The 115,343-nt window shown below is 60.7% G+C and carries 93 protein-coding genes (2 of these 93 cut by a window edge); 51 read left to right on the top strand and 42 right to left on the bottom strand.

The genetic code is table 11. The features are described from left to right. On the top strand, positions 1 to 674 hold the 3' portion of the coding sequence (locus KGA98_RS10225) for a helix-turn-helix transcriptional regulator (protein ID WP_223502259.1). Its footprint begins 205 nt before the window's first position; 674 of the gene's 879 nt are visible here — the last part of the coding sequence; the start codon falls outside the window, past its left edge; it ends in the stop codon at positions 672 to 674. A 110-nt stretch (positions 675 to 784) separates the two neighbouring features. Then, entirely contained in the window at positions 785 to 1,408 is a 624-nt protein-coding gene (locus KGA98_RS10220; RefSeq protein ID WP_411736663.1) for a DUF4157 domain-containing protein, read from the top strand. Positions 1,409 to 1,459: 51 nt separating this feature from the next. Here KGA98_RS10220 and KGA98_RS10215 read toward each other — a convergent pair whose 3' ends face one another. Further along, the gene (locus KGA98_RS10215) at positions 1,460 to 2,416 is read right to left on the bottom strand and encodes an AraC family transcriptional regulator (RefSeq protein WP_223502245.1); all 957 of its coding nucleotides are present in this window, start codon (positions 2,414 to 2,416) and stop codon (positions 1,460 to 1,462) included. A 199-nt stretch (positions 2,417 to 2,615) separates the two neighbouring features. Here KGA98_RS10215 and KGA98_RS10210 point away from each other — a divergent pair, with 199 nt between their 5' ends. Together KGA98_RS10210 and KGA98_RS10205 are read left to right on the top strand one after the other, a co-directional pair. Then, positions 2,616 to 3,569, top strand: a complete 954-nt coding sequence (locus KGA98_RS10210; protein ID WP_223502244.1) for a diiron oxygenase — start codon at positions 2,616 to 2,618, stop codon at positions 3,567 to 3,569. A 78-nt stretch (positions 3,570 to 3,647) separates the two neighbouring features. After that, the gene (locus tag KGA98_RS10205) at positions 3,648 to 4,070 is read left to right on the top strand and encodes an MAPEG family protein (RefSeq protein ID WP_057716609.1); all 423 of its coding nucleotides are present in this window, start codon (positions 3,648 to 3,650) and stop codon (positions 4,068 to 4,070) included. Positions 4,071 to 4,081: 11 nt separating this feature from the next. On the opposite strand, the gene KGA98_RS10200 is transcribed toward KGA98_RS10205, so the two are convergent. Continuing rightward, entirely contained in the window at positions 4,082 to 4,474 is a 393-nt protein-coding gene (locus tag KGA98_RS10200; protein ID WP_057714901.1) for a GFA family protein, read from the bottom strand. 333 nt (positions 4,475 to 4,807) lie between these two features. Between KGA98_RS10200 and KGA98_RS10195 the strand changes: the two genes are divergently transcribed. The 8 genes from KGA98_RS10195 to KGA98_RS10160 all read left to right on the top strand — a co-directional run bounded on the left by KGA98_RS10195 (position 4,808) and on the right by KGA98_RS10160 (position 12,581). Next, on the top strand, positions 4,808 to 5,488 hold the full coding sequence (locus KGA98_RS10195; protein ID WP_057714902.1) for a DUF3313 domain-containing protein: 681 nt from the start codon (positions 4,808 to 4,810) through the stop codon (positions 5,486 to 5,488). Positions 5,489 to 5,647: 159 nt separating this feature from the next. Beyond that, a complete protein-coding gene (locus KGA98_RS10190) occupies positions 5,648 to 6,109 on the top strand; it encodes a hypothetical protein (RefSeq protein WP_223502257.1) in 462 nt (153 codons plus the stop codon). A 622-nt stretch (positions 6,110 to 6,731) separates the two neighbouring features. Further along, positions 6,732 to 7,553 (top strand): transcriptional regulator, encoded by an 822-nt coding sequence (locus tag KGA98_RS10185; RefSeq protein ID WP_159389889.1) that lies wholly within the window; start codon positions 6,732 to 6,734, stop codon positions 7,551 to 7,553. After that, on the top strand, positions 7,550 to 8,032 hold the full coding sequence (locus KGA98_RS10180; protein ID WP_090455109.1) for a hypothetical protein: 483 nt from the start codon (positions 7,550 to 7,552) through the stop codon (positions 8,030 to 8,032). Before KGA98_RS10185 ends, KGA98_RS10180 begins: the two co-directional genes overlap by 4 nt. Before the next feature lie 646 nt (positions 8,033 to 8,678). Next, a complete protein-coding gene (locus KGA98_RS10175) occupies positions 8,679 to 9,011 on the top strand; it encodes a hypothetical protein (protein ID WP_057714906.1) in 333 nt (110 codons plus the stop codon). A gap of 127 nt (positions 9,012 to 9,138) precedes the next feature. After that, positions 9,139 to 10,152, top strand: a complete 1,014-nt coding sequence (locus tag KGA98_RS10170; RefSeq protein ID WP_223502243.1) for a helix-turn-helix domain-containing protein — start codon at positions 9,139 to 9,141, stop codon at positions 10,150 to 10,152. Positions 10,153 to 10,414: 262 nt separating this feature from the next. Then, entirely contained in the window at positions 10,415 to 12,010 is a 1,596-nt protein-coding gene (locus tag KGA98_RS10165) for an EAL domain-containing protein (RefSeq protein ID WP_223502242.1), read from the top strand. Between the two features lie 70 nt (positions 12,011 to 12,080). Continuing rightward, on the top strand, positions 12,081 to 12,581 hold the full coding sequence (locus KGA98_RS10160) for an outer membrane beta-barrel protein (RefSeq protein ID WP_057714909.1): 501 nt from the start codon (positions 12,081 to 12,083) through the stop codon (positions 12,579 to 12,581). Positions 12,582 to 12,667: 86 nt separating this feature from the next. Here the strand turns inward: KGA98_RS10160 and KGA98_RS10155 are convergent, their stop codons facing one another. The 22 genes from KGA98_RS10155 to KGA98_RS10050 all read right to left on the bottom strand — a co-directional run bounded on the left by KGA98_RS10155 (position 12,668) and on the right by KGA98_RS10050 (position 39,932). Further along, complete coding sequence (locus KGA98_RS10155) at positions 12,668 to 14,284, bottom strand: mechanosensitive ion channel family protein (RefSeq protein ID WP_223502241.1); 1,617 nt, start codon at positions 14,282 to 14,284, stop codon at positions 12,668 to 12,670. Positions 14,285 to 14,572: 288 nt separating this feature from the next. After that, a complete protein-coding gene (locus tag KGA98_RS10150) occupies positions 14,573 to 15,028 on the bottom strand; it encodes a YMGG-like glycine zipper-containing protein (RefSeq protein WP_223502240.1) in 456 nt (151 codons plus the stop codon). Positions 15,029 to 15,302: 274 nt separating this feature from the next. Further along, complete coding sequence (locus KGA98_RS10145) at positions 15,303 to 15,665, bottom strand: DUF6124 family protein (RefSeq protein WP_223502239.1); 363 nt, start codon at positions 15,663 to 15,665, stop codon at positions 15,303 to 15,305. A gap of 491 nt (positions 15,666 to 16,156) precedes the next feature. Further along, positions 16,157 to 16,867 (bottom strand): NAD(P)H-dependent oxidoreductase, encoded by a 711-nt coding sequence (locus tag KGA98_RS10140; protein ID WP_057714912.1) that lies wholly within the window; start codon positions 16,865 to 16,867, stop codon positions 16,157 to 16,159. Positions 16,868 to 16,876: 9 nt separating this feature from the next. Then, positions 16,877 to 18,523, bottom strand: coding sequence for an ABC transporter ATP-binding protein (locus KGA98_RS10135; protein ID WP_102669585.1), 1,647 nt, complete (start codon positions 18,521 to 18,523; stop codon positions 16,877 to 16,879). A gap of 2 nt (positions 18,524 to 18,525) precedes the next feature. Then, on the bottom strand, positions 18,526 to 19,353 hold the full coding sequence (locus KGA98_RS10130) for an ABC transporter permease (RefSeq protein ID WP_057714914.1): 828 nt from the start codon (positions 19,351 to 19,353) through the stop codon (positions 18,526 to 18,528). Positions 19,354 to 19,356: 3 nt separating this feature from the next. After that, positions 19,357 to 20,316 (bottom strand): ABC transporter permease, encoded by a 960-nt coding sequence (locus KGA98_RS10125; RefSeq protein ID WP_057714915.1) that lies wholly within the window; start codon positions 20,314 to 20,316, stop codon positions 19,357 to 19,359. Positions 20,317 to 20,485: 169 nt separating this feature from the next. After that, positions 20,486 to 22,087, bottom strand: a complete 1,602-nt coding sequence (locus tag KGA98_RS10120) for an ABC transporter substrate-binding protein (RefSeq protein WP_057714916.1) — start codon at positions 22,085 to 22,087, stop codon at positions 20,486 to 20,488. A gap of 99 nt (positions 22,088 to 22,186) precedes the next feature. Then, positions 22,187 to 23,602 (bottom strand): aldehyde dehydrogenase family protein, encoded by a 1,416-nt coding sequence (locus KGA98_RS10115; RefSeq protein ID WP_223502238.1) that lies wholly within the window; start codon positions 23,600 to 23,602, stop codon positions 22,187 to 22,189. Beyond that, positions 23,595 to 24,785: a pyridoxal phosphate-dependent aminotransferase gene (locus KGA98_RS10110; RefSeq protein WP_057714918.1), complete on the bottom strand. Its 1,191-nt coding sequence runs from the start codon at positions 24,783 to 24,785 to the stop codon at positions 23,595 to 23,597. Before KGA98_RS10110 ends, KGA98_RS10115 begins: the two co-directional genes overlap by 8 nt. 24 nt (positions 24,786 to 24,809) lie before the next feature. Beyond that, the gene (locus KGA98_RS10105; RefSeq protein ID WP_223502237.1) at positions 24,810 to 26,417 is read right to left on the bottom strand and encodes a 5-guanidino-2-oxopentanoate decarboxylase; all 1,608 of its coding nucleotides are present in this window, start codon (positions 26,415 to 26,417) and stop codon (positions 24,810 to 24,812) included. 10 nt (positions 26,418 to 26,427) lie between these two features. Continuing rightward, complete coding sequence (locus tag KGA98_RS10100; protein ID WP_223502236.1) at positions 26,428 to 28,527, bottom strand: acetate--CoA ligase family protein; 2,100 nt, start codon at positions 28,525 to 28,527, stop codon at positions 26,428 to 26,430. Between the two features lie 18 nt (positions 28,528 to 28,545). Beyond that, complete coding sequence (locus tag KGA98_RS10095) at positions 28,546 to 29,706, bottom strand: acyl-CoA dehydrogenase family protein (RefSeq protein ID WP_007974349.1); 1,161 nt, start codon at positions 29,704 to 29,706, stop codon at positions 28,546 to 28,548. A 40-nt stretch (positions 29,707 to 29,746) separates the two neighbouring features. Continuing rightward, positions 29,747 to 30,538 (bottom strand): enoyl-CoA hydratase/isomerase family protein, encoded by a 792-nt coding sequence (locus tag KGA98_RS10090; RefSeq protein ID WP_150813208.1) that lies wholly within the window; start codon positions 30,536 to 30,538, stop codon positions 29,747 to 29,749. A 371-nt stretch (positions 30,539 to 30,909) separates the two neighbouring features. Next, the gene (locus KGA98_RS10085) at positions 30,910 to 31,407 is read right to left on the bottom strand and encodes a hypothetical protein (protein WP_223502235.1); all 498 of its coding nucleotides are present in this window, start codon (positions 31,405 to 31,407) and stop codon (positions 30,910 to 30,912) included. 248 nt (positions 31,408 to 31,655) lie between these two features. Beyond that, positions 31,656 to 33,080: an amino acid permease gene (locus tag KGA98_RS10080; RefSeq protein WP_223502234.1), complete on the bottom strand. Its 1,425-nt coding sequence runs from the start codon at positions 33,078 to 33,080 to the stop codon at positions 31,656 to 31,658. Between the two features lie 208 nt (positions 33,081 to 33,288). Next, positions 33,289 to 35,544 carry an ATP-binding protein gene (locus KGA98_RS10075; protein ID WP_223502233.1) on the bottom strand — a complete coding sequence of 752 codons (2,256 nt, stop codon included), beginning with the start codon at positions 35,542 to 35,544 and terminating at the stop codon, positions 33,289 to 33,291. Then, the gene (locus KGA98_RS10070; RefSeq protein WP_223502232.1) at positions 35,541 to 36,314 is read right to left on the bottom strand and encodes a substrate-binding periplasmic protein; all 774 of its coding nucleotides are present in this window, start codon (positions 36,312 to 36,314) and stop codon (positions 35,541 to 35,543) included. Before KGA98_RS10070 ends, KGA98_RS10075 begins: the two co-directional genes overlap by 4 nt. A 5-nt stretch (positions 36,315 to 36,319) precedes the next feature. Next, the gene (locus KGA98_RS10065) at positions 36,320 to 37,036 is read right to left on the bottom strand and encodes a response regulator (RefSeq protein WP_057714926.1); all 717 of its coding nucleotides are present in this window, start codon (positions 37,034 to 37,036) and stop codon (positions 36,320 to 36,322) included. A gap of 92 nt (positions 37,037 to 37,128) precedes the next feature. Beyond that, positions 37,129 to 37,776, bottom strand: a complete 648-nt coding sequence (locus KGA98_RS10060) for a TetR family transcriptional regulator C-terminal domain-containing protein (protein ID WP_090455090.1) — start codon at positions 37,774 to 37,776, stop codon at positions 37,129 to 37,131. Between the two features lie 242 nt (positions 37,777 to 38,018). Beyond that, the gene (locus tag KGA98_RS10055; RefSeq protein WP_223502231.1) at positions 38,019 to 38,807 is read right to left on the bottom strand and encodes a class II aldolase/adducin family protein; all 789 of its coding nucleotides are present in this window, start codon (positions 38,805 to 38,807) and stop codon (positions 38,019 to 38,021) included. A gap of 75 nt (positions 38,808 to 38,882) precedes the next feature. Continuing rightward, positions 38,883 to 39,932 carry an ABC transporter substrate-binding protein gene (locus KGA98_RS10050; protein ID WP_057714928.1) on the bottom strand — a complete coding sequence of 350 codons (1,050 nt, stop codon included), beginning with the start codon at positions 39,930 to 39,932 and terminating at the stop codon, positions 38,883 to 38,885. A gap of 315 nt (positions 39,933 to 40,247) precedes the next feature. On the opposite strand from KGA98_RS10050, the gene KGA98_RS10045 reads away from it, so the two are divergent. Both KGA98_RS10045 and KGA98_RS10040 read left to right on the top strand, forming a co-directional pair. Beyond that, positions 40,248 to 42,209 (top strand): FAD-dependent oxidoreductase, encoded by a 1,962-nt coding sequence (locus KGA98_RS10045; RefSeq protein WP_223502230.1) that lies wholly within the window; start codon positions 40,248 to 40,250, stop codon positions 42,207 to 42,209. Between the two features lie 179 nt (positions 42,210 to 42,388). After that, the gene (locus KGA98_RS10040; RefSeq protein WP_057714930.1) at positions 42,389 to 42,985 is read left to right on the top strand and encodes a cupin domain-containing protein; all 597 of its coding nucleotides are present in this window, start codon (positions 42,389 to 42,391) and stop codon (positions 42,983 to 42,985) included. Here KGA98_RS10040 and KGA98_RS10035 read toward each other — a convergent pair. After that, positions 42,982 to 43,914: a helix-turn-helix domain-containing protein gene (locus KGA98_RS10035; protein ID WP_057714931.1), complete on the bottom strand. Its 933-nt coding sequence runs from the start codon at positions 43,912 to 43,914 to the stop codon at positions 42,982 to 42,984. The genes KGA98_RS10040 and KGA98_RS10035 overlap by 4 nt on opposite strands. Positions 43,915 to 44,076: 162 nt before the next feature. Here KGA98_RS10035 and KGA98_RS10030 point away from each other — a divergent pair, with 162 nt between their 5' ends. The 10 genes from KGA98_RS10030 (at position 44,077) to KGA98_RS09985 (ending at position 55,680) form a co-directional block, all read left to right on the top strand. Continuing rightward, positions 44,077 to 45,435 carry a glutamine synthetase family protein gene (locus KGA98_RS10030; protein ID WP_150813217.1) on the top strand — a complete coding sequence of 453 codons (1,359 nt, stop codon included), beginning with the start codon at positions 44,077 to 44,079 and terminating at the stop codon, positions 45,433 to 45,435. A gap of 78 nt (positions 45,436 to 45,513) precedes the next feature. Beyond that, positions 45,514 to 46,602: a polyamine ABC transporter substrate-binding protein gene (locus KGA98_RS10025; protein WP_057714933.1), complete on the top strand. Its 1,089-nt coding sequence runs from the start codon at positions 45,514 to 45,516 to the stop codon at positions 46,600 to 46,602. Next, positions 46,599 to 47,900, top strand: coding sequence for an NAD(P)/FAD-dependent oxidoreductase (locus KGA98_RS10020; protein ID WP_223502229.1), 1,302 nt, complete (start codon positions 46,599 to 46,601; stop codon positions 47,898 to 47,900). The genes KGA98_RS10025 and KGA98_RS10020 overlap by 4 nt, the downstream gene beginning before the upstream one ends. Positions 47,901 to 48,139: 239 nt before the next feature. Continuing rightward, a complete protein-coding gene (locus KGA98_RS10015) occupies positions 48,140 to 48,736 on the top strand; it encodes a paraquat-inducible protein A (RefSeq protein WP_057714935.1) in 597 nt (198 codons plus the stop codon). Beyond that, on the top strand, positions 48,733 to 49,389 hold the full coding sequence (locus KGA98_RS10010) for a paraquat-inducible protein A (RefSeq protein WP_090455084.1): 657 nt from the start codon (positions 48,733 to 48,735) through the stop codon (positions 49,387 to 49,389). The genes KGA98_RS10015 and KGA98_RS10010 overlap by 4 nt, the downstream gene beginning before the upstream one ends. Continuing rightward, on the top strand, positions 49,370 to 51,046 hold the full coding sequence (locus KGA98_RS10005; protein ID WP_223502228.1) for an intermembrane transport protein PqiB: 1,677 nt from the start codon (positions 49,370 to 49,372) through the stop codon (positions 51,044 to 51,046). The genes KGA98_RS10010 and KGA98_RS10005 overlap by 20 nt, the downstream gene beginning before the upstream one ends. A 17-nt stretch (positions 51,047 to 51,063) precedes the next feature. Next, positions 51,064 to 51,621: a membrane integrity-associated transporter subunit PqiC gene (locus KGA98_RS10000; protein ID WP_090455082.1), complete on the top strand. Its 558-nt coding sequence runs from the start codon at positions 51,064 to 51,066 to the stop codon at positions 51,619 to 51,621. 376 nt (positions 51,622 to 51,997) lie between these two features. Next, entirely contained in the window at positions 51,998 to 53,011 is a 1,014-nt protein-coding gene (locus tag KGA98_RS09995) for an iron ABC transporter substrate-binding protein (protein WP_057714939.1), read from the top strand. A 3-nt stretch (positions 53,012 to 53,014) separates the two neighbouring features. After that, positions 53,015 to 54,613: an ABC transporter permease gene (locus KGA98_RS09990; protein WP_223502227.1), complete on the top strand. Its 1,599-nt coding sequence runs from the start codon at positions 53,015 to 53,017 to the stop codon at positions 54,611 to 54,613. Continuing rightward, positions 54,610 to 55,680 carry an ABC transporter ATP-binding protein gene (locus KGA98_RS09985; RefSeq protein WP_057714941.1) on the top strand — a complete coding sequence of 357 codons (1,071 nt, stop codon included), beginning with the start codon at positions 54,610 to 54,612 and terminating at the stop codon, positions 55,678 to 55,680. Before KGA98_RS09990 ends, KGA98_RS09985 begins: the two co-directional genes overlap by 4 nt. Before the next feature lie 4 nt (positions 55,681 to 55,684). Here KGA98_RS09985 and xerC read toward each other — a convergent pair whose 3' ends face one another. Next, positions 55,685 to 56,623, bottom strand: coding sequence for a tyrosine recombinase XerC (gene xerC, locus KGA98_RS09980; protein ID WP_057714942.1), 939 nt, complete (start codon positions 56,621 to 56,623; stop codon positions 55,685 to 55,687). A gap of 328 nt (positions 56,624 to 56,951) precedes the next feature. On the opposite strand from xerC, the gene KGA98_RS09975 reads away from it, so the two are divergent. The 6 genes from KGA98_RS09975 to KGA98_RS09950 all read left to right on the top strand — a co-directional run bounded on the left by KGA98_RS09975 (position 56,952) and on the right by KGA98_RS09950 (position 62,822). Continuing rightward, positions 56,952 to 57,107: a hypothetical protein gene (locus tag KGA98_RS09975; protein ID WP_223502226.1), complete on the top strand. Its 156-nt coding sequence runs from the start codon at positions 56,952 to 56,954 to the stop codon at positions 57,105 to 57,107. Next, positions 57,085 to 58,464, top strand: coding sequence for a UDP-glucose dehydrogenase family protein (locus KGA98_RS09970; RefSeq protein WP_223502225.1), 1,380 nt, complete (start codon positions 57,085 to 57,087; stop codon positions 58,462 to 58,464). Before KGA98_RS09975 ends, KGA98_RS09970 begins: the two co-directional genes overlap by 23 nt. 215 nt (positions 58,465 to 58,679) lie before the next feature. Further along, positions 58,680 to 59,858: an MFS transporter gene (locus tag KGA98_RS09965; protein WP_223502224.1), complete on the top strand. Its 1,179-nt coding sequence runs from the start codon at positions 58,680 to 58,682 to the stop codon at positions 59,856 to 59,858. 158 nt (positions 59,859 to 60,016) lie between these two features. Further along, positions 60,017 to 60,724 carry an HPP family protein gene (locus KGA98_RS09960; protein WP_057714944.1) on the top strand — a complete coding sequence of 236 codons (708 nt, stop codon included), beginning with the start codon at positions 60,017 to 60,019 and terminating at the stop codon, positions 60,722 to 60,724. Between the two features lie 97 nt (positions 60,725 to 60,821). Next, the gene (locus tag KGA98_RS09955; protein WP_150813227.1) at positions 60,822 to 62,294 is read left to right on the top strand and encodes a nucleobase:cation symporter-2 family protein; all 1,473 of its coding nucleotides are present in this window, start codon (positions 60,822 to 60,824) and stop codon (positions 62,292 to 62,294) included. A 57-nt stretch (positions 62,295 to 62,351) separates the two neighbouring features. Next, positions 62,352 to 62,822, top strand: a complete 471-nt coding sequence (locus KGA98_RS09950) for an LEA type 2 family protein (RefSeq protein WP_223502223.1) — start codon at positions 62,352 to 62,354, stop codon at positions 62,820 to 62,822. Positions 62,823 to 62,857: 35 nt separating this feature from the next. Here KGA98_RS09950 and KGA98_RS09945 read toward each other — a convergent pair whose 3' ends face one another. Both KGA98_RS09945 and pssA read right to left on the bottom strand, forming a co-directional pair. Then, a complete protein-coding gene (locus KGA98_RS09945; protein WP_223502256.1) occupies positions 62,858 to 63,874 on the bottom strand; it encodes an AraC family transcriptional regulator in 1,017 nt (338 codons plus the stop codon). A gap of 183 nt (positions 63,875 to 64,057) precedes the next feature. Then, on the bottom strand, positions 64,058 to 65,401 hold the full coding sequence (gene pssA, locus KGA98_RS09940) for a CDP-diacylglycerol--serine O-phosphatidyltransferase (RefSeq protein ID WP_090455075.1): 1,344 nt from the start codon (positions 65,399 to 65,401) through the stop codon (positions 64,058 to 64,060). 217 nt (positions 65,402 to 65,618) lie between these two features. Between pssA and KGA98_RS09935 the strand changes: the two genes are divergently transcribed. The 3 genes from KGA98_RS09935 to KGA98_RS09925 all read left to right on the top strand — a co-directional run bounded on the left by KGA98_RS09935 (position 65,619) and on the right by KGA98_RS09925 (position 67,684). Beyond that, on the top strand, positions 65,619 to 66,182 hold the full coding sequence (locus KGA98_RS09935; protein ID WP_223502222.1) for a TetR/AcrR family transcriptional regulator: 564 nt from the start codon (positions 65,619 to 65,621) through the stop codon (positions 66,180 to 66,182). Positions 66,183 to 66,237: 55 nt separating this feature from the next. Continuing rightward, the gene (locus tag KGA98_RS09930) at positions 66,238 to 66,714 is read left to right on the top strand and encodes a DUF1348 family protein (RefSeq protein WP_020799197.1); all 477 of its coding nucleotides are present in this window, start codon (positions 66,238 to 66,240) and stop codon (positions 66,712 to 66,714) included. 190 nt (positions 66,715 to 66,904) lie between these two features. Continuing rightward, positions 66,905 to 67,684 carry a TSUP family transporter gene (locus tag KGA98_RS09925; RefSeq protein WP_057714950.1) on the top strand — a complete coding sequence of 260 codons (780 nt, stop codon included), beginning with the start codon at positions 66,905 to 66,907 and terminating at the stop codon, positions 67,682 to 67,684. Here KGA98_RS09925 and nudC read toward each other — a convergent pair. Beyond that, positions 67,652 to 68,482, bottom strand: a complete 831-nt coding sequence (gene nudC / locus KGA98_RS09920) for an NAD(+) diphosphatase (RefSeq protein WP_057714951.1) — start codon at positions 68,480 to 68,482, stop codon at positions 67,652 to 67,654. The genes KGA98_RS09925 and nudC overlap by 33 nt on opposite strands. Before the next feature lie 6 nt (positions 68,483 to 68,488). Beyond that, on the bottom strand, positions 68,489 to 69,301 hold the full coding sequence (locus KGA98_RS09915; RefSeq protein ID WP_223502221.1) for a crotonase/enoyl-CoA hydratase family protein: 813 nt from the start codon (positions 69,299 to 69,301) through the stop codon (positions 68,489 to 68,491). A gap of 560 nt (positions 69,302 to 69,861) precedes the next feature. On the opposite strand from KGA98_RS09915, the gene glgA reads away from it, so the two are divergent. The 8 genes from glgA to KGA98_RS09875 all read left to right on the top strand — a co-directional run bounded on the left by glgA (position 69,862) and on the right by KGA98_RS09875 (position 82,685). Beyond that, on the top strand, positions 69,862 to 71,445 hold the full coding sequence (glgA, locus tag KGA98_RS09910) for a glycogen synthase GlgA (RefSeq protein WP_223502220.1): 1,584 nt from the start codon (positions 69,862 to 69,864) through the stop codon (positions 71,443 to 71,445). A 12-nt stretch (positions 71,446 to 71,457) separates the two neighbouring features. Next, positions 71,458 to 73,254 (top strand): malto-oligosyltrehalose trehalohydrolase, encoded by a 1,797-nt coding sequence (gene treZ / locus KGA98_RS09905; RefSeq protein ID WP_223502219.1) that lies wholly within the window; start codon positions 71,458 to 71,460, stop codon positions 73,252 to 73,254. Beyond that, a complete protein-coding gene (gene malQ / locus KGA98_RS09900; protein ID WP_223502218.1) occupies positions 73,251 to 75,329 on the top strand; it encodes a 4-alpha-glucanotransferase in 2,079 nt (692 codons plus the stop codon). Before treZ ends, malQ begins: the two co-directional genes overlap by 4 nt. Beyond that, entirely contained in the window at positions 75,326 to 78,121 is a 2,796-nt protein-coding gene (locus KGA98_RS09895; protein ID WP_223502217.1) for a malto-oligosyltrehalose synthase, read from the top strand. The genes malQ and KGA98_RS09895 overlap by 4 nt, the downstream gene beginning before the upstream one ends. A 21-nt stretch (positions 78,122 to 78,142) precedes the next feature. Further along, a complete protein-coding gene (locus KGA98_RS09890; protein WP_223502216.1) occupies positions 78,143 to 78,460 on the top strand; it encodes a DUF2934 domain-containing protein in 318 nt (105 codons plus the stop codon). A gap of 193 nt (positions 78,461 to 78,653) precedes the next feature. Further along, positions 78,654 to 80,816 carry a glycogen debranching protein GlgX gene (gene glgX / locus KGA98_RS09885; RefSeq protein ID WP_223502215.1) on the top strand — a complete coding sequence of 721 codons (2,163 nt, stop codon included), beginning with the start codon at positions 78,654 to 78,656 and terminating at the stop codon, positions 80,814 to 80,816. Positions 80,817 to 81,029: 213 nt separating this feature from the next. Further along, on the top strand, positions 81,030 to 81,788 hold the full coding sequence (locus KGA98_RS09880; protein WP_150813236.1) for a PIG-L deacetylase family protein: 759 nt from the start codon (positions 81,030 to 81,032) through the stop codon (positions 81,786 to 81,788). Between the two features lie 96 nt (positions 81,789 to 81,884). Further along, entirely contained in the window at positions 81,885 to 82,685 is an 801-nt protein-coding gene (locus KGA98_RS09875; RefSeq protein WP_223502214.1) for an endonuclease/exonuclease/phosphatase family protein, read from the top strand. Between the two features lie 159 nt (positions 82,686 to 82,844). On the opposite strand, the gene glgB is transcribed toward KGA98_RS09875, so the two are convergent. The 3 genes from glgB to KGA98_RS09860 all read right to left on the bottom strand — a co-directional run bounded on the left by glgB (position 82,845) and on the right by KGA98_RS09860 (position 90,582). After that, on the bottom strand, positions 82,845 to 85,076 hold the full coding sequence (gene glgB, locus KGA98_RS09870; protein WP_223502213.1) for a 1,4-alpha-glucan branching protein GlgB: 2,232 nt from the start codon (positions 85,074 to 85,076) through the stop codon (positions 82,845 to 82,847). A gap of 2 nt (positions 85,077 to 85,078) precedes the next feature. Then, positions 85,079 to 88,420 (bottom strand): maltose alpha-D-glucosyltransferase, encoded by a 3,342-nt coding sequence (gene treS / locus KGA98_RS09865; RefSeq protein ID WP_223502212.1) that lies wholly within the window; start codon positions 88,418 to 88,420, stop codon positions 85,079 to 85,081. A 167-nt stretch (positions 88,421 to 88,587) separates the two neighbouring features. Beyond that, on the bottom strand, positions 88,588 to 90,582 hold the full coding sequence (locus tag KGA98_RS09860; RefSeq protein WP_223502211.1) for an alpha-1,4-glucan--maltose-1-phosphate maltosyltransferase: 1,995 nt from the start codon (positions 90,580 to 90,582) through the stop codon (positions 88,588 to 88,590). 215 nt (positions 90,583 to 90,797) lie between these two features. Between KGA98_RS09860 and KGA98_RS09855 the strand changes: the two genes are divergently transcribed. Further along, entirely contained in the window at positions 90,798 to 90,965 is a 168-nt protein-coding gene (locus tag KGA98_RS09855; RefSeq protein WP_198530240.1) for a hypothetical protein, read from the top strand. A 37-nt stretch (positions 90,966 to 91,002) separates the two neighbouring features. On the opposite strand, the gene KGA98_RS09850 is transcribed toward KGA98_RS09855, so the two are convergent. After that, positions 91,003 to 91,500, bottom strand: coding sequence for an MgtC/SapB family protein (locus KGA98_RS09850; protein ID WP_057714964.1), 498 nt, complete (start codon positions 91,498 to 91,500; stop codon positions 91,003 to 91,005). A gap of 121 nt (positions 91,501 to 91,621) precedes the next feature. Between KGA98_RS09850 and KGA98_RS09845 the strand changes: the two genes are divergently transcribed. The 3 genes from KGA98_RS09845 (at position 91,622) to mapR (ending at position 94,983) form a co-directional block, all read left to right on the top strand. Continuing rightward, positions 91,622 to 91,855, top strand: coding sequence for a DUF3203 family protein (locus KGA98_RS09845; protein WP_057714965.1), 234 nt, complete (start codon positions 91,622 to 91,624; stop codon positions 91,853 to 91,855). 195 nt (positions 91,856 to 92,050) lie between these two features. Continuing rightward, a complete protein-coding gene (gene ccoG / locus KGA98_RS09840) occupies positions 92,051 to 93,463 on the top strand; it encodes a cytochrome c oxidase accessory protein CcoG (RefSeq protein WP_223502210.1) in 1,413 nt (470 codons plus the stop codon). Between the two features lie 110 nt (positions 93,464 to 93,573). Continuing rightward, on the top strand, positions 93,574 to 94,983 hold the full coding sequence (mapR, locus tag KGA98_RS09835) for a GntR family transcriptional regulator MpaR (RefSeq protein ID WP_223502209.1): 1,410 nt from the start codon (positions 93,574 to 93,576) through the stop codon (positions 94,981 to 94,983). A gap of 149 nt (positions 94,984 to 95,132) precedes the next feature. Here the strand turns inward: mapR and KGA98_RS09825 are convergent, their stop codons facing one another. The 8 genes from KGA98_RS09825 to KGA98_RS09785 all read right to left on the bottom strand — a co-directional run bounded on the left by KGA98_RS09825 (position 95,133) and on the right by KGA98_RS09785 (position 108,903). Beyond that, positions 95,133 to 95,879, bottom strand: coding sequence for an SDR family oxidoreductase (locus tag KGA98_RS09825; RefSeq protein ID WP_057714967.1), 747 nt, complete (start codon positions 95,877 to 95,879; stop codon positions 95,133 to 95,135). Between the two features lie 85 nt (positions 95,880 to 95,964). Continuing rightward, a complete protein-coding gene (locus tag KGA98_RS09820; protein WP_223502208.1) occupies positions 95,965 to 98,082 on the bottom strand; it encodes a putative bifunctional diguanylate cyclase/phosphodiesterase in 2,118 nt (705 codons plus the stop codon). A gap of 290 nt (positions 98,083 to 98,372) precedes the next feature. Then, complete coding sequence (locus KGA98_RS09815) at positions 98,373 to 99,854, bottom strand: efflux transporter outer membrane subunit (protein WP_223502207.1); 1,482 nt, start codon at positions 99,852 to 99,854, stop codon at positions 98,373 to 98,375. Next, complete coding sequence (locus KGA98_RS09810; RefSeq protein WP_223502206.1) at positions 99,851 to 102,958, bottom strand: efflux RND transporter permease subunit; 3,108 nt, start codon at positions 102,956 to 102,958, stop codon at positions 99,851 to 99,853. Before KGA98_RS09810 ends, KGA98_RS09815 begins: the two co-directional genes overlap by 4 nt. 148 nt (positions 102,959 to 103,106) lie before the next feature. Beyond that, positions 103,107 to 106,202, bottom strand: a complete 3,096-nt coding sequence (locus tag KGA98_RS09800; protein ID WP_223502205.1) for an MdtB/MuxB family multidrug efflux RND transporter permease subunit — start codon at positions 106,200 to 106,202, stop codon at positions 103,107 to 103,109. Then, a complete protein-coding gene (locus KGA98_RS09795; RefSeq protein WP_090455059.1) occupies positions 106,199 to 107,515 on the bottom strand; it encodes an MdtA/MuxA family multidrug efflux RND transporter periplasmic adaptor subunit in 1,317 nt (438 codons plus the stop codon). The genes KGA98_RS09800 and KGA98_RS09795 overlap by 4 nt, the downstream gene beginning before the upstream one ends. Positions 107,516 to 107,692: 177 nt before the next feature. After that, on the bottom strand, positions 107,693 to 108,193 hold the full coding sequence (gene tpx / locus KGA98_RS09790; RefSeq protein WP_223502204.1) for a thiol peroxidase: 501 nt from the start codon (positions 108,191 to 108,193) through the stop codon (positions 107,693 to 107,695). 266 nt (positions 108,194 to 108,459) lie between these two features. Beyond that, positions 108,460 to 108,903 carry an SRPBCC family protein gene (locus KGA98_RS09785; RefSeq protein WP_150813813.1) on the bottom strand — a complete coding sequence of 148 codons (444 nt, stop codon included), beginning with the start codon at positions 108,901 to 108,903 and terminating at the stop codon, positions 108,460 to 108,462. A 176-nt stretch (positions 108,904 to 109,079) separates the two neighbouring features. Between KGA98_RS09785 and KGA98_RS09780 the strand changes: the two genes are divergently transcribed. The 6 genes from KGA98_RS09780 to KGA98_RS09755 all read left to right on the top strand — a co-directional run. Further along, positions 109,080 to 109,505 (top strand): YciI family protein, encoded by a 426-nt coding sequence (locus KGA98_RS09780; RefSeq protein WP_057714975.1) that lies wholly within the window; start codon positions 109,080 to 109,082, stop codon positions 109,503 to 109,505. 364 nt (positions 109,506 to 109,869) lie between these two features. After that, positions 109,870 to 110,661 (top strand): hypothetical protein, encoded by a 792-nt coding sequence (locus KGA98_RS09775; protein ID WP_223502203.1) that lies wholly within the window; start codon positions 109,870 to 109,872, stop codon positions 110,659 to 110,661. Between the two features lie 13 nt (positions 110,662 to 110,674). Beyond that, positions 110,675 to 112,126, top strand: coding sequence for a DUF1254 domain-containing protein (locus KGA98_RS09770; RefSeq protein ID WP_223502202.1), 1,452 nt, complete (start codon positions 110,675 to 110,677; stop codon positions 112,124 to 112,126). A gap of 27 nt (positions 112,127 to 112,153) precedes the next feature. Further along, positions 112,154 to 113,557 carry a DUF1254 domain-containing protein gene (locus tag KGA98_RS09765; protein ID WP_223502201.1) on the top strand — a complete coding sequence of 468 codons (1,404 nt, stop codon included), beginning with the start codon at positions 112,154 to 112,156 and terminating at the stop codon, positions 113,555 to 113,557. A gap of 12 nt (positions 113,558 to 113,569) precedes the next feature. After that, complete coding sequence (locus KGA98_RS09760) at positions 113,570 to 114,517, top strand: transporter (protein WP_090455053.1); 948 nt, start codon at positions 113,570 to 113,572, stop codon at positions 114,515 to 114,517. 8 nt (positions 114,518 to 114,525) lie between these two features. Beyond that, positions 114,526 to 115,343, top strand: the 5' portion of a protein-coding gene (locus KGA98_RS09755; RefSeq protein ID WP_090455052.1) for an AAA family ATPase. The gene runs 163 nt beyond the window's last position; the window shows 818 of its 981 coding nt (coding positions 1-818); its start codon is at positions 114,526 to 114,528; its stop codon lies off the right edge, out of view.

Here is a 115,343-nt window from a genome sequence, read left to right as displayed (position 1 = left end):
TCGATGCCGTGCCCAACGGCCTGGCGTTCGTCCCCGCCGGGTGTGACGTGTTGTCCGAATCCCCCCAGGGCGGCGAATACTTGCGGGTGATTCGCACCGATGGCATGGCGTTGATGGGGGATCGTGCCTTCAACAATCGCATCGACCGGCAAGCCACCGCTCTCGCGTGGCGTATGCGTGCGGCGCTGTTGCTGTCCTCTGTGGAGGACGATTGGGAGGCCTGGGCACTGGCATTGTCCGAACGGGCGACGGGTAGCGAAGCGGTGTCGACAACACCCCATGGCTCGATAACCGGCAGCCGGATGCGCTTGCTCGATGAGTTCATTGATGCAGGCCTCGAAGACCCGTTGAGCGTAGCGGCAATGGCGGGCCTGCTTGGATTGTCCGAAGGGTATTTCATGCGGGCCTTCAAAAACGCCACCGGCAAAAGCCCGCACAGCTACCTGATCGACCGACGCCTCGCCAAGGCCCGTGCCCTGATGCGCGATTCGACCGCCACCCTGACGGAAATCGCCTACGCCTGCGGTTTCAATTCCCAGGCGCACATGGCGACCACCTTCAAGCAACGCCTTGGAGTGAGTCCGGCGCAGCTGCGTCAGTCTTTGGGGTTAGAGCAGATTGACAGCGAAGCCCACGCCAAAGCTGACCTGCTCGGCGTGGCCAAAAGAAACTGAGGAACCCAGGGAATCGAACGGTGTCGCAGCGGTCCAACACGCGGCAGCACAATGGGCGCGAGACGCCCAACGTATTGCCTGCCGACCGCCTTTGCCCATGGGAGGACCCATTGCCAGCTATTTTTTTGCGTCAAGTTTTCCGGTTAACGATCGTGCTCTTTTGCGCTGGCACCTCGTCCTCGGTTTTCGCCTGCCCGGCCGGGCAGTATCAGGTCTGCATGGTCGCTTGTTTTTGTGCTCCAGGTTCCGAAGAGGAAGCTGGAACGATCTTCGACGACATGAACCAGATGGCGGCCTCTGGATTGCAGAACTGGATTGTGCAATCGCGCAACACCGCGGCAACCGGCGATATCCAGCCAATCCCGCTGAATATCCGGGCCCAGCTCGAACCCTACTATGACATTCAAGTGCTCGATTCGGTTCGCTACAAGGTAGGCGATGATGTGGAGCTGAACGCCGCACACACCATGCTGCAGAATCCTGATGTACGTGCGGTCACCCTTATCGACATCATCGTCTTTCGAAATCCCGAAGATGCACTTAACGATGTCGCGCTGTGGGCGCATGAGTTGAAGCACGTGCAGCAGTACCAGCAATGGGGCGATCGCGAGTTCGCCACTCGTTATACCCGTGATTACGAAGCCGTCGAGGCGCCTGCCTACGAGATTCAAGCCCAGGTAGCCAGAGCGCTACGAACCAGCCAGGCTCGGGCAGAATCGCCTCGATATCCTTGAGCAAGGGTCAAGCCTGGTCAGGTAACCATGAAGAGGTGGCACCGCCCGTTCTCATGCGGATTGTCTGCGCCAGGTGCCGGGGGATGTGCCGAATTGGCGTTTGAATGCGCGACTGAACGCGGCTTCGGAGTCGTAGCCAACGGCAAAGCCGATTTGCGCCACATTGCCGCGACCTTCGCGCAACTGTTTAGCCGCCACGTGCATGCGCCACAGCGTCAGGTATTGCATCGGTGGCTGTCCGACCAATGCCGTGAAGCGCTCGGCGAACACCGAGCGCGACATGCCCACCTCAAGCGCCAGGGCTTCTGCCGTCCAGCCTTCGGTTGGACGGGCATGCAATAGCGCCAGTGCGCGCCCGATGTGCGGATCCCGCAACCCCGCCAGCCACCCACGCCGCTCAGCGGGAAGGCTGGCGACATACTGGCCGACGGCTTCGACGAATAGCAGCTCCGATAGCTTGGCGATGACCGTTGTCGAGCCGACGCGGCCCGCCGCGATTTCACTGACAGCAAAACGAAAGGAGCTTTCGATCCAGGTGCCCGAAGCCGTCGCACGCAAATCCAGTTTCAATAAGGAAGGCAACGACGAAAGCAACGGACTGAAGGGTGTTTCTGAACCGAGGAACCCGCACAGCAACTGCGTGGCCTCGCCGCCCCCGCCGTACTTGATCCGTGATATGCCGCCGACTTCTGGCGGCTGGATGACTTCTCTGGCTGGCATGGGCGCAATGCTCAGGTCGCTGCCAAAAGAATGTGCGTCGTTGCGAGGAAGCAAAACGAGTTCGCCTGCCCCTACCTCGATGGCGGCACCACCGTCGATTTGAATTTGCATGCGCCCCGCGGCGACAAAGTGCGACGCAATAATGTGTCGAGGTGCCGCCAGGAACGGCTTGCAATCATCCGCCGAGATTCTGCCGTTGATGCACCAGGGCGCAGTGAGCTCCGCCTCGAGGAAGACCCCTCCAGACAGCCGAATCACACGCAACACATCAGAAAGCGCATCCAACACTTGACCGCCCTCCTTTCCGGAGTCCGGAGCAGGTTTTCAGGCGCACCGGTCATTCACCGCCTGAACTGCGACGCCTAGATTAGCACCAACGCGGAATCAGCGATCGAAACTGTCCCCAGAGGCTTCACCCAGGGTCATTGGCTCCGACGTCAACCGAAATTGCCCCATTCCAACGCCACCAGGGCAGCAGGAGATCCATATGAACAGCGTCGTTACCCTACCCGGCTCAGCGTCAGGCAACACCGCCCGTTATGCGCAAATGGTCAGGTCATCGAAAAAGTCCGAATGGCAGATCGATCGCGATCTGTTCCAGGACCGCAGTTTCGACTACTCGCGCAAATTCCTTCCCGACGGACTGTCGCGGGTCGACCGCCTGACCTTTCTCGATGCGGACCAGGCGCGCCTGCTCAGTCAGATCCAGGGCCGGACCTATGCGTACATCTTTGGCCTGGTCGAGCGTTTTATCAGTGCCAAGATGCTCGATCAGGGGCGGGCCCATGTATTTGACAATCAACTGGCCCTTGAAGCGCTGGTGCGTTTTTCCAACGACGAGATCAAGCACCAGGAGTTGTTCCGGCGCATGGAGACGATGATGAGTTCGAAATTGCCAGCGGGATATCGTCAGGTTGCCGATCCAAACGAGGTGGCGCGCGCGGTACTGGCGGCCAGTACCTGGGCGGTGCTGGCACTGACCTGTCACATCGAGCTGTTTGTTCAGGCGCACTACGTGCAAAGCATCGCCCCGCGCGAGGAACTGTGCCCGTTGTTCAAGGATGTCTTCAAATTCCACTGGAAGGATGAAAGCCGGCACGTCGTACTCGATGAGCTGGAATGGCAGGACGAGCACGCGAAACTCTCGTCGGCCGAGCACGACCAGGCAGTGAATGACCTGATTGCGCTGGTAGCGGCCGTCGACGCGATCCTGCAGGCACAATCGGCAGCCGATGCCGACTACTTCATCAGTCATGCTTCACGATCGTTCAGTGTCGATGAGACCGCGCAAATCAAGGCCTGCGTACTGAGCGCCTACCGCTGGCAATACATTATCTCGGGCGTACGGCATCCACACTTCGGTCGACTGCTGACGCAGATGACAACGCCGGCACAGATGTCCAGGATTCAGACCGCTCTGGCCCCCATCATGAGCAATTGACCGACAGCGCGCGACTGACTGCTCGTCGGTCGCGCTGCGGGACGACGTGCTGATAATGAACCATCGAGGATGGCGGCCATGACGATACCGATGTGGATGCTGCTTGGGTTTGCGACCTGGACCTTGCTGCTATTGATGGCAACCGTCGGGGTTTATCGCTGGGTCGCAATCCTGTTCTCGAGTGTTCCGATCGCCTCTTTCCGAAGCGATCGGCTCGAAGGCGAAGATTGGTATCGCCGCGGGACAAGGGCCCACGCCAACTGTGTGGAAAACCTGCCTGTGTTTGGCGTCATCGTGTTCGTGATTACAGCCCTTGATGTCAACGGCGCCGCAGTGAACTACTTGTCCACACTCGTCCTGATCGCTCGCGTGTGCCAGTCATTGGTTCACGTCTCCCATGAGCAAACCAATGCGTTCGTGGCAGTTCGGTTTGCCTTCTTTAGCGTTCAGTTGGTGTGTTTTCTCGCGCTCATTGTCATAGCCGCTTGTTATGGCATATGAACAGGTGCCCGCTAATCCTCAAATCGCCCCGTGCCGTCTCGATCGCGCTCGTAGTGTCGGGTGAGTGCAAACGCCGGCAACCAGGCCTCGCGCCGCACAGTCCAGCTCTCGTAGGTTGGCGTCAACTGGTCAGGGGCATCCAGAGATCCAAGGTTCACCTCGACTTCGTCTGCGCTGCGTGAGAACACCGACGAACCGCACTGCGGACAGAAGTGCCGCCCGGCGTAGTCACGCGTTTCGCCCTCGATTGTCACGGCATCCTGATGAAATATCGCGGACGCGTGGAACAGCGCCCCATGGTGCTTGCGGCAGTCGAGACAGTGACAAACACCAACCCGGAACGGGCGCCCCGACGCGACAAGACGCACTTTGCCGCACAAACAACCGCCGGTGAATCGGTCCATGCGGTGCCTCCTTCAGGCCGTCCGAAACGGCGTATCAGCGTGAAAACAGGAACGTCACGGCGGTGCCAAAACCGGCGCTGCAAAGGGTTAGCGTAGGCAACTGTGATCGATGTGCAATTTGTCCTGACCGTGTGTTTAACAGTTTTTGAGAGTTATTGATTCGGATTATCCCGCCGCTACGGGCAGCATTCGGCCCGCATTGACCGGCGTGCAAGCACCTGCTTTGCGTAACCGACTGGCAAATACCAGTGCCTGAAAACAAGGCGCCCGGACCATTGCCCGGGGCCAGGTCGGAACCCGAATGACAACTTTCATCACTTGAGAACCAAACATATGGGCATGTCGAATAAATGGATTGCGGGTATTGCTTTGAGCTGTGTATTTCAGGTCGGCTGTGTCTCGCAAGTCGCGCAGCAAGAGCAATACTCGGGCTTCCTGGGCAATTACCAGGGCCTGGAGGAGCAAACTACGCCGAGTGAGCAGAAAGTATTGCGCTGGGTATCGCCAGGGTTCGATCCACGCGCGTATTCCACAGTGGTGTTCAGGCAGATGGAACTGTATCCATCGCCGCAGCCGACCGCGCGCGTCAGCCTGAAAACCCTGCAAGACCTGCAATTGATGGCCAGCAACAGCGTCAAGACCGCCTTTGCCCGCCGCTATGCGATCGTCCCTTATCCACAGTTGGCGCCAACCAATTCACGGTCGCTGATCCTGCAGGCGGCGATCACTCACGTCAGCGCCAACAACGAAGGCATGCACTGGTATGAAGTCGTACCAATCGGGGCCATTGTCGGGGCGACACAAGCAGCCACCGGGCACCGGGACCAGACCGCCGAGATGTACATCGAAGCCAACCTGATCGACGCCAAAACCGGTTTGCCGGTAGCGAAGATCGTGCGCAAGGTGTTCGGCGAGACCATCAAGAATGCCAAGCAGCCGATTGTTGCCAATGACTTCAAGGTTGCACTCAAAGGCATGTCAGACGATATGCAGGCCCTGCTCCTCAAGCATTGACGTTCAAGCAAACCCCATCGCAAGCGTGAAAGTGCCTGCCGTCCACCGGCATTGGATGGCATCGCGAGCAGACCGGCATGGGGTTTCAACGTGGCGCCACGCCGCGTTTTCCCTCTGACAAACCGTTAGCCGTGCCGACGCCTGACGCGAGACTCGATGATGAAAATTCTGGCCCATACCCTGGCGATCCTGATGCTGTTGATGAGCACCAGCGCCCTGGCGGCAACCGTGATTCCCCTCAAAGGTCAGACCTCCCAGACCATCCAGCAGGACACCAGTGCCTGCCAATCCCAAGCCAACGCGCAGCATCCGGTACAAAGCACCGTGCCCTCCGGTGGTCGGGCCAAGGGCGCCGCAACCGCTGCGGTAGCCGGTGCGACGGCGGCGGAAGTTCGGGGCCGCCAACATGAAATCGTCTATGACCAGATCGACGACGATACCCGCCAAGACTATCGCCAGAACCACGCACGCAGTGCCGCGGCTGCCGGCGTCGTCGTGGGGGGCGCCAGGCAACGCCAGGCGCGCCGGGAGAATCTGAGTGAGAGCGAACAAAGCATCACCGCCAACAACTCCGTCTACAGCAGCTGCCTGCAACAACGTGGCTACGATGTTTTGCCTTGATCGATGACGACAACGGCGTGAAGAACCAAAAAAAGCCCCGGGCCCTTCATGAAAGGACTCGGGGCAAAGTCGTAGAACGAGAGGTGAGGATCGTTGACGCCGCGACAAACAAACCGTGAACACGCAACGTTCCTCGAGATCCATTTAAATCGGTAACGTCCCTGGTTAAAAGCTAATAAGAATCAAAAATAATCTTTCACAAGCCAAGCGCACAAGAACACCATCATTGATTTGTATCCTGATAGTTCAGGCTGATACAGAAACCTGGCGCAACAGCGAGGTTAGTTCATTGAGGTGTGGCCGCGCGCGCCCCCTCCTGCCCGAGCTTGCAGTTTTCGGATAGCGCAGTTAATCCATTCCAAGCATTATTCATGGTGTCCAAATCGAAAACCATGGGTCATCCAGCAATGCTTTTCCTTTGTATGATTGAACGGATACCTCTGACAGACAGGGCTGTTTGCCGAACTGCACGCCTCTGAAACGAGCCAATCCAGCATCGTAAATGCAACACACAGTGCACCTTCCGCTGGGCCCTCATCTTCGTTCACTTCCCAGACCAGAATGTACCGAGCCAAATCCGGCCCCTATACTCAGGCCAGCACCGCCTGAACGGAAGATTTCTATGAGTTACACCTTCAAGTTGAAAAATGGCGCCGTCGCGGTGTTCGACCCGGACAGCGCCATGCTTTCCATTACAACACCCCATGGAGATGTACAGAATTCCACGCTAGGTAGAGCTGAGTCGCGCCTGTTGGACCTGCTGCTCATGGAGCCAGGTGTCACTAAAAGCCGCGATGAAATCATCGAATACACCTGGAATGACCGCGTGGTTGCCTCCGGCAGTTTGAATCAAACGGTTTTCTCACTACGCAATATTCTCAATGACAGCCGGGATCACGAGATCTTGATGACTGTTCCTCGACGAGGATATTGCTTCAACCGGCAATGTGTCGTCGATGCACAAGCAGATGTACCGGCACCCCGGGAGGAAACAACGCAGCCCCCCGCCCCCATCGCTGAGCAACTACCGCCGGCTGGTAGTGATGGGCTGCTTGCACCCTCAGGTAAAACCAATGAATCCGCGCGCATTACAAAAGCCCAGCTGATCGCTTATATCGTTACGCTGGCAGTCGTTGCCTTTACTGTTTTTCAATTCGACTTCGACGCGCCAAAAATTGAAATTTCCAGTGCCGACAAGAATGGACTGGTCATACACGCCGTGGGCAGTGATCTTGCCGAGGCGCAAGCGCTGATGGAGTTGTCCGCCAAACAAACCGAACAGCTGCCACCAAACCTGAAGGGCCAGGTCTGGATCAACCTGTATAAAGCCAACTATTCCGTTTCGTGCATCCGCCAGGATCTAAGCACTGCAAATCTACAATTGAACAGCAGCGAAAGGGACCTCGCCTTGATGATTCGTCAATGTCTGGAAGTCACTTTATGAAATTTGAAATTTCGCAAGCCGTTCACTGGCCTCTTATAGGCTTGATCAATGCACTGTGCATTTTCTCTTTCGTTTACTCACCTTCGCACTACATGGAAAACATCAGTTACCAGACAAAATCCCGACAATGGCTGGAAGATCTTAACCAACTCAACACCGAAGAGTACCTCACTATCGGGCATGGCAGGCTCACGGGGACCACGCTGGAAAGCCTGAATGGGAAAATCCGCAACGCGACCATCTCAGCGAACATAATCGGAGAAAGCAATAAACACGTCGAGATCAAAGTCAGCAACATCAAGCTCAGCCAGGACAATGAACTTTTTGCCATTGAAAAGACCCCTGACTTGTTCTTTAGACGTCAATACGTCTTGCAAGAAGGCGCCATTCTGAACTACGAGTTGATCCCGACCCAGGATAAAAACGCGGTGTGTTTTTACATCCATGAACTTGGCCGTTTGCGCTGCATGAACCATTAATCGGCCTCCCGAACGGGCTCGACACCCGTCTGGCAAAGGTTCACATCAAAGAATTTTCAAACAAAAATAATACTTATTGATTTGAATCAAACGTCTCCCCCGCCAAAAATCCCTCCTCGATAATCCTTGGAATCGAGCCCGCTTGATTCTCGTCCGGGACAATGCCCTACAGGGGGAATCAAGTGAACGCCATGCATTTCCTGCGAGCCCATAAATCGATGACTTTCAGATTCCTGGGGGTCTTGTTTCTGTCTGCCATTCCACTTTATTCGTTGGCGCACGACGAGCACTCCGTCGAAAGCACGACCATTGAATATTATGAAGTTGAAACAAGCCCGGATGACACCCAGAAACTATCGCATCTGAAGATTCACAGTGAGAATGAGTATCATGCAGACGAGCAGAGCAGTGATTCTACTCTCCCCGCCCCACCACAAAGTGACACAGGCATGAGCTACGCCAGTTCGCTCATACTTCTATGAGGGGCGGGCAAACGCTGACTGGCCTCTTCTGACGACCTGACAAATATGAGTTATTGACTTTGGCAGGCACCATCGAAGTGAGATTATTTGCAGCCCAAGTCGTGGCAGAGATGCAGCTGACATTCTGCGCTGCCTGAATAAACTGTTAATAAGGAATCGCCTCGATGCTACTGAAAAACTTCGTCACCGTGTCGTTTGGTTTATTGCTTTCTCTCAAGGCCATGGCCGACGACAAGGGTGTCTACAGTGCCAAATTGACGAGTGTCGAAACCAACAAAAAGGCCCCAACTACTGTGAAAACTGGCTATCAGGTAAAAAACGGTTATCGTATTGACGACTTTTACGCCTTTACAGCAGCAGCCATTGACCCGATGAAACCCCAATCGCAGATCTTCAGTTCGAAAATCGATCCGCGCAACGTTCAACACATGGACGACTCACCGTTGGACAGCAAGTACGCATTTTCGGCGGAACTGGAACTGATCCGGGGACTCTGAAAACCCGTTCAAAGCCAATGACAATGGGGTCGATTTCACCGACAGCGAGAACGCCCAATCGCGCATCTTCTCCATGACTGCCCGTCAGGCTTGACCCTTATCATTTAACAGATGAGCCTTCAATTTCATGAGTATCGCACCGCCCGACGAGATCTTTCATTTGTCCTCTGCCTTGCCGAGCCAACTGAATAGAACAATAGGCAAATGGGAAATGAGCCTTATTCCGACCGAGCATGAAGCGCGCATTCGGCAACACAAACTCTTTCACAGTCCGCAACTGCAGTGCAGTCGCCTTGAGTTCGACTCATCCGTGACGCTGGTCAGTTCTGTCCCTGCCGGATTCGTGACATTCGCCATCTCCCAGGCACCGATTGGCCGACCCGTCGTAAACAATCAAAAACTACGGCCTGACGAAGTCATCGTACTGCACAGTGATGAATCGGTGCATTACATCTGCGAACCGAATGAAACACTTTTCACCATCACCACGACACTGGAAAACTATGAGCGGTGCCGCCAACATCACTCTGTCATAGATATCCTTGCAAACAGAACACAACACCGCTTCCAGGCTGAAAACTTTCAATTCATACAATCGGCCATTCAAGCCATCAGCGCGTGCTGTGTCGACATCAACGACGCTGCTTCAGCACAGCGCAGCGAAACAGAGGGTTCGGCGATTGAAAGTGCGGTACTCGCTTCTCTGTTGCAATCGTTGACGCCGGCTGGCCGCTTCATCCGCAAAGTCCCGACAAGAAGAAAGGTGGCGATACAAGCCATACAGTACATCCATGAAAACACAAAAAAAACGCTCACTATAAAATCGCTGGTAAGGCAACTGGAAACCACCACTCGCACTTTGCATTTTGGTTTTATTGAAACGTTCGGGATATCGCCAATCGCTTATATCAGAAACTTGAGGCTCGCAAGCGCCCGTCGCGATCTGATCAATAAAACGTGGCCTACCGTCACAGAAACCGCGATGTTTTGGAATTTTCACCATCTGGGCCGGTTTTCCAAGGCCTATCAACTGGCTTACGGAGAGACGCCGTCGGAAACCGCCAAGCGCAACTCGGCCAGGCCAAGGAACACGACCTCATCTGTTTACAACCAGGTCGTCGGGGATAGAAATTATCGTTAACAGGCGTTTATCAAAGCCCCGAAAATGATGATTAATGATTTCCCTTGATTAACCACAAGTTTCCACAATTGCTTATTTGCCTACTCAAGGAGATAAGCATGCAACATCGAATAAACACACTGCCACTCAAGCAGAAAATCGCACTGTGTCTTACCGTCTATGCCAGCGGCATCTTGTTGGCTTGGGTAATTGACTGGTACTGAAGTCGCTTAATCCGCGACTACAGAAAACACAGTGAAATAATGATACCTCGGGGTTTTCGATGGTTGCCGCATATAAAGCGTTACTTGGAAGGCACGCAGTCACTGTATGTCTGATTGCTGCAGCAGGTTGGGCCGCATGGTTCTGTGCTGGAGGGCTGGCGGATCAATTCGTTGCACGGAAGTTGAATAACGTTTATGCCGATCTGCGTGCTGCTCAAGTGGAGCCCAATGCACAGATCGACAAAGTACTGGAAACCCTCGGCGATCTCGATCGCTCGGGTCAGGAATGCTCCGTAGAGCAATACTCACAACTGGCTGACCTGGTCAAGAACCTGCGATTTGTTGATCAAGCAGCAATCCAGTTGCCCAATGGCAAGATCTGTTCCTCCTACGGACAAGCACCTCCCTCGATACTGGTCGATAACGACAAGCGCAAGTTTTCCGTTGGAAAGCGAACCTACTGGGTGGATGCTGGCCACACGGCTTCTGCGGACTCCGATTTTATCATTGTGTCGGAACAGTCAACCTACGTCTGGGCAAACAAGAAGCTCCTGCTCGACAACTTGAAGTTTCCCAAGGACCTGCAACTGGACCTCATCGGCCCCGGCGGCGCAGTGCCCATTGCCTCTACGGGCCACAAACCGCTGACGGTGCAGAAACCGTTCCACCTGGAAGAACTGGTTACCTCGGCAGACAAGGTCCTCATCGCCTTTGCGGGCAACCGAAATGAACTGATCTCTGTCATTTCTCTTCCGTTGAGCTACCTGACGAGTCTCAAATTCAAATTATTCATTGGCCTTGTGTGCTTGTTCGCAGCGCTGTTTTTGCTCGCATGGTGTGCCCAACGGCATTACACCTCTACCGCCGTACGGCTTCGCAATGCCCTGAAAGCCAACAGGCTGGATGTTCACTACCAGCCTATCGTCAACCTGACGACGGGCTATCTGGTGGGCGCTGAATCACTTTCTCGCTGGAACGACAACGGCACCCAAGTGCCTGCGGATGTTTTCATTACGGTGGCGGAAAAATCCGACTTGATCCGCATACTTACACGTTCGGTGATTCGACAGGTGGCGGAGGATTACAGCACCTACCTTTGGGCGTGCAAGGACTTCTACATTACGGTCAATCTTTGCGCCCAGGATATCCAGGACCCAAGTTTTCCAGACTATGTGGCCAGCGTGCTGGCAACCTACAACATGCCAGTGTCCGCCATGGCTTTTGAAATCACCGAAAGGACCCTGATCGATCAGAAGCCTGCCGCCCTGCAATTGCGACGGCTTCGTGCGTGCGGACATCGCATTGCCGTGGACGACTTCGGTATCGGCTATTCCAACCTCTCGCTCCTCGATTCAGTGCCTTTCGACATTCTGAAATTAGATCGCTCATTCATCGCCGACGACAAGATCGCGGCCAAGGATGCCTTGTGGCGCCACATTGCCCAGTTGGCCAGGTCGCTGAGACTCAAGGTCGTGGCCGAAGGTGTCGAGACTCAGGAGCAACTGCCGCATCTGGTCTCGGAGGGGGTTTTGTTGGCGCAAGGCTGGTTGTTCTCCAAAGCGCTGCCAATTCAAGCATTGGCAAGACGCTACTTTCAATGTCCGGAAAACATCCCGCCTTACGACTCAAAAATATCAATCAATGATTTTTATTAACCCTTCATGGCCCCTCAAATGCTCGCCGAACCCTAACACCAGACAAACCTGAACAAGGACTCCACCACCCATGCTACTTCGAAACCTTGGCTTCGCTTCACTGCTATCGCTGCTGTCTTTTCAGGCGCTCGCTGATGACAAAGGTTTATATCTTGGAGCTGGCGTAAGCAGCATACAGACCGACGAATCCAGATTGGACGACGACGACACCAGCTACAAGGTTTATGCCGGGTATCGCGTCAATAGCTACCTGGCGTTCGAGGGGGCCTACGTCGACCTGGGTCAATTCAAGGACAAGAATGTCGATTTCGATGGTAAATCGGCTCAGGCTGCCGCCCATGTCGGCTTTCCGCTGGGCGATCGGTTGCGGGTATTCGGCAGTGTCGGTGCTCACGCCTGGGACGCCGACGGCAATGCCACCGACGACGATACCGGGGTTGACCTGACCTACGGCGTCGGCGTCGAGTTCGATGTCTTTCGCAACATCGGCCTGCGCGCTGAATACGAAGTTCTGGAGGTCGGAGAGATCGACCTGAATCAGACGACTGCATCCGCCTATATGCTTTTCTGACACCGCTACAACTGAGCGGCCTCCCCCGGGTCGCTCATCGCACTCTGCACAATGTTCGTCCTCGCCCTACCTACCCCACCCTGCCATTACTTCAACGTCTCCTTCGATTCCTGCGCAGGTGCCATGTACCACTTGTCCCTGGGCACCCATTTCTCCTGTGGCGGATCGCCCAGATAGTGCGGCGACATGATCTGCACACCGTACTCGTTGAACACGTCCTGGATGTTGGCGTGCAGCATGCTCAGCAGCACGGCGCGCGGTCGAGGCTGGCTGGGTATGGCCTGGGCCACCAGCCGGTATTCCGGGTAGAAGTCCGACAATGCCGTCTGGAACACCTGCGGCGGTGGGGTTTCGAGGACGCCGGGCGTGCGTCTGGCGGCTTCCAGCAACATCCCTTCGACCTGCCGCCAGGGGGTGTCATAGCCAATGGTGACTACGGTGTCGACCACATAACCGGGGCCTTGTACGACCCGTGAGTAGTTCTTGGTGACCGTGCCGGTGATCATCGAGTTGGGCAGGGTCAGCACTTCGCCCAGGCCGGTACGAATGCTCGTGGTGAACATGCCCAGCTCAGTGACCGTCCCTTCGTGTTCGCCAATGCGCACGAACTCACCGGGACGCAGGGTTCGGGTGTACGTCAGGATCAATCCGGCCGCCGCCTGCCCGACGACGCTGGAAGCACCCAGGGAGATCATCAGGCCGACCAGCACCGACAAGCCTTTGAACGCATCGGTACCGGCACCCGGCAAGTAGGGATAAGCCATGGCCAGGGCAAACAACCAGATCGCCAGCGAAGTCAGGCGCTGAGTCGGTTTCAGGGTTTCGTGGTTCAGCCAGTTGAAGGTGCCGGGCGTGGCCATGCGCCGCAGTATCCGGCGAGAGAACGCTGTCGCGCCGCGGGCAATGAAAAAGATCGCCAGCGCCACGCCGAGCCCGGGGATGGCCCCTAGAATCCCTTGCAGCAAATAGTCGGCGACTTCCAGCAGATAGTTGTTAAGGCTTTCACCCCAAGGCCGGGTATAGGGAAACCGCGACAGGACAAACCCCAACCACTCGTAAGAGAGCAGCAGCACGATGACCCAGCGCAGCAATTCCAGTACGCGGCTGACCAATGGATAGAGGAAGTTGGCGTCGATCAGCGGAACCTTTCCGACTTTCAGCGCCTGGGTGTGCCGATGCATCAGTTCAGGCAGTTTCTGCAGCACTCTGCGCCGCAGGTACGACATGCCGAACAGCAGCGCGATGTAAATGCCGGTGGCCAGCAACGCGGCGACGACGGAACGCAGGATCAACTGCAGGCTACGGGCTTCCCGGGTTTCAGCCACGACCTGGCGCAGCCTGTCGGCCGCGGCTTCGGCGGCCAGTTGCACCGAGTCGAATTCGGTCTCGTCGAAATCCTTGGGCGAAACGATAAAAGCACGGCGAGACCCCAGCAGCACCATGTAGCTTTTCATGATCGGGTCGAGGGTGACTTTGAGGTCGTCGGCGTCATCCAGCGCCTCACCGATCACCGCTTTCGCCCGTTTGACCCGAGAGGCCGGGGCTTCACCGAGGATGGTCGCGCGAAACACCATGATGCTGCGGTTGGCCACTTTCAATTCAACGGGAGCATCGACCACTTTCGGGGCGTCTTCAGCCCACAGTTGCACCGACCAAAACATCCCGAAAACAGTAAACAATACAGTGAGCAGCCTGCTCCGCATGTGTCAGATCCTTACGTCACGAAATTCAAATCCAGAGTACGTATCGCAGCGTAGTTCACCGATGAACGGTTGTCAGATTGGAGCTACAGACCGTTTCCTTATCCGTCTGTTTTCTTGAAACAGCGAGCTCAAGCCCCGGACATTGTGCTCTTGACCGAATTTTCGAAACACTGAAGATCCCTGTGGGAGCGAGCCTGCTCGCGATAGCGGTGGGTCAGACACAGGGATGTTGAATGTACCGCCGCCATCGCGAGCAAGCTCGCTCCCACAGTGTGTTCCATACCTGATTCAAGGATTGACCTGATAACCCTTGCCCTGCAAACAGCTGGTGTAGGCCGTCGTGGTGTTCGCCTGGGTGGTTTTCGATTGCTCCCGGCGTTCCTGGCGCTGACGTGAAGCACCGACCACGGCGCCGGCCGCCGCCGTCTCCTTGGCGCGGTTCTGGCGATAGTCCTGTTTCCTGTCATCGTCGACACGATCATAAGCTTCGTCATGCTGATTGCCGCGCACCTGGGCCCCGACCGCGCCGGCGGCGGCCCCGGCAGCAGCACCCTTGATCCTCCCGCCGGAAGGCGTGGTAGCCGTCGAGGCGCTCTGGCTGGCGGCGATGCTGTTGCATTCGTTGATGTCGGCCTGGGTTTGTTGCGAACTTTGCCCTTTCATCGGCACCACCGATTGCGCCCAACCCGGGGCACTCAAAATCGACAATGCGATACACAGGCTGACCGGTGAAAATCGTTTCATGATGACCTCCGACAGGCTTGCCACAACGGGCAAGCCTTTGGGTCGACTGGCGGGCGGCAAGCGGCGCCATGCGTCGCCTGCCGATCGGGTGGAGTAACTGAAAAGTGTAGTTCAACGGCCCCGCACAGAAGGACTTCCGAACAAGCGGTGGACGTTGTGCAGGAGCGAGCCTGCTCACGATGGCGGTGTATCAGGCACATAAATGTCGAATGTACGGCCGATATCGCGAGCAGGCTCGCTCCTGCAGGTCTATTGGTGATCTGCGGATGTGCGGTTACTCAGCCGGATCGAGCCGATCCAGCGCCCGATTCACTGCCAATTCTCCGAGCATGATCACTTGCGCAATGCCCAGCAGCGCATTGCGGCTGGTTCCTTGCAGATGATCCACCAGGTCGTTGGCCATGACATGGGCCGATGCCAGCGATTCGCAGGCATGCACCAACAGGGTTTCGGTACCGAGTTCGGGATCGACGATGAACATGCTGCCGGGTTTACGCGGCGTGGCCATGATGCCGGGGCCGGGGTTGAGGTAATGATCGAGGGCAGGCTCGGCGGCTTCGTGGAGTTTTTGGGAGTCGAGGGTTTCATACGGGGATGTCGGATCGGTGTCCGGGGGATTGGGTGTGACTTTGAACATGGATGTAACTCCTGGATGTAGATGAGGAGCCATCAACCTTCGCTACCAAACGAGGGGTGGTGGCCATACGCAGGTTGGTAGACCGGCCCAGGAACCCGGCGCATCCGAAGACGCCCTACGCATGACCACCATTAAGCAGAGACAAAATACTCTGCAAAGCATGGTGCTCTGCGCCTGGATAACCGGGCTACCAAACCCGATCGCTGTTGTTTTCCAGCGACCGGCAAACGATAGAACCCGGCTCCAAGACGCACAAGCCGGCGGATTCTGGCGTAGCTGTAGGCAATGACGCAAGCCGTCGTAGCTTGCTGGAAGTAACGCTGACAGCCGTTAAACAGATCCGGAACAGCAGGCTGCAGAATACCTGGCACACACCAAAAACCTGTGGGAGCGAGCTTGCTCGCGATGGCGGTGGCTCAGTCAACATAGATGTTGAAGCTGATGTCCTCATCGCGAGCAAGCTCGCTCCCACAGGGGGTATGTGGTGTTGGTCAGGCATTGGTTGTCAGCGGATAGAGCTTGTCATCAAACTCCGCCAACTTCGGAAACACCAGCGGCTGATCATCGCTCAAATGCTGCAGTCGCTGCCCGTAATCCACCAGAAACTGCTGGCGCGCCTCGTCACTGATGTACGGCACATGCCAGGCCACGAACGGCTCCAGCACATCAAAACCAACATAAGCCAGGGTGCCACGCAGGATCGGCCGCAGCATGTCCTCCAGCGGACCGTGAATCGCACCTTCGCCGAACATGTGTTCACGCCCGCCCAGGGTCACGGTCACCAGCGCTTTCTTGCCGGCCAGACCGCCCTGATCGTAGAAACGCTTGCCGCCATAGCAGATGCCCGACACCAGCACCCGGTCGATCCAGCCCTTGAGCATGGCCGGGGTGGAGAACCAGAAGATCGGGAAGTTGAGGATCAGCAAGTCGGCCCACAGCAGTTTGTCCAGCTCAGCCTGGATGTCCGCCGCCAGCGACTGGCTTTTCACGCCCAGGCGTTGTTCCAGGGCATAGACCAGGTATTCGGGGTTTTCCCGATTCGAGAAGTCCGCGTCGCTGGCCACCGGGTTCCAGTTCATTTTGTACAGGTCGCTGACCTGCACTTCGTGGCCCTGGGCTTCAAGCGTGGCGACCGCCTGGTCCCGCAGGGCGGCGGTGAAGGATTGCGGCTCCGGGTGAGCGTGGACGATCAGTACTTTCATGGTGGTTCCTTAGACTTGTTCCAGCGTATCGGTTGAAGGTGTGGAAGCGCGCGTGGCCAGCAACCGGTCGAGCCAGTCGGGGTCCATTTGCGGTTCGGAAGAAAACAGCAGCCCGGTGTAGTCCTGGTGCGGCGGGGTGAAGATCTGGCTGCGCGAGCCGTGGTCCACCACCCTGCCCCGTTGCATCACCAATACCTCATCGGCGATCGCCCGCACAGTAGCAACATCGTGGGTGATGAACAGATAGCCGACACCCAGTTGCTGCTGGATGCGGTTGAGCAATTTCAGTACGCCTTCAGCCACCAATTGGTCGAGGGCCGAGGTCACTTCATCGCAGATGATCAGTTGCGGTTCGGCCGCCAGGGCCCTGGCGATGCAGATGCGTTGCTTCTGCCCGCCGGACAGCTCCCGGGGCTGACGATCCATGAAGGTCGCGGGGTCGAGCTCGATCATCTCCAGCAGTTCGGCAACCCGGGCGCGCATGGCTTTACCCTTGAGGCCCAGATAAAACGTCAGCGGCCGGCCGATAATGTCGACGATGCGCTGGCGCGGATTCAGCGCGGTGTCGGGGATCTGGTAGATCATCTGGATGCGCCGCAGTTGCTCCTTGCTGCGTTGGCGAAAGTCCGCCGGCAAGGGTTCACCGTCGTACAGCACCTGGCCGTAGGTCGGTGGCAGCAAACCGGTGATCAACCGCGCGGTGGAGCTTTTGCCACTGCCAGACTCGCCGATCACCGCCAGGGTCTGACCACGGTAGAGCTTGAGGGAAACGTCGTGCAGCACCGGTTGCTGGCCATAACTGGCGCAACTGTTGCGCAGTTCCAACAGCGGTTGTTCCTGCTGCGGACAGGCCTTGGGTTCGGTGCGAAAACTGCGCACCGCCCACAACGACTTGGTGTAGTCCTCCTGCGGGTCACCGAGCATCTGCCGGGTTTCGGCCTCTTCCACCAGCTTGCCGTGACGCAGCACCATGATGCGGTCGGCCATCTGCGCCACCACCGCCAGGTCGTGGCTGATGTAGATCGCCGCGCTGCCATAGGTCGCGACCGCATCGCGGATGGCTGCCAGCACCTCGATCTGGGTGGTGACGTCCAGCGCGGTGGTCGGTTCGTCGAAGATGATCAGGTCCGGATGACAGGCCATCGCCATGGCGGTCATGACCCGCTGCAACTGGCCGCCGGAGACCTGATGCGGATAGCGCTGGCCGATGGTTTCGGGATTGGGCAAGCGCAGTACCCGGTACAACTCCACCGCCTCGCGCATGGCCTGCTCGCGGCTCATGCCGCCGTTTTTCACAGCGGTTTCGACGTGCTGGTCAATCAGGCGATGGGCCGGGTTGAACGAGGCTGCCGCGCTCTGTGCCACATAGGCAATACGCAGCCCCCGCAGTTTACGCAGGGCTTCAGGCTTGGCGTTGAGCAAGTCGATACCGTCGAAGTGCACCGAGCCACCGGTGATCCGGCAGCCGTCGCGGGTGTAGCCCATGGCCGACAGGCCGAGGGTCGACTTGCCCGCGCCGGACTCGCCGATCAGCCCCAGCACCTCGCCCCGTTGCAGGGTCAGGTCGATGCCCTTGATCAGCGGATGCCAGGCATCTTCGTAATGGCCTTCGATGTGCAGGTTGCGGATTTCCAGCAGAGGTTTTGAGGTCGTCATGTTCAGCATTCCTTGAGGCCGCTGGATTTGTGCAGCATCCAGTCGACGACGAAATTGACGCTGACTGTGATCAAGGCCACGGCCAGGGCGGGCAGCAACGGGCTGATGTCGCCAAAGGTGATCAGCACCGCGTTGTCGCGCACCATGCTGCCCCAGTCGGCGGTGGGCGGCTGGATGCCCAGGCCGAGGAACGACAGCGCACTGATGAACAGGAACACGAAGCAGAAACGCAGGCCGAACTCGGCAATCAGCGGTGCCGCCGCGTTCGGCAACACCTCGCGGGTCACCAGCCACCACAGGCCTTCACCGCGCAGGCGTGCGGCTTCGACGAAATCCTGCACCACCACGTTCATCGCCACAGCACGAGACAGCCGAAACACCCGGGTCGCATCCAGCAGCGCAATCACCAGCACCAGCGACGTCGCCGTGGTGCCGACCACGCTGAGGATCAGCAAGGCAAAGATCAGTTGCGGAATGGCCATCAGGATGTCCACCACCCGGGACAACCCCTGATCGACCCAACCACCCTTGATCGCCGCGATCAGGCCGCTCAAGCCGCCGAGCAGAAACGCCAGGACGGTGGTGAGGAAGGCAATGCCCAGGGTGTTGCGCGCGCCATAGACCAGGCGGCTGAACATGTCGCGCCCCAGGTTATCGGTGCCCAACAGGAACTGCCCGCCCCAGGGGGCGAAGCCCTCGCCCACCACCTGGGTTTCGCCGAACGGTGCCAATACCGGCGCGAACACCGCCACCAGCACGTACAGCAGGATCATCAACAAACCGAACTTGGCGCTCAGGGGCGCCTGCCACACTTGTTTTAACAGGCTCATGGTCTACCCCTTCGGATGCATCAGGCGTGGGTTGCTGGCAATCGACAGCACATCGGCACTGGTGTTGAGCAGGATGTAGGTCGCGGCGAAGATCAGGCTGCAGGCCTGCACCACCGGGATGTCACGCTTGGCCACCGAGTCCACCAGCAACTGGCCGAGCCCCGGATAGACAAACACCACTTCGACCACCACCACGCCAACCACCAGGTACGCGAGGTTCAGCGCCACCACGTTGACGATGGGGGCCAGGGCATTGGGCAAGGCGTGACGGAAGATGATCCGCGACTGGCTGATGCCCTTGAGCCGGGCCATTTCGATGTAGGGGCTGGCCAGCAGGTTGATCAAGGATGCGCGGGTCATGCGCATCATCTGCGCGATGACCACCAGGCTCAGGGTCGCCACCGGCAACACCGAACGCTCCAGTACCGTGCCCAATGAGGCGTCCGGCGCGAGGTTGGAAATGCTCGGGAACCAGTTGAGCTTCACCGCGAACACCAGGATCAGGATGTAGGCGACGAAAAACTCGGGGAACGACACCGCGCTCAGCGCCGAGGTGTTGAGCAAACGGTCGAACCAGCTGTTGCGGTACAACGCCGCGAGCATCCCCAGCAGCAAAGCCAGCGGCACCGACACCAGCGCTGCCAGCAATGCGAGGCTGAAGGTGTTGCCCAAACGCGTACCCACCAGTTCGGCGATCGGCCGCTGGTTGGCCAGCGACACACCGAGATCACCGTGCAGCAACTGCCAGATCCAGTGGCCAAAGCGGGACAATGGCGGCAGGTCCAACCCCAGTTGCGCGCGGTAGGCGGCCACGGTTTCCGGGGTGGCCGACTGGCCCAGCATGGCCTGGGCGATATCGCCCGGGAGCATGCCGACGGCCAGGAAAATGATCACTGAGACGGCGAACAGCGAGAGCAGGCCTAGCGCCAGACGCTGCCCCAACAGCTTGAAAATACTTCTCATCGTGCAGTTCCTTGAATTGGGCACGTCTTTGAAGACTGCGATTTCCCCTGTGGGAGCGGGCTTGCTCGCGAAGAGGTTCCGTCAGCTGACATATGTGGCGACTGACACACCGCTTTCGCGAGCAAGCCCGCTCCCACAGTTGATCGTCATTGTTTGATCGATCCCGGCATCACGCCTGCCACCACCGCTCGATCACCCGCAGGCCATCCAGCTCGCCATAGGGCGCGGTCTGTGCGCCGTGAGCAACCTTGTTCGAGCGCGCCGCCACGGAACTGGCGAACAACGGCACGATCGCCCCGCCCTCGTCCCGGCACAGCGCCTGCATTTCGTTGTACATCTCGCGGCGCAGCGGGTCGTTCATTTCGCCGCGAGCGGCGTTGAGCAGTTGATTGAAGCGCGGGTTGTCCCAGTGGGTTTCGTTCCACGCCGCGCCCTTGGCGTAACCGATGCTGAACATGCGGTCGGCGGTCAGGCTGCTGTACCAGAACGAAGTGGTGAACGGTTGCTTCATCCACACGTTGGAGAAGAAGCCGTCCGCCGGTTCGCGCACCACGTCGATGTCGATCCCGGCGGCGCGAGCCTGTTCCTTGAACAGCACCGAAGCATCCACGGCGCCGGTATAGGCAGCGTCAGAGGCTTGCAGGCGAACCTTGAGCGAATCCAGACCGGCCTTTTTCAGGTAGAAGCGCGACTTGTCCGGGTCGTAGGTGCGCTGCTCCAGCGCAGTGTTGATGAAGCGGCTGCCAGGCTGGATCGGATGGTCGTTGCCCACCAGGCCATAGCCATGCAGCACCGAAGCCAGCAGGGTTTCGCGGTTGATCGCGTGCTTCATCGCCAGGCGCACGTCGTTGTTCTGGAACACCTGGCTGTCGGTGAGCATAGGGAAGGTGTAGTGCTGGGCGCCCTTGGTTTCTTCGATGACCAGGTTCGGGTTGCGCTTGAGCAGCGCGACGGTTTTCAGGTCGACCTTGTTGATCACATCCACTTGCCCGGTGACCAGCGCGTTGACCCGCGCCGCGCCGTCGGCGATTGCGATCAATTCGGCACTGGCGAAGTGTGCCCGGCCCGGTTTCCAGTAATCGGGGCTGCGTTCCAGGGTCATGCGCACGCCCGGCTCGAAGTCCTTGAGGCGATAGCCACCGGTGCCGGCGCCGGCCTGCCAGTCCGCCGCGCCATCCTTGCTCGGCATGATCGCCAGGTGGTAATCGGCGACCACATACGAGAAGTCGGCGTTGCCCGAGTGCAGTTCGAACACCACGCTGTCGCTGCCGTTGGCGCTGACCTTGGCCACGTCACCCAGCACGGTCTTGGCCGCCGAGGTGGATTTCTCGCCGAGGTGGTGCTGGATCGAAGCGACCACGTCGTCGGCGGTCAGGGTCTTGCCGTTGTGGAAGGTCACGCCCTGACGGATTTTGAAGGTCCAGATGCGCGCGTCCGGGGTCGAGGTCCAGCTTTGCGCCAGTTCGGGGATCGCGGTGCCGTCGACGGCAATTTCGGTCAGGGTGTTATAGACCGCCGAGAAGCCGACGAAGGTGAAGGTGTCGGACCAGGAGCCAGGGTCCCTGGAGTCGGTGGTGCTGCCACCGGCCAGGCCCAGACGCAGAACACCGCCGGGTTTTGGCGTGGCCTCCCCGGCAAAGGCGCCAAACGGCAGGCCCATGGAGAACGCCCCGGCCACCGCCGCGGCAGCGGCGCTGTACTTGAGGAAGTCTCTACGCGGAAAACTGAATTCATGGTTCGCTTGAGTAATCTTGTTTTTGTTATCGCTCATTGCATTGCCCCTGATCAAAAAGCTAATGAATTACCGGTTCAAAACCACGCAAGACACCGGGCCATGGCCCGGTGCATACAACGTTTGAATCGCCAACCGTCACACCTGGATCGCCTTCACTTCGACGAACTCGTTCAGCCCCTCCTCACCCCATTCGCGACCGTTACCCGACTGTTTGTAGCCACCGAACGGCGCCTGATAATTGAATGCAGCACCGTTGAGGAAGCACTGACCGGCGCGCAGCTGACGCCCCAGTTGCAAGGCACGCTCGGCACTGCCGGCCCAGACGCCGCTGGACAGGCCGAACGGCGAGTCGTTGGCGATCTGGATCGCTTGCGCCTCATCGGCGTAGGGAATCAGGCACAGCACCGGGCCGAAGATTTCTTCCTGGGCAATGCGCATGCGGTTGTCGACATCGGCGAACAGCGTCGGGCTGACATAGAAGCCGCGCTCGAACGTCGATGGCGTGTCACCGCCGCACAGCAACCGTGCGCCTTCCTGTTGGCCGACCTTGATGTAATCGAGCACGGTGCGTTTTTGCCCGGCCGAACACATCGGGCCGAGGAAGCTTTGCGGGTCGAGGGGATCGCCCATGCGCAGGCTCAACGTTTCCGCCAGCGCCAGTTCGACGGCCTCGGCGTAACGGCTGGCCGGCAGCAGCATGCGGGTCAGCGCGGTGCAGGTCTGGCCGGAGTTGATCATCACGTCCTGCACGCCGTAGCGCACCGCCGCTGCCAGGTCGGCATCCTCGGCGATCAGCAACGGCGACTTGCCGCCCAGTTCCAGGCACACGCGTTTGACTGAAGGTGCCGCTGCTTGCGCGACCCGCACCCCGGCGCCGGTGGAGCCGGTAAACGACACCATGTCCACGTCCGGGTGTTTGGCCAGCGCTTCACCGACTTTCGAGCCCGGCCCGCTGACCAGGTTGAACACCCCGGCAGGCAGGCCGATGTCCTCGATCATCTGCGCCAGCAGGAAGGCATGCAGCGGGGTTTCCTGACTCGGCTTGACCACCACCGTGCAACCGGCGGCCAGTGCCGGGGCCAGTTTGCCGATCAACTGGTGCAGCGGGTAATTCCACGGATTGATGAACGCGCAGACACCCACGGCCTCGCGGATCACCAGCGAGTTGCCGACTTCGCGCACCTCGTCCATGAGATGCGCCAGTTCGACGTACTGCTCAAGGCCCGTGATCGGCCCGTCGACCTGCACCGAGCGGCACCATTGCACCGGCATGCCCAGTTCCGTAGTGATGACCGCGGCCATCTCATCGGCACGATTGCGCAGTTGATCGGCCAGTGCACGGATATAACCGGCACGCACGCTGGACGGCGTGCGCGACCATGAAGCGAAGGCCCGGCGAGCCGACGCCACGGCGTTTTCAACATCGAGTTCATCACCCAGCGGAACGCTGCCGCAGGCTTCCTCGGTGGCCGGGTTGATCACCTCGGCGATGCCCCGCCCCGACGGGGTTTGCCAGCGGCCATCAATGAACAGTGTCTTGTGATTAAGCATGAACCTGGGCCTCCATCAATTCCTGGGCACAACGGGCAATGCGCTGGCAGGCATCGCGCAGCGGTTCGGCACCGACCACCAGACCGAGGCGAATGTGCCCCGCCGCGCTCGGACCAAAGGCCTCGCCCGCCAGGACCGACACGCCGTGGCGATCCAGCAACCGGTCGGCAAACGCCTGGGCGCTGAGCCCGGTCTGGCGGATATCGAGCATCACGAACATCCCGCCATCGGGTTTCAACGCCCGCACGCCGGGGCAATCGGCCAGGCTGTCGCACACCAGATCGCGACGCTGGCGATAGGCTTCGCGCATGGCTTCGAGTTCCGGCAGGTTGCTTTCCAGGGCCACCACGGCGGCGTCCTGAATGAAATCCGGCGAGCCGTAGAGCATGCACAGGGCGAGGTTTTCCAGGTGCGCGGCCAAAGACGGCGGCGCCACCACCCAGCCGACGCGCCATCCGGTCATGGCGTGGGATTTCGACAGGCTGTTGAGGGTCGCAGTGCGCTCGGCCATGCCCGGCAGGCTCGCCGGGCTGACGTGTTCGCCTTCGAACAGCAGTTCGCTGTAGACCTCATCGGAAATCAGCCACAGGTCGTGGGCGATGCACAACTCAGCCAAGGCGGCCCAGGTGCTGCGCGGCAGGCTCGCGCCCGACGGGTTGTGCGGGCTGTTCAGTGCCAGCGCCCGGGTGCGCGGAGTGATGCGCGCGGCGACATCTTCGGGCAACACGCGAAAGCCGTTTTCCGAGCGTACGGGCACCGGCACCACCACGGCACCGCAAGCACCGAATACCGCTTCGTAGGTGACGTACATGGGCTCGGCGACGATCACTTCGTCACCCGGATTGAGTACGCATTGGGCCACGCTGAACAGCGCACATTGCGCCCCGGCCAGTACGGTGACCTGATCGGCCGAAACGCTTTGGCCGCTGCGTTGTTGATGACGCCTGGCAATGGCCTCGCGCAGGGCACGCTTGCCGCGCACCTCGGCATAGTGCGTGTTGCCGTTTAGCAGGCTGTCGATCGCACCCTGCACGATGGGCTGTGGCGTGTCGAAATCCGGATCGCCCACGGACAACAGCAGAATGTCTTCACCTTGCTCGCGCAGTGCCAGGGCGCGGTAGTGAATGTCCCACGCGGCGGCGCCGTCACCGGCGATACGTTGAGTCAGATCGGAAAAGCGCATGGCTTCATCCCCTTAAAATGCAGATCAATGCGCACAGGCATGCTTGAGTTCGATCAGGGTCACGCCGTTGCGCTTGAAGCCATGGCGCAAGTCGGTCTGCAACTCGGCGAGGCTTTGCGGCTGGGTCACGGTGCAGCCGAACGCACGCGCTAGGGCGGCGAAATCCGGGTTGCGCGGCAATACGCCGATGGGCTCGATGTCCAGGCCGAGCATGTCGTCGCGGATCTGCCCCAGCGCATCGTTGTTCCACAGCAGCACCACCAGCGGGCTGTCAAGTTCTTCCACGGCGGTGGCCAGTTCCTGGGCGGTGTAGAGGAAACCACCGTCGCCCACCAGCACCAGCCCAGGCCGCTGCGGCGCACCGAATTTGGCGCCGATCCCGGCCGGCAGGCCATATCCCAAGGTGCCGTAGCCGGTCGGGTGCAACCAACTGCGAATGGCGAGGCTGTCGAAGGCATAGTTACCGGTGTAGGCCAGTTGGGTCATGTCGGTGCTGATGAAAGCGTTGTCCGGCAGCTCCGCCGCAATGCGATCCAGGATCGACTGATGAATCGATTGCAAGGGGCCATGGCTGGCCTTGACCGCTTTACGCAGTGCGGCGACCGAGGCAATCGCAGCGCTGGCCTCGCGCACGTCGGTTGGCAGGCGCTCAAGCAAGCCACTGAGGGTTTGTTGCGCATCGCCATGCAACGCCACCGCGCAGGGGTAGAAGTCGTTGAATTTGCGTGGGTCGATGTCCACCCGCAGCAGTTCGCCATTGAGTGGCAGGCGTTCGCGCCAGAAGTCGGTGTCGGCCATTTCGGTGCCGACCGCCAGCACCACGTCGGCCTCGGCGATCAGGTTCCAGCCCGGCTCCACACACAGGGATGAGCCGGCGTTGAGCGGCGCGTCCGGCGGCAGCAGGCCTTTACCGGCGACGCTGGTGAACAGTGGCGCGGCCAGTCGGGTGCTGACTTCTTGCAGCTCAGAGGTGGCATTCAAGGCGCCACCACCGGCAATGATCATTGGTCGCTTGGCAGCGTTGAGTTTGGCCACGGCCTGATCAATTGCGGTGGTCGACGCCGGGCCACGACCCGGACGACGCACCACCTCATTGCTCCAGTCACGGGCAATCGGCGCCGACAACACGTCCAGCGGCACCGAGATGTGCACCGGGCGCGGGCGCTCGCTGTCGAACACCGCGTAGGCACGGGCGATCAGTTCCGGCAGGTCTTCGGCAGTCAGTGCCACGGCCGAGAACGCAGTGATCGGCGCGGTCATTGCGCGCTGGTCCTGGCACTCGTGCAGACTGCCCCAACCCTTGCCCAGGCTGGCGCTGTGGTTGACGCTGGAAATCACCAGCATCGGAATCGAGTCGGCGTAGGCCTGGCCGATGCCGGTGGCGGCGTTGGTCACGCCGGGGCCGGTGATGACAAAGCACACACCGGGTTTGCCGCTGACCCGGGCGTAGCCGTCGGCCATGAAACTGGCGCCCTGCTCATGACGAGTCAGCACATGGCGGATGCCGCTGCCGGGCAAGCCGCGATACAGCTCCAGGGTGTGTACGCCGGGAATGCCGAACACGGTATCGACGCCGTAGTTGGCCAACAGGCGCACCAGGGCCTGGCCACCGGTCAATGTTTTGCTTTGCATGTTCATGTCCTCACTCGTGGCCGAGGCGAATCAACGCATCGACCGCAGTCGTGCCTTGGGCACCGACCAACAATGGGTTCACATCGAGTTCCAGCAACTGCGCGGCGTTTTCGCAGGCGTAATCGGCCACGGCGCGAATCGCGGCCACCAAGGCGTCCAGGTCAGCAGACTCGCGACCACGGAAACCTTGCAGTAGCGGTGCGCTGCGCAGACTGAGCAAGGCATTGCGGATCGCGCCGTCGGTGGTCGGCAGCAACAGACTGCGACTGTCCTTGAGCAACTCCACCAGAATGCCGCCGGCACCGATCACCAGGGCGAGGCCGAAATCGTTTTCGCGCTTGATGCCGACAATCAGCTCAGCCAGTGGCGGCTTGGCCATGGGTTCGAGCAACAGCTGATCGAACACGACGCCCGGGGCGTAAGCGGTAATGCTGGTGCGCATCTTCTCCAGTGCAGCGCTCAATGCCGCGCCATCCTTGAGGTTCAGCGCCACGGCACCGGCCTCGGTCTTGTGTGGCAGTTGAGCGCTGACCGCTTTGAGTACCAGCGGATAGCCCAGGGTTTCTGCGTCCTTCAGGGCCTTGTCCGGCGTGCTCAATACGCCGTTGGGCGTCGGCAGGCCAAAGGCTTTTAACGCCTGTTTGGAATCCCATTCATTGAGCAAGCGTCCCTCGCCTTCCAGCGCCTGCGGGCACAACGGCACCAGCGCCGATTCCCCCAGCGCCAGCAAGGCATGGCGATTGCGCTGATAACCGGCGATGCGGCCCCACGCGGCCAACCCGTCTTCAACGCCCTGCAAGGCTGCGACGCCTTGGGCGTGCAGACGTTCACGGGCATGGGCCGGCAGCAATTCAGGGAAGGCCGAGGTGACAAAGCCGGTCTTGCCGTGACGTTGCAGTGCCGCGCAGTACAACTCCAGCAGCAGGTCGCATTCCTTGCGCTCGCCGGTGAACTCCGACGGATAGTCGAGCACCAGCATCGCCGCGTCGGCTTCGGTGCGCAGCGCGCTGTCGAGCATACGGTTCAAGGCTTCGCCGTCGCCCCAGATCGCCGTGGTGAAATCCAGCGGGTTGACCAGGTTGGCATAGGTCGGCAGCACTTGCGCGAGTTCGCCGACCTGCCCTTGATCGAGTTTCGGCAGGCCCAGGCCGTTGCGTTCGGCGTAGTCGGCAATCAGCCCGGCGTCGCCACCGGAACAGGCCAGCGCAATCAGGCTGTTGCCCGCCGGCAGATTGCCGCAGGCCGCGGCTTTGAGGGTTTCGACAAAACTCACCGGGCCGCTGACGCGAATCACCCCGAGACGGTCGAACAACGCGTCATACAGCGCATCGGAGCCGGACAGCGAACTGGTGTGACTCAAGGCCAGTTCGGCACCGATCTGCGACACGCCGGTTTTCAGGGCGATGATCGGAATGCCCTTCTCCAGTGCCTTGTGCGCAGCGCGGGCAAAACCCGGCACATTCTTCAGGCCTTCCAGATGCAGGCCGATGGCGGTGACCCGAGGTTCATCGAGCAACACGTCCATCAGTTCAGCCACGCCCAGTTGCGCCTGATTGCCCACCGAGGCCATGTAGGCCACCGGCAGCGAGCGGTCGCTCATGGACAGGTTGTAGGCGAAGTTGCCGCTCTGGGTCAGCACCGCCACGCCCTTCTCGACTGCCTTGCCGCCGTGGGCCACCGGCCACAGAGCGGAGCTGTGCAGGTAGTCGAGCAGGCCGTAGCAGTTGGGGCCGAGCAAGGCCATGTCGCCAGCGGCCTTGAGCAGTTGCTGTTGCAGGGCCTGGCCTTCGGCACCGGTCTCGGCGAAGCCGGAGGCGTAGCAGATCGCGCCGCCTGCGCCGATGGCGGCCAGTTCGGCCACGCAAGTCAGGGTCAACTCACGGTTGGTCGCAATAAATACCGCGTCCGGGCCGCAAGGCAGCTCGGCAACGCTGCGCACGCAAGGAACGCCTTCGAGGCTGTCGTGCTGCGGATTGACCAGCCACATTTGCCCTTGGTAGCCACCCTCGGCACAGCGCTTGAGGGCGCGGGCCATGCTGCGGCCGCCGACGAACGCCACGTGTTGCGGCGCGAGCATGCGTTTGAGGTTGTCACGAATGGTTTGGGACATGGGAGTTCTCCGGGCCGATCAGCGCAGCAGCGGCCGCAGCAGCTCGCGGGAAATGATGTGGCGCTGGATTTCCGAAGTGCCTTCCCAGATCCGTTCGATCCGCGCGTTACGCCAGATGCGCTCCACCGGACCTTCGTCCATCAGACCCATGCCGCCGAAGATCTGCACCGCTTCGTCGGCGGTACGGCCGAGCACTTCACTGGCGAACAGCTTGGCCATGCCGGCCTCGCCATCGGTCATGGTGCCCTGGTCCATTTTCCAGGCGGTGTGCAGGGTCAGCAGTTCCGCGGCGCGGATTTGCGTGGCCATGTCCGCCAGCTTGAAAGACACGCCTTGATAGGTGCCGATCGGCTGGCCGAATTGCTTGCGGTCCGCCGCCCATTGCAAGGACACGTCCAGTGCGCGCTGGGCCTGACCGACACAGTTGGCCGCGACCATCACGCGCCCGGCGGTCAGCCAGGCGTTGGCCACGTCCCAACCCTTGCCGACTTCGCCCAGCACTTTGCTGGCCGGCACGCGGCAGTCGTCGAAGAACATTTCGAAGGTGTGATAACCACGGTTGCTCACGCACTTCGGCCCACGGCGGATGGTCATGCCCGGGGTGTTGCGGTCGACCAGGAACGAAGTCACGGCGTTGCGCTTCTTGCCGTTGTGTTCGTAGGTGTCGGTGACGGCGAAGACAATGGCGAAATCGGCGTGGCCGGCGTGGCTGATGAAGTGCTTGCTGCCGTTGAGAATGAAGTCGTCGCCTTCACGCACGGCGCGGGTCTTGATCGCATTGGCATCGGAGCCGGCACCCGGTTCGGTCAAGGCGAAGCAGTCGATTTTTTCGCCCTGGATACACGGCAACAGGTAGTCGTTGATCTGCTCACCGGTGCAAGCCATGAGGATTTTCGACGGCCGTGCGACAAACACGTGCAGCGCCCAGGACACCTTGGACAGCTCGCGCTCGATCAGCGCCTGGGACAGGTAGTCCAGGCCACCGCCACCCACTTCTTCGGGCATGTTGAACGCATAGAAACCGGCGGCAATCGCCTTGCCGCGAATCTGCGCTGCCAGTTCCGGGGAAACCTCGTCGGCGCGGTCGACTTGCTCTTCATAGGGCAGCAGTTCCTTCTCGACGAAGCTGCGTACCGAGTCCACCAACATTTCTTGTTCTTGGGTCAGTTGGAAATTCATGGTGCTACCTGTTGTTCGTGTTCTGGGAGATGGAGAGGAATCAACGACCGATGAAGCGTGCCGGGCGTTTTTCCATGGCGGCACGCAGGGCTTCGTTGCCGTCTTCGCTGCGACCGCACAACAGGCCGGCGGCCAGTTCGGCTTGCAGTTGTTCGGCCAGGCTGCGTTCGGCGCCTTCACGCATGAGTTTCTTCGTCTGGGCGAAGGCAAAGGTCGGGCCAGCGGCCAGGCGTGCGGCCAGTTCGCTGGTGACCGTCAGCAATTGATCGTCGGCACAGACATCGCCGACCAGACCGGCGTCGAGGGCACGGTCGGCGCCCCACAATTCGTCCAGAAACAGCAGACGCTTGGCCTGTTCGCTGCCGATCAGGCGCGGCAAGTGCCAACTGGCGCCGGCGTCCGGCGAGTACGCCATGCTGGTGTAGCCGGCTTTGAAGCGTGCCGATTGCCCGGCGATGCGCAGGTCGCAGCACAGGGTCAGGTCCATCCCGGCGCCGACGGCGGTGCCGTTGATGGCGGCGATGGTCGGTTTTTCCAGGCTGTGCAGGCGGGTCATCAGGGCGTGGGCGGTTTCGGTCCAGCCGTAGGTTTCCAACGCACCCCGGGCTTCGGCATCGGCCCATTCATCAAGGTCCGCGCCAGCGCAGAAGCTGCGGCCGCTACCGGTGAGCACCACCACGCGCACCGCTGGATCGGCGTTGAAACCGTCGAGCAAGCCGTGCAGGTTTTTCAGCGTCGGAATGTCCAGCGCATTGCGCTGGGCAGTGCGATTGAGGGTGATCCAGGCAACGCCTGCTTCGACCTGGCTGAGCAGCGACGATTGAGTGGTCATGGGAATCCTCGAATTATTGTGTTTGGTCTGAGGTGATGCGACTTGAGGCCATACTAAACGAGTGTTCAGTAAGGCGGCAATCGGCGGAGAAATGGGCTGTAACAAGCTCAATAGATACTTAAACTATTGTTTTTATTGAATTATTTTTTGGTTGGCGAGCGTGGGACGTTGGTGCTGTTACAACTTCGAACAACTGGCGACAGGAGGCAGGTCGCACATTTACCGAACGCCGCAAACCCCTGTGGGAGCGAGCTTGCTCGCGATGACGGCGTCAAATTCAACATCACAGTTGACTGACTTACCGCTATCGCGAGCAAGCTCGCTCCCACAGAAGATGCAACCGGGTTTGAGGGTGATGTTGTCGGAACTCACTACGGAGCTGTTTTAACAACCGATTTATTCGAAAGATCCACTGTGTACTTCACATTGTCGAGGTAGATGGGTCCCAGCGTTTTTGGATTCGATACAGGCGCTAGCGCAATAGACAATTGCACTTCAGTGACACTGGGTCGCATATCGCCGATGTATTCAAATGCTGTGCTGGTTCCGGATAACGTGAAGGGTATGAGCGATATGATTGGCATCGGTTGGGAAGGCTCGAATCCGGAGAGCGTGCAATACAAGATGGTGGTAGCGTCTTCATCACCGGGTTCAGGCACGGAAACGTCAAGGGACAGCTTGAATTTCGGCCGCCTGATTGAGAAGCGCGCTGTTTCGAGCAATACCGACTTTCCTTTACCCAGAGTGACTCTGGCTCTGTAGCCACTTCCATCCCTCACGACTTTCGCTGTTCCGTCATTTTCGCTCACCGTCCAATGCTCGAAGTTTCCGGTTGTAAAGTCACCGTTCCTGATCCGATTGCTGTCCATTGGGTGCTCCTTCCTGGTTGATTTTAATCTCGCACGGCAGACCGACGAATTCCGCATCATTAGGCTGTGGAGTTCCGATGCAATCTACTGTCAGATCTGACAGTCGCGACCAGCGGCTAATCGCTTGAAACAACTGTGGGAGCGAGCTTGCTCGCGATAGCGGTAGACCAGTCAACAGTGATGTTGGACCTGATGCCGCCATCGCGAGCAAGCTCGCTCCCACAGGGGGAAGTGGTTATCTGGAGGTGTTATGCAGTCGGCAAGCTCGGCGCCAATACCCCCTGACGCTTGCGATGGATCAGGAAGTACGCGCCATAGCACAGCGCAATGAATCCAAAGCCCCAATACAGCGACGGACGCTGGGTTTCATCCAGGGCCAGGAACACGAACAGAGAGCAGCACAATGTGATGCACATCAGCGGCAGCACCGGGAACCACGGCGCGCGGTATTTCAGGTCGCTGAGTTTGCCGCCGTCACGCAAATACGCCTTGCGGAACTTGTACTGCGCCAGCGCGATGACAATCCAGGTCACGGTGCCGGACATGCCGCTCACCGCCATCAGCACCATGAACAAGGTGTCGGCGGCGACGAAGCTGGTCATCAGCGACACCAGTGCGAAGCACAGGGTGATGCTCAAGGCGCGCAGCGGCACGCCACGCTTGCTCAAGGGCGACAGGCTTTTGGGCGCCATGCCGGTTTTCGACATAGCCCACAGGATGCGCGTCGAGGCATACAGGCCGGAGTTGCCCACCGACAGGATCGCGGTAAGGATCACGAAGTTCATCAGGTCGGCCGCATAGGGAATGCCGACCATGTCGAACACCTGCACGAACGGGCTTCCCATCAGGCCCGCCTGCTGCCACGGCACGATGGCCGACAGCACGATGATCGCCAGCACATAGAAGATCAGCACGCGAAACACCACGTTGCGCACGGCGCGGGGAATGCTTTTTTCCGGCTGATCGGTTTCACCGGCAGCCACGCCCATGATCTCGCAACCCTGGAACGCGTAGACCACGGTCATCATCACTGCGAACACGGCTGACAGGCCGTTGGGGAACAACGAATCGCCGATCAGGTTGGTCGCCATCGGCGCCGGTGCGCCGCTGCTCAGGGGCATCACGCCGAAGATCACCAGCACACCGACCACGATGAAACCGAGAATCGCCGCGACCTTGATCCCCGAAAACCAGTATTCGGCTTCACCAAAGGCGCGGGTCGCCATGGCATTGATACCGAACAGCACCACCACGAACAGCGCCGACCAGTACCAGATTGGCACCTCCGGGAACCAACGGGTCATCAGCATGCCGGCGGCGGTGAACTCCAGACCCACGGTGGTGGCCCAGCTCATCCAGTACACCCAGCCGATCATGAACCCGGTGGCCGGGCCAATGTATTTTGTGGCGTGGGTCTGGAACGAACCGGACACCGGCATCTGCACCGACAGTTCACCCAGGCAGACCATCACCAGGTACATCAGGAAACCCGCGACCAGGTAAGCCAGGATCGCCCCCACCGGGCCGCCCTGGTTGATGGTCACGCCAGAGCCCATGAACAACCCGGTGCCGATGACGCCGCCCAGGGACAGCATGAAGATGTGCCGGCTCTTGAGGGCCCGGGTCAGCTGGATGCCTTTATGATCAGTGCTGCGATCAGTGTTTTCGTTCATGTCGGCACCTCAGCAGTCAGAGAGGTGCGCAGCGCGCGACAGGACGTCACGGCGCAGGGAGGGATCAGCTTTACGGCAATTCATTATTATTATCTCCAATAAGCTTCGAAGACCGCGCTGCGGCGGTTGCGTCGATTATTGGAAAGCCATGTAAGTTCGCGTTGACCGTAAAGATCGAAGTTGTACAAAGTCGTAACAAACTTGTACGTCAGCTCTGCAACAGGCCTTCGAGGGTATCGAGCGAGTGCTGCAATTGCTCATCGAGCGTGAGGCTCATGCGGCGGATCGCCGATTCATCGTTTGCCAGCGCCAAGGTCTCCAGCGCTCTTAACGTGCTGGCCAAGCCCCGAAAACCCAGGGAATCGCAGCTACCTGCCAGGCGGTGAGCCAGTTGCGCGACCTCTGTGCAGTCATCGGCGGCCATGGCTTCATTCAGCGCGTCGCGGTGCTGCAGGATCGAGTCACGCAGAACCGTCAGCAGACCCTGAACCTTTTGCACACCGAGCAGGCTGCGATGGGTCTGTAACAGCGGCCAGTCCATTGCGTCATCGCTGAGCAGCGATTCGACCACAGGCACATGCCCTTCCAGCACCTGGCGCAGGTTTTCCAGCTTCAAGGGCTTGGCCAGGACACCGTCCATGCCGGCCTCCAGATAACCGCGCACCAGTGCCGGTTGCACGCTGGCGGTCAGGGCGAAAATGCGGGTATGGCGGTTCGGCCCGTCGCTGTGGCGGATCTGGCGGCATAACTCGACACCACTAATGCCCGGCAGATGCACGTCCAGCAGTATCAGGTCGAACACCTGCGCCGCGCAGTGTTGCAGCGCCTGATCCGCTTCTTCGGCGAGCCACACCCGGTGGCCGTCCCGTTGCAGCAAGCCCTTGACCACTTCGCGGTTGAGCGCCACGTCTTCGACCACCAGGATGTTCAGTGCCGGCCCCGCCGCCCGAACCGGCGGGGCCTCAGCCACGCCGCTGGCCGGCTGCAAGGACAACTCGAACCAGAAGCAACTGCCGCGCCCCTCTTCACTGTCCACGCCGATACAGCCCCCCATCTGCTCCACCAGGTGTTTGCAGATCGCCAACCCCAACCCCGTGCCCCCAAAACGTTGCGCGACTTCTTCACTGGCCTGGGTGAAGCGCTCGAAAATCTTTTCCTGCATCTGCGGGGCAATGCCGATGCCGTCATCCGTGACACAAACCCGCAACCGTTGCCCCAACAGTTCTCCGGTTTCGCTGAGCAGCGCCACCTCGACGCTGACTTCGCCGCCTTCGGTGAACTTGATCGCGTTGGCCAGCAGGTTGCTCAGCACTTGGCGCAGGAACTGCTCGGCGCCGTGGTGATGCTCGGCAATCCGCTGATCGACGCGGCAACTGAGGATTGTGTCGTTGTTCAGCGCTCGCGGTTCCAACAGAGTCAGTACCTCGTCGAGCAACTGGCGCAGCGAGAAATCCACCGGTTCGGGATGGCTCACGCCCTCCTCCAGCTTGGCGAAATACAGCACTTCGTTGAGGATTGTCAGCAAGCCTTCGCCGGCCTTGTGCAAGGCATCCAGGCGTTTGCCGTCCTGGGCATCCAGCCGAGCACCGCGCAGCAATTCGGCCATGCCGAGAATGCCATTGAGGGGTGTGCGCAGTTCGTGGCTCATGGTCGCCAGGAACCGCGACTTGGCAAGGTTGGCCGCTTCCGCTTCGTCCTTGGCGCGCATCAGGCTGGCGGTACGGCGCTCGACCATTTTCAGCAGCTCGTCACGGTTGTCCTGCAAGGCCAGCCGATCGGTTTCCCGGCGCTCGATGTCCCGCAGGATCGCCCGGCGCATGTCGTCCAGCGCATGGGCCACGGTGTCGATTTCGTCACTGCCGCGGCGCTTGTCCAGGTGCAAGGGTTCCTGCCATTCACCGGCGGCGATACGCCGGGCAAACTCGGCCATGACTTTCAGGTGTCGGGTCACCAGTCGATAAAACAAGCCCGACAGGGCAACGGCCAGACCGCAGAGAAACACCGCCATCCACAACAGGCTGGTCAAACCGGTGGCGTAGAGTCGCTGGTACACCGCCCCCAGATCGGTGCTGACTTCCAGTTCACCCAAGTTGCGCAAAGGGCCGGACGGCGGCTGATAGTCCAGGGCAAAGCGTTCGATGCGCAGCGGTCCCGCAGGGGCCGGATTGCCCTGTACCAGGTCGAAGTCGGCGCTGGTCAAGTGCACCCGCGCGACGTCGGAGAAGTCCACCAGCCCGCGCAACTGCACATTCAACTGCTCCTGGTTCAAGTCCCAGAGGCTGCGTTCCAGGCTGGCCAGGTACCCGGCGCGGATCAGTTCCATGCGCGAATCGATGTCGCGCATTTCCCGTCGATACTCGATGTACAGTTGCACACTGCTGGCCAGCACGGTGAAGCACAGGCTGAACAACAGAATGAACAGCAACAGGCGTCGCAACAGTCCACCGGGACGGGCGCGAATCATTGCGCATCCGCCGGCAGGTTGATCATGTCGCGGTAGGTCACTTCGCTTTCGTTGAGCCAGCGCTCGATGTCACCGGCATCGACCATGCGCTGCAACTGCGCATTGATCTCGGGCATGCGAGTGGCCAAGGGCGAGCGCCGCGACACGGCAACCCGCAGGTAGTCCACGCTCAACGCCTTGGGCAAGGCGACGATGTCCTGGCCGCCGGGCAGGTTTTCCACGTACAGCTGGCCGGTGCGCCGCTCCTGGGTGATGAAGTCGATGCGCCCGCGAATCAGCTTGCCGAAGTTCTGGTGGCTGTCGGAAACCCATTCGATATTGTTGTTGCGCGCGACCATGCGATCGAACTCCACGCCGTAGCTCTCACCGAACAACAGGCCACCGCGGTAACGGGCCAGGTCGTCCAGTTGTTCGAATTTCACCGGATGCTGGCGGTTGACGAACAACGCCACTTCTTCACGCAATACCGGCACCGTCGAGAACAGCATGCTCTGCTCCCGTTGCGCGGTGCTGTAGGCCAGCACCACATCGACCCGGCCTTCGGCGGCGTCCAGCAGGCAGCGTTTCCAGTTGCCCAGCACGACCATCTCGACTTCATACCCCAGTTGACCGAACAAGTGCTTCACCACGCTGGGCGCCAGGCCGCGCACCTGCTTGCCATCACTCCAGGAGATCGGCGGGTACACCGGGTAATCGCAGTAACGCACCTTGTCCGCCGCGACGGCATGGCCGGCCACCAGTATCGCCAGCAGGCAAAGCCATCGCGCCATCAGCTTCAGGCCGCCACGCTGGCGGTGAACAGGTAACCGGCACCGTGAATGGTGATGATCAACTGGGGTTCGGCCGGATCGTCATGCAACTTGCGGCGCAGGCGCCCGACCAACACGTCGATGGAGCGGTCGTTGGGCACCCATTCGCGGTTGCGGATCTGGTCCATCAATTGATCGCGGCTGAGGGTGTGGCCGCTGTTGCGCAGAAACACGCTGAGCAACTGGTATTCGCCGTGGGTCAGCAGGGTTTCACTGCCGGACGGATCGATCAGGCGACGGCGGTCGGTGTCCAGCGCCCAGTCGGCAAACTGCTTGACCGGTTTGGCCGCCGCGATGGCGGGCGCAGGCGTTTGCGCATGACGTACCCGGCGAATCAGGTTTTTCGCCCGGGACACCAGCTCCCTTGGATTGAGGGGTTTGATCACGTAGTCATCGGCGCCGCATTCGAGGCCGACGATGCGGTCGATTTCATCGTTGCGCCCGGTGATCAGGATGATCCCGACCTCCGAACGTACTCGCAACTCGCGGGTCAGGGTCAGGCCGTCCTTGCCCGGCAGGCGGATGTCGAGCATCACCAGGTCGACGGTCTGGCTAGCGAGGAAGGTTTCCGCCAGTTCCGCCGTGGCGGCGCAATGGACGTCGTAACCTTCCTGGGACAGGTAGGCGTGTAGCAGATCGCGAATCAGCGGATCGTCATCGACGATCAATACCCGAGGAGTCATCGCTTGGTGTCCGGCATAGGCCCGAGGGCCAGTTTCTTATTAGAGTGTTTTCCTGCGTCGGCGCCAGAGAGTATCGATTGCTGAACGACTGATCAACAGTCGCTCGTCTGCACGCAGAAGCGCTGTCGTCCGCCGGCCTGCAAACCATCGACCCAGGCCTCGCAAATCTGGATGCCCTGCTCCGGGGTGAAGGTGCCGGGGTTCAGCCCGGACTCCAGCCACAAGCCGTCGAGCAAGGCGCTGAGGCTGATGGCGGCGAGGTCGGCGTCGAAGCTTTCCCAGCCCTCCTCCTGGGCCAGCTCCGCCAGCACCTTGCGCAGGATGCCGCGATACTCGCCATAGGAATGATCGTGGGCCTGGTTGATGGCCTCGGCGGTTTTCACTGCGCCCCAGAACGCCAGCCACGCATCGATCAGTTGCGGATCGAGCAGCTCGGCGGAGAACGATCCGCGGAAAAACGCCGACAAGCGTTCCCGGGCATTCGGCGCGGCTTGCTCCATGGCGTCACGCAGCAAGGTCATGACCCGCCCGGTGATCGCCATGTAAGCCTCGGCCACCAGTTCGTCCTTGCCGGAATAGTGATGGCTGATCAGCCCCACCGAGACCCCGGCCTCGGCGGAAATCTTGCGGATCGACGCGCCCTGGAAGCCATGACGCTTGAGGCACACCAGCGTCGCCTCGATCAGGTTGGCTTTGCGCAACTCCGGTTCCATGCGGGAAAAACGGGCTTCCTGATTCATGGGCGACACGCTCCTTGGTTCAATCGTTTAGGCCCGCGCGGGTTAGCGGCGGGCTGAACGAATGTACAGCAAGAGCGAGCTATTTCTCCAGTCAGTTGCCACTCTGCTAGAACGTGGCGCCTGCTTCGCGAGCAAGCCCGCTCCCACAGGGTTTTGTGTTGGTCACAGATTTTGCGTACACCCACCCCTGTGGGAGCGGGCTTGCTCGCGAAGGGGCCAGCTCAAACAACACAGAACCCGGATCAGTCGCGGTAACCCGGCGCCACTCGATCCAGCATTCTCAACAACGCCGCCCAGGCCAGTTGCATGGCATCCGGATCAGCCAGCTGACCCTCCTCCAACGGCCGCCCCGGATCATTGAACTGCCGCTCGGTATGCGCGCAGACCTCGTCAGACGGCAGTACAACTTCACCGGCGGCCTGGGCGGCCAACTGGATTTCACAGGCCTTTTCCAGGTAGTACATGCGCAGGAACGCCTGGCTCACCGTCTCACCGACGGTCAGCAAACCATGGTTGCGCAGCATCAGTACCGATTTGTCGCCCAGGTCCGCCACCAGCCTTTTTTGCTCGCTCAAATCCAGCGCCACGCCCTCATAGTCGTGGTAGGCAACACGGCCGTAGAACTCCATGGAAATCTGGTTCACCGGCAACAGCCCGCACTTCAACGCCGCCACCGCGCAACCGGATTTGGTGTGGGTGTGCAGCACGCATTGCGCATCTTCGCGGGCGCCATGAATAGCGCTGTGGATCACGAAGCCAGCCGGATTGACCGGGTACGGCGACGGTTCCACAGCGTGGCCATCAAGGTCGATCTTCACCAGGTTGGACGCGGTGATCTCATCGAACATCAGCCCGTAAGGGTTGATCAGAAAGTGATGCTCCGGCCCCGGAATGCGCACCGAGATGTGGGTGAAGATCAAATCGGTCATGCGAAAGTGCGCAATCAAGCGGTAACAGGCCGCCAGTTCCTCACGCAGGCGCTGCTCGGTGGCGCTGCGTTCGGGTGCCAGGTGGGTGGCGATGTTGTTCATTCTTGTGGTTCTCCAGGCTGATCGGCTGGGGCCGACAGTAAGGCTGGACGCTTGGACACGTCCAGCCATCGGCAGTTATTTACTGGCCCAGGCGTTGAAGCGCTCTTCGAGCTCCTCGCCATGATCGACCCAGAAACCGACGTTCATCGACAGTGCGCCCTTGAGGTTCTGCGGCGCGGTGGGCACCCATTGCGCCAGTTTGTCGTCCAGCCGTGCGGCGGCCTGGGTGTTGGTCGGGCCGTAGGGGATCTGTTGCACGTAGTTGACCTGGGCGTCCGGTTGATTGGCAAAGGCAATGAATCGCTTGGCCTGATCCACATGTTTGGACCCTTTGATGATCGCCCAGTAATCCATGCCGTACAGGCTGCCGGGCCAGACCAGACCAAGGTGGCTGCCTTTCTGCGCGGCGTCGGCGATGCGCCCGCTGTAGGTCGAGGTCATTACCACATCGCCGGCGGTCAGCCATTGCGGCGGTTGCGCGCCCGCCTCCCACCACTGGATGTAAGGCTTGAGTTCAGTGAGTTTGGCGAATGCCCGGTCCACACCCTGCGGGGTGCTGAGTACCTTGTAGACGTCTTCGGTCTTGACCCCGTCCGCCAGCAAGGCGAATTCCAGGTTGTACACCGCGCGTTTGCGCAGCCCACGCTTGCCGGGGGTTTTCTTCACGTCCCAAAAGTCTGCCCACGAGGTCGGCGCCTGGGCCAGTTTGTCGGTGTCGTAGGCAATGGCCACGCTCCACACCAGCGCAGCGGAGCCGCATTCCTGTGCCGCTTCGGGGATCAACTGGTCGGCATGGCCCAGACGGGTCCAGTCCAGGCGCTCGTACATGCCTTCCTCGCAACCGCGCATCAGGTCCGGGCCTTCGATTTGCACTACGTCCCAGTCGACGTTGCCGGTATCGACCATCACTTTGATTTTGGCCATTTCGCCGTTGTATTCGCTCTGGATCACTTTGCTTTGATCCACGGCGGCGAAGGGTTGAAAGAACGCCACGTCCTGGGCTTTTTGTCCGGCTCCGCCGTATCCGACCACCACCATGTCCGATGCTGCCTGAGCGCTGCCCAGGCCCATGGCCACGGACAACACCAAGGGATAAAAACCGTGCTTGAGCGTGTGCGATTTCATCAGTGGTTCCTCTTGCAGGTGCCACGGGACCCAAGGCCCGCGCAGCCCTTTTTTATTGTTGTGAGGTTTGGCCTTGGAGCGGGCTCGAGACGAAACTACTGCAAGGCATAGTAAAAAAACAAGTTGATTTTTTACTGAAGGTAAATTTCTATAGATAAAAATAACAACACCGAAAACCTTATGCCTCTGTAGGAGCGAGCTTGCTCGCGATGGACCTGAGGGCGACGCGTTCATCCAGACAACACGCGTTATCGTTAACGTCCATCGCGAGCAAGCTCGCTCCTACGGAGGTAGCCTGCCAGGAGTACCCGCCACATGACGACCTCTGCACCCGCCTTCGCGCACCTGTTCGAACCCCTGGAGATCCGTGGCAAGCGCCTGAAGAATCGCATCATGTCCAGCGGACACGACACCTCGATGCCCACAGACAACCTGGTCAATGAACAATTGATCGCCTATCACCGGGCGCGTGCCGAAGGCGGAGCCGGGCTGATCGTGCTGCAAGTGGCCGGGGTGCATGACAGTGCGCGCTACACCTCCCACGTGCTGATGGCCACCGACGATGCGTGCATCGAGGGCTACCGCAAACTGGCGCAAACCTGCCATGCCCACGGCACCCTGGTGTTGTCCCAGGTGTTCCATCCGGGGCGGGAGATCATGGAGTCCAGCGATGGCCTGCTGGCGGTGGCCTACTCCGCCTCGTCGGTGCCCAACGAACGTTTCCGGGTGATGCCCCGCGCGCTGGACCAGGCAATGATCGACGAGATCGTCGCCGGTTATGCCGCTGCCGCCCGCCGCCTGCATCAGGCAGGCATTGATGGCGTCGAGGTCGTGGCCAGCCACGGTTACCTGCCGGCACAGTTCATCAATCCGCGGGTCAACCGGCGTACCGATGGCTACAACGGTGAGCTGGACCAGCGCTTGCGTTTTCTACGCGAGGTCATCGCCGCCGTGCGCGCGGCGACCGACCAGCAGTTCATCATCGGCCTGCGCATTTCCGCCGACGAGCGCGACCCGGAAGGCCTGACCGAGGACGAATCCCTGGCCGCCGTGCAGTCACTGCAAGCGCAGCTCGATTACGTGCATATCGTCGCCGGCACCTCGGCTTCCCTTGGCGGCGCGGTACATATCGTGCCGCCCATGGCGATCGAAGCCGCGTACCTGGCCAGGGAAGCCGGAACGTTCAAGGCCAGTTTGAACATTCCGTTGTTCGTCACCGGGCGCATCAACCAACCCCAGGAAGCCGAACTGATTCTGGCTCGTGGCCAGGCCGATGTGTGCGGCATGACCCGGGCACTGATCTGCGATCCGCAAATGCCCAACAAGACCGACACCGGCCGCGTCGAAGACGTGCGGGCGTGCATTGCCTGCAATCAGGCGTGCATCGGCCACTTCCACAAGGGCTTGCCGATTTCCTGTATCCAGCACCCGGAAACCGGACGCGAACTGATCTTCGGCGAACGGCGACAAGCGCCACAACGCAAACGCATCATGATCGCCGGCGGTGGCCCGGCCGGGATGAAAGCCGCCGCCGTCGCGGCCCAGCGCGGGCATGAGGTGACGTTGTACGAAGCCAATTCGCAACTGGGCGGTCAGGTGTTGCTCGCGCAATTGCTGCCACGGCGCAGCGAATTCGGCGGTGCCAGCACCAACCTGCAGCGGGAAATGGAACTGGCCGGCGTGCGCGTAGTGCGCAATACCCGAGTCGACCGGGCACTGGTGGAGCAGGAAAAACCGGACATGGTGATCGTCGCTACCGGTGCCGAGCCCTACTGGCCGCCCTTCGAGCGCGGTGGTGAGTTGCAGGTGGTGGACGCCTGGCAGGTATTGCGCGATGAAGTACGGATCGGCCGTTCGGTGGTGGTGGTCGACTGGCGCTGCGACTGGATCGGCCCCGGCATCGCCGAACGCCTGGTTCGCGCCGGGCACCAGGTACAACTGGCGGTCAACGGCACCCATTGCGGGGAAAACCTGCCGCTGTACGTGCGCGATCAACTGGCCGGCGAGCTGCATAAACTGGGCGTGCCGATCACGCCATATGCGCGGTTGTATGGCTGCGATGACAACACGGTTTACCTGCAACACACCGCCAGTGGCGAACCGATGCTGATGGAGAACATCGACACGCTGGTACTGTGCCAGGGGCATCAGCCGGTCGATACCCTGGGTGCGGAGTTGCAAGGGCTGGTGGAGTTTCGCCGGATCGGTGACTGCCTGGCGCCGCGCACCGCCGAAGAAGCAATTTATGAAGGTCTTAAAGTCGCGTGGGAGCTTTAAGGCTGTTTATACTCCGGGGCTTAGACGGCTAACACCAACCCTGTAGGAGCGAGCTCTGCTCGCGATGAACCCGAGAACACCGCTGGGTGTCAGGCTTCCAGCGTTATCGTTGGCGACCATCGCGAGCAGAGCTCGCTCCTACGGGGATTTGCGCCACTCCTCCCGGTTCGGATTTGACCATGAGCAACAGCAGCACCACACAGCCCGCACCCGGCAGCGCCGAACCGCATTTTCTCGGCACGCGCATTCGCGGCCTGCGCAAGCGTCGGGGCATGACCCTGACGGAACTGGCGCAACAGAGCGAACTCACCGCTGGCTACATCAGCCAGCTGGAACGCAACCTCGCCTACCCGTCGATTCCGGCGCTGTTCAACATTGCCCGCAGCCTCGGCGTCACCATCCAGTGGTTCTTCGCCAGTGAAGCGGTCACCGCGCCCGAAGACGATGGCATCGTGGTGCGCAAGAACAGCCGCCTGAACGTGCATTACGAAGACGGCATCGTCGACCAGTTGCTGACACCGCAAGCCAACCGCCAACTGGAAATGCTCCACTCGCGTTTCCCGCCCGGCACCTACAGCCAGCAAAGCTACAGCCACGACGGTGAAGAAGCCGGCTACTTGCTCTCGGGGAGTTTCGAGTTGTGGGTGGGCGAGCGCCATTTCCAGCTCAATGAAGGCGACAGCTTCAGCTTTTCCAGCCAGGAACCGCACCGCTATGGCAACCCTGGCGATGTCGATGCGGTGGTGATCTGGGTGATTACACCGCCGACGTTCTAACGTCGGCCGCGACCAGGGGACGGCGTGACACTCGCACGCTTGAGGGTGTCGCTCGGCAATTCCTTGAACAGCGCACGATAGCTGCTGGAAAACCGCCCCAGATGCCAGAACGACCAACGCATCGCCACTTCAGCCACAGTGGTTTGCGTCGGCGTGCGACTCAGCAATTCGCGGTGGGCACTGTTGAGTCGGCGCAGGCGCAGCCACTGGGTCGGCGACATGCCGGTGTAGGTCTTGAACGCATGCTGCAACTGACGCAGTGAAAACCCCGCGATCTGGGACAATTCCAGCAGATTGAGATGTTCTTCCGGGGTGTCCGCGGCCCATTCCCCTACCCGTTTCATGATCGAGCGCTCCCCGGCACGACGCTGCAAGGCGCCCTGGTCGAGGCCGACACACGCGTTGTCGAGGATGAACAGGCAATCTTCCAGCAGTTGCTGGGTCAGCGCTTCGCGGCTCGGTGGATCGAAGGTCTGCGACAGCCGCGTCAAGGTTCCGCTGAGCCAACGGCAAAACAGCGCGTTCTGCTGGGCGTTGAGCGGTGCCATGAACAACCCTTCAAGCCTGGCGATGTCCAGGCTGTGGCGCTTTACAAACTCCGGCCCGAACACCACGGCGATTTCCTGGTAGTTCTCCGGGGTGATCCAGATGTTGCGGCTTTCGCCATTCAACACGTACAGCGCGTTGTCACCGCGATCGAAACAAAACGATAACGAACCCTGGGGCGCGCTGAAATTCTGCTCGACCCGGGTGTTCATCGACTCTTCGTAAATCTCCACGCCCTGCAGATCCAGATAACGCACCCTACCCGCGAAGTGCCCCGGCGACATCTGCTGGTATTGCTGCACCCAGCCCGGCGTGGCGCGGATTTGCTCGGCGACATCGGCGGTGTTGAACGCTTGGACCTGTAGGGAACTGGAACCTGTCATGGGGTGACCTTACGCACTCTTTTGGTGCGTTTTGTGCTGCTTAAAGTGGATAGATGGAACCGCAAGGCTCGCACAAGATAGTCGTCAACGCGCTACAGGGGAAGTGTCCGGCGGATGAAACCGGTCTCTCCTGGCGTTAATAAAACCAATAACGAGGTCTTTATGAATGTCCCTTTCGATCAGCTGTTCACTTGGCTGAAAGATCACAAGATTACCGAAGTCGAGTGCGTCGTCAGCGATCTGACCGGCATTGCACGCGGCAAAATTGCACCGACCAACAAGTTCCTGCATGAGCGAGGCATGCGCCTGCCGGAAAGTGTCCTTCTGCAAACGGTAACCGGGGACTTTGTCGACGACGACATCTACTACGACCTGCTCGACCCGGCCGATATCGACATGGTCTGCAAGCCGGACGCCGACGCCGTCTACGTGGTGCCATGGGCCATCGAGCCGACCGCCATCGTGATCCACGACACCTTCGACAAGTTCGGCAACCCGATCGAACTGTCGCCGCGCAATGTGCTGAAGAAAGTCCTGCAGTTGTACACCGATAAAGGCTGGCGGCCGATTGTCGCGCCGGAAATGGAGTTCTACCTGACCCAGCGCTGCGAAGACCCGGACCTGCCGCTCAAGGCGCCGATGGGCCGTTCGGGCCGCGCCGAAAGCGGTCGTCAGTCGTTCTCCATCGACGCGGCCAACGAATTCGACCCGCTGTTCGAAGACGTCTACGACTGGTGCGAACTGCAAGGCCTGGACCTCGACACGCTGATCCACGAAGACGGCCCGGCGCAGATGGAAATCAACTTCCGTCATGGCAACGCCCTGGACCTGGCCGACCAGATCACCGTGTTCAAGCGCACCATGCGTGAAGCGGCGCTCAAGCACAACGTGGCGGCGACCTTCATGGCCAAACCGGTCGGCGACGAGCCTGGCAGCGCCATGCACCTTCACCAGAGCGTGGTGGACATTGCCACCGGCCAGCCGATCTTCGCCGATGCCGATGGCAACATGAGCGAGCTGTTCCTGCATCACATTGGCGGCCTGCAGAAGTACATCCCGAAAGTGCTGCCGATGTTCGCGCCGAACGTCAACTCGTTCCGCCGCTTCCTGCCGGACACCTCGGCACCGGTGAACGTCGAGTGGGGCGAAGAAAACCGCACCGTCGGCCTGCGCGTGCCGACCTCCAGCCCCGACGCCATGCGTGTCGAGAACCGTCTGCCGGGCGCTGACGCCAACCCGTACCTGGCCATCGCCGCCAGCCTGCTGTGTGGTTACCTGGGCATGGTCGAACGCATCGAGCCAAGCGCTGCGGTACAGGGCCGCGCCTATGAGCGCCGCAACCTGCGCCTGCCGATCACCATCGAGGACGCCCTGACCCAGATGGAAGAGTGCGACACCATTGGCCGTTACCTGGGCAGCAAGTTCGTGCGGGGCTATGTCGCGGTCAAACGCGCCGAGCACGAGAACTTCAAACGGGTGATCAGCTCCTGGGAGCGTGAGTTCCTGATGCTCAGCGTCTAAAAACCTCGCTCCCACAGGAGGCACGTGAATACCAAGCAAATCACCTGAAGAATCCAATAATTCCAAGAAGGTATCGATATGCGTCTATTGAAATCCATGGTCCCGGCCGCACTCGCGGTCTTGTTCAGCGCCGTTGCCCAGGCTCAGCCACAGGTCAGCGTCTACAACTGGACCGACTACATCGGCGAAACCACCCTCGCCGACTTCCAGGCCAAGACCGGGATCAAGGTGATCTACGACGTATTCGATTCCAACGAAACCCTGGAAGGCAAACTGCTTGCCGGTCGTACCGGGTATGACGTGGTGGTGCCGTCCAACCACTTCCTGGCCCGCCAGGTGAAGGCCGGCGCGTTCCTCAAGCTCGATCGCGAGCAACTGCCGAATTTCAAGAACCTCGACCCGAAATTGCTGGCGCTGCTGGAGAAAAACGATCCGGGCAACGCGCACTCGGTGCCGTACCTGTGGGGCACCAACGGCATCGGCTATAACGTCGACAAGGTCAAGGCCGTGCTGGGCATCGACAAGATCGACTCCTGGGCCGTGCTGTTCGAACCGGAGAACATCAAGAAGCTCAGCGCCTGCGGCGTGTCGATGATGGACTCGGCGGACGAAGTGTTCCCGGCGATGCTCAACTACATGGGCATGGACCCGCGCAGCGAAAACCCCGAGGACTTCAAGAAGGCCGAAGCCAAGCTGCTGCAGATCCGCCCCTACATCACCTACTTCCACTCCTCCAAGTACGTCTCGGACCTGGCCAACGGCGATATCTGCGTAGCGTTCGGATACTCGGGTGATGTGTTCCAGGCCGCCAACCGCGCCAAGGAAGCCGGCAACGGCGTGAACATCGCCTACGCCATTCCCAAGGAAGGCGCCAACCTGTGGTTCGACCTGCTGGCCATCCCCGCCGACGCCAGCAACCCGAAGGAAGCTCATGCCTTCATCAACTACCTGCTGGACCCGCAAGTGATTGCCAAGGTCAGTGAGTCGGTCGGCTACGCCAACCCGAACCCGGCCGCCAAGCAGTACATGGACCCTGAGCTGGTCAGCAACCCCGAGGTTTATCCGTCCCAGGAAGTCCTCGACAAACTCTACATCTCCACCACGCCGCCGCAGTCGATCATGCGCCTGATGACCCGTTCGTGGAGCAAAGTGAAGTCCAACAAATGAATCAGTACACCAAGGAACACACCCACTCCTATTACGCAGCGTCCGCCAAGGGCATGAGGCAGCACCCCGCGCTGGCCTCGGACCTGGTGGCCGATGTCTGCGTGGTCGGCGCGGGCTTCACCGGCATCAACACCGCCATCGAGCTGGCCCAGCGTGGGCTCTCGGTGGTCCTGCTGGAGGCCCGACGGATCGGCTGGGGCGCCAGCGGGCGCAACGGCGGCCAGTTGATTCGTGGTATCGGCCATGACGTCAGCGGTTTCGCCAAGCACATCGGCGCCGATGGCGTGCAATACCTGGAACACGCCGGGAACGAGTCGGTGCAAGTCGTGGCCAATCGCATCCGCGAGCGCGGCATCGATTGCGACCTGAGCTGGGGCTTCTGCGAACTGGCCAATACCCCGGCCCAGTTCAAGGCGCTCAAGGCCGAGCAGGTGCAACTGATTGAATCCGGCTACGCCTTTGAAACCCGACTGGTGGCGCCAGAACAAATCCGTGAACAGGTGGTGAACTCCGGTGTGTACGCCGGCGGCCTGGTGGACATGGGCTCGGGGCATTTGCATCCGCTGAACCTGGTCCTTGGCGAAGCGCAAGTCGCCGAGTCCCTTGGGGTGCGGATTTTCGAGCAGAGCCCGGTGCTCGAGTTAATCCATGGCAGCACGGTGCAAGTGCGCTGCGCCGGTGGCACTGTGAGTGCAGGCACGTTGGTGCTTGCTTGCAATGCCCATCTGGAAGAGCTCGAACCGAAGCTCAGCGGCAAAGTACTCCCGGCAGGCAGCTACATCATCGCCACCGAACCCTTGTCGCAAGAGGCCGCTGCAAAACTGATCCCGCACAATGTTGCGCTGTGCGACCAGAAGGTCGGCCTGGATTACTACCGGCTCTCGGCTGACCGGCGCTTGTTGTTCGGTGGTGCCTGCCATTACTCCGGGCGCGATCCTTCGGACATCAGCGCCTACATGCGCCCGCAGATGCTCAAGGTGTTCCCGCAACTGGCCGATGTGCGCATCGACTATCAGTGGGGCGGCAAGATCGGCATCTCGGCCAACCGCTTCCCCCAGGTCGGGCGCCTGAGCCAGCACCCGAACGTGTTCTACGCCCAGGGCTACTCAGGCCATGGCCTGAACGTGACCCACTGGTGCGCGAAGTTGTTGGGCGAAGCGATCCATGCCGGCCACAGCAAAGGCTTCGACGTGTTCAGCGCCGTGCCGCACATGACCTTCCCCGGCGGACGCGCACTGCGTTCCCCCTTGCTGGCCCTTGGCATGTTCTGGTATCGGATGCGGGAAATGCTGGGCTGACGTCGTCCTGCCGGGCGCCTGCTAACCACTGTGGGAGCGAGCTTGCTCGCGATAGCGACCTGAAATCCAATGATTGGGTTGTCTGGCACACCGCTATCGCGAGCAAGCTCGCTCCCACACTGTTTTACGTATTCCCTCTTCTACCATCCCCTTGTTTCGACTTTCGATTTGCTCAATTGCGAGTCACTTCTATATTGAGGGAGTGCTCTGAACTTCCTGCCTTCTGTCGAGCTTGACCCATGGCAACTACTGATCAGCTGATCATCTGCGAGCACTGCGACAGCGTGTACCAAAAAGTAACGCTCGCCAAACATCAAAAAACCCTGTGTACACGCTGCGGCGGCGTGCTTCAGCGCTATAACGGCCTCACTGTGGAGCAGCGTCTTGCGTTGACCTTCACCGCGTTGATGCTCTGGATATTCGCCAATTTCTATCCGGTAATGAGCATCAACCTCAAAGGCGTGAAGAACAGCGCAACGCTCTGGGACTCGGTGCTGGCCCTGAGCCTGGGGCCTATCACCTTCATCGCCATGGTGGCGGCAATCGCCATGATCATCGCGCCGATTTTCCAGTTGCTGCTGCTGATCTGGGTGCTGGGCTTCGCACTCGGCGGGCGACGCTCGCCCGGATTCAAATTCTGCATGCGCTGGCTGGAAACCCTGAGGCCCTGGAGCATGCTCGAAGTCTGCCTGCTGGGCGCCATGGTCGCGGTGATCAAGCTCGCCGGACTGCTCGATGTGCTGCCCGGCATAGGGTTGTTTGCCCTGGCGGCGCTGAGCCTGATGATGATCCGCATCGCCGGGCGCGACATCCGCGAACTATGGGACATTGTATGAGCACGCCTCCTTACGCCGACGAGCTCAACCTGTGCCTGTGCCACACCTGCGGCCTGGCCTGCGACATGACTTGCGAGCCCCACGAATGCGAGCGTTGCGGTGCACCGCTGCACCGGCGCAAAGCCAATTCTCTGGCCCGCACCTGGGCCTACATGATCGCGGCCCTGGTGTTCTACATCCCGGCCAACCTGTTGCCGGTGATGAACACCGAGATGGTCGGCAACGGCGCCGACAGCACGATCATGAGCGGCGTGCTGGAGTTCTGGGAAGCCGGGGCCTGGGATATCGCCCTGATCATATTCATTGCCAGTATCGCGGTACCGGGAATCAAGTTCGTCGCCATCACATTGCTGCTGGTCACCGTGCAACGCGACAGCGAGTGGGCACGCAAGGAGCGGTCGACGCTGTACCGCTTCGTCGAAGTCATCGGTTACTGGTCGATGCTCGATGTGATCGTGGTCGCCCTGGTGGCCTCGCTGGTGAAATTCCAGGCCCTGGCCGACATCGAACCGCGCCCGGGCATTCTGTTCTTTGGTCTGGTAGTGGTGTTCACCATGCTTTCGGCAATGAGTTTCGATCCCCGCATGATCTGGGATAAAGAACGGGAAAACCCACACAATGAGGAGGTCACTGATGAAGTCACAAGCCACTGACGGGCCACAAGCCCCCGGGCAGGCGCCGATCAAGACCCGCCGTTTCAGCGTTTCGCTGGTCTGGATCGTCCCGATCGTCGCGGTGCTGGTGGGTATTTCGCTGGTGGTCCACAGCATTTTGCAGCAGGGCCCGACCATCGTTGTCACGTTCAAGACCGGTAACGGCCTGACCGCGAACAAGACCGAGGTCAAATACCGCAATGTCGTGATTGGTCATGTCTCCGATGTGGAGCTCAGCAGTGACCAGAAAAGCGTCAACGCCACCATCAAACTGGAAAAGCAGGCCGAAAGCTTTACCCGCGAAGATTCGCAGTTCTGGGTCGTGCGGCCGCGCATTGGCGCGGGCGGTGTGTCGGGGATCGATACGCTGCTGTCGGGCGATTACATCGGGGCCGATATCGGCCAGGCCAACGGCCGGGCAAAAAACTTCATCGGACTGGAGAATCCGCCTCCCATCACCTACGGCGAACCGGGCAAGCGTTTTACTCTGTTCACCCAGGACCTGGGGTCGCTGGACATCGGCTCTCCGGTCTACTACCGCAAGATCCCCGTGGGCCAGGTGGTGGCCTACGCGCTGGACCCGGATGGCAAGGGCGTGAACATTGAACTGTTCATCCATGCACCCAATGACAAGTACGTCACCGAAAACACCCGTTTCTGGAACGCAAGCGGCATTGACGTGAACGTCGGCGCCAATGGCTTTGCGGTCAAGACCGAGTCGCTGTCTTCCTTGCTGGTGGGCGGCATAGCCTTCCGCGCGCCCGACTACAGCCCCAACGACAAGCCGGCTGCCGCAGAGTACGCCTACGAATTGTTCGAGGACCAACAAACCGCCCTGGCCCCGCCGAACGGCAAGCCGCAATACCTGGCCATGCGCTTCGACCAGGCACTGCGCGGGCTCAAGGTCGATGCCCCGGTGGAGTTCCTCGGTGTGGAAATCGGCAAGGTAGTGGCGGTCAATCTGGATTACGACGAGAAAAAGCGCTCCTTTCCGGTCAACGTCGGTATCGTGATCTACCCGCAGCGCCTGGGCCAGGCCCATGTCAAAATGCTCAAGGCGCTCAATCATGACCCTGATAACGAAGCCGCTGGCGTACGCTTGATCGGTACCTTTATCGAAAACGGCCTGCGTGCCCAGGCCCGCACCGGCAACTTCCTGACCGGCCAGTTGTACATTGCCCTGGACTTCTACCCCAAGACCGACAAGGTCGCCTTCGATGTAAACGCACGCCCGGTCATGATTCCGACCATTCCCGGCAGCCTCGAGCAATTGCAGGAAAAACTCGAATCCATGGTCGACAAGATCAACAAACTGCCGATCGAGCGTATTGCCGGCAATCTCGATGGCAATCTCGTCGAACTGCGCAAAGGCATGATGCAATTCAACGGAAAGATCTTGCCTGGCGTGCAAACCACTTTGTCGGATGTCAGCAAGACGCTGGAAACGGCCAATTCGACCCTGCAGTCGGCCAGTTCGACCTTGGCCGAGGATTCGCCGCAACGGGAAAAACTGGGGCTAACCCTGGATGAACTGGGACGCACGTCGAGATCCTTGCGTGATCTTTCGGATTACCTGGGACGGCATCCGGAATCGCTGCTTCGCGGCCGTCCGAATAATGCCGCCCCCATGGATCTGCAAGGGCCACCGCGCAATTGAACACAGGAGCAACACCCATGGCTTTACCGCTGAAGTTCACCCTGGTCACCGCGATGTTGCTGCTCGCCGCCTGCCGCAGTGACCCGATTCAATTCCATACCCTGACCCCGGCCCAGGAGGGCAATCACTCAAGGACCACCGTCGGCGTGATCCAGATCGAGTCGATCAGCGTGCCGCCCCAGGTCGATCGTGCGCAGATCGTCATTCGCGAGGGCAACAGTGGCCTGGCGATCCTGGAAACCCAATGGTGGGGCGCGACCCTGGTGGACGAACTGCGCAGTGCGTTGGTCGATCAACTGAGCAACAGTCCTGTACAAGGCCGACACTCGGTGCGGGTCGATGTGCAGCGTTTCGACTCGGTGCCCGGCCAGTACGCCTTGATGGACGTGGAATGGCGCCTGCGCAGCGCCAGCACCGGCGACACGGCACGGTTGATTTGCCGCAGCACCCTGCAAACGCCCTCGGGTGCGAGCATCGATGACCTGGTGCTTGCCCAGCAAAACAACGTCAAACGCCTGGCCGCGCTGATCAGCCAGGCTGCCGTCAGACCACAGGCAACCTGCCCTGCGCCCTGAATGTATTCATCCCCAGGATTAACGGCGACAAGTTCGCCGTTAATCCGTCCTTCCTGTTTCCTGCTGTCATTCCCCGCGACAGGCGGCCCGCAGCAACTGGCAACGTCAAATACGCCGAGGCACACGACAAAAAGGCAGCCGGGGCAGCGTCATATTCTGATCGGCGGCATCGTTTGATCGACGAGTCGAAACACAGGGGGCACAGTGCTGCTAATCTGAATGAAAATTACATGTATTAACGGTTTTTTTGACGTTATTTTCTCATTTGGATCTCTACATTTCCCGCACTTCAAAAACATGCAAATGATTCGCATTGGTTAACTGGCGTTTCAATTCCCATGACTTTCAAAAAAATGTACCAGGAGCAGTCCACAGAATGATTCCAAAAATCCCTTCGTTCTTGAAAAAGGCCCTGCTGGCCACCGCTTTGCTGAGCGCTGGCCAGGCCTATGCTGCCGACTCCGTCGGCATCGTGGTGTACAACGCGCAACACGCAGGCCTGACCAAGGCCTGGGTCGAGGGTTTTACCCAGGAGACCGGTATTCCCGTCACCTTGCGCAACGGCGATGACACCGAAATGGGCAACCAGATCGTGCAGGAAGGCGCGGCTTCGCCAGCGGACGTATTCCTGACCGAGAACTCCCCGGCCATGGTCCTGGTCGACAATGCCGGGCTGTTTGCGCCTGTCGATAAGGCCACGCTGGAGCAGATTGACTCCGCCTACCGTCCGGCCCACGGCAAATGGGTAGGCATCGCCGCGCGCTCCACGGTGTTCGTCTACAACCCGAGCAAACTGCCAGAAGCCGACCTGCCGAAATCGATCATGGACCTGGCTTCACCGAGCTGGAAGGGTCGCTGGGGTGCATCGCCCGGTGGTGCTGACTTCCAGGCCATCGTCGCTGCCATCCTCCAACAAAAGGGTGAAGCCGCCACGCTGGATTGGCTCAAGGCGATGAAAACCAACTATGCCAACTACCGTGGCAACAGCTCGGTACTCAAGGCCGTGAATGCCGGGCAGATCGACAGCGGCGTGATTTACCACTATTACAGCCTGGTGGATCAGTCCAAGACCGGCGAAAACAGCAAGAACACCGCCCTGCACTATTTCAGGCACAAAGACCCGGGCGCTTTTGTTAGCATCTCCGGCGGCGGCGTCCTCGCTTCCAGTAAACACCAGGACCAAGCCCAGGCGTTCCTCAAGTACATTACCGGCAAGGATGGCCAGGCCGTACTGAAGAACGGCAAGTCGTTTGAATACGCCGTGGGCAAAGGCGCTGAATCCAACCCTAAACTGGTGCCTCTGAATCAACTCGATGCGCCGACTGTCGATGCGTCAAAACTCGACAGTAAAAAAGCCGTGGAGCTGATGACACAGGCCGGACTGCTCTAATTGATGCCAGAAACCCTGCCTGCGGAGGTCGCTGAGGCGACACCCGCACATTTGCGTCGACGCTCCCGCGGAGTCTTTGCGGGACGTGGCGGTGTATGGGTGATCGGTTTGTCGGTGCTGGTTTCATTACTGGCACTGCTACCGATCGCCTACGTTATTGGTGTGTCCCTGCAAACCGGCTGGTCAACCGTTGTGGCCCTGGTGTTCCGCCCTCGGGTCGGTGAACTGCTGGTCAACACCGTGCTGCTGGTGCTGCTGACGATTCCCTTGTGCGTCGCGCTGGGGGTGACGCTGGCGTGGCTCACGGAACGCACGAATCTGCCGGGGCGGCGCTGGTGGTCGTTGCTGGCCACCGCGCCGCTGGCAGTGCCTGCGTTCGTTCACAGCTACGCCTGGGTCAGCCTGGTGCCTCCGATTCACGGCTTGTTTGCCGGTGTCCTGGTCTCGGTCATCGCCTACTTCCCGTTCCTGTATTTGCCGGTAGCGGCCACTTTGCGCCGGCTCGATCCGGCCATCGAAGACGTCGCCGAGTCCATGGGGCTCAAACCCTGGAAAGTGTTTTTCCGCGTTGTGTTGCCGCAATTGCGCCTGGCGATCTGCGGCGGCGCCTTGCTGGTCGGCCTGCACCTGCTGGCCGAATATGGCCTGTACGCCATGATCCGCTTCGACACCTTTACCACCGCGATCTTCGATCAGTTCAAATCGACCTTCAACGGCGCAGCGGCGCACATGCTGGCCAGTGTGCTGGCGCTGTGTTGCCTGGCGATGTTGACGGCCGAATCCGCCGCCCGGGGTTCGGCGCGTTACGCCCGCGTCGGTTCGGGAAGCGCCCGGGAGCAACGGGTCGTACGCCTGAAACCGGTATCCACCCTGCTCTCGCTGACGCTGCAGATCGCGACCTGTGCCCTGGCCCTTGGCGTGCCCTTGATCACCCTGGGCAAGTGGCTCATCGCCGGAGGCGTGGAAGTCTGGGACATGGCCGAATTGTTGCCAGCACTGGAGCAAACCCTGCTGCTGGGCATCGGGGGCGCGGCGCTGACCACCTGCGCGGCGATCCCGATTGCCTGGCTGTCGATCCGCTACCCCGGTCGACTGCAGCGGGTGCTGGAAAGCTGCAACTACATCACCAGTTCCTTGCCCGGCATTATCGTGGCGCTGGCACTGGTGACCGTCACGATCCACTTTGCCCGGCCGATATACCAGACCACCTTCACCGTGCTGCTGGCGTACCTGTTGATGTTCTTGCCCCGTGCCCTGGTGAGTCTGCGCGCGGGCATTGCCCAGGCCCCGGTGGAACTGGAAAACATTGCCCGCAGCCTTGGCCGCTCGCCAGCCCGGGCACTGTGGCTGATCACCTTGCGCCTGGCTGCCCCGGGGGCGGCCGCCGGCGCGGCGCTGGTGTTCCTGGCGATCACCAACGAATTGACCGCCACACTGCTGCTGGCCCCGAACGGCACGCGCACCCTGGCGACCGGGTTCTGGGCCTTGACCAGCGAAATCGATTACGCAGCCGCCGCGCCCTACGCCTTATTGATGGTTGTGCTGTCGCTTCCGTTGACCGGACTTCTTTATCACCAATCGAAAAAAACGGCTGGCCGATGAACACTCTTGAATTGAATGCCCTCTACAAGTCCTATGGCGCCCATTGCGCCCTGGACAACGTCAGCCTCTCGGTGCCCAGCGGCAGTCGCACGGTCATCGTAGGCCCCTCCGGCTCGGGCAAGACCACGTTGCTGCGGATGATTGCCGGTTTCGAGTTCCCCGATTCCGGACGCCTGTCGCTCAATGGCCAGACCCTGGTCGACGGCACCCACGAAGTGCCGGCCCATCAACGCCTGATCGGCTACGTGCCACAGGACGGCGCACTGTTCCCGCACATGACCGTGGCAGCGAACATCGGCTTCGGCCTGGCGACCAAGGGCACTGAAAAACAGCAGCGCGTTGCCGAACTGATGGACAGCGTTGCGCTGGACGCGAAGATGGCCGAGCGCTGGCCCCATGAATTGTCCGGTGGCCAGCAACAGCGCGTGGCACTGGCCCGAGCCTTGGCGCAACAGCCACGACTGATGCTGCTGGACGAGCCGTTCTCGGCGCTCGATACCGGATTGCGCGCCGCCATGCGCAAGATGGTTGCACGGCTGCTGGAGGACGCGGGCGTCACCACCATTCTGGTCACCCATGACCAGAGCGAAGCCCTTTCGTTCGCCGACCAGTTGGCGGTGATGCGTCATGGCCGACTGGTCCAGTCAGGGCATCCGCTGGACCTTTACCGCTATCCCGAAGACGAGCAAACCGCGCTGTTCCTGGGGGATGCCGTGGTGATGCCCGCGCGCATCGAGGCCGGTTGGGCCCATTGCGACCTGGGCCGGATCCCCGTCAACAACCACCGCAACAACAGTTCGGCGCAGATCATGCTGCGCCCCGAACAACTGCAACTGGCCAGCATCCTCCCCAGCGACCCGGAAGCCAGCGGTTGCCGGGCCGTGGTCACCGATCGGGATTTCAGCGGCAACACCTGCACGCTGACGGTGGAACTGCAGCCATTGACTCGCAACGCACAGTCGGGCCGATCACTGCTGGTGCGCAGTTCAGGCATGTATGCACCACCCGCCGGCAGCTCGGTTCAAGTCTCGACCATCGGCCATGCCCATGTACTGAGCGAGGTGTGATCGTTCACAGATCGAATCGATCCACCGCTCGACGCCGCTCGTTGTCATCGCGCACATCGTAGTTGGCCGTGGTCTGGATATTGCTGTGGTGCGCCAGCTTCTGCGCAATCGACAAGTCATGCTCTTCGATCACCCGGGTGATGAATGAACGCCGGAAGTCGTGGGGCATGATTTTCACCCCGACCTGCGCGCCCCGTTGCCGGGCGATGTAGTAAATCGCGTGTTTGGTGATGCGTTCACGAGTGATGTGGCTGCCACGGCGGATGCGGTTGAACAGGAACGGGTCGTCCGACTCGCCGTCCTTGAGCATCGAACGGCGCAGCTCGAGCCAGGCTTCAAGCTTGGCGAAGGCCCAGGCCGGTGCGTACTTGATCAACTGCTTGTTGCCCTTGGCCGTCACCCGCAGGCTGCGCTCGGTGAAGTCGACCTGGTTCAGCTCCAGGTTCACCGATTCGGATTTGCGCATCCCGGAACCGTACAAAATCCCGATGATCGCGGCATCCCGCAGGCCTTGCGGCCGCGGATCGGCAGCGCAGACCGCCATCAGTTCCTGGATCAGCGTACGCCTGAGATTGCGCCCCTGGGACAACCGTGTACCGGCCATGCCCTTCACCGTACGCATCTTCAACAGATGCTCCTGAGAGATCAGGCTCATGCGCCACGCTTCGTTCATCACCCCGCGCACCGCGTTGACATAGAGCGAAGACGTGTTCGGCGCATAGCCGTCCGAACGCAAGGTGGCCACCAACGCAATGACGTCCTCTGGCTGCAGATTGTGCCAGGGAATTTCCTCGATATCGTGGTCTTCGAAGCCCAGGCGGTCGGCGGCATCCTGCAGCACATAACGCATGGTCAGTTGGCTGGACGGCGCCAGTCGCGCCAGATACAGGGTCAGTGGATTGGTGAGGGGTGTGCGTGAATCAGATACAGGTAAGTCAATCAAACGAAACGGCCTTGAATTAAAACAGTTAAGTGAAACAACTAATAAGTAAAAAAACAATGATGTAAAGGCTATTTACGTTTACAGCCCCGGGGTTGCCCAAGAGTCAGGCATTTCTCCCTTTTTCCCGACACGGTATCGGCGACGAGGAAATCGCTGCCGTAGAGCATGCCGCTGTTCTTCAGGCCTTGCGCCCGTTGCACTACTGGGCAGCGTCGGCATTGTCCTGACGGTTGAAACGGCCGGATGTGGCTTTTTTCAACACGATAGACAAATTGAAATATGACCTTGCCTATCCTGAGTCGATTTTGATTATTCCTCAGGCGGCACCATGAGCCTGTTATTGCTGCTGGTCGCCTGTCTGCTGACCCGCCTGGAAAAGCCTTGGCGTGGCATTGCTCTTCCTCGGCGTCATAACCATCAATATCCCGACCTGCTCGTGCGCCTGAATCAAGGAGTGACCCATGAAAATCAGTGTATTTGGTAGCGGATATGTCGGCCTGGTGCAGGCAGCGGTATTGGCGGAAGTCGGCCACGACGTGGTCTGCATGGACGTTGACGAGAGTAAAGTCGAACTGCTCCAACAGGGCCATGTGAGCATATTCGAACCCGGGCTGGCCAGCCTGGTACGCGAAGGCCTTGACGCCAGGCGGTTGCAGTTCACCAGCGACGAAAAATTCGCCGTCCAGCACGGGCAGGTGCTGTTCATCGCGGTTGGCACTCCGTCACGGGACGACGGCTCGGCGGACTTGCGCTACGTGATGTCGGTGGGCGACGCCGTGGCCCGTCATCGCGAGCAACCGGCGATCCTGGTGGAGAAATCCACCGTCCCGGTCGGCACCGGCGATGCCTTGCGTGCACACATCGACAAATGCCTGATCAGCGTCGGGCGCGTATTGCAGTTCGATATCGTCTCCAATCCGGAGTTCTTGAAAGAAGGTTCGGCCGTGGCCGACTGCCGACGCCCTGACCGTATCGTCATCGGCTGTGAACGCGAAGAAGTGCGTGAGGTGATGCGTGATCTGTACTCGCCCTTCAACCGCAATCATGAGCGCATCATGTTCATGGACCTGCGCAGCGCCGAGCTGACCAAGTACGCCGCCAACTGCATGCTGGCGACCAAGATCAGCTTCATCAACCAGATCGCAGAACTGGCCGAACACCTGGGTGCCGACATCGAATCGATACGCCTGGGCATCGGCGCCGACTCCCGCATCGGCTACCACTTCATCTACCCCGGTTGCGGCTACGGTGGCTCATGTTTCCCCAAGGACATGCGCGCCCTGATCCACAGCGCTGAGCAGGCCCATTGCTCCAGTGACCTGCTGCAAGCGGTGGAAGCCATCAACGAGCGGCAGAAATACAAGCTGTTCGAGCGCATCAACGCGTTCTACAAGGGCGACTTGCGTGGCAGGACCTTTGCTTTGTGGGGCCTGGCATTCAAGCCAAACACCGACGACATGCGCGATGCGCCGAGCCGGGTGTTGCTCGAATCCTTGTGGGCCGCCGGAGCGAATGTCCGTGCGTTCGATCCGGAAGCCATGCAGGAAACCCAGAAGCTGTATCCCGATGAATCGAAGCTGATGCTCATGGGTACACCCGAGTCGGTCTTGTCCGGTGCCGATGCACTGATCATCTGCACCGAATGGCAACAGTTCAAGGCGCCGGACTTTCAACTGATCCGGCAGCGGCTCAACGCACCGCTGATCTTCGATGGCCGCAACCTTTACGACACAGACCGTCTGGCACGCATCGGTTTCACCTACTTCCCGATCGGTCGGGGCGAGTCGAGCAAATTGCCGATTCCGTACCAGCAATGGTTTGCCGAGTCAGTGGTCGCCTGAACACCACGTTCCCTCACATCCGCCAACAGTCTCCCGCGCTGGGTCTGCACGGCCGTCGGTGCATTGCCGCCAGCGCTGGGCGGACGGTTCGACAAGAATGATTTTGTACTACTGCACCTCAAGCAAATCCCGTAGCAACGACCGCGTGTCTGACTGCTAGAGTAGCGCTCACGATCGGGCTGATGCCGGCCCGATCGAATAAGGATATTCGCGCCGTGACCAGCTACTCCCCCCTCATCCGCCGCCTGTTGATCTGCTCGCTGACCATCGTCGTCAGCCGCGCCATCACCAGCCCTTTGCTCACGCTGTTCGTCAGCGACAAGCTGGGCCTCAACCAGCAGGACGTTGGCTTGCTGCTCGGCATTGCGGTGTTCGTCGCCACCCTGCTCTCCCTGTATGGCGGCTACATCATCGATCGCTTCGAAAAGCGCCGGTTGCTGATTCTCTCGATGGCGTCCAGCGCTGTCGGCCTGGTGCTGCTGACCTTTGCTGAAAACCTCTACCTGACGACCATCACCCTGATCGTCACCGAAACCGCTTCATCGCTGTTCCTCATCGGTTCGAAAGCGATCCTCAGCGACAACCTCCCGGTGGGTCAACGCGCCAAGGCGTTTTCCCTGAGCTATACGCTGACCAACATTGGCTACGCTGTCGGGCCGATGCTCGGCGTGCTGATTGCCGGGGCCTTTGCCAGTGCCCCCTTCCTGATCGCTGCGGCCATCGCTTTTTTCAGTATTTTCCTGATGACCGGGATCGCGAAGGACCCGGCGCGCTCGCCTGTCGGCGGCCAGGGGCAGAGTTTCCTCAAAACCCTGATCACCCTGAAAAACGACCGCACCCTGATCCTGTTCACCGCCGGTTGCCTGCTCAGCACCGTGGTGCACGGGCGATTTACCTTTTACCTGTCGCAGTACCTGCTGGTGACCAGCAATCCCCAACACACCATGGAAATCATGGCCGCCCTGCTCGCCTGCAACGCCATCAGTGTGATCTTGCTGCAATACCAGATCGGGCGTTTTCTCAAGCGCGAGCAACTGCGCCAATGGATCATGGCCGGCACCGGCCTGTTCATCCTCGGGCTGATCGGTTTCAGCCTGGCGGACAGCCTGGTGAGCTGGTGCGTGGCGATGTTCATCTTCACCCTCGGTGAAATCATCATTTACCCGGCCGAGTTTCTCTTCGTCGACACCCTGGCGCCGGAAGAACTGCGGGGCAGCTACTACGGCGCGCAAAACCTTGCTGCCCTTGGCGGTGCGTTGAGCCCGGTGATTTGCGGCTTCATGCTGATGCACACCCCGGCGCCGACGATGTTTTATGCCTTGAGTGCACTCGCGGCCCTGGGCGGCTTGCTGTGCTACACAAGCGGTCGACGGAGCAAATTACAGCAAAATTAATGCACTGAAAGCTCATTAATATGAATTTGTCAGTAGCAGGATAGGACGGCACACTGTGCGCGTTCCTCCCCCAACAGTTGGAATAACTTCAAGGGCTTTCTGGGTTCCCCAGCCAAGCCCTTTTTTTTGCCTGGATTTTCTGCCGGAGTCTTCTCGAAATGCTTGCTCGCTGGTTGCCCGCTGCCATCAACACCCGCCCCACCGAATGGAGCCGCGCCGCCATCGGCATGGCCCTGGGGACACTGATGAGCGTGTGGCTCTGTAGCCAGGTGTTCGGCATTGAGGTGGCCCAGCACCTGATCGGCCCGCTGGGGGCGTCGGCGGTGCTGTTGTTTGCCGTGTCTTCGGGCGCGCTCGCCCAGCCCTGGTCGATTCTCGGTGGTTACTTGAGCGCCGGTGTGATTGCCCTGCTGGTGGCCCATGTGTTGGGCCGGACCCTGGGTAGCGCTTGCCTGGCGGCGGGCATGGCGTTGATCCTGATGTGCTGGCTGCGGTGCCTGCATCCACCGGCCGGTGCGTTGGCCCTGACCCTGGTGCTGGCCGATCCGGCAACCATTGCCATGGACTGGAAAGCCATTGGGCCGGTGATGCTCAGCGCCGCGACGATGCTGCTGTGCGCCCTGGCCTACAACAACCTGACCCGCGTTCGTTACCCCAAGAGCGCCAGCGAGCCCGCGGCCAGGATTCCTGCCGATCACCCGCCGGTCGACCGTCAGGCCATCACCGCCGAAGACCTGAAACTGGCGTTGGCCGACATGGAAGCGTTCTATGACGTGACCCCCGAAGACCTCGAACAGCTGATCCAGGCCAGCGAACTGCACGCCAAACGCCGCAGCGTTGGCGAAGTGCTCGCCCCACGACTGTAAGTCGCTGTTCTGGAGGTTCTTTTGCCGTGGCCGGGCGGTTCTGGCATCCTGCGCCTCCATTTTCTGACCCGGCCCGCCTTCTGGCACGCAAACCACCATGACCGCCTCCGAAAAAGCCCCCGCTCCACGCCACAGCGACCTGATCTACGGCCTCGATGACCGTCCGCATCTGACCGCCACCGTCTTCGCCGCCCTGCAACACGTGCTGGCAAGTTTCGTCGGCATCATCACCCCGACGCTGATCATGGGCAGCGCCCTGGGCCTGCAAAGTGAAATTCCTTACTTGATCAGCATGGCGCTGTTCGTCTCCGGCCTGGGCACCTTCGTGCAGGCGCGGCGCTTCGGCCCGGTGGGCTCTGGCCTGTTGTGCCTGCAAGGCACCAGTTTCTCGTTCATCAGTGTGATTCTCAGCGCCGGCTTCATGGTCAAGGCTCGTGGTGGCGGTACCGATGAGATTCTCTCGACCATTTTCGGCGTGTGCTTTTTTGCCGCGTTCATCGAGGTGGTGTTGAGCCAGTTCATTGGCAAATTGCGCATGCTGATCACCCCGGTGGTGACCGGCACCATCATCACGCTGATGGGCTTGTCGCTGATCAAGGTGGCGATGACCGACATCGCCGGCGGCTTCGGCGCCCCGGACCTGGGGGCGGCCAGTCACCTGGCCCTGGCGGCGCTGGTGCTGGGAACCATCGTAGTGTTGAACCGGGTGGATGTGCCGTTTCTGCGCCTGGGGGCGATTGTCATCGGCCTGACCCTGGGCTACGGGGTGGCATGGCTCATGGGCCAGGTGGATTTCAACAGCCTGCCCGAAGTGCCGCTGATGAGCGTACCGGTGCCGTTCAAATACGGGTTCTCCTTCGATTGGGTGGCGTTCATTCCGGTGGCGGTGATTTTCCTCGTGTCGCCGCTGGAGGCCGCCGGTGACCTTACGGCCAACTCGATGATCTCCCGGCAACCGGTCAAAGGCCCGGTGTACATTCGCCGGATCAAGTCCGGCCTGCTCGCCGATGGCCTCAACTCGGCCATGGCCGCGGTGTTCAACAGCATGCCGATGGTGACCTTCGCCCAGAACAACGGAGTGATCCAGCTCACCGGCGTGGCCAGCCGCTACGTGGCGTTTTTCATTGCCGGATTGCTGGTGGTGCTTGGCCTGTTCCCGATGATCGGCGCGGTACTGCAACTGATGCCGAAACCGGTGCTCGGTGGCGCGGAACTGGTGATGTTCGGCACCGTCGCCGTGGCCGGGATCAAGATTCTCGCCGAGGCCGGCCTGCATCGGCGCAACATGCTGATCGTGGCGATTTCCATCGGCATGGGCCTGGGCGTGGCCGCCGTGCCGGAAGTCTTGCGTGAACTGCCCAAGGCCCTGCACAACATTTTCGAATCGCCCATCACCGTCGGCGCGCTGTGCGCTATCGTTCTTAATATCTTCCTGCCCGAGGAGTTCATCGAGCTGGAGGAGGACGAATTCGATCCGGAAGCCTCCGTGCTTCAGGTGATGCAGAACCCCGATGTGACCGCCAGGGATGAACCCGCAAAGGCTGCGGTGGTTGCACAGTCGAACCACTAGTCGGGCTCAAGGGCTGAGCCGCTGGCGGTTCAGCCTTTTTCAGATGAGAGCACGTCCATGCGCAGCCTCCACGCGGTCCTGATTTCCCTCCTGCTCTGCCTGAGCGCCTGTTCCTCGCTGCCCAATCGAGACCCGTTGAAAATCAACGTCGTGGGTGTCGAACCCCTGCAAGGCGAAGGCATGGAAGTGCGCTTTGCCGTGAGAATCCGCGTGCAGAACCCCAATGACTACACCCTCACCTACAGCGGCGTTGCCCTGGACCTGGACATCAACGGCCAGCCCTTCGCCTCTGGCGTCACCGATGAGCGGGGTACGATCGGGCGCTTTTCCGACACCATCGTCAGCGTGCCGGTCAGCGTTTCGGCGTTTTCGGTGATCCGCCAGACCTATGGCATCAGCCAGATGAAAACCCTCAACAACATGCCTTATGTCCTGCGCGGCAAGCTCTCGGGTGGGGTGTTCAACACGAAGCGTTTCGTGGACAGTGGCACGCTCAATCTGCCTGGACCGACCACTGGCAGCCGTTAAGCGCCTTGGATGAAATGGCTGTTGCGCCGCGGAATTCACTCGGTGTCATTGAGAATCAGGCTGCGGTAATGCCCCGGATTTGACCCCGACCATTTGCGAAACGCCTTGTAGAACGAGCTGACGTCAGCGAACCCGAGCCGCATGGCGATTTCGCTGAAGCTGATCGTGGGTTCCGCCAGCCAGACAATCGCCAACTCCTTGCGCACGCCGTCCTTGAGGCCTTGATAGGTTTGCCCTTCTTCGGCCAGTCGGCGGCGCAAGGTTGAAGCCGATATGCACAGGCGTTGCGCCAGGGCTTCGGTTTCCGGCCAGTGTTCGGCCGGCAGGTGGCGCAGGTCGTGTTTGATGCGGCTGGCCAGACTCTGCGGATCGCGGTACTTCACCAGAATGTTCGCCGGCGCACGGGCGAGGAATCGCTCGAGTTCTTCAGGGCTGCGCTTGATGGACAGGTCCAGGCAATCGGCGGAGAAAATCATCCGGGTGCGTGGGCGGTCGAAGCGCAGGTTCTCGGAAAACATCACCTGATAGTCATCGCAGAAATCCGGCCTGGAACAGCGCAGCTCGATGGCAAGGATCGGAATCCGCCGTCCTGCCAGCCAGCAGGCAACGCCGTGCACGATCATCCAGTAAGTGAAATAAGTGAAGGCCCGGCGCGGGTCCTTGTCATCCTCCAGCAGGACGATTTCCGCCAGGCTTTGCTGACGCACCAACTGCGCCGGCAAGTATTCGAGGATCAACGACAGAAACGCCAGGCCGCTGGCCACTCCCGCCGCCACGTTGGGCTGGAGCATGGCGCTGCGACACAGGAACGCAAAGCTGCCGGATTTGAGTTTGCGTGGGTCCATGCCAAAGAACTCATCATCCCCGCGCCGTGCCAGCAACCGCCACAGGCGCGCATAAGCCGTGGCCGGAACGCGGGCGTCGGTGCTGCCCAACAGTTGCGGGTCGATGCCGACCTTGATCAACACCTCATCCGTGGCGATTCCTGGCGCGCAGCTTTGCAACAGTGCTTCACGCACCAGTTGAATGGAGATGGTGTCTTTTTCCGACATGGATCGCGGCAAGCCCTGTTCTTGTTCGAGTGGGGGGCATCTTAGCTGAAACAGTATCCCTGTTGATTGATCCACCGCTATCGCGAGCAAGCTCGCTCCCACACTGGATCTGCATTGTTCACAAATGCTGTGAACACCCGGATTCCTGTGGGAGCGAGCTTGCTCGCGATGGCTTTTCTGAATTCACAGAATGCGGTAGAGCAACCGTTCGATCCGCACACGACTCACGCGCTTGAGGAACTTGGCCACGCCCGCCGGGTATTCGGCCAGGGTTTCCAGGTTTTGGAAGTGCTCGATTCGCCGGGTGTGCTGGAAGATCTCCGCCAGCTCTTTGCCACGCGGTTCCAGCAGTTCGCCATGGGGATCATCGAGCAACAAGGCGTTTTCCAGATCGAGTCGAAACGCCCGCGGGTTGAGGTTGTTGCCGGTCAGCAAGGTATAGCGCCGGTCGATCCACATGCCCTTGAGGTGGTAGGTGTTGTCACCGTCACGCCACAGGTGCAGGTTCAACTGCCCGCTGTCGATGTTGCGCTGATGACGCTTGGCAAACCGGCGCAAGCTGATTTCGTACAGGTACGGCAGCGCCGAAATGACCCGGAACGGTTCGCTCGGCGGAATGTAGAAGTCGTTGGCCGTCTTGTCGCCGACCACGATGTCGATCTTCACCCCGCGGGCCAGCGCGCGGTTGATCTCGCGGATGATCGCCAGCGGCAGGTTGAAGTACGGTGTGCAAATGGTCAGTTGCTGCTGGGCGCTGGCGATCAGTTCGCAGATCACCCGGTTCAGCGGATTGTTCTTGCCGACGCCAAGCAGCGGGCTGACGGACAAACCGGTCCTGTCGGTGGTGCCCTGCGTGGTGTCGTACGCCGCGTGCTTGAGGCGGCTGCGCAGGTCACCGATGTCATTGCGCAGGCTGCGGGTGGTCGGCAGGTTTGGCAGGTCGAGGCGGTGCACCGCTTTGGAAGCCACCAGGCCGTGCTGCACCAGGTGCTGCATCGAATCGGCCAGTTCACGATTGTGCAGCAGGTGATAGCGGTCGTAGCGGTACTTGTCGAACTTGTGCAGATACACATTGTTCAGGCTCGCACCGCTGTAGATCACGCAGTCATCGATCACGAAGCCTTTAAGGTGCAACACACCGAACAGTTCGCGGGTTTGTACCGGGACGCCGTAGATCGGCACTTCGCTGGCATGGGTGCGGGTCATTTCCTGATACCAGGCGGAGTTGCCCGGTTGCTTGCCGGCACCGATCAGGCCGCGCTGGGCGCGCAGCCAGTCGACGACCACCACCACGTCCAGTTCCGGACGCGCCAGTTTGGCGGCGTGCAAGGCATCGAGAATTTCCTGGCCGGCTTCATCCTGTTGCAGGTACAGCGCAACGATGTAGATGCGCCGGGTCGCGCTGGCGATTTTCTCCAGCAGGCAACGACGGAATTCGGCAGCGCCGCAAAGGACGCCAACGGCATCGGCCGTCAGCGGAAAACTGCGCAACTTGGGCAGCAGGGAGCGTTTGAAAAGCGACGGCATAGGGCTCGCAATGGGTCGAATCCGAAGAACCCATGAGCTTACACCATGCAAAGGTTCGGGTCTTGTTACCGTCTGTAATGCCCCCTTCGCGGGCAAGCTCGCTCCCACTGGCTGAATGCATTCCCATGTGGGAGCGAGCCTGCTCGCGAAGACCATTTATCAGGCACTAGAAAAATATCGATTGACCATGGAGAACGATCGTTCTACTGTTTGCAACATGAACGATATCACTAGCAACGACACACGCGACATCATTCTGGATGTCACCGAAAAGTTGATCTACAAAAGTGGCATAGCCGCCACTGGCATGGATCTTCTGGTGAAAACCGCCGGCGTCTCCAGAAAAAGCATCTACCGCTACTTCGCCAACAAGGACGAACTGGTGGTGGCCGCCCTGCAACGCCGGGACCAGCGCTGGATGCACTGGTACAGAGGCGCAGTCGACCAGGCACAAACCCCGGCCGAGCGACTGCTCAACCTGTTTACCGTACTCAAATCGTGGTTCGCCTCCGACGGTTTCCGCGGCTGCGCGTTCATCAACACCAGTGGCGAAACCGGCGACCCGCAAGACCCGGTGCGCCTGCTCGCCAAAGAGCATAAACAAAAGCTGCTCGACTACGTGTGCGAGCTGTGTACCGAACATGGCGCCGAGGATCCGCAGTTGCTGGCCAAACAGCTGCTGATCCTGATCGACGGTGCCATTACCGTGGCGCTTGTCATGGGTGATCACAGTGCCGCCGATAATGCGCAATGCATGGCGCGAAAGTTATTGGACCTGTAGCAACCTGATCAAGCTCGACTGTTGTTTTAACTTTAACTTGATACGGAGACTTTAAATGTCTAATGCCGAAGTTCGTCCGCCATTACCCCCTTTCACCCGTGAATCGGCCATTGAAAAAGTTCGCCTGGCCGAAGACGGCTGGAACTCCCGGGACCCGGAGCGGGTGTCCCTGGCCTATACCCTGGACACTAAGTGGCGCAATCGCGCCGAGTTCGCCTATAACCGCGAAGAAGCCAAAGGCTTCCTGACCCGCAAGTGGGCCAAGGAGCTTGATTATCGGTTGATCAAGGAGCTGTGGGCGTTCACCGACAACCGAATTGCCGTGCGTTATGCCTATGAATGGCATGACGACTCGGGCAACTGGTTCCGCTCCTACGGCAACGAAAACTGGGAGTTCAACGAGGACGGCCTGATGGCCCGCCGCTTCGCCTGCATCAACGACATGCCGATCAAGGAAAGCGAGCGCAAGTTCCACTGGCCGCTGGGTCGTCGACCTGACGATCATCCGAGTTTGTCGGATCTGGGCTTGTAATTCAGCTTCACGCTAAACCCTGTGGGAGCGAGCTTGCTCGCGATAGCGGTTGTACATTCAGCAGATCTGTTGCCTGTCACACCGCCATCGCGAGCAAGCTCGCTCCCACATTGGTTTTGTGTTGTACAGATGAGTAAGATGCTGCCCTTCCCCGCAGCCTCTTTCTGCACCCGCCGAATAAGCCGATCCCATGCCTTTCGAACTCAGCGTTGACCTCTCCACCCTGGCCATCCTGGCCTTAGTCGCTTTTGTTGCCGGTTTCATCGACGCCATCGCCGGTGGCGGTGGGCTGTTGACCACCCCGGCCTTGTTGACCGCCGGCCTGCCGCCGCATCTGGTGCTGGGCACCAACAAACTCAGCTCGACCTTCGGCTCGGCCATCGCCAGCTTCACCTTCTACCGCCGCAAGCTGTTCCACCCCGCGCAATGGATTCATGCCATCGTCGGCACCCTGGTCGGAGCGCTGACCGGTGCCGTGGTCGCGCATTACCTGCCGGCGGAATGGCTGAACAAGATGCTGCCGGTGATCGTCTTCGCTTGCGGTGTCTATCTATTGTTTGGCGGCACGCCAAAAGCGCCACTGGACAGCGAGGCACCGATCAAGAAAAAGTGGCAGTCGACCCAAGGCTTCAGCCTCGGCTTCTATGACGGTGTGGCGGGTCCCGGCACGGGCGCGTTCTGGACCGTGAGCAGCCTGCTGCTCTACCCCATCGATCTGGTGAAAGCCAGCGGTGTGGCACGCAGCATGAACTTCGTCAGCAACGCGGCGGCGCTGTCGATCTTCATCTTTTCCGGTCAGGTGGACTGGATCATCGGCCTGTGCATGGGCTTGTCGTTGATGGTCGGCGCCTTCTTCGGCGCCCGCACCGCCATCAGCGGCGGCGCGAAATTCATTCGTCCGGTGTTCATCACCGTGGTGCTGGGCCTGACCGTGCGCCTAGCCTGGCAGCACTGGTTCAGCGTGGCCTAAGCGCCGCGCCACGTATACGTCGATCAGGTAACGGGCAATCGAGCGTGACGCCGGCAACGGCGGCAGCTCGTGCACGTTGAACCACTGGGCGTCCTCGATCTCGTCTTCCTGACAGACGATCTCGCCACCGGCATATTCGGCGTGAAAGCCGAGCATCATCGAGTGCGGGAACGGCCAGCACTGGCTGCCCATGTACTGGATGTTCCTGACCTCGATGCTCACCTCTTCGCGAACTTCGCGAATCAGGCAGTCCTCGGCCGATTCGCCCGGCTCGGCAAACCCGGCCAGGGTGCTGTAGACACCGCTGACAAAACGCGGTGAACGCGCCAACAGCACTTCATCGCCTCGGGTCACCAGTACGATCATGCTCGGCGAAATCCGTGGGTAGCTGCGCAGATCGCACGGCTGACAATACATCGCCCGTTCGCGTGGCACCTGGGTCATGGCCTGACCGCAGTTACCGCAATAGCGGTGTTCACGGGCCCAGGTGCCGATCTGTGCGGCGTAACCGAGCACCTTGTAGAGCGTGTGATCGCCTTCGAGCATGAACGCCCGCAGGCCTTTCCAGTTGCAACCCGACACTTCGCTGTGACTGCGCAACTCCAGCAGATAGACCGGCTCGCCATCGAGATGACCGATGCCATGCTCGGCAAGAATCGACAGGTCCTGGCGCTTGAGCCATTCGCGAGCGAACAGTGCGCCGTTGTCATCGAACAGAAAGCCTTCGGGGCTGCGCGCGATGGCCCAGCCGCCGGGTTGATCGGTGTCCAGTACTGCGGTGGTCCAGCGAGGAATCATGGTTAATCAATCCAGAAATTCGGGTTTCTGTTTGCTCATATGGGCGGCCATGGCCACGCGCAGATCGGTGGATTGCAGCATGGCGGCGTTCCAGGTGGCGATGTATTCGAGGCCGTCATCGATGCGATGGTCGCGCATGTAGCTGATCATTTCCTTGGTGCCGGTGACGGCGATCGGCGACTTGCTGGCGATTGCGTAGGCAATGCCCATGACGCCGTCGAGCAGGCTGGCGTTGTCGCTGTAGACGCGATTGACCAAGCCCATGTCTCGCGCTTCGTCGGCACCGAAGGTGCGACCAGTGTAAGCCAGTTCGCGCAGCATGCCGTCACCGATGATCCGCGGCAAGCGTTGCAGCGTGCCAACGTCGGCGGCCATGCCGATGTCGATTTCCTTGATCGAAAACTGTGCGTCCTCGGCGGCATAACGCATGTCGCACGCGGCAATCAGGTCGATGGCGCCCCCCAGGCAGTAACCCTGAATGGCCGAAAGCACCGGTTTGCGGCAGTTATCGACTGCATTGAACGACGCTTGCAGGGTGAGGATCTTGCGCCGCAACAGGCGCGCATTGCGTCCGACGTCCTTGCCCAGCTCATTGGCCACACCGGCCAGCATCATCAGGTCGATACCCGAGGAGAAATGCTTGCCTGCCCCGCTGAGGACCACCACGCGCACTTCATCGGTGTCGTCGATCCACTGGAAGATCTCGACGATCTCGCTCCAGAACGCCGCGTTCATCGAGTTGATCTTCTCCGGGCGGTTGATCTGTACGTGGGCGATTTTATCGACCAGCTCGACGTTGAACGCGCTGTATTGAGACATGCCAATGATCCTTTTGCGGGCAAAAAATGAGGCCCGAACTATAACAAGGCATCAAGGTGGGCAGTAAGGCAGCGGTTCGGCCAAATGCGGGACTCAAACCGGCGCACCAGAACAGTGCACTCCTGATAAATCACGTCGCTCATTTATGTGACTGCCCTGTGAATTTTTGAGGCCAAAACGCAAAAAAACCTGCACTTCGTCGGGGCGTTTGCACCTCTATCAGGCACGTTCGTACCGCTACAAACCGATTGTCGAACAATTTTGCCATCTGGCCTTTACCGCTCTAAGTTCTGGCCTAGACTCATTTTCTTGAGGCGAAACCGGTCGGTCACAAAGTGGAAAAATAGTCGAAACTTTTTCCAATCCCGATCGGTCCTCTGACAAGAAGGTGCGTTGCGACTGGTGCAATCCTTGCAATGGCTCATTCACCCCTTTTGCTTCGACGCATTGGGCAGCGCTTGCTCACTGATGCGTAGCGCGATTGCGCCCGGCCACAGCAATTGGCCATGAAACACCGTTTGCCAGACCTAAGAATTAGATCAACAACACGGGAGATTCATATGATCAGTACGGCTTTGGAAATACAGGGAGAGCGTGCTCATCAGGTCGGCGAATCGAGCGCCGTAACTGCCGCAAACACCCAACCCGTCGGCGTTCCTGGCACCAGGACGCTGACTCCGGCAGCCAACCAGAATCCCAACCGTAAAAAAGTGTTGTTCGTCACCTCGGAAATTGCCGACCTGGTGAAGACCGGTGGCCTGGGCGACGTTTCTGCAGCGCTGCCACGGGCCATGGCCCATCTGCACGATGTGCGGGTACTGATCCCGGGTTACCCGCAGGTGCTGAACAGCGAAAATCCGATCCATATCATTGGCGAGCTTGGCGGTCATGCTGCGCTGCCACCGTGCAAGATCGGGCGCATGGACATGCCCGACGGTCTGGTCATTTACGTACTGATTTGCCCCGAACTCTACGAGCGCGAAGGTTCGCCCTACGGCGCCAACAACGGCCGCGACTGGCCGGACAACCATATCCGTTTCGCCCGTCTGGGCCTGGCGGCGGCCGATATTGCCGCCAACCTCGCGCAGATCCATTGGTGCCCGGATCTGGTGCACGCCCACGACTGGCCGGCCGGCCTGGCCCCGGCCTACATGCACTGGCGTGGGCAGCGCACGCCGACGCTGTTCACCATTCACAACCTGGCCTATCAAGGTGTGACCAGCCTGGGCTCGTGCCCCGAACTGGGCATACCCCATCACGCGCTGCAACAGGAAGGCATGGAGTTCTACGGCAAGATGTCGTTCCTCAAGGCCGGCATGGCCTATTCGAGCCACATCACCACCGTCAGCGCGACCTACGCCCAGGAAATCACCACCCCGGATTTCGGCTGCGGCCTGGACGGTTTCCTCGCCGCCAAGACCCAGCAAGGCCTGCTCAGCGGCATTCCCAACGGCATCGATGAAAGCTGGGATGCGGCGACCGATCCGCACCTGTTCTGCCCGTTCAACATCGGCGACTGGGATGGCAAGGCCGTGAACGCCGCCCATGTCCGCGAGCTGTTCGGTCTGGAAGATTCCGAAGGGCCGCTGTTCGCCGTGGTTTCACGCCTGGTCTACCAGAAAGGCCTGGACCTGACCGAAGCGGTGTCCGAGTACATCGTCAAATCCGGCGGCCAGATCGCGATCATCGGCCGTGGCGAGCCGGAAGAGGAACAGTCGATGCGCCAGCTTGCCCTGCGCTTCCCCGGGCAGATCGGCGTACGCATCGGCTTCAACGAAACCGACGCCCGGCGCATGTTCGCCGGCAGCGACTTCCTGCTGATGCCTTCGCGTTACGAGCCATGCGGCCTGAGCCAGATGTACGCCCAGCGCTTCGGTTCGTTGCCGGTGGCGCGCAACACCGGTGGCCTGGCCGACACCATCGAAAACGGCGTGACCGGTTTCCTGTTCGATGAATCCACGGTGCAGAGCTACCAGGAAGCCCTGAGCCGCGCGTTCAAGGTGTTCGCCTTTCCCGACCTGCTGCACGCCATGCGCTGCCGGGCCATGGCGGCGCCGTTCAACTGGTGCAAGGCGGTCGAACCCTACGCCGAGCTCTACGAACAGCTTGTGGCTAAGGCATTGGGGAAATCGCACAAACAGTAAGAGGCTTTCAAGATGCCGTTACGGACCCTTGAGACCTGGCCCCACGGCGCAATCATGCTGGACGCAGAGCACACGCGATTCGCGTTGTGGGCGCCAGATGCGTTCTACGTCAGTGTCGAACTGGAAAATGGACAGTCCTTGCCGTTGCTGCCCCAGGCCGACGGCTGGTTCGTGAGCAACATCCGATGCGCGGCGGGCACGCGTTACCGCTACAGCATCGACGGCGAACTGGAAGTGCCCGACCCGGCCTCCCGCGCTCAGGCCGGCGATATCGACCGGCACAGCGTGGTGGTCGATCCGCTGGTCTATGCCTGGCAACACAGTGCCTGGCTGGGACGGCCATGGAACGAAGCGGTGATCTACGAACTGCATGTCGGTGCGCTCGGCGGCTTCAGCGCCGTCGAGCAGCATTTGGCGCGGCTGGTCGAACTGGGTGTCACCGCGATCGAACTGATGCCCGTCGCGCAGTTTCCCGGTGAGCGCAATTGGGGTTATGACGGCGTCCTGCCCTACGCGCCCCAGGCGTCATACGGCTCCCCCGAGCAGCTCAAGCACTTGATCGACACCGCCCACGGCCACGGCCTGGCGGTGATTCTCGACGTGGTCTACAACCACTTCGGCCCGGATGGCAATTACCTGCATCGTTATGCCAAGGGCTTTTTTCGCGAAGACAAACACACGCCGTGGGGCGCGGCCATCGACTTTCGCCGTCGCGAAGTACGGGACTTCTTCATCGAAAACGCCTTGATGTGGCTGCTGGAATACCGTTTCGACGGTTTGCGCCTGGACGCGGTGCACGCCATCGAAGACCCGGACTTCCTCCAGGAACTGGCACGACGGGTGCGCCAGCAGACCGGGCCGGCGCGGCATGTATGGCTGATGGTGGAGAACGAACACAACCAGGCCAGCCTGCTCGAACAGGGTTACGACGCGCAGTGGAACGATGACGGCCACAACGCCCTGCATGTATTGCTGACCGGGGAAACCGACGCCTATTACGCCGATTACGCGCAAAACCCCACCGAACAACTGGCGCGCTGCCTGAGCCAGGGTTTCGTGTTCCAGGGCCATCTCAACCGCCATGGTGTGGCGCGGGGTGAACCCAGCGGGCATCTGCCGCCCAGTGCATTCATTCTGTTTTTGCAGAACCATGACCAGATCGGCAACCGGGCCTTCGGCGAGCGCCTGCATCAACTCGCCCACCCGCAAGCGCTGCGGGCCGCCACGGTGCTGCTGCTGTTGTCGCCGATGATTCCGCTGCTGTTCATGGGCGACGAATTTGCGGTCGAGCAACCCTTCCTGTTTTTCACCAGCCATCATGGTGAATTGGCCAAGCAGGTTCGCGACGGCCGGCGCAGCGAGTTCGCGGCGCTCACCGCCTTTGCCGACCCGATCCTGCGCGAACACATTCCGGACCCGAATGATCCGCAGACGTTTGCAGCGTCCCGCCCGGTCCTGCCATCGACCGGCCATTGCGAGATGCACGACCTGTATTGCCGCCTGTTGCAGATCCGTCACCGGCACATCATCCCGCGCCTGCCGGGCGCCCAGGCACTGGGAACCGATGTGCTGGGCGAAGGCGCGGTCAGTGCATCCTGGCGCTTGGGCGATGGCAGCCAGCTGCGCATTGACCTGAACCTCAGCGCCAGGCCTGTAGTCCATACCTCACAGACCGATGCCATGCGCTTGTTCGAATACCCGCCACAGAACCCCGACCTGCCGGCTACAAACACTCTTGCCCCGTATTGCGCGCTCGTCAGCCTCGCCGCCGCAGTCCCCTTTGCTACCTCGTTTGGAGAGCGTCCATGAGTGATGCGCAACTGGAAATCCTGGCCAGCCGTGCCGGCCTCGCCGTCGACTGGATCGACGCCAACGGCCGCCCGCAAAAAGTCGCGCCGTCCGTGTTGCGCAACGTGCTGGCCGGCCTGGGCCACCCGGCCGGCAGTGCCCAGGAAATCGACGCCAGCCTGCTGGAACTGCAAGAGGCGCAACAGACCCATCACTTGCCGCCATTGATCACCGCCGATGCGGGGATGGGCCTGGACCTGGCGCGTTTTTTCGAGCCCGGGACCCCATGCGAAATCCACCTGGAGGACGGTTCGCGGCTCAACCTGAAACTGGACGACAACGCGGTTCTGCCGGGGCTGGTACCGGTCGGCTATCAACAGATCAGCATGGACGGACAAAACTTCACCCTGGCCGTGGCCCCTGCCCGTTGCTACAGCGTGGCCGATGCCGTGGACAACCCGATCCCCCGAGCCTGGGGCCTGAGCGTGCAGTTGTATGGACTGCGCCGCCCCGGCGACGGCGGGTTTGGTGACACCCAGGCGTTGGAGGACCTCGCCCGGGTAGCCGGCGAGCGTGGAGCCGAGGCGCTGGCGATCAGCCCGCTGCATGCGATGTTTGCCAGTGACACCCAACGCTACAGCCCGTATTCGCCGTCCAGCCGTTTGTTTCTCAACAGCCTTTACTGCGCCCCCGGCACCATTCTCGGCGAACGCGCGCTGCGTACCGCCATCGATGCAACCGGGCTGGCCATTGAACTCAAGGCGCTGGAAGAGCGTCCGCTGATTGACTGGCCGGCCGCCGCCGAAGCCAAGCATCGGCTGTTGCAGTCGCTGTACGAAGGTTTCGTCCAGGGTGAACACCCCTTGCACGAAGACTTCAGCAGCTTTCGTCACGCCGCTGGCGAAGCGCTGGAAAACCACTGCCGCTTCGAAGCCATCCAGGAGGCACGCGCCGCCCGGGGTGAACACCTCGACTGGCGGCAGTGGCCCGAACCCTGGCGCAACCCGCGCAGCGCCGAACTGGCGGCATTCGCCGAAGAGAATGCCGGGCGCATCGGCTTCTTCGCCTTCTGCCAGTGGCTGATCACGCGCTGCCTGGAGCGCGCGCAAACCGCCGCCCGCGCCAGCGGCATGAGTATCGGACTGATCGCCGACCTGGCCGTTGGCGCCGATGGCGGCGGGAGCCAGGCCTGGAGCCGTCAGGACGAACTGCTCGCGTCCCTCACCGTCGGCGCGCCACCGGATATTCTCAACCGCACCGGCCAGGGCTGGGGGATTTCCGCGTTCTCCCCTGAAGGCCTGGTGCGCAATGGTTTCCGGGCCTTCATCGAAATGTTGCGGGCCAACTTCGCCCACTGCGGCGGTTTGCGCATCGATCACGTCATGGGCTTGCAGCGTTTGTGGGTCATCCCCAACGGATCGCCGCCGGCCGACGGCGCTTACCTGTATTACCCCGTGGACGATCTGCTGCGTTTGCTGACCCTGGAATCCCATCGTCACCAGGCCATCGTCCTCGGCGAAGACCTCGGCACCGTGCCGGACGGCCTGCGGGAAAAACTCATCGCCCGTTCGATGCTGGGCATGCGGGTATTGCTGTTCGAACAGGACAACACGCACTTCAAGCCGATCCTCGACTGGCCGGACAACGCCCTGGCCACCACCAGCACCCATGACCTGCCGACCCTCAACGGCTGGTGGCATGGTCGCGATATCGACTGGAATGCCCGGCTCGGCATGGTCGATGCCAGCGGTGAAATCGAATGGCGCCAGCACCGCGAACGCGAGCGCGAAGGCCTGCGCCGGGCGTTGAGCCAGGACCCGCAGAACTTTCGCGAAGAGTCCCACGAAACCGACCAGGTGCTCGATGCCAGCGTGCGCTTCCTCGGTCATACCCGGGCACCCTTGGTGCTGCTGCCCCTGGAAGATGCCCTTGGCGTCGAACAGCAAGCCAACCTGCCCGGCACCACCGACACCCACCCCAACTGGTCGCGGCGCTTGCCCGGATACAGCGAAGCCCTGCTCGACGGAGCGGATGCCGCACGACGCCTGGAATTGCTCGCCTGCGCGCGGCTCCAGGCGGCCGAGCGTGATCGATGACCCAGGTGCCGACCCGACCACTGCGCGCCACCTTGCGCCTGCAATTTCACAAAGGCTTCACGCTCGAAGACGCGGTGCCACTAGTGCCGTATTTCGCCCGCCTCGGCATCAGCCATGTCTACGCCTCCCCGCTATTGCGCGCCCGCGCCGGGTCGATGCATGGCTACGACGTGGTGGATCCGACCAGGGTCAATCCGGAACTGGGCGGTGAGGCGGCGCTGAACAGTCTGGTCAGTGCTCTGCATGGGCACAACATGGGGTTGATCCTCGACGTTGTCTCCAACCATATGGCGGTCGGCGGCAACGATAATCCCTGGTGGCTGGATTTGCTGGAGTGGGGACGCCTGAGTCCTTACGGAGAGTTTTTCGATATCCAGTGGCACTCATCCGACCCGTTGATGGAAGGCCAGTTGCTCCTGCCGTTTCTGGGCAGCGACTACGGCGTCGCGTTGCAGGACGGCACCCTGCCCCTGCGATTCGATGCCTGGCACGGCACCTTCCATGTCGAGCACTACGAACACCGTTTCCCCATTTGCCCCAGCGATTACGGGGAGCTGCTCAGGACCGATGCACCGCTCGATACGCAACAGGCCGAACAACTTAAAAACCTGGCCGATCGCTTCAGCACCCTGAGCTACCAGACCGACGCCCACAGCCTGGCCCTGCCATTGAAAGCAGAACTTCGCGATCTGGTCAGCGATCCGGCCATTGCCCAAGCCATTGAGCAGCACCTGAACAACTACGCCTCACTGACCGGCGAAGGCTTCCAGCGCCTGCACAACCTGCTGGAACGCCAGAGCTATCGCCTTGCCAGCTGGCGCACCGCCGCCGATGACATCAACTGGCGGCGCTTCTTCGATATCAATGAGTTGGGCGGACTGCGCGTCGAGCGTCCCGCCGTGTTCGAAGCCACCCACGCGAAGATCTTCCAACTGGTGGCTCAAGGGCTGATCGACGGGTTGCGCATCGACCACATCGACGGCCTCGCCGACCCGCGGGGCTACTGCCGAAAACTGCGCCGCCGGGTCGACAGCCTGTCAGCGGGCCGCCACCTGCCCATCTATGTGGAAAAGATCCTCGGCGAAGGGGAAACCCTGCATCGCGACTGGTCGGTGGACGGCACCACCGGCTACGAATTCATGAACCAGTTGTCACTGTTGCAACAGGATCCACAGGGCGCGCAGACACTGGCCGAACTCTGGCATCGTCACAGCGAGCGGCCCGCCGACTTCTGCCAGGAAGCACAACTGGCCCGTCAACAAGTCCTCGGTGGTTCCCTGGCCGGAGATTTCGAAAGCGTCGCCCAGGCCCTGCTGCAAGTGGCCCGGGACAACCTCATGACCCGCGACCTGACCCTCGGCGCCATTCGCCGGGCCTTGCAGGCGCTGATCGTGCATTTCCCGGTGTACCGCACCTACATAGGCCCCCTTGGCCGTTCAGCCCGGGACGAGGCGTTTTTCCGCCAGGCCATGGACGGTGCCCGCCAAACCCTGGGCGAAGCGGACTGGCCGGTGCTCGACTGCCTGGCCGGCTGGCTCGGCGGTGAACCCTGGCGTTCGCGCCCGGCCGGGCGTGAACGCAAGCGTCTGAAGCACGCCTGCGTACGTTTCCAGCAACTGACCTCGCCGGCGGCGGCGAAATCGGTGGAAGACACCGCGCTCTATCGATCGGCCGTCCTGCTCTCGCGCAATGACGTTGGCTTCAACACCGAACAGTTCAGCGCACCGGCCGCCGACTTTCATCAGGCCTGCATCGAGCGCCTCGACACCTTCCCGGACAATCTGCTGGCCAGCGCCACCCACGACCACAAGCGCGGCGAAGATTCACGGGCGCGGCTGGCGGTACTGAGCGAGCGCAGCGCCTGGTACGTCGACCAGATCGGCCTGTGGCGCGCCCTCGCCCGGCCCTTGCGCAACGACGATCAAATGCCATCGTCGGGCGATGAAATGATTCTGTACCAGACGATTCTCGGCAGTTGGCCGCTGGAGTTGGGGATCGATCATCCGCCGTCCCTCGAGGACTACGCAAAACGTATCTGGCAGTGGCAACGCAAGGCCCTGCGTGAAGCCAAACTGCAAAGCAGCTGGAGCGCGCCCAATGACCCTTACGAGCAAGCGACAGAGGACTTCATCCAGCGCCTGTTGCTCAGCCCCGAAGGTGAGCTGTTGCGTACGGCCCTGGCCAAGGCTGCCCGTTCGATTGCCGCCCCCGGCGCACTCAATGGTTTGGCGCAAACCTTGCTGCGCATGACCGTGCCCGGCGTGCCGGATTTGTATCAGGGCAACGATTTCTGGGACTTCAGCCTGGTCGACCCGGACAACCGTCGTCCCGTGGATTACGCCAGCCGCCAGCAGGCGTTGCAGCAAGCGGTGGACCTGCCGGACTTGTTGCAGAACTGGCGTGACGGGCGCATCAAGCAAACCTTGATTGCGCGCACCCTGAGCCTGCGCGCCGAGCATGCCGAGCTGTTTCGGCGTGGCACCTACCAGGCCCTGGAAGTGGTGGGCAGCGAGGCCCATCGAGTGCTGGGATTTGTCCGTGAACGGGAGGGGAAACGCGCCATTGTGATTGTGCCGATACGTTGTGCCGATCTGCTGGAAAACGGTGCCGAACCACAGGTCCACGCGCCGCGGTGGGGCGAAACCCGGGTCAGACTGCCGTTCACCGTCCCTGACGAACATCTGCAGGGACTTTTTTCCGGCATCACAGTCACAAAACACAGGGAGCTGTTGATCAGCGCCGCGCTGGGGGATTTCCCGGTCAATCTCATTATTCAAACTACCTACACTTGAGTTCAGTTCAGGAGCATTGCGATGAGTACCGACGAAAAACGCATCCGCGAATTTGCCTATCAGATCTGGGAATCCGAAGGAAAACCCGAAGGCCAGGAAGCCCGCCACTGGGAGATGGCGTGCAAACTGGCGGACGCCGAAGCCCTGGCCCCGAAAAAACCGGCCAAGGCTGCCCCGAAAACCCCGGTCAGCAAAACGGCCAATGGCAAGGCTGGCGATGCCAAGGTCGCCGCGCCAAAAACCAAGGCCAAACCGGCAGCGGCTTCAAAAGTGATCCCGCCGGGGGAAAAGGCCGTCGAGAAAAAGCCCCGGGCTGCGCGAAAACCGCCAGCGGTTTGAGACTGTCCTGACAGGGCTTGTGAAGAGTCACCATGAATGTTGAGCCTTATGGCCTCATCGCGAGCAGGCTCGCTCCCACATGGGATCTGTGTCGTTCAGAAATTTGTGGCCCGTTCCCGATAAATGTGGGAGCGAGCCTGCTCGCGATGGCGGCGTGCCAGCCACCATAGGTTTTGAGTTTGCAGGAGTACCTATGACCAGTCCGAAGAAAGCCGCCGCGCCAGCCCCTCGTGCCGAAACCACACGAACCCGCGAAGGCCTGCCCTTTCCGCTGGGTGCCACCTGGGATGGACTGGGAGTCAACTTCGCCCTGTTTTCCGCCCACGCCACCAAGGTTGAACTGTGCCTGTTCGACGACGCCGGCGAAGTGGAACTCGAACGCATCGAACTGCCCGAATACACCGACGAGATTTACCACGGCTACCTGCCCGACGCCCATCCGGGGTTGGTTTATGGCTATCGCGTCTACGGTCCGTACGACCCGGCCAACGGCCATCGCTTCAACCCCAACAAACTGCTGATCGACCCCTACGCCAAACAACTGGTGGGCAAGTTGAAATGGTCCGAAGCGCTGTTCGGCTACACCATCGGCCACCCCGACGCCGACCTCAGCTTCGATGAGCGGGACAGCGCGCCCTTCGTGCCCAAATGCAAGGTCATCGACCCGGCGCACACCTGGGGCCACGATCATCGTGTCAGCGTGCCGTGGGACAGGACGATCATCTATGAAACCCATGTGCGCGGCTTCAGCATGCGTCACCCTGCCGTCCCCGAAAATCTGCGCGGCACCTTTGCCGGGTTGATGGTCGATGAAGTGGTCGAGCACATCCGCAAACTCGGTGTGTCGACCGTGGAGCTGCTGCCGATCCATGCGTTCGTCAACGACCAGCATTTGCTGCACAAGGGCATGACCAATTATTGGGGCTACAACAGCATTGCGTTCTTCGCCCCCGACCCGCGGTACCTGGCCAGTGGCAAGATTGCCGAATTCAAGGAAATGGTCGCGCACCTGCACGAAGCCAATCTGGAGGTGATCCTCGACGTGGTCTACAACCACACCGCCGAGGGCAACGAACAAGGCCCGACCCTGTCCATGCGCGGCATCGACAATGCGTCCTACTACCGCCTGATGCCCGAGGACAAACGCTTCTATATCAACGATTCCGGCACCGGCAACACCCTGGACCTGAGCCACCCGTGCGTGCTGCAAATGGTCACCGACTCCCTGCGCTACTGGGCCACGGAAATGCACGTCGACGGCTTTCGCTTCGACCTCGCAACCATCCTTGGGCGCTATCACGACGGTTTCGACGAACGCCACAGTTTCCTGGTGGCCTGCCGCCAGGACCCGGTACTGCGCCAGGTCAAACTGATCGCCGAGTCATGGGACTGCGGCCCCGGCGGTTATCAGGTCGGCAATTTTCCGCCGGGCTGGGTCGAGTGGAACGACAAGTTCCGCGACACCGTGCGCGCCTTCTGGAAAGGCGACGACGGGCAACTGGCGGACTTTGCCAACCGCCTGACCGCTTCGGGCGAAATGTTCAACCAACGTGGTCGGCGGCCTTACTCATCGGTCAATTTCGTCACCGCCCACGACGGTTTCACCCTCAACGACCTGGTGTCCTACAACGACAAACACAACGAAGCCAACGACGAAAACAATCAAGACGGCAGCAACAACAACCTGTCCTGGAACCACGGCGTCGAAGGCCCCTCCGACGATCCCGAGATCAACGCGCTGCGCCATCGGCAGATGCGCAATTTCTTCGCCACCCTGCTGCTGGCCCAAGGCACGCCGATGCTGGTGTCCGGCGACGAGTTCGCCCGCACCCAGGACGGCAACAACAATGCGTACTGCCAGGACAGCGAGACCGGCTGGGTCAACTGGGACCTCAGCGACGACGGCAAGGCCCTGCTCAAGTTCGTCAAACGCCTGATCAAATTGCGCCTGACCTACCCGGTCCTGCGGCGCGGGCGTTTCCTGGTGGGCAATTACAACGAGGACATCGGCGTCAAGGACGTGACCTGGCTGGCGCCGGACGGTACGGAAATGACCACCGAGCATTGGCACGATGCGCACAATCGATGCCTGGGCATGCTGCTCGATGGCCGCGCCCAGGAAACCGGCATTCGCCGCAAAGGCGTCGACGCGACATTGATGCTGGTGGTCAACGCACATCACGACATCGTCAATTTCCGGCTGCCTGAAGTGCCTGACGGCGGTTTCTGGACATGCATGATCGACACCAACCAACCGTCGATCCGCGGCCAGGAGCGCTTTGAGTTTGGCCACGAGTACTCGGTCACCGGCCGTTCGTTGCTGCTGTTCGAATTGCAGCATGAGGAAGAAGAGTAAAAGAGACGCCAGGTTTTCATAGCCGTAACACCGCAGGGCGGAAATATCATTGCGGATAACTTCACGACGCGACGAATAGCGTTACATGAGCAATACTCGATTCGCGGCAATCCAGGGTTTGGCTTGTCGCGCCGCTATCCACCAGCCATCAAGGGTCTGCCGGGCTTGTCCCATGCACGACTGAAGGCGACGCAGAACAAGGACGTATCCACCATGAAACCCGTTTCCCTGAGCGAAGTCAGCCTGCCCTCACAGATCTGGAACAGCGCTCCGCAACTGGACAGCATTCCGGTCATCAACACCCAATCCCTGGTACCCACCGGCGCACGCGCGGTGCTCATTGCCCCGCACCCCGGCGATGAAGTCGTGACCTGCGGCGGCCTGCTGCAATTGCTCAGTAACCTGGGCCACCCGCTGCAATTGATCTCGATCACCGACGGCAGCGCCAGCCATCCGGGGTCACAGCAGTGGTCGGAAAAACGCCTCAGCGTATTTCGTCCCCAGGAAAGCGTGGAAGCCATACGTCGACTCGGGTTGCCGATGCACAGCCTGAAGTGGATTCGTGGCGGGTTTACCGATAACGCGCTGGCGGAACAGGAAGATCAGATCGCCCGATTCATCACGCGCTACCTGCGCCCAGGTGATGTGGTGTTCAGCACCTGGCGCCAGGACGGCAATGTCGACCACGACACTGTTGGCCGCGCGAGCGCCAGGGCGGCGGCCAATATCGGGGCCACCTACAACGACGTACCGTTCTGGGCCTGGCACTGGCCGGCACGGGACCGGGAGCTGATTCCCTGGCACCGTGCCCGCAAGGTGCGCCTCGATACCTGGACCGTCGCCCGCAAGAGTCACGCCACCCACGCCTACGCCAGCCAACTGGACGGCGAACCGGCCATCGGCCTCGCGCCGTTGCTGCCCAGGCCGCTGCTGGAGCGTATCCGTTTGCCTTATGAAATTGTATTGGTATGAAATCTTCGATTATCGGTTCGGCGCAGCCCATCGGACTGAACTGCCTGTCGTTGCGTCAGTCGCATACATAAGCAACCCCGAGTCAGAGGAGTGTAAGTGGCCAGTCATTCAAAACCGCAAGCAGCCGAATCGACACCCTTGGACAGGCCTGCGGCGATTCATCGGCTTCGCGTGCTGACGGTCAACACCCATAAGGGTTTTACCGCACTCAACCGGCGCTTCATCCTTCCTGAATTGCGTGAAGCGGTGCGCAGTACGTCGGCAGACCTGGTGTTCCTGCAAGAAGTCGTCGGTGAGCACGACCGCCACTCCTCCCGCTACAACGATTGGCCACAAACCTCGCAATATGAATTCCTCGCCGACAGCATGTGGAGCGACTTCGCCTATGGGCGTAATGCCGTCTATCCCGACGGTCACCATGGCAATGCCCTGCTGTCGAAATATCCGATCCGCGAGTATCGAAACCTGGATGTTTCCATTACCGGCCCGGAACGCCGTGGCTTGCTGCACTGCGTGCTGGACGTGCCGGGGCATCGCGAAGTGCATGCGATCTGCGTTCACCTCAGCCTGCTGGAAAGCCATCGTCAGCTGCAATTGCAGTTGCTCTGTCAGCTCCTCGAGTCCCTGCCGGATGATGCGCCGGTGATCATTGCCGGCGACTTCAACGACTGGCAGATGCAGGGCAATGCCACCCTTGCCCGCCGCGACTACTTGCACGAAGCGTTCGAACGCCACCTGGGTCGTCCTGCCAAAACCTACCCCGCGCGGTTTCCCTTGCTGCGCCTGGACCGCGTCTACCTGCGCAACGCCAGCAGCCATGAGCCGCAAATACTGGGAAACAAGCCGTGGACGCACCTTTCAGACCATTTGCCGTTGGCGGTGGAAGTGCATCTCTGAATCACGGCCATTCATTGCCAGGTGTCGGCGTCGATAGCACCGGCCCCTTCGCGAGCAAGTCGAATCGTCGCACCGCCGCTCCCACACTGGATTGATGCCGTACTCAAAACCAGTGTGGGAGCGGGCTTGCTCGCGAATAGCAGCACCGCCGACCTCGGATCAGCCCTGCGGCCTTAACATCAACACCGCCAACGGCGGCAAATTCAGCACCAACGACAACGCCTGGCCATGGCTCGGCGTTTCCTCGGCAACCGCCCCGCCACTGTTGCCGTAGTTGGAACCGGCATAGATGGACGAGTCGCTGTTGAGCACCTCGTTCCACTGCCCGGCAAACGGCACCCCGACGCGATAAGCCTCGCGTGGCACGGGCGTAAAGTTGGCCACCACCAGCACTGGTTCGCCGTCCTTGCTCCAGCGCAACCACGCATAAACGCTGTTGATCGCGTCATCGCCGATCAGCCATTGGAAACCCTGCGGCACGTCGTCCTGCTCATGCAGCGCCGGCTCTTCGCGGTACAAGCGGTTGAGGTCGGCCACCAGCTTCTGCACCCCCTGGTGCTCGGGGTATTGCAACAGGTACCAGTCCAGTTGCTGGTCATGGTTCCACTCGCGCCACTGGCCGAACTCGCAGCCCATGAACAGCAGTTTCTTGCCCGGATGCGCCCACATGAAACTCAGGTAGGCCCGCAGGTTGGCGAATTTCTGCCAGCGGTCGCCGGGCATCTTGTCGATCAGCGAGTGTTTGCCGTGCACCACTTCATCGTGGGAGATCGGCAGGATGAAGCGCTCGGACCACGCATACACCAGGCCGAAACTCAGTTCGTTGTGGTGATGGGCGCGGTACACCGGGTCCTGCTGGATGTAATGCAGCGAGTCGTGCATCCAGCCCATGTTCCATTTGTAGGCAAAGCCCAGGCCGCCCTGTTGCGTGCCCTGGCTTACACCGGGCCATGCGGTGGATTCCTCGGCGATCACCAGCGCACCGGGCGCTTCGAGGGCCACCACGTCATTGAGGTGACGCAGGAAGTCGATGGCTTCCAGGTTCTCCCGCCCGCCATGGCGGTTGGGCACCCACTCGCCGGCCTTGCGCGAGTAGTCGCGGTAGAGCATCGAGGCCACTGCATCGACCCGCAGGCCGTCGACGTGGAAATGCTTGAGCCAGTGCAGCGCCGACGCCAGCATGTAACCATGCACTTCGGTGCGACCCAGGTTGTAGATCAGGGTGTCCCAGTCCTGATGGAAACCTTCCTGCGGGTTGCCGTACTCGTACAGCGCCGTGCCGTCGAACTGGGCCAGGCCGTGGGTATCGGTGGGGAAATGCGCCGGCACCCAATCGAGAATCACCCCGAGTTCGGCCTGGTGGCAGGCGTTGATGAACGCGGCGAACTCGTCCGGTGTGCCATACCGCGCACTCGGCGCGAATTGCGACAACAACTGATAACCCCACGAGCCGCCGAACGGGTGCTCCATGATCGGCATCAGTTCGATGTGGGTGAAACCGAGGTCTTTGACATAGGGAATCAGCCGCTCGGTCAACTCGGGCCAGGTGTACTGGCGGGCCACTTCGCCCAGATCGTCCAGCTCGCATTGCCACGAGCCGGCGTGCAATTCGTAGATCGACAACGGCGCCGTCACCTGCTGGCGGTCACCACGGGCCATCATCCAGTCTTGATCCTGCCAGTCGATGTTCAAGGGTGAAGCGACTTTCGAGGCGGTGTCCGGTGGCAGGCTGGTGGCCAACGCCACGGGATCGGCCTTCAACGGCAGGATGCCGTGGGCGCCGAGAATCTCGTATTTGTAGGTGTCCCCGGCTTGCAGGCGCGGGATGAACAATTCCCAGACGCCTGTGGGGTGACGCAGGCGCATCGGGTGCCGGCGCCCGTCCCAGACGTTGAAATCACCGACCACCGACACCCGCCGGGCATTTGGCGCCCACACGGCGAAACGCACGCCGTCGATGCCGTCTACGGTTTTCAGTTGCGCGCCCAGGCACCCGCTGAGGTCGCGGTGATTGCCTTCGGCAAACAGATACAAATCCATTTCACCCAACAACGGACCGAAGCTGTAAGGATCTTCTGCCGTTTGCTCGCCGCCGGCCCAACGGGTGCGCAGCAGATACGCTTGCGCACGTTCGAAATGCCCGACAAACAATCCCGGCGTCTCTGTGGCTTCCAGTTGGCCGAGCTCTTGTCCGGTATCCCTGGCCAGCACCTGCACACTCAAGGCACCCGGCAGATACGCGCGAATGAATTGCCCGCCAGCGCCATCAGCGTGGGGGCCAAGAATCGCAAAAGGATCGATATGCTCGGCGCGCACCAATGCGTCGATATCCCGCGCCCTGGGCAGCAGCGCTTCTTTGTGATGACCCTGTTCCTTGTTCGAGACACTCATGACTACTCTCCACCACGATCGGAAAAGGGTTTAAGCCCACTCAATAATCCATATAAACCGTGCAACGGCACGGGCAACCAGGCAGGGCGATTTTCCGCCTCATAAGCCACTTCATACGCCGCCTTCTCCAGACCGAACAACGCCAGCGCGGCATCCTCGCCTTCGGGATCTTGCCATGCATGGGCAAGACTAGCTGCCGCCAGCCGATAAGCGTCGACAAATGCTTGCCGCGCCTCGCTCAAGTAGCGATCGGTGACCCGCAAGCGCGCGGCATCGGCCGCTGCGGTGTTATCGACGCTCTGCACGTTGATCGCCATCGCCGCCGCATAGTCGAAGGACCGCAGCACGCCGCTGACATCCTTGTACGGGCTGTGTTTGCCCCGTCGTTCATGCAATGGCCGGGCCGGTTCGCCTTCGAAGTCGATCAGGTAGGCATCGCCCTTGATCACCAGCACCTGCCCCAGGTGCAGGTCGCCGTGCACACGAATGCGCAAGCCGCCCGCGGTCTTTTTGCCCAACGCCTGTACATGGCCGAGGATGGCTTTCTTGTTGTCCAGTAAACGGCCGACCAGGGTCTGGTCCGCCGGGTCAAGTTGATTTTTATGCTGCTTGAGCAAGTTCAGCGCGCGCTCGATTTGCGCCGCGACATCCTTGGCCGAGGCCAGCGCTTCCTTCTGCGTAGTGACCTGGGGCAAGAAGTCCGGGTTGGCACTCGGCGCCGCCAGCACCTGGTGCATTTCCCCCAGACGCTGACCAAGCATAGCGGCGAAATCTTTCAGTTCGCCGAGCGCGTTGTAATGCTGTTCCTGCTCGGACACGGCGTCGGCCAGTTCATCACGAAGCGCCCGTTCGAGGTTGTTCTGGGTCCATTCCCAGGCGTCGCCCTGATTGCTCAGGTAGCCTTGGGCGATCATCAGCAAATTATCTTCACCCGCCCCGTCCCGGCGCACCACGGCCCCCAGCAATGGTGAAATGTTGCTGAACCCGGCTTGCGTCAGGTACGCGCTCATTTCCAGCTCAGGGTGCACGCCGCAGGCGACCTTGCGGATCAGCTTCAGCACCAGGCTGTTGCCGATCACCACCGAGCTGTTGGACTGTTCGGCGGACAGGTAACGCACCGGCGACTCGGCATTGAGGCCGAGTTTTTCCAGTTCGGCGGTGGACTCGAAGCGAATGTCGCCATCGCTGGAGGCCAATACGGTGCCGGCCTGAATGCCCTGCAATACGGCATGCACAAAGGTGTCCAGGCTGAAGGCATCGGTGATCAGGCCGACCTGGCGCCCACGCCGTACCCGCGACAATGCCAATTGCTGCGGCAAGGGAGTACCGACCTGATCTTCCGAGATAAAACCGAACGGCAACTGGTAGCGGCTGCTCTGGCCACCGCTGGTGACATTGATCTCGCTGAACAGCACCGGGTGCTGCGGATCGCCGAATCGCACGCCATAGGCCAGTTCGACCTGTTCGATGGTGGCGTCCTTACCTGCGAACCAGCGGCGGTTCTGCAACCAGTTGGGCAGGATGCCTTGCACCAGCGTGGTGCGTGACGGCGCTTCGAGCAGTTCCTCCATGCGTTTTTTCAGTACCAGCGTGGTGAAGTCCGGCAGGCTCTGTGCAGGCTCCACGTGCCAGCTCGGCATCTGGTTTTCCGCGGCGAGGCCGAACCAGTAGAAGCCGTAAGGCGCCAGCGTCAGGAGGAAGTTCAGCTGGCCGATGGGGGGGAATGCGTTACCCCCGAGCATCTCCACCGGCACCATGCCGACGTAGGCCGACAGATCGAGCTCGGCGGCCTGGGCGCTGCGCGACACGTTGGCCACGCACAGGATGATTTCGTGCTTACCGTCCGCCCCGGTGTATTCACGGGTGTAGGCCAGAATCCGCCGGTTGCTCGGCGACAGCATCTTCAACGTACCACGCCCGAAGGCCTTGGATTGCTTGCGCACGGCGAGCATGCGCCGGGTCCAGTTCAATAGCGAATGCGGGTCGCCAGCCTGGGTTTCGACGTTGACCGACAGGTAGCCGTACTGCGGGTCCATGATCGGCGGCAGCACCAGACTCGCCGGGTCGGCTCGGGAGAAACCGCCGTTGCGGTCGATGGACCATTGCATGGGCGTGCGCACACCGTCGCGGTCGCCGAGGTAGATGTTGTCGCCCATGCCGATCTCATCGCCGTAATACAAGGTCGGCGTACCGGGCATGGACAGCAGCAGGCTGTTGAGCAGCTCGACCCGACGGCGGTCGCGTTCCATCAGCGGCGCCAGACGCCGGCGAATTCCCAGGTTGATCCGCGCCCGGCGGTCGGCGGCATAGTAATTCCACAGGTAATCGCGTTCCTTGTCGGTGACCATCTCCAGGGTCAGCTCATCGTGGTTGCGCAGGAAGATCGCCCATTGGCAGTTGGCGGGTATATCCGGGGTCTGGCGCAGAATGTCGGTAATCGGGAAACGATCTTCCTGGGCCAGCGCCATATACATGCGCGGCATCAACGGGAAGTGAAAGGCCATGTGGCATTCATCGCCGTTCAGGCCTTTCTTGTCGGTGTCGCCGAAGTACAGCTGAGTATCCTCCGGCCACTGATTGGCCTCGGCCAGCAACATGCGGTCGGGGTAGTTGGCGTCGATTTCCGCGCGGATCTTTTTCAGGACGTCGTGGGTTTCCGGCAAGTTCTCATTGTTGGTGCCGTCGCGCTCGATCAGGTAGGGAATCGCGTCCAGGCGCAAGCCGTCGATGCCCATGTCGAGCCAGTAACGCATCACCGACAGCACCGCTTTCATGACTTGCGGATTATCGAAGTTCAGGTCCGGTTGATGGGAGTAAAAACGGTGCCAGAAGTATTGGCCGGCGACCGGGTCCCAGGTCCAGTTGGACTTCTCTGTATCGAGAAAAATGATGCGGGTGCCATCGTATTTTTGATCGTCATCGGACCACACGTAGAAGTCCCGCGCCGCCGATCCGGGTTTGGCCTTGCGCGCTCGCTGGAACCACGGGTGCTGGTCGGAGGTGTGGTTGATGACCAGTTCGGTGATCACCCGCAGGCCGCGTTTGTGCGCCTCGGCAATGAAACGCCTGGCATCGGCCATGGTGCCGTAGTCGCTGTGTACGCCCCGGTATTCGGCGATGTCGTAGCCGTCATCGCGCCGTGGCGAGGGATAGAACGGCAACAGCCAGATGGTGTTGACGCCCAGGTCGGCGATGTAATCGAGCTTGGCGATGAGGCCGGGAAAGTCGCCAATCCCGTCGTTGTTGGAGTCGAAGTACGATTTGACGTGGACTTGATAGATCACCGCGTCCTTGTACCAGAGCGGGTCCTTGATGAACGTGGCTGCCTTGGGTTTCTTCGCCATGTGCAACTCCTGGTGAATTCGAAAGTTCCGCCGGGCTGGTCACTCGAGTCAAACGCAATGAGGTCTACGTGGGAGCGAGCTTGCTCGCGATGACAATTGAATATTCAATAAAGAGGTTGCCCACAAAATTGCTATCGCGAGCAAGCTCGCTCCCACAGGTTTTGCGTTTAAACAGTTATCCTCCAAATCCCGAACGGCTGGTAAGCCGGGTCGATCCGCATGAACTGCTGCTTGCCGTGCCAGGTCCAGCGATGACCATTCATCAAATCTTCGCCCTGGGTGCTGGCGTAGTCAGGCAAGCCCATGTCCCACAACGGCAACTCGAAGTTCGCTTCCTGCACGTTGTGCGGATCGAGACTGACCGCCACCAGAATGAAATTGCCCCCATCGGCGCTGCGCTTGCCGAAGTACAGGATGTTGTCGTTCCAGGCGTTGTAGACCTTCAGGCCCAGATGCGTGTGCAACGCCGGGTTCTGCCGTCGGATGCGGTTGAGCTGGGCGATCTCGGCAATGATGTTGCCCGGCGCGTTGAAGTCCCGCGGGCGGATCTCATACTTCTCGGAATCGAGGTATTCCTCCTTACCCGGTACCGGAGCCGACTCGCACAACTCGAAACCCGAATACATGCCCCACAGGCCCGAGCCCATGGTCGCCAGCACGGCGCGAATGAGAAACCCGGGACGCCCGGATTCGTGGAGGAACGCCGGGTTGATGTCCGGTGTATTGACGAAGAAATTCGGCCGGTAGCATTCTCGCCACGGCGACTCGTTGAGTTCGGTGAAGTAGGTCGCCAGTTCGGCCTTGGTGTTGCGCCAGGTGAAATAGGTGTAGCTCTGGGAGTAACCGACCTTGCCCAGGCGCGCCATCATTGCCGGGGTGGTAAAGGCTTCGGCGAGGAAGATCACCTCGGGGTACAGCGCCCGTACATCGGCGATCAGCCATTGCCAGAACGGCAACGGCTTGGTGTGCGGATTATCGACGCGAAAGATCTTCACGCCCTCCTCGACCCAGCCCACCACGATGTCGCGCAATTCCACCCACAGGCTCGGAATCGCCTCGGGGGCATAGAAGTCGACGTTGACGATGTCCTGGTATTTCTTCGGTGGGTTCTCGGCATATTTGATCGTACCGTCCGGCCGCCAGTTGAACCAGCCGGGGTGTTGCTTGAGCCACGGATGGTCCTGGGAACACTGGATGGCAAAATCCAGGGCGATTTCCAGGCCATGGGCCGCGGCGGCCGCCACCAGTCGGCGGAAGTCTTCGCGGGTACCCAATTGCGAGTGAATCGCCTCGTGCCCGCCTTCTTCGCCACCAATCGCATAGGGGCTGCCCGGATCATCGGGACCCGCCGTCAGCGAGTTGTTCGGGCCTTTGCGGTAGCTGCGCCCGATCGGGTGGATCGGCGGGAAATACAGCACATCGAAACCCATGTCCTGGATCATCGCCAGCCGCGTATGCACGTCATTGAAGGTGCCATGGCGCCTCGGGCTGTCGGTGATCGAGCGCGGGAACAATTCATACCAACTGGCGAACTGCGCCAGTTCGCGCTCGACATCCACCGGGTACTCCGGGCTCAGGCTCAGGTAGGCGCGATGATTGACGCGGGCCATGAGGTCGGCGCTACGCGGGTGCAAAAACAGTGCGACCTGCTCGGTTTCGAGCAGTCCTGACAGTTCATGGTGCAAGGCCGCCAGTTGCTCGCTGAGTAGCCCTTCGCTACGTTCGGCGGCCTGCTGGACATGAATCCGCCCTTCCTGCAATTCCAGACTGACGGGCACTGCCGCCGCATGCTTCTTTTCCAGCTCATGGCAAAAACTGGCGAACTGATCGATCCAGGCTTCGATACAGAACAGATAACGGCCCTGGCTGTCGACCCGGAACTGCCCTTGCCAGCCGTTATTGCCCAGGTCTTTCATGGCTGCGCTTTGCCAGGCGTCCTCGTCCTCGGCCCGCCAGCGCACGCGCACCGCCAGTTTGTCATGCCCGTCGGCGAAGACCTTGGCCGTCACCACCACGTCCTGCCCCACCACGGCCTTGACGGCGAATTGTCCGCCTTCAAGGATCGGCATGATGTTTTCAATGACGATACGCGGCAGCAACAACGCCTGCGACAGCGGCATGTGCGGGTTGTAGCTCAACTCAGTCGGTTTTTCAGCCGTCATCGAGCCTCTCTCCTTACGCCCCATGGACGCGCTTGTGTCTGGTCGCCACCCCGCCGGGCAATCCGCCCCGGGATGCACTCACTTAGGTTCCGAGCGACAGCCGCCGGGAAAGTTTCATCGGCAATTCCCGGAATCAAGTCCTTCGCGCCGCGGTCAACCCATCAGTCCACCTACTTAAGCACGACTCACGCCATGTGCCACCGGAGGCTTGAACAATGAACAATCCATTCCCGGCTGAAACCCCCGATCCCAACATCGACAACCCGGTGATCCCACCCAGCGATCCGCAACCGGTGCCCGAACAGGATCCGCCCGGCACGAACCCGCCACCAAGGGAAGATCCGCCAACGACGATGCCGCCGGTGATTGTGCCCCCTGAATGACGACAGTTGATCGCTCCCATACTGCCGGGGAACGATCTCATTGGTGATCCTTGTCGATCAGTTTCACAATCCCCGGCATCACACTGAACACTCCCAGCGCCAACAACGTACTGAACACCGCCGTCGCCTCCCGGCCCAGCCCGGCCGCGACGCCGATGGCGGCGGTCATCCACAGGCCGGCGGCGGTGGTCAGGCCCTTGACGTGCCCCTCATCGCCGTCGCGATTTTTCAGGATAGTGCCAGCCCCCAGGAAGCCGATCCCGGCAATCACGCCCTGCACCACCCGGCTCATGGCATCGGCCTGTGAGCCGGACATCTGCGGCACCAACACGAACAACGCCGCCCCCATCGCCACCAGCATGTGGGTGCGCACGCCGGCGGCCTTGCCCTGGTGTTCACGCTCGAACCCGAGAATTCCGCCCAGCACCGCGGCCATCAACAGGCGCACGGTCACTCGCGTCAATTGCGAGGCATCGCCGATGTCGGCGAACTCGCCTTGCAGCGTCACCCAGACTTCGTGCCACCAAGTGTTCATGGGATTGTCCTTGTGAGGGGCCATGGACGGTGGACCGCAGCGACCATTAATCAGTTGCACAGAACGATGACCGGCGGTTGCGGCCTGAAACTTTAGTTTCCACTGAAAAAAGGATCCCGTCATGACCGTACGCATCGAGAACCAGACCTGCTTTTTCACCACTGAAAATGGCGAACTCATTCGTCTGTGTCCCGACGTCACCATCATCACCGACGGTGCCATGGCCATGTCGGCAGTGGACATCGAAGGCGAGCGCATCTACATCACGGAAGCCGAGGCCGACGCCTTGACCGTCGCAGGCGCGGTGGATGGACGCCGGCACCTGAAAGCTACCGACAGTGGTTCGGTGATTTGACCGGGTTTGATCCGCACTTGCCGCCGCTGTTTTGCAAAGCCCCATGGACCCCGCAGCGTCGGCTGCTTCAAGTTGTCGCAGTCCGTGCAAACATGGCCATCTGATCCGCTTTTTAATGCAATACCTGAGTCTGTTATGCAAACAGATCGCCGCTCATAGTGCTCATGCCTGATGGAGGCTGATGAGCGAATGACCATGAGCGAAAGAATCCCCGTCCGAACCGTAGAAACATTCGAGCCTTCGCGCCCCAAGATGAAGGCCAAATCCAGCGACAACCTGATCCACACCCGCAGCTTCACCGGGCTATACCGCAACCTGCGCATCAGCGGCGCCGGTTTTCTGTTTGTGCTGTTTTTCGGCACCGTGTGGCTGAACTGGGGCGGCCGCCAGGCGGTGCTCTGGGATCTTTCGCAAAGCAAGTTCCATATCTTCGGCGCGACCTTCTGGCCACAGGATTTCATCCTGCTCTCGGCGTTGTTGATCATTGCCGCGTTCGGCCTGTTTGCGATCACCGTGTTCGCGGGCCGGGTCTGGTGCGGCTACACCTGCCCACAAAGTTCATGGACCTGGATCTTCATGTGGTGCGAGAAGATCACCGAAGGCGAACGCAACCAGCGGATCAAGTTGCAAGCCGCGCCGTGGGGCCTGAACAAGCTGATGCGCCGCGCGGCCAAGCACACCTTGTGGCTGGCCATCAGCCTGCTGACCGGCCTGACCTTCGTCGGCTACTTCACGCCGATCCGGCCGTTGGCCGAAGAGCTGCTGACCTTCCAGATGAGTGGCGTCAGCCTGTTCTGGGTGCTGTTTTTCACCGGCGCCACGTACATCAATGCCGGTTGGCTGCGTGAAGCGGTGTGCATGCACATGTGTCCCTACGCGCGGTTCCAGAGCGTGATGTTCGACAAGGACACCCTGACCATTTCCTACGACGTGGCCCGTGGCGAGAGTCGTGGCCCACGCAAGCGCGAAGTCAAACCGGCCGAGGTCGGGCTGGGTGATTGCATCGATTGCCAGCTGTGCGTACAGGTCTGCCCCACCGGCATCGATATCCGCGACGGCTTGCAGATGGAATGCATCGGTTGTGCGGCGTGCATCGACGCCTGTGACTCGATCATGGACAAAATGGGCTACGCCCCAGGGTTGATCAGCTACACCTCCGAGCATCAGTTGCAGGGTGGCAAGACACACCTGCTGCGCCCACGTCTTATCGGCTACACCGCCGTGCTGCTAGTGATGATCGCAGCCCTGGTGATGGCACTGGTGGAACGACCGATGGTGTCCCTTGATGTCAGCAAGGACCGGGGCCTGTTCCGCGAGAACAGCCAGGGGCAGATCGAAAACATCTACAGTCTGAAGGTGATCAACAAAACCCAGCAGCGTCAGGACTATCAATTGAGCCTGGTGGATGCCGATGATTTCCAGTTGCAGGGCAGGACCGAATTCAGCCTGGCGCCGGGCGAGATTGTCGATGTGCCGGTGTCGGTGGCGATGCTCACGGAGCGTCCGGCCAGCAGTTCACAGAGCATCGGCTTCAAGGTGGTCGACAGCGATGAGCCTGGCGTCTACAGCGTGGCGAAGAGCCGGTTTGTGGCGCCAATGAATCGCTGAGCCTTTAAGATGCTGACCTTGGTGAAGTGCAGTCTTGTTTTGGCAATGCAATCCACTGTGGCGAGGGGGCTTGCCACAATTAATCGAACCGACTCCATTGCGGGACACCGATGAAACGCTACGAAAAATTCGCCGACGACATCGCAGAACTGATCCGCTCCGGCGTCCTGGGTCCCGGTCAGCGGGTGCCGTCGGTGCGCTACGCCAGCCAGACCTACGGGGTCAGCCCGTCGACGGTGTTCCAGGCCTATTACCTGCTGGAGCGTCGCGGCCTGATCCGCGCTCGGCCGCGCTCCGGCTATTTCGTCAACGCCCACGCACCCCGGCCGTTTTCCGAGCCGGTGATCAGCAATGAGGTCAACGAGTCGACGGAAGTCGACGTCAGCGAACTGGTGTTTTCGGTGCTCGACTCGATCAAGGACCCGAACACCGTGCCCTTCGGCTCGGCGTTCCCCAGCCCGACGCTGTTTCCCCTGCAACGTTTGTCCCGCTCCCTGGCCAGCGCCAGCCGCGACATGGATCCGCGCATGGTGGTCACCGACATGTCGCCGGGCAACCCGCAACTGCGCCGGCAAATCGCCCTGCGCTACATGGTCGGCGGGCTGATGTTGCCGATGGAGGAACTGCTGATCACCAACGGCGCCCTCGAAGCCCTGAACCTTTGCCTGCAAGCGGTGACCGAACCCGGCGATCTGGTGGCCATCGAAGCCCCGGCGTTCTACGCCTGTCTGCAAGTACTCGAACGCCTGAAACTCAAGGCCGTGGAAATTCCCGTGCACCCGCGCGATGGCATCGACCTCGGCGTGCTCGAGCAAACCCTGGAGCGGCATCCGATCAAGGCCTGCTGGTGCATGACCAGTTTCCAGAACCCCATGGGCGCGACCCTGCCCGAGGCCAAGAAACAGCAGCTTGTGGAATTGTTGCGGCGCCACCAGGTGCCGCTGATCGAAGACGATGTCTACGCCGAACTCTATTACGGCCAGCAAGCACCGAAACCAGCCAAGGCCTTTGATACCGAAGGCCTGGTGATGCACTGTGGTTCATTCGCCAAGAGCCTGGCCCCTGGCTACCGCATCGGCTGGGTGGCTGCCGGGCGTTACGCACAGAAAATCGAACGGCTGAAACTCATGACTTCGCTGTGCGCCTCGATGCCGGCCCAGGCGGCAATCGCCGATTACCTGCAACACGGCGGCTACGACCGGCACCTGCGTAAATTGCGCCACGCCCTGGAAGACCAGCAAAGCGCCATGCTCGCCGCCATCGCCCGCTATTTCCCGACGCAGACGCGGGTCAGCCAACCGGCCGGCGGGTACTTTCTGTGGCTGGAATTACCACAGCAGATGGATTCGTTGAAATTGTTCCAGATGGCATTGGCGCAAGGCATCAGCATTGCACCGGGGCCGATCTTTTCACCGACCCAGCGCTTCAGGAATTGTATTCGGTTGAATTACGGCAGCCCGTGGACCGAGGACTCGGAGAAGGCGATGGAGACGTTGGGGCGGATTGTGCGGTCGTTCTGATAAGCAGGTGTCGCCAGGTCTATTGCCTTCGCGAGCAAGCCCACTCCCACAAGGAATCTCCGGTGTTCACAGACTTTGCGTACACCACGGAACCCTGTGGGAGCGGGCTTGCCCGCGAAGAGGCCAGCACTGACAACGCAAACCTCAGATCAACGCCCACCACCAAGATCAACAAAAGTCCCCGTCGCATAAGAAGCCTTGTCCGACAACAACCAGACAATCGCCTCCGCCACTTCATCCGGCCGGCCGCCCCGCGCCATCGGAATCGCCGATTCCAGCTTGCTGACCCGATCCGGATCGCCGCTCAAGGCATGGAAATCGGTATAGATATAACCCGGACGCACGGCGTTGACCCGAATCCCCTCACCCGCCACTTCCTTGGACAGGCCGATGGTGAAGGTGTCCAGCGCGCCTTTGGACGCTGCGTAATCCACGTACTCGTTGGGCGATCCCAAACGCGAGGCGACCGACGATACGTTGACGATGCTGCCACCCTGCCCGCCGTGCCTGGGCGACATGCGCAGGATCGCGTGCTTGGCACAGAGCATCGGCGCCAGGACGTTGGTTTTCATGATTTTGAGAATGCGGAACTCGGACATTTCGTCGACCCGGGACTTCTGCCCGACGGTGCCGGCGTTGTTCACCAGCGCGGTAACCCGCCCCAGCTCACTGTCCACCCGATTGAACAGCGCGATCACTTCGTCTTCGATGCTGACGTCGGCCCGTACCGCAATGGCTTGCGCACCGAGGGCGCGGACTTGCTCCAGCACGCCGAATGCAGACTGTTCGTCCGCCTGATAGTTGATGCAGATCCGATAGCCCTGCGCGGCGGCCAACAGAGCGGTGGCGGCACCGATGCCGCGGCTACCGCCGGTGATGACGATGACTTTGTCCATGCGAGCTTTCCCCCAATCAAAGCTTAAGCGGTCGGGGGCAAGAATAACCGCCATTGGCGGTTTTTGCATGGCTTCACATCGGCTGTCATGTCATCGACATCTCGCGCCTGGCACTGGCTTTCAACTGCTCGACCAACTGCTCCCCGCGATGGATTTCCACCATGAAACCTGCGGCCGGCAGCGGATGCCCCAACAGGTAACCCTGCAACGAATCGCAGCCGAGTTGAGTCAGGAAGTCCTGCTGCACGCCGGTTTCCACGCCTTCGGCGACGATGCGCAACCCCAGCGCCTGACCGAGGGCGACGATGGCCGAAACGATGGCGGCGTCATCGCTGTCGCGCTCCAGGTCCCGGACAAAACCGCGATCGATCTTCAGCTCGTTGGCCGGCAGGCGTTTGAGGTACATCAAGCTCGAATAGCCGGTACCAAAATCGTCGATGGACAGGTCGACACCCATTTCCGACAGTTCCTGCAGCACCGTCATGCTCGCATCGGCATCGCTCATGGCGGTGGTTTCGGTGATTTCCAGGGTCAGGCTGTTGGGTGGCAGGTGGTGCGTCGCCAGCGCCTTGGCGACACTCTGGACCAGCCCGGCATGGCAAAACTGAATGGCCGAAAGGTTCACCGCGATGCGCCAGTCGGTGTAGCCCAGCACGTACCACTCGCGCATCTGACGGCAGGCTTCGTTGAGCACCCACTCGCCGATCGGAATGATCAGCCCGGTTTTTTCCGCCAGCTCGATGAATTTGTCCGGCAACAGCATTCCTTGAGTCGGGTGTTCCCAGCGCAACAAGGCCTCGGCGCCCACCGGCCGGCCATTGGCGGCGTCGAACTTGGGCTGGTAATGCAGGCTGAACTCCTGCTGTTCCACGGCATTGCGCAGATCCTGCAGCAATTGCAGCTGCTTGCGGGCGTTGTTGTTCATCGAGACATCGAAAAAGCTGTAGCCGTTTTTACCCGCGCCCTTGGCGTGGTACATCGCCGCGTCGGCGTTCATCAGCAGTTCGTGGGCGGACTGCCCGTTACCCGGGTAGAGCGCGATGCCGACACTGGCGGAAATGTGCAAATCATGTTCGGCAACCCGGAACGCGCGCGCGATCAACCCGACCTGACGGGCCGCCAGGTTCAAGGCGTCGTTCTGTTCGCTCAATTGCACCAGCAACACGAACTCATCGCCGCCGATCCGTGCCAGGGTGTCCTGGCTGCGCAAGTCTTCGCGCAGGCGCAGGGCCACTTCGCGCAACAACAGATCACCCATGTGGTGGCCGAAGGCATCGTTGACCGGTTTGAAGCCGTCCAGGTCGATGAACATCAGGGCAAAGCACCCCCCTTCTTCCCGGACCCGCGACATGGCCTGATCGATTCGATCGGCGAGCAAGGTCCGGTTCGGCAACCCGGTGAGGGTGTCATGCAGGGCCAATTGGGTCAGTTCACGGTTGGCCTCGGTCAGCGACTGGGCCAGGCTCGCGGTGCGAGCCTCCAGGCGTGCATCGAGGATCGAGGTCAGCAGGGCAATGCTTAGCACCGCCAACGTGGTGATCAGCACCAGGTTGTCCAGGCCATTGCCGCTCAATCCATTGACCGCCGCGCCACAAAAACTGCCGTCGGCAAAGCGTGCGGCGGCCATCCCGGTGTAGTGCATGCCGACGATGGCGATACCCATGATCACGGCGGCGCCACCACGGATCAGACGGACATAAGGCGTGTGCTGGCGCAGATGGAAAGCGATCCACAATGCTGCGCCCGAAGCACCGACAGCGATCAGCAGCGAGGCGCCGAACAGCGTCGGGTCATAGTCGATGCCCGGTTGCATGCGCATGGCGGCCATGCCGGTGTAGTGCATCGCGCTGATGCCGGCGCCCATGACCAACGCGCCAAAGGCCAGTTGCCAGGCCGGCAATTGCGGCTGGCTGACCAGCCACAGCGCAAAACCGCTGGAGAGCACGCCGATCAGCAACGACAACAGGGTGATGGTGCCGTCGTACCCCAGGTCGATCGGCAACTTGAACGCGAGCATGCCGATAAAGTGCATCGACCAGATGCCGATGCCCATGGCAACGGCCCCGCCCGCAGTCCACAAATGCACGGCGCGGCCTTTGGCGGTGGCAATGCGTCCGGTCAGGTCGAGTGCAGTGTATGAGGCGAGAATCGCTACACAGAGCGAAATGATGACCAGGGTGGGGGAATAGCTGCCGATGAGCATGGAGACTTCTCGCGAAAGCCCCCTTGTTAATGGCTTTTATTCTCGGGTGGGGGCAAATGCGGCGATTGTACTGATTCCAAATGAGAACGCACTCACAAAATGAGCAAAGGGCCATCAGTCCGATGAAACGCTTGTTTTAAGGTTTTACATTAACTTGCTTCAAGCTGCCGGCACCTGACAAAACCTGTGGGAGCGAGCTTGCTCGCGATAGCGGTGGGTCAGGCAACATCCATGCTGAATGTGACGCAGCCATCGCGAGCAAGCTCGCTCCCACAGGGATTGCAGCTACGCTATCGGTTTTCGCTCACCTCAAGCTGCCCGTCCCAGCCACCCCCCAACGCGGCAATCAACTGCACACTGGCTATCAGGCGGCTTTGCAACAGGTCCAGGTTGCTGCGTTCATTGTTCAGCGCCGCCGCCTGGGTCACCACCACATCGATGTACGCGATCAAACCGGCCTTGTACTGGTTCTGGGTCAGGCGCAACGATTCACGGGCGGCATCCAGTGCCTGTTGGCGCACGACGGCTTCATCCTCAAGCACCTTGAGCTGCACCAGGTAGTTTTCCACTTCGCGGAATCCGTCCAGTACGGTCTGGCGGTACTTGGCCACCGTTTCGTCATAGGCCGCTTCACTGCGGTCGACTTCCGCCGAGCGCTGGCCACCGTCGAACAGGGTCATGGCCAATTGCGGTCCGACCGACCAGAAGCGGTTCGGCAGGCTGAACAAGTCTTTCGAGGTACTGCTGCTGTAACCACCGTTCAAGCTCAGGGTCAGGTCCGGGTAATAGGCAGCCTTGGCCACACCGATGTTGGCGTTGGCGGCCATCACCGAGCGCTCGGCCGAAGCGATGTCCGGGCGACGCTCCAGCAACTGCGAAGGCAGCGCCAGCGGTACTTGCGGCAATTGCGGGATGTCCTGGCTTTGCGCCAGGCTGAACTCGGCCGGCGGCAGGCCGATCAGCACAGCGATGGCGTTCTCGAACTGGGCGCGTTGCCAGATCAGGTCGATCATATCGGCTTCGGTGCTTTTGAGCTGTGTCTGGGCCTGGGCCACCGCGTCCTTGCCCGATACGCCTGCGCGGTACTGGTTTTCGGTCATCTTCAACGAACGCTGATATGCCTCGACCGTGTCCTGGAGCAAGCGTTTCTGGCCATCGATCACGCGCAGTTGCAGGTAATTCTGCACCAGCTCCGACTGTTGACTCAGGCGCATGGCCGCCAGATCGGCAAAGCTTGCCTGGGCATTGGCGGTATCGGCTTCGAGGCCTCGGCGCAGCTTGCCCCATACGTCCGCTTCCCAACTGACGCCCGCCTGGGCCGAGTACGTGTCGCGAATACCGCTGGACGAACTGCTCAGGCTGGAGCTGCTGCTGCCGGTGCCCTGGCTTGAACGGTTCTTGCTGACGTTCAGGTCCACCGTCGGGAAAAACGCCCCGCGTGCACTGCGCACCAGGGCCTGGGCCTGGCGGTACTGCGCTTCGGACTGGGCGACGGTCTGGTTGGCGCTGTTGAGTTTTTCGATCAGGTCGTTGAGTTGCCGGTCGCCATACAACTCCCACCACGCGCCACGCGCCAGGGCATCGCTCGGGTTGGCCTGACGCCAGCCCTCCGCTGCCTTGTACTGCGCAGGCTCGGCGGTTTGCGGGCGCTGGTAATCCGGGCCGACGGCGCAGGCACTGAGCATCGCCACGCACAGTGACAGGCTCAACAGGCGCGAGCCTCGAGCCGTGATCAGCGGTGCAGCCAGGTTGAAAAGCGAACGGTCAGTCATAGCGGAGTTTCCAGAGCAACATCAGTACGCACCCCGCGCCATTTATTGAAGCGATGGCGCAGGTTGTCGAGATAGAGGTAAACCACCGGGGTGGTGTAAAGCGTCAGTACCTGGCTGAAGATCAGCCCGCCGATGATGGTCAGGCCCAGCGGCTGGCGCATTTCCGCCCCTTCGGCGCGGCTCAGCAGCAACGGCAAGGCACCGAGGATCGCCGCCAGGGTGGTCATCAGGATAGGTCGCAAACGTTGCAGGCAGGCGCTGCGGATCGATTCCAGCGGTGCCATGCCCTGGTTTCGTTCCAGTTGCAACGCCAGGTCGATCATCAGGATCGCGTTTTTCTTCACCACGCCGATCAGCAGAAACAGCCCCAGCAACGAAATCAGGCTGAACTCGCCGCCCAGCGCATAGATCGACAGCAACGCGCCGACCCCGGCCGACGGCAGGGTCGAGAGAATCGTCAGCGGGTGAATGTAGCTTTCGTACAGCACACCCAAGACCAGATACACCGCCACCAGCGCCCCCAGAATCATCCACGGCTGACTTTTTTGGGTCGCCGCGAAAGCGTTGGCTGTGCCGGCCATTTTCGCGATCACGTCTTCCGGCAGGCCGACCTTGGCAATCGCCCGCTCGATGGCGGCACCGCCCTGCTCCACGGTCACGCCTTCGGCCATGTCGAAGGCAATGCTCTCCGAAGCAAACTGGCCTTCGTGGCTGACCCGGTCGTTTTCCAGGCTGTTTTCGTAATGGGCGATGGTCGACAGCGGGATTCGCGCGCCGTCAGCGGTGATCACCTGGACTTGCGTGAGGGTGATCGGGTCCTGGGCGTATTTCGGATTGACCTCCATCACCACCTGGTACTGGTTAAGACTGTCGTAGATGGTCGAAATCTGCCGCTGACTGTAGGCGTTGTTCAGCACCGCCGTGACCATGTCCATGTCGACACCCAGACGCTTGGCCTGGTCACGGTCGACGATCAGGGTCACTTGGCGGGCGCCCCGGCCTTCCCGCGCATCGATCGCCGTCAGCTCCGGCAAGGCCCTGAGCGCGGTGACGACTTTCGGATACCACTCGCGCAATGCCCCCAGATCCCCGCTCTGCAGGATGTACGAGTATTGCGAGGTGGTCTGCTCACGGCCACCACCGAATTGCAGGTCCTGGTCCGCCATGAGCATCAGTTGTGCCCCGGGAACCTTGGGCATTTCCTTGCGCAGGCGTTCAATGACTTTCTGCGCGGAAATGCTGCGCTCCTTGATCGGCTTGAGGCGCACCAGCATGAAGGCGTTGTTGGTGCCGTTATTGCCGCCAATGAACCCGGCGACGCTTTCTACCGCCTCATCCTTCAACACCGCCCGGCGGAAAATCTCCATCTTCGGCTGCATCACACTGAACGACAGGCCGTCGTCGCCGCGCACGAAACCGATCAGCTGACCGGTATCTTGCTGTGGTAAAAATGTTTTAGGAACAACAATATACAACGCAATATTCACACCGATTGTCACGAACAGGCTGAGCAAGGTCAGGCGCTTGTGGCGCAGTACCCAGTCGAGGCTGGTGGCGTATTTGCCGACCATCCAGTCGTTGGTCCGCCGGCTCCAGCGTTGCAGGCGGTTCTCCTGCCCCGGCGTGTGCGGCTTGAGCCAGCGAGCGCAGAGCATCGGGGTCAGGGTCAACGACACCACCAGCGAGACCACGATGGCCGCCGCCAGGGTGATGGAGAATTCGCGGAACAGGCTTTCGATGATCCCGCCCATGAACAGGATCGACAGGAACACCGCCACCAGCGACACGTTCATCGACAGCAAGGTAAAACCGACTTCCTGGGCGCCGAGGTACGCGGCCCTCATCGGCCGCACGCCTTCGTCGATGTGCCGGGAAATGTTCTCCAGCACCACGATGGCATCGTCCACCACCAGCCCGGTGGCCAGGATCAGCGCCATCAGCGACAGGTTGTTCAGCGAAAAACCGTAGAGGTACATCACGGCAAAGGTACCGACCAGCGACACCGGCACCGCCAGGGTCGGGATCAGCGAGGCACGGAAGTTACCGAGGAACAGGAATACCACCAGGATCACCAGCGCCACGGCGATCAGCAGGGTCATTTCCGCCTCGTGCAGCGTGGCCTTGATCACCGGCGAGCGGTCCATGGCCAGGTTCAGCTTGACGCTGGCCGGCAGCACCGCCTGCAACGCCGGCAGCTGGGCCTTGATCTCGTTGACCGTCTCGATGATGTTCGCACCGGCCTGGCGATTGATCACCAGCAGCACTGCCGCGTCGTCGTTGAAGAAACCGCTGTTGTAACGGTCCTCGACGCCATCGCTGACCTTGGCCACATCCTTCAGGCGCAGGGCCGCGCCACCGTTGTAGTGGATGATCAGCGACTCGTAGTCCTTGGCTTTTTCCAGCTGATCGTTGGCCTGGACCTGCCACAGCCGCTGATCGTCTTCCACCGAGCCCTTGGGCCGGCGCACGTTGGCATTGGCGATGGTGTTGCGCACATCGTCCAGGGCCACGCCGTACTGGTTCAATGACTGCGGTTCAAGCTCGATACGTACCGCCGGCAACGAACTGCCGCCGATCTGCACCTCGCCGACGCCCTGCACCTGGGACAGGCTCTGGGACAGGATGGTCGATGCCAGGTCATAGAGCTGGCCTTTTTCCAGCACGTCCGACGTCAGCGACAGCACCATGATCGGCGCCTGGGACGGGTTGACCTTCTTGTAGGTCGGCATGCTGCGCATCCCGCTCGGCAGCAGGGTGCGCGAGGCGTTGATCGCTGCCTGCACTTCCCGCGCCGCGCCGTTGATGTCGCGGTCCAGGTCGAATTGCAGGATCACCCGGGTCGAACCCTGGCTGGACCGGCTGCTCATGGTGTTGACCCCGGCAATGCTGCCGAAGGAGCGCTCCAAAGGCGTGGCCACGGTCGACGCCATCACCTCGGGGCTGGCCCCGGGCAGGCTGGCCTGGACCACGATCACCGGAAAGTCCATTTGCGGCAGCGGCGACACGGGCAGCAAACCGAAGCTCACGCCGCCCAGCAGCATGATCGCCAGGCTCAGCAGCATGGTCGCGACCGGGCGCTTGATGAAAGGGCCGGAAAGGTTCATCGATGATTGCCCCCCGCACCAACCCACGAGCCCTGCTGCCCCCCTGTGGGAGCGGGCTTGCTCGCGAAGAGGGCCTTGCATTCAACATCCCTGTCGACTGACCGGACGCCTTCGCGAGCAAGCCCGCTCCCACAGGTTCTGCGGGGCGTCATACCGTCGCCTCCTGAGCGTCGGACTTGCCAAAACGCCGACCGAGACGGTCGAAGTACAGGTAGATCACAGGCGTGGTGAACAGCGTCAGAATCTGGCTCAGCAACAGGCCGCCGACCATCACCAGACCCAGCGGTTGGCGCAGTTCCGCGCCGGAACCGGTGGCCAGCATCAACGGCACGGCGCCGAACAAAGCCGCCAGGGTGGTCATCAGGATCGGCCGGAAACGCAGCAATGCCGCCTGATAGATCGCCGTCTGCGGGTCCATGCCCTGGTTGCGCTCGGCGTCGAGGGCGAAGTCGATCATCATGATCGCGTTCTTCTTCACGATTCCGATCAACAGGATGATGCCGATGATCGCGATCATGCCCAGGTCGTTGCCGCTGAGGATCAACGCCAGCAAGGCGCCCACCGCCGCCGAAGGCAAAGTCGAAAGAATGGTGATCGGGTGGATGTAGCTCTCGTAGAGCACACCCAGCACGATGTACATGGTCACCACCGCCGCCAGGATCAGCAGCAAGGTGCTCGACAACGAAGCCTGGAACGCCTGCGCCGCGCCCTGGAACTGGGTCTGCACGCCAATCGGCATGCCGATGTCCTTCTGCACCTGCTCGATGATCTCGACCGCATGCCCCAGCGCCACGCCGGGCGCGAGGTTGAAGGACATCATCACCGCCGGGAACTGGCCGATGTGGGTGATCGCCAGTTGCGCCTGACGCTCCTCGACATGCGCCAGGCTGGACAGGCGCACCTGACCGCCATCGATGGTCTTGACGTGAATCTGCTCCAGCGCCTGCGGGCCGATCTTCTCCCCTGACTGCGATTGCAGCACCACGCGGTACTGACTGGCCTGGGTGTAGATCGTGGAAATCTGCCGCTGACCAAAGGCGTCGTACAGCGCGTCGGTGATGTTCGACACCGACACACCGACCCGCGACGCCGCATCGCGGTCAATCACCAGGTAGACCTGCAAGCCCTTGTCCTGCAAATCGCTGGCGACGTCGGTCAATTCCGGCCGGTCGGCCAAGGCCTCGACCAGACGCCCGCTCCACAGGCTCAGCAGCTCCGAGTCCGGCGACGACATGCTGAACTGGTACTGCGTGCGGCTGACCCGGTCTTCGATGGTCAGGTCCTGCACCGGCTGCATGAACAGGCGGATGCCGACCAGTTTGTCCAGTTCCGGTTGCAGGCGGGCAATCACCTGCATGGCGCTCAGGTCGCGGTCGTTGTGCGACTTGAGGTTGATCAGCAACCGGCCGCTGTTGAGGGTCGAGTTGTCGCCGTCCACGCCAATGTAGGAGGACAGGCTCTCGACCGCCGGGTCGGCCAGGATGACCTTGGCCAGTTCCTGCTGGCGCTCGCTCATGGCGGCGAAGGAAATCGATTGCGGCGCTTCGGAAATGCCCTGGATGACGCCGGTGTCCTGCACCGGGAAGAAGCCCTTGGGCACCACCATGTACAGCAATACCGTCAGCGCCAAGGTGCCAATGGCCACCATCAAGGTCAGCGGCTGGTGCTTGAGCACCCACTGCAACTTGCGCCCGTAGGCGGCGATCATCCAGTCGATGAACGCTCCGCTGGCACGGTAGAAGCGGCCCTGCTCTGCTTCCTTGGGTTCACGCTTGAGCAACCGCGCGCACATCATCGGCGTCAGGGTCAGGGAAACGACCAGGGAAATCAGGATCGCTACCGCCAGCGTAATAGCAAATTCGCGGAACAACCGCCCGACCACGTCCGCCATGAACAGCAGCGGGATCAGCACGGCGATCAGCGACAACGTCAGGGAGATCAGGGTGAAACCGATCTGTTTGGCGCCCTTGAGCGCCGCGTTCAGCGGGCTGTCGCCCTCCTCGATGAAACGCGAAATGTTCTCCAGCATGACGATCGCATCGTCCACCACGAAACCGGTGGCGATGGTCAGGGCCATCAGGGTCAGGTTATTGACCGAGAACCCAGCCAGGTACATCACGCCGAACGTACCGATCAGCGACAGCGGCACGGCCACCGACGGAATGATCGTGGCGCTGGCGCGACGCAGGAACAGGAAGGTGACCATGACCACCAGGGCGATGGCGATCAGCAATTCGTGCTGCACGTCCTTGACCGAGGCGCGGATGGTCTGGGTGCGGTCGGTCAGCACCACCACGTCGAGGCCGGCCGGCAGGTTGTCGGTGATGCTCGGCAGCAGGGCCTTGATCCGGTCCACCACCTCGATCACGTTGGCGCCGGGCTGACGCTGGATGTTCAGCAGCACGGCCTGGTTCTCATTGGCCCACGCCGCGAGCCGCTCGTTCTCGGCGCCGTCGACGATCTCCGCCACGTCCTTGAGCCGCAACGGCGCGCCGTTGGCGTAGGCCAGGATCAGGTTGGCGTAGTCCTTGGGCGACGTCAGTTGATCGTTGGCATCGAGCATCGAGACCCGGGTCGGGCCGTCGAAGTTGCCTTTGGGCTGGTTGACGTTGGAGGCGCCGATCAGCGTGCGCACATCCGACAGGTTCAGGCCGTTGGCCGCCAAAGCCTCGGGATTGACCTTGATCCGCACGGCCTGGCGTTGACCACCGGCAATGCTGACCATGCCGACGCCGCTGATCTGGGCAATCTTCTGCGCCATGCGCGTATCGACCAGATCGTTGAGCTTGGGCAACAACATGGTCTTGGAAGTGATGGCCAAGGTCAGCACCGGCGTATCGGCCGGGTTGACCTTGTTGTACACCGGCGGTGCCGGCAGGTCCTTGGGCAACAGGTTGGTCGCGGCGTTGATCGCCGCCTGCACTTGCTGCTCGGCCACATCCATGTTGATGTCGAGGCTGAACCGCAGGGTCAGCACCGACGCGCCGCCGGAACTGGTGGACGCCATTTGCGTCAAGCCGGGCATCTGCCCGAACTGCCGCTCAAGTGGCGCGGTCACCGCGCTGGTCATGACATCCGGACTGGCGCCGGGGTACAAGGTCATGACGCGAATGGTCGGGTAATCGACCTGGGGCAACGCCGACACCGGCAGCAACCGGTAGGCGATGACGCCGGCCAGGATAATCGCCAGCATGCTCAGCGTGGTGGCTACCGGGCGAAGGATGAACAGCCGCGAGAGATTCATGCGCCGCCCTTTTTCGCCTTGTCGGTGGTCGCAGGCTCAGCCGCGTTGACCGCCGATTTGCCTTGCAGGTGTTCGGTCGGCGTGGTCGGCACGTCCTGGCTGTCGTTGACCACCTCCACATCGCTGCCGTCTTTCAGGCGGTCAGTGCCTTCCAGTACGACCCGATCGCCCGCCGACAGTCCTTCGGTGACCACAGTGTTCAGGCCGTCGCTGGCGCCGACTTTCAACTGACGGATCTTGACCTTCTTGTCACCGTCCAGGACATAGGCGAACGTGCCGTTGGTGCCGAACTGGATCGCGGCGGAAGGCGCCAGTACCACGTCTTTGAGGGTGTCGGCCAACAGGCGCACATTGACGAACTGGTTGGGGAACAGCGACTGATCGCGGTTCTCGTAACGGGCCTTGAATTTCAGCGTGCCGGTGGTGACATCGATCTGGTTGTCCAGGCTCTGCAGCACGCCCGTGGCTTGCAGTTTGGTATCACCGCGGTCCCAGGCTTCAGCCGGCAGTTTGGCGCCGCTGCGATAACGGGCCAGCACGGTGTCGAGGCTGTTTTCCGGCAGGGTGAAGGCCACGCTGATCGGTTGGGTCTGGGTGATGATCGCCAATGCGGTAGTGTCATTGGCCGCTACCAGGTTGCCGACGTCCAGTTGACGCAGGCCGACGCGACCGGTGATCGGGGCGCGGATCCTGGTGAATTCGAGGTTGAGCCTGGCGTCGTTGACCGCCGCCTGATTGGTCTTGACCGTGCCCTGGAACTGACCGACCAGCGCTTCGGCGGTGTCCAGGGTCTGCTTGGCAATACTGTCTTCGCGGTACAGGCCGCGATAACGCTCGACGTCGACCTGGGCGTTTTTCAGCTGCGCCTGATTCTGCAGCAAGGTGCCCTCGGCCTGAAGCAAGGCATTCTGGTAAGGGCGCGGGTCGATTTCGACGAGCATGTCGCCGGCCTTGACCATCTGCCCTTCTTCGAAATAGATCTTGACCAACTCACCGCCAACGCGACTGCGGACATTGATGGTGTTGAGCGCCGTGACCGTGCCCAACGCCTTGAAATACAGCGGGAAGTCACCGGTGACTGCCGGAGCCACTCGCACCGGCACCGGCCCGGACGCGCCACCGAATCCCGGGCGCATCCCGCCCGACCTGCCGGTATGCCCGGCGACGGCTTTCTGCCCCGTAGCCTCTTTGGGTGCAGCGCTGCCGGGCCAGAATTTCCAGCACAGGCCAGCGATGACCAACAGGACAAGCAGGCCGAACAGCCAGCGACGAGGACTACGGGAAGCGGAGGATTGCATTGAGTGATCAACCATTGGGCGCGTGGGCTTTTTTACATGAGGCTGAACGATAAGCACTGGCGGGTTTTAAGCAAAGCGCCTTTACCGGCAATTTACCTTCGGCTTACGTAACAGGAGAATTATCCAAGACACTGAAACACAAATGAAAACGGCCTGGACAGGGCCAGGCCGTTAAACATTGTAAAGCCCGGCTTATTTCAGAACAGCAAGTGCCGCGTCATAGTTCGGCTCGTCAGCGATTTCGCCAACCAGTTCGCTGTGCAGCACGTTGTCGTTTTCGTCCAGAACCACGACGGCACGAGCGGTCAAGCCTTTGAGCGGGCCGTCGGCGATGGCCACGCCGTAGTTCTGGATGAACTCGACACCACGCAGGGTCGACAGGTTCTGTACGTTTTCCAGGCCTTCGGCACCGCAGAAACGGGCCTGGGCGAACGGCAGGTCAGCGGAGATGCACAGCACGACAGTGTTGTCGACGCTGCTGGCCTTGGCGTTGAACTGGCGCACGGAGGTGGCGCAGGTCGGGGTATCAACGCTTGGGAAGATGTTCAGCACTTTGCGCTTGCCGGCAAAGTCCTTCAGGGTGACGTCGGACAGATTGCCGGCAACCAGGGAAAAGGCTGGCGCCTTGGAACCGGCTTGTGGCAGTTGGCCGTTGACTTGAACCGGGTTGCCTTTGAGAGTGACTTGAGCCATGAACGGAGTCCTTCTGAACGTTGTGGTGGAGAATTTTGACGAGGCCGAAGTTAACCACGAAATTGTCCGACGACCTATGGTCAAACATAAATTGTCATGTATCAGAGCACAAAATTGGATACACGTGCCCTCCCATACACCACAAGACCCTGTGGGAGCGGGCTTGCTCGCGAATACGGCAGCACATTCAGCATCGCCGGGACTGACAGATCGCTTTCGCGAGCAAGTCGGATCGCCGCACCGCCGCTCCCACAGGGACAGCGGTGTTACTTGAGCAACCGCAACATATTGCGATGGCGCGCCTCGAAAATCCGTCGCATATAGCCATTGACCAGCAACCACTCCACCGGCGCGCCGCCAATCGCCGAATACGTCACCCGGTCGGTGTATAGCGTACCGCCCTCTCCCGCTGCGACCCGATGTTCATGACGAAAGGCGCGCATCGGCCCGTTGAGCATTTCGTCGATGAAATGCCACTCACCGACCTCACGGATCACCACCGTCCAGTTCGACGGAAGAACATTGAACATCCAGTGCCTGAAACGAAACTGTCGACCTGCCTCGATGTGCAGGTTATTCAGGTCGATATCGCCCAGCGGTGTGATGCGTTCGGGGAAGATTTTCGGAAAGTTCACGCCTTCGAGGCAGAAGTCGAGGACTTGCCCAGGCGAGCGATTGGGGATGAGGGTCGTGAGTTCCAGGACAGGCATGAGCAGTGGCAATCCATTGGCCGAGGGACCCGCAGGCTACCATCACACCAAAGCCCCATGCATCCCCTTGGGGGTATCACTAAAACTTGTTGCAGTTTTTTGTTAGAGGGTTGTCGATTCAGACGCTGATCATTCGACTATCAAGTAACTCACTTACCCCCCAATGGAGAAAAGCCATGCGATTCATGATCATCATCAAGGCCAGCCAGGATTCCGAAGCCGGCGTGATGCCCAGCCAGGAACTGTTGACCGCCATGGGTAACTACAATGAAGAACTGGTCAAGGCCGGCATCATGCTCGCGGGCGAAGGCCTGCACCCGAGCAGCAAAGGCGCTCGTATAAAGTTTTCAGGTGACAAACGCACGGTGATCGACGGCCCCTTCATCGAAACCAAGGAACTGATTGCCGGTTTCTGGTTGTGGAAAGTGAAGTCCAAAGAAGAAGCCATCGAATGGGTCAAGCGCTGCCCCAACCCGATGCCGGGCACCGAGGCCGAGATCGAGATTCGCCAGGTGTTTGAAGCGGAAGATTTTGGTGCAGAGTTCACACCGGAACTGCGCGAGCAGGAACAGCGGGTTTGGGAACAGGCGAAGAAGAACTGAGGTTGACTGAACCGGCTATTGCTTGAGTTTCCTGTGGGAGCGAGCCTGCTCGCGAAGAGGTCGTCATATCCAACGCATATATTGACTGACAGGCCGCCTTCGCGAGCAGGCTCGCTCCTGCATCGGCTAGATAGCTACTTAACTTGTTTGGGCAAACGCTTGATCCGTATTAACTTTTTAGTACACGAAATTCACGAGAAACCGCCCACAAAACGAAAGAATTAATCCTTCCTACTGGTTAACCCGCGGTTAACTGCTAAGTTCATCTGACGAGTCCTACAGGCTTGATCGGAAAGGGATTACGCAGTTACGGCCAGATTCAGGGGCCGTCTGCCCAATCAGCCACCAGGGAACGGGGGGATTAATGTCTAAGAATTTGCGGAAGTACGCCTTTGTATGGGTGACTTCATTCGCACCTGCTTTTTGTGCTCACGCGGATAACGCCGAGACCGCCAACAAAAGCAACAACCCGCTGAACCTGGCACCCGGTATAAACCTGCAGGATTACTACACACCCAAGCTGTTCGATACCAACGCTCACACCAATGATGCGCTGCTGCGCGGCGCCCTTCCGATGGCAGCCAATGACGTCATAGGCGTCCCGCAGTTGCTGCGCGTCACGCTCCCCGTCAGCACCCGACCCGATCCGCACAACGGCTACAGCACCGGCATCGGCGACCTGAACGTATTCGACATTTTCCTGCTCAAGACCGAAGGCGTGCAGCTGGGCATCGGCCCGCAAATCACTGCGCCGACCGCCGAGCAGGATGAACTGGGAACCGGCAAATGGCAGGCCGGCCTGTCCGCCATCGCCATCGACTCCTCGCCGCGCGGACTCCTCGGCGCACTGGTGCAATACCAGAGTTCGTTCGCCGGTGATCACGACCGCCCTCACGTGGAATCTGCGACCTTCCAGCCGTTCATCATCCACAACCTGGAAAAGGGCTGGTACCTGCGTTCCACCGGCACCTGGACATTCGATCTGAAAAACGACACGCACTACATCCCCATCGGTTTGGGTGGCGGCAAAGCGTGGAAATCCGGCACCAATATCATTAACGCCTTTGTTGAACCGCAATGGACCGTGGATCACAAAGGCAAAGGCCTGCCGCAGTTCACGCTGTACGCAGGGATCAACGTGACCTTCGGCAAATAAGGATTCTCTCTATATGCACGGTGCCATTCGCGCAGCCGGTTTCAGCCTGATGACCATGTTCGTCAGTTGCGGGGTCGGTGCCCAGGACCTGGACACCCGTATCGGCAAAATCGCCATGGAGGGCGAACTGCCGACCCATGAATCCATTGCCAGACTGTATGCCGAACTGGATTTCCAGCAAGCGACTCAGAGTTACCTCTGGGCGTTGCCGCTGGTGTCTTACGCGCAATGGCAGGAAGAGTTCCGCGACAAGCTGGGCGCCCGCAGCGGCGACCTGATGGTGCTCAACAGTTACGAGGACAAGCTCGGCGTGATCACCGCCAATGCCACCACGCCATACATCCTCGGCTTCGTCGACCTCAACGAAACCGGGCCGCTGGTGATCGAACTGCCACCCGGCCCGACTGCCGGCGGTATTGGTGATTTCTGGCAACGGGCGATCATCGACATGGGCCAGACCGGTCCGGACAAAGGCAAGGGCGGCAAGTACCTGGTACTGCCACCGGGCGCCGAGCCGCCGGCCGATGCCGGTAAATATTACCTGGCCAAGTCGGAAACCATGAACGTGCTGGTAGGTTTCCGTGTGCTCGACCCGGACCCGGCCAAAGGCAAGGCACTGGTCGAGCAATTCAAGATGCACCCGTACGCCAAAGGCGTCGAGCCGACCAAGACCAAACTGCTCTCCCCCGCAGGCAAAGCCTGGTCCGGCACCCAGCCGCGAGGCCTCGCATACTGGGAACGCTTGCACCAGATCATCCAGAAGGAACCGGTCAACGAGCGCGACCGTTTCTACATGGCCATGCTCGCCAGCCTTGGGATCGAGAAGGACAAGCCGTTCAATCCCACCGAAGCCCAGCGCAATGCCCTGGAACAAGGCGCGCAGGTCGGTGAGCTGATCGCCAAGGCCAATACTTTCGCCAAGCGTTTCCCCGGTGCCCAGTACTGGCCGGACCGGCAGTGGGACACCGTGCTGAACATCGCCGAGCCATCACAGCGCGTCGCCTACTATGACCAGCTGTGGGAACGTAGCGCCTGGTTTTACGAGGCAGTGACCAACACCAAAGGCATGGTTTCGAAAACCCCGGGGCTGGGCCAGACCTATCTCGGTGCCTACACCGACGCCAAGGGCAACTGGCTCGACGGCGGCAAGAGCTATCGGCTGCACGTCGGCGCCAACCCGCCGGCCAAGCAGTTCTGGTCGATGACCGTGTACGACATCGCCAGCCGCTGCCTGATCGACAACCCGCAGCGCAAGGCCGATTTGTCGTCCCGTCAAGATCTGAAAAAGAACGCCGATGGCTCGGTGGACCTGTACTTCGGTCCGACCGCGCCACAAGGTTTCGAGAGCAATTGGGTGCAAACCCTGCCGGGCAAACACTGGTTCAGCTACTTCCGCCTGTATGCCCCGACCGAAGCCTATTTCGACAAGAGCTGGAAACTCGACGACATCACGGCCGTTGAATGACGCCCGGAAATTCACCAAGGAAGTACGATGAATAACCGCAATTTGCTGCTGACCGGCCTGACCCTTGCCCTGAGTACCAGTGCCTGGGCCGACTTCACCGCCACCCCGGAAGAAGCCCGGGGCATCGCCAGGGAAGCCTATCTGTACGGCTTCCCGGTGGTAGAGATGTACAAGACGCTCTACACCCAGGCCGTGGACAGGAAGAGCCCGAACTTCAAGGCGCCGTTCAACCAGATCGGCAACACGGCCAAGGCTTTCACCGCCAGGGACACCGCGTTCGTCACGCCGAATGCCGACACGCCCTACTCCTTCGTCTGGATGGATTTGCGTGCCGAGCCGGTGGTACTGACCCTGCCGGCCATCGAAGAACACCGCTACTACTCGGTGCAGCTGATTGATGCCTACACGCAGAACTTTGCGTACCTGGGCACCCGCAGTACCGGCAACAACGGCGGCCACTTCATGGTCGCCGGGCCCAACTGGCAGGGCCAGCAACCGCTGAACATCGACCGTTTGCTACGCAGTGAAAGCAACATTGCCTATGCGCTGTATCGCACCCAGCTGTTCGATGAAAAGGACCTGGCCAAGGTCAGGCAGATCCAGAAGGGTTACAAGGTTGAAAGCCTGAGCCATTACGATAAACGCAAAGCCCCGCCTGCCGCGCCGAAGATCGACTGGCCAAAACCCACGCCGACCATGAGCGAAACCCCGGACCTGTTCCGTTACCTTAACTTCATGCTGTCGTTCGCTCCGGCCCAGGATGTCGAGAAGGACCTGCTTGCGCGATTCGCCAAAATCGGTGTCGAAGCCGGCAAGCCGTTCAAGCTGACCGACCTCAGCGCCGAGCAACGCAAAGCGCTGGAAGACGGCATCAGCGATGCCAAGGCTGAGTTTGCCGAGTTCAAGAAGACCAAAGTCGATACCCACGTGGTCAGCAGCGACGATCTGTTCGGCACCCGCGATCACCTCAAGGGTAATTATCTGTACCGCTATGCTGGCGCCAACATGGGGATCTTCGGCAACTCCGCCGAAGAGGCCAACTACATCGGTTATTTCGTCGACAAGGACGGCAAGCCGGTCGATGCGTCGAAAACCGACTACACCCTGCACTTCGACAAGGGCGCTCTGCCCCCGGCCGATGCGTTCTGGTCGCTGACCATGTACGACGGCAAGAACAAATTGCTGGTGGCCAACCCGCTCAATCGCTACCTGATCAACTCGCGCATGCTGCCCGACCTCAAGCTCGATGCCGACGGCGGCCTGACCCTGTACGTGCAGCACAAGGCACCGGCCAAAGACCTGCAAAGCAACTGGCTACCAGCCCCGGGTGGTCCGTTCTACGGGATTTTGCGTTTGTATCTGCCAAAACCGGAAGTCACCAACGGCCAATGGCACATGCCGTTGCTGACTCCTGTCACCCCAAAACAATAAACGGAGTCAGGCATGTTCAGGCCTCTCGTAGTGCGCCCCTTGTTGGCGCTGTGCATGGTCAGCGGTAGTCCATTGGTACTGGCGGCCGAGGGTGGTGTCGGTCGCCCCATCACCGGGCAGCAAGTGTTTTCCAACGCAGGGATCGTGCCCCCGGAGCCGGGTTGGGTCATGTCCCTGACCAGCATCTGGTACGACGGCGAACTCAAGGGCAGCGCTCAAGTGCCCATCGTGGGTGCCATCAGTACCGGGCTGGACATGAAGGTTTCCTACACCATGGCCAACTTCACCCATGTCTGGGACACCGGCAAGGGTCCCTGGAACTATGCCTCGGCCATAGGCGTGCCAGTGCAGTACACCGACATCACCGCCAACGTGACTGGCCCCCGTGGCCGTACCCTGGGCACCTCCGACACTGGCACCCAGTTCGCCGACATGCTGGTGACCCCGATCGCGGCCGGTTACCACTTCGACGAACTCAACCACATCTCGCTCTCGCTGCCGATCTACGTGCCGACAGGCGCCTACAACGTCGATCGCCTGGCCAACCCCGGGCAGAACAATTACACCTTCATGCCTACCGTGGCGTTCACCCACCTGGATGGCAAGGGCGGCGAATTCACCCTGTCGAGCGGCCTGGAGTTCTACACCGAAAACGACGCCACGGATTATCGCAACGGCAACATTTTCACCCTCGATGCACTGTGGACCCATGGATTCGGCAACGGCTGGAACGCCGGCATGGTGGCAGGCTATATCCAGCAGGTCACCGATGACTCCGGATCCGGCGCAACCAGTGGCTTTCGCGGGCGCTCCGTGGGCGCTGGCCCGACAGTGGGCTGGACCGGCAAGTTCGCCGACGCCCAGGCCAATATCAGTGCTCGCTGGGTCCCGGAGTTCGATACCAAGAACCGGCCTGAAGGCAATGGTTTCAGCGTCAACATGACCCTGGCGTTTTTCTAGGAGACCCCATGACCGCACTCAACGACCTCAACGCCCTGCAAGCCAGCATCGCCGAAGCCGTGCTCGGCCAGGATCAGGTCATTCGACAAATCCTTGTGGGCCTGCTGGCCAACGGTCATCTGCTGCTGGAAAGCCTGCCCGGCCTGGCCAAGACCCGCACGGTGAAAGCATTGGCCAAACACCTGGACGCGAAGATGAGCCGCATTCAGTTCACCCCGGATTTGCTGCCGTCGGACATCACCGGCGCCGAGGTGCTGCATCAGGTCGAAGGCAAGAACGAAATCCGCTTCCAGCCCGGCCCGCTGTTCGGCAACCTGATTCTCGCCGACGAAATCAACCGTGCGCCGGCCAAGGTCCAGGCGGCGTTGCTCGAAGCCATGGAAGAACGCCAGATCACCGTGGCCGGCAACAGCCATGCGCTGCCGGAACTGTTCATTGTGGTAGCGACTCAGAACCCGATCGAACAGGAAGGCACGTACCCGCTGCCGGAAGCGCAGATGGACCGCTTCCTGATGAAAGTGTTGCTCGATTACCCGAGCGCGGAAAACGAAAGCCAGGTGCTGCGTCTGCTGCGCGAAGAAGAACAGGCCCTCGGCGCCAGGACCGCTGCGGTGCAGGGATTCTCGTTGTCTCAGGACGTGGTGTTCGCCGCGCGCCGAGAAGTCAGTGCCGTGCACGTCTCCCCGGCCATCGACCGTTACCTGATCGACCTGATCAACGCCACTCGCCACCCTGTCGATTACGACGCCGACCTCGGGCGCTGGATCAGCATCGGCGCCAGCCCTCGCGGCGGCATCGGTCTGGACCGCTGCGCCCGGGCGGACGC

The organism is Pseudomonas sp. BF-R-24, assembly GCF_019947335.1.
In the GTDB taxonomy this organism is placed as follows: domain Bacteria; phylum Pseudomonadota; class Gammaproteobacteria; order Pseudomonadales; family Pseudomonadaceae; genus Aquipseudomonas; species Aquipseudomonas jessenii.
The sequence above is the reverse complement of the archived record's forward strand: the minus strand, read 5'-3'. Positions and strand labels throughout refer to the sequence as shown.

Bases quoted from the DNA above. Each gene is read 5' to 3' on its own strand.
- KGA98_RS10210 (WP_223502244.1), top strand. From the start codon at position 2,616: ATGAACAGCGTCGTTACCCTACCCGGCTCAGCGTCAGGCAACACCGCC.
- KGA98_RS10205 (WP_057716609.1), top strand. From the start codon at position 3,648: ATGACGATACCGATGTGGATGCTGCTTGGGTTTGCGACCTGGACCTTG.
- KGA98_RS10200 (WP_057714901.1), bottom strand. From the start codon at position 4,474: ATGGACCGATTCACCGGCGGTTGTTTGTGCGGCAAAGTGCGTCTTGTC.
- KGA98_RS10195 (WP_057714902.1), top strand. From the start codon at position 4,808: ATGGGCATGTCGAATAAATGGATTGCGGGTATTGCTTTGAGCTGTGTA.
- KGA98_RS10190 (WP_223502257.1), top strand. From the start codon at position 5,648: ATGAAAATTCTGGCCCATACCCTGGCGATCCTGATGCTGTTGATGAGC.
- KGA98_RS10185 (WP_159389889.1), top strand. From the start codon at position 6,732: ATGAGTTACACCTTCAAGTTGAAAAATGGCGCCGTCGCGGTGTTCGAC.
- KGA98_RS10180 (WP_090455109.1), top strand. From the start codon at position 7,550: ATGAAATTTGAAATTTCGCAAGCCGTTCACTGGCCTCTTATAGGCTTG.
- KGA98_RS10175 (WP_057714906.1), top strand. From the start codon at position 8,679: ATGCTACTGAAAAACTTCGTCACCGTGTCGTTTGGTTTATTGCTTTCT.
- KGA98_RS10170 (WP_223502243.1), top strand. From the start codon at position 9,139: ATGAGTATCGCACCGCCCGACGAGATCTTTCATTTGTCCTCTGCCTTG.
- KGA98_RS10165 (WP_223502242.1), top strand. From the start codon at position 10,415: ATGGTTGCCGCATATAAAGCGTTACTTGGAAGGCACGCAGTCACTGTA.
- KGA98_RS10160 (WP_057714909.1), top strand. From the start codon at position 12,081: ATGCTACTTCGAAACCTTGGCTTCGCTTCACTGCTATCGCTGCTGTCT.
- KGA98_RS10155 (WP_223502241.1), bottom strand. From the start codon at position 14,284: ATGCGGAGCAGGCTGCTCACTGTATTGTTTACTGTTTTCGGGATGTTT.
- KGA98_RS10150 (WP_223502240.1), bottom strand. From the start codon at position 15,028: ATGAAACGATTTTCACCGGTCAGCCTGTGTATCGCATTGTCGATTTTG.
- KGA98_RS10145 (WP_223502239.1), bottom strand. From the start codon at position 15,665: ATGTTCAAAGTCACACCCAATCCCCCGGACACCGATCCGACATCCCCG.
- KGA98_RS10140 (WP_057714912.1), bottom strand. From the start codon at position 16,867: ATGAAAGTACTGATCGTCCACGCTCACCCGGAGCCGCAATCCTTCACC.
- KGA98_RS10135 (WP_102669585.1), bottom strand. From the start codon at position 18,523: ATGACGACCTCAAAACCTCTGCTGGAAATCCGCAACCTGCACATCGAA.
- KGA98_RS10130 (WP_057714914.1), bottom strand. From the start codon at position 19,353: ATGAGCCTGTTAAAACAAGTGTGGCAGGCGCCCCTGAGCGCCAAGTTC.
- KGA98_RS10125 (WP_057714915.1), bottom strand. From the start codon at position 20,316: ATGAGAAGTATTTTCAAGCTGTTGGGGCAGCGTCTGGCGCTAGGCCTG.
- KGA98_RS10120 (WP_057714916.1), bottom strand. From the start codon at position 22,087: ATGAGCGATAACAAAAACAAGATTACTCAAGCGAACCATGAATTCAGT.
- KGA98_RS10115 (WP_223502238.1), bottom strand. From the start codon at position 23,602: ATGCTTAATCACAAGACACTGTTCATTGATGGCCGCTGGCAAACCCCG.
- KGA98_RS10110 (WP_057714918.1), bottom strand. From the start codon at position 24,785: ATGCGCTTTTCCGATCTGACTCAACGTATCGCCGGTGACGGCGCCGCC.
- KGA98_RS10105 (WP_223502237.1), bottom strand. From the start codon at position 26,417: ATGCAAAGCAAAACATTGACCGGTGGCCAGGCCCTGGTGCGCCTGTTG.
- KGA98_RS10100 (WP_223502236.1), bottom strand. From the start codon at position 28,527: ATGTCCCAAACCATTCGTGACAACCTCAAACGCATGCTCGCGCCGCAA.
- KGA98_RS10095 (WP_007974349.1), bottom strand. From the start codon at position 29,706: ATGAATTTCCAACTGACCCAAGAACAAGAAATGTTGGTGGACTCGGTA.
- KGA98_RS10090 (WP_150813208.1), bottom strand. From the start codon at position 30,538: ATGACCACTCAATCGTCGCTGCTCAGCCAGGTCGAAGCAGGCGTTGCC.
- KGA98_RS10085 (WP_223502235.1), bottom strand. From the start codon at position 31,407: ATGGACAGCAATCGGATCAGGAACGGTGACTTTACAACCGGAAACTTC.
- KGA98_RS10080 (WP_223502234.1), bottom strand. From the start codon at position 33,080: ATGAACGAAAACACTGATCGCAGCACTGATCATAAAGGCATCCAGCTG.
- KGA98_RS10075 (WP_223502233.1), bottom strand. From the start codon at position 35,544: ATGATTCGCGCCCGTCCCGGTGGACTGTTGCGACGCCTGTTGCTGTTC.
- KGA98_RS10070 (WP_223502232.1), bottom strand. From the start codon at position 36,314: ATGGCGCGATGGCTTTGCCTGCTGGCGATACTGGTGGCCGGCCATGCC.
- KGA98_RS10065 (WP_057714926.1), bottom strand. From the start codon at position 37,036: ATGACTCCTCGGGTATTGATCGTCGATGACGATCCGCTGATTCGCGAT.
- KGA98_RS10060 (WP_090455090.1), bottom strand. From the start codon at position 37,776: ATGAATCAGGAAGCCCGTTTTTCCCGCATGGAACCGGAGTTGCGCAAA.
- KGA98_RS10055 (WP_223502231.1), bottom strand. From the start codon at position 38,807: ATGAACAACATCGCCACCCACCTGGCACCCGAACGCAGCGCCACCGAG.
- KGA98_RS10050 (WP_057714928.1), bottom strand. From the start codon at position 39,932: ATGAAATCGCACACGCTCAAGCACGGTTTTTATCCCTTGGTGTTGTCC.
- KGA98_RS10045 (WP_223502230.1), top strand. From the start codon at position 40,248: ATGACGACCTCTGCACCCGCCTTCGCGCACCTGTTCGAACCCCTGGAG.
- KGA98_RS10040 (WP_057714930.1), top strand. From the start codon at position 42,389: ATGAGCAACAGCAGCACCACACAGCCCGCACCCGGCAGCGCCGAACCG.
- KGA98_RS10035 (WP_057714931.1), bottom strand. From the start codon at position 43,914: ATGACAGGTTCCAGTTCCCTACAGGTCCAAGCGTTCAACACCGCCGAT.
- KGA98_RS10030 (WP_150813217.1), top strand. From the start codon at position 44,077: ATGAATGTCCCTTTCGATCAGCTGTTCACTTGGCTGAAAGATCACAAG.
- KGA98_RS10025 (WP_057714933.1), top strand. From the start codon at position 45,514: ATGCGTCTATTGAAATCCATGGTCCCGGCCGCACTCGCGGTCTTGTTC.
- KGA98_RS10020 (WP_223502229.1), top strand. From the start codon at position 46,599: ATGAATCAGTACACCAAGGAACACACCCACTCCTATTACGCAGCGTCC.
- KGA98_RS10015 (WP_057714935.1), top strand. From the start codon at position 48,140: ATGGCAACTACTGATCAGCTGATCATCTGCGAGCACTGCGACAGCGTG.
- KGA98_RS10010 (WP_090455084.1), top strand. From the start codon at position 48,733: ATGAGCACGCCTCCTTACGCCGACGAGCTCAACCTGTGCCTGTGCCAC.
- KGA98_RS10005 (WP_223502228.1), top strand. From the start codon at position 49,370: ATGAAGTCACAAGCCACTGACGGGCCACAAGCCCCCGGGCAGGCGCCG.
- KGA98_RS10000 (WP_090455082.1), top strand. From the start codon at position 51,064: ATGGCTTTACCGCTGAAGTTCACCCTGGTCACCGCGATGTTGCTGCTC.
- KGA98_RS09995 (WP_057714939.1), top strand. From the start codon at position 51,998: ATGATTCCAAAAATCCCTTCGTTCTTGAAAAAGGCCCTGCTGGCCACC.
- KGA98_RS09990 (WP_223502227.1), top strand. From the start codon at position 53,015: ATGCCAGAAACCCTGCCTGCGGAGGTCGCTGAGGCGACACCCGCACAT.
- KGA98_RS09985 (WP_057714941.1), top strand. From the start codon at position 54,610: ATGAACACTCTTGAATTGAATGCCCTCTACAAGTCCTATGGCGCCCAT.
- KGA98_RS09975 (WP_223502226.1), top strand. From the start codon at position 56,952: ATGAGCCTGTTATTGCTGCTGGTCGCCTGTCTGCTGACCCGCCTGGAA.
- KGA98_RS09970 (WP_223502225.1), top strand. From the start codon at position 57,085: ATGAAAATCAGTGTATTTGGTAGCGGATATGTCGGCCTGGTGCAGGCA.
- KGA98_RS09960 (WP_057714944.1), top strand. From the start codon at position 60,017: ATGCTTGCTCGCTGGTTGCCCGCTGCCATCAACACCCGCCCCACCGAA.
- KGA98_RS09955 (WP_150813227.1), top strand. From the start codon at position 60,822: ATGACCGCCTCCGAAAAAGCCCCCGCTCCACGCCACAGCGACCTGATC.
- KGA98_RS09950 (WP_223502223.1), top strand. From the start codon at position 62,352: ATGCGCAGCCTCCACGCGGTCCTGATTTCCCTCCTGCTCTGCCTGAGC.
- KGA98_RS09945 (WP_223502256.1), bottom strand. From the start codon at position 63,874: ATGTCGGAAAAAGACACCATCTCCATTCAACTGGTGCGTGAAGCACTG.
- pssA (WP_090455075.1), bottom strand. From the start codon at position 65,401: ATGCCGTCGCTTTTCAAACGCTCCCTGCTGCCCAAGTTGCGCAGTTTT.
- KGA98_RS09935 (WP_223502222.1), top strand. From the start codon at position 65,619: ATGAACGATATCACTAGCAACGACACACGCGACATCATTCTGGATGTC.
- KGA98_RS09930 (WP_020799197.1), top strand. From the start codon at position 66,238: ATGTCTAATGCCGAAGTTCGTCCGCCATTACCCCCTTTCACCCGTGAA.
- KGA98_RS09925 (WP_057714950.1), top strand. From the start codon at position 66,905: ATGCCTTTCGAACTCAGCGTTGACCTCTCCACCCTGGCCATCCTGGCC.
- nudC (WP_057714951.1), bottom strand. From the start codon at position 68,482: ATGATTCCTCGCTGGACCACCGCAGTACTGGACACCGATCAACCCGGC.
- KGA98_RS09915 (WP_223502221.1), bottom strand. From the start codon at position 69,301: ATGTCTCAATACAGCGCGTTCAACGTCGAGCTGGTCGATAAAATCGCC.
- glgA (WP_223502220.1), top strand. From the start codon at position 69,862: ATGATCAGTACGGCTTTGGAAATACAGGGAGAGCGTGCTCATCAGGTC.
- treZ (WP_223502219.1), top strand. From the start codon at position 71,458: ATGCCGTTACGGACCCTTGAGACCTGGCCCCACGGCGCAATCATGCTG.
- malQ (WP_223502218.1), top strand. From the start codon at position 73,251: ATGAGTGATGCGCAACTGGAAATCCTGGCCAGCCGTGCCGGCCTCGCC.
- KGA98_RS09895 (WP_223502217.1), top strand. From the start codon at position 75,326: ATGACCCAGGTGCCGACCCGACCACTGCGCGCCACCTTGCGCCTGCAA.
- KGA98_RS09890 (WP_223502216.1), top strand. From the start codon at position 78,143: ATGAGTACCGACGAAAAACGCATCCGCGAATTTGCCTATCAGATCTGG.
- glgX (WP_223502215.1), top strand. From the start codon at position 78,654: ATGACCAGTCCGAAGAAAGCCGCCGCGCCAGCCCCTCGTGCCGAAACC.
- KGA98_RS09880 (WP_150813236.1), top strand. From the start codon at position 81,030: ATGAAACCCGTTTCCCTGAGCGAAGTCAGCCTGCCCTCACAGATCTGG.
- glgB (WP_223502213.1), bottom strand. From the start codon at position 85,076: ATGAGTGTCTCGAACAAGGAACAGGGTCATCACAAAGAAGCGCTGCTG.
- treS (WP_223502212.1), bottom strand. From the start codon at position 88,420: ATGGCGAAGAAACCCAAGGCAGCCACGTTCATCAAGGACCCGCTCTGG.
- KGA98_RS09860 (WP_223502211.1), bottom strand. From the start codon at position 90,582: ATGACGGCTGAAAAACCGACTGAGTTGAGCTACAACCCGCACATGCCG.
- KGA98_RS09855 (WP_198530240.1), top strand. From the start codon at position 90,798: ATGAACAATCCATTCCCGGCTGAAACCCCCGATCCCAACATCGACAAC.
- KGA98_RS09850 (WP_057714964.1), bottom strand. From the start codon at position 91,500: ATGAACACTTGGTGGCACGAAGTCTGGGTGACGCTGCAAGGCGAGTTC.
- KGA98_RS09845 (WP_057714965.1), top strand. From the start codon at position 91,622: ATGACCGTACGCATCGAGAACCAGACCTGCTTTTTCACCACTGAAAAT.
- ccoG (WP_223502210.1), top strand. From the start codon at position 92,051: ATGAGCGAAAGAATCCCCGTCCGAACCGTAGAAACATTCGAGCCTTCG.
- mapR (WP_223502209.1), top strand. From the start codon at position 93,574: ATGAAACGCTACGAAAAATTCGCCGACGACATCGCAGAACTGATCCGC.
- KGA98_RS09825 (WP_057714967.1), bottom strand. From the start codon at position 95,879: ATGGACAAAGTCATCGTCATCACCGGCGGTAGCCGCGGCATCGGTGCC.
- KGA98_RS09820 (WP_223502208.1), bottom strand. From the start codon at position 98,082: ATGCTCATCGGCAGCTATTCCCCCACCCTGGTCATCATTTCGCTCTGT.
- KGA98_RS09815 (WP_223502207.1), bottom strand. From the start codon at position 99,854: ATGACTGACCGTTCGCTTTTCAACCTGGCTGCACCGCTGATCACGGCT.
- KGA98_RS09810 (WP_223502206.1), bottom strand. From the start codon at position 102,958: ATGAACCTTTCCGGCCCTTTCATCAAGCGCCCGGTCGCGACCATGCTG.
- KGA98_RS09800 (WP_223502205.1), bottom strand. From the start codon at position 106,202: ATGAATCTCTCGCGGCTGTTCATCCTTCGCCCGGTAGCCACCACGCTG.
- KGA98_RS09795 (WP_090455059.1), bottom strand. From the start codon at position 107,515: ATGGTTGATCACTCAATGCAATCCTCCGCTTCCCGTAGTCCTCGTCGC.
- tpx (WP_223502204.1), bottom strand. From the start codon at position 108,193: ATGGCTCAAGTCACTCTCAAAGGCAACCCGGTTCAAGTCAACGGCCAA.
- KGA98_RS09785 (WP_150813813.1), bottom strand. From the start codon at position 108,903: ATGCCTGTCCTGGAACTCACGACCCTCATCCCCAATCGCTCGCCTGGG.
- KGA98_RS09780 (WP_057714975.1), top strand. From the start codon at position 109,080: ATGCGATTCATGATCATCATCAAGGCCAGCCAGGATTCCGAAGCCGGC.
- KGA98_RS09775 (WP_223502203.1), top strand. From the start codon at position 109,870: ATGTCTAAGAATTTGCGGAAGTACGCCTTTGTATGGGTGACTTCATTC.
- KGA98_RS09770 (WP_223502202.1), top strand. From the start codon at position 110,675: ATGCACGGTGCCATTCGCGCAGCCGGTTTCAGCCTGATGACCATGTTC.
- KGA98_RS09765 (WP_223502201.1), top strand. From the start codon at position 112,154: ATGAATAACCGCAATTTGCTGCTGACCGGCCTGACCCTTGCCCTGAGT.
- KGA98_RS09760 (WP_090455053.1), top strand. From the start codon at position 113,570: ATGTTCAGGCCTCTCGTAGTGCGCCCCTTGTTGGCGCTGTGCATGGTC.